This window comes from Pseudomonas sp. 3HC3 (genome assembly GCF_044904505.1).
Classification (GTDB): domain Bacteria; phylum Pseudomonadota; class Gammaproteobacteria; order Pseudomonadales; family Pseudomonadaceae; genus Aquipseudomonas; species Aquipseudomonas putida_Y.
Window position 1 is genome coordinate 56,192 of record NZ_JADDRH010000006.1, and the last position, 115,343, is coordinate 171,534.

The 115,343-nt window shown below is 61.1% G+C and carries 94 protein-coding genes, 1 tRNA gene and 3 pseudogenes (2 of these 98 running past the window's edge); 45 read left to right on the top strand and 53 right to left on the bottom strand.

What is annotated here, in order from left to right:
* Positions 1–1,075 carry the 5' portion of an iron-sulfur cluster carrier protein ApbC gene (gene apbC / locus INQ47_RS11955; RefSeq protein WP_404701751.1) on the bottom strand. Its footprint begins 20 nt before the window's first position, so 1,075 of the gene's 1,095 nt are visible here — the first part of the coding sequence; its start codon is at positions 1,073–1,075; its stop codon lies beyond the left edge, outside the window.
* Positions 1,076–1,233: 158 nt separating this feature from the next.
* On the opposite strand from apbC, the gene metG reads away from it, so the two are divergent.
* The 7 genes from metG (at position 1,234) to INQ47_RS11990 (ending at position 6,935) form a co-directional block, all read left to right on the top strand.
* The gene (gene metG / locus INQ47_RS11960; RefSeq protein ID WP_252458464.1) at positions 1,234–3,273 is read left to right on the top strand and encodes a methionine--tRNA ligase; all 2,040 of its coding nucleotides are present in this window, start codon (positions 1,234–1,236) and stop codon (positions 3,271–3,273) included.
* Positions 3,274–3,378: 105 nt separating this feature from the next.
* Positions 3,379–3,927, top strand: coding sequence for an Rnf-Nqr domain containing protein (locus INQ47_RS11965; RefSeq protein WP_404701752.1), 549 nt, complete (start codon positions 3,379–3,381; stop codon positions 3,925–3,927).
* Positions 3,924–4,895, top strand: coding sequence for an RnfABCDGE type electron transport complex subunit D (locus INQ47_RS11970; protein ID WP_252458462.1), 972 nt, complete (start codon positions 3,924–3,926; stop codon positions 4,893–4,895). Before INQ47_RS11965 ends, INQ47_RS11970 begins: the two co-directional genes overlap by 4 nt.
* Complete coding sequence (locus INQ47_RS11975) at positions 4,892–5,494, top strand: RnfABCDGE type electron transport complex subunit G (RefSeq protein ID WP_404701753.1); 603 nt, start codon at positions 4,892–4,894, stop codon at positions 5,492–5,494. Before INQ47_RS11970 ends, INQ47_RS11975 begins: the two co-directional genes overlap by 4 nt.
* Positions 5,487–6,011 (top strand): Rnf-Nqr domain containing protein, encoded by a 525-nt coding sequence (locus tag INQ47_RS11980; protein WP_404701754.1) that lies wholly within the window; start codon positions 5,487–5,489, stop codon positions 6,009–6,011. Before INQ47_RS11975 ends, INQ47_RS11980 begins: the two co-directional genes overlap by 8 nt.
* A 4-nt stretch (positions 6,012–6,015) precedes the next feature.
* Complete coding sequence (gene nth / locus INQ47_RS11985; protein WP_252458459.1) at positions 6,016–6,654, top strand: endonuclease III; 639 nt, start codon at positions 6,016–6,018, stop codon at positions 6,652–6,654.
* A 104-nt stretch (positions 6,655–6,758) separates the two neighbouring features.
* Complete coding sequence (locus tag INQ47_RS11990; protein ID WP_003254937.1) at positions 6,759–6,935, top strand: PA3496 family putative envelope integrity protein; 177 nt, start codon at positions 6,759–6,761, stop codon at positions 6,933–6,935.
* 70 nt (positions 6,936–7,005) lie between these two features.
* On the opposite strand, the gene INQ47_RS11995 is transcribed toward INQ47_RS11990, so the two are convergent.
* Complete coding sequence (locus INQ47_RS11995; protein WP_003254939.1) at positions 7,006–7,629, bottom strand: response regulator transcription factor; 624 nt, start codon at positions 7,627–7,629, stop codon at positions 7,006–7,008.
* Between the two features lie 368 nt (positions 7,630–7,997).
* Between INQ47_RS11995 and INQ47_RS12000 the strand changes: the two genes are divergently transcribed.
* The gene (locus INQ47_RS12000; protein ID WP_404701755.1) at positions 7,998–8,480 is read left to right on the top strand and encodes a hypothetical protein; all 483 of its coding nucleotides are present in this window, start codon (positions 7,998–8,000) and stop codon (positions 8,478–8,480) included.
* Positions 8,481–8,547: 67 nt separating this feature from the next.
* Here the strand turns inward: INQ47_RS12000 and INQ47_RS12005 are convergent, their stop codons facing one another.
* Positions 8,548–9,765 (bottom strand): argininosuccinate synthase, encoded by a 1,218-nt coding sequence (locus tag INQ47_RS12005; protein WP_404701756.1) that lies wholly within the window; start codon positions 9,763–9,765, stop codon positions 8,548–8,550.
* 686 nt (positions 9,766–10,451) lie between these two features.
* On the bottom strand, positions 10,452–11,432 hold the full coding sequence (locus INQ47_RS12010) for an OmpA family protein (protein ID WP_404701757.1): 981 nt from the start codon (positions 11,430–11,432) through the stop codon (positions 10,452–10,454).
* 130 nt (positions 11,433–11,562) lie between these two features.
* On the opposite strand from INQ47_RS12010, the gene pyrC reads away from it, so the two are divergent.
* Both pyrC and rnt read left to right on the top strand, forming a co-directional pair.
* Entirely contained in the window at positions 11,563–12,609 is a 1,047-nt protein-coding gene (pyrC, locus tag INQ47_RS12015) for a dihydroorotase (protein ID WP_274149019.1), read from the top strand.
* Between the two features lie 59 nt (positions 12,610–12,668).
* Positions 12,669–13,280, top strand: coding sequence for a ribonuclease T (rnt, locus tag INQ47_RS12020; RefSeq protein ID WP_010952252.1), 612 nt, complete (start codon positions 12,669–12,671; stop codon positions 13,278–13,280).
* A 159-nt stretch (positions 13,281–13,439) separates the two neighbouring features.
* Here the strand turns inward: rnt and INQ47_RS12025 are convergent, their stop codons facing one another.
* The gene (locus tag INQ47_RS12025) at positions 13,440–14,042 is read right to left on the bottom strand and encodes a peroxiredoxin (protein ID WP_003254945.1); all 603 of its coding nucleotides are present in this window, start codon (positions 14,040–14,042) and stop codon (positions 13,440–13,442) included.
* Positions 14,043–14,266: 224 nt separating this feature from the next.
* Here INQ47_RS12025 and INQ47_RS12030 point away from each other — a divergent pair, with 224 nt between their 5' ends.
* Both INQ47_RS12030 and bfr read left to right on the top strand, forming a co-directional pair.
* A complete protein-coding gene (locus tag INQ47_RS12030) occupies positions 14,267–14,485 on the top strand; it encodes a bacterioferritin-associated ferredoxin (RefSeq protein WP_003254947.1) in 219 nt (72 codons plus the stop codon).
* Positions 14,486–14,685: 200 nt separating this feature from the next.
* The gene (gene bfr, locus INQ47_RS12035; RefSeq protein WP_003258014.1) at positions 14,686–15,159 is read left to right on the top strand and encodes a bacterioferritin; all 474 of its coding nucleotides are present in this window, start codon (positions 14,686–14,688) and stop codon (positions 15,157–15,159) included.
* A gap of 57 nt (positions 15,160–15,216) precedes the next feature.
* Here the strand turns inward: bfr and grxD are convergent, their stop codons facing one another.
* Together grxD and INQ47_RS12045 are read right to left on the bottom strand one after the other, a co-directional pair.
* A complete protein-coding gene (gene grxD, locus INQ47_RS12040; protein WP_021781969.1) occupies positions 15,217–15,552 on the bottom strand; it encodes a Grx4 family monothiol glutaredoxin in 336 nt (111 codons plus the stop codon).
* A gap of 91 nt (positions 15,553–15,643) precedes the next feature.
* Entirely contained in the window at positions 15,644–17,752 is a 2,109-nt protein-coding gene (locus tag INQ47_RS12045; protein WP_404701758.1) for a molybdopterin-dependent oxidoreductase, read from the bottom strand.
* Between the two features lie 372 nt (positions 17,753–18,124).
* Here INQ47_RS12045 and argF point away from each other — a divergent pair, with 372 nt between their 5' ends.
* Both argF and INQ47_RS12055 read left to right on the top strand, forming a co-directional pair.
* Positions 18,125–19,045 carry an ornithine carbamoyltransferase gene (gene argF, locus INQ47_RS12050; RefSeq protein WP_404701759.1) on the top strand — a complete coding sequence of 307 codons (921 nt, stop codon included), beginning with the start codon at positions 18,125–18,127 and terminating at the stop codon, positions 19,043–19,045.
* Positions 19,042–20,151 (top strand): ABC transporter ATP-binding protein, encoded by a 1,110-nt coding sequence (locus INQ47_RS12055; RefSeq protein WP_021781966.1) that lies wholly within the window; start codon positions 19,042–19,044, stop codon positions 20,149–20,151. The genes argF and INQ47_RS12055 overlap by 4 nt, the downstream gene beginning before the upstream one ends.
* 37 nt (positions 20,152–20,188) lie before the next feature.
* Here INQ47_RS12055 and ybaK read toward each other — a convergent pair whose 3' ends face one another.
* Positions 20,189–20,659 (bottom strand): Cys-tRNA(Pro) deacylase, encoded by a 471-nt coding sequence (gene ybaK, locus INQ47_RS12060; RefSeq protein ID WP_003254957.1) that lies wholly within the window; start codon positions 20,657–20,659, stop codon positions 20,189–20,191.
* A 301-nt stretch (positions 20,660–20,960) separates the two neighbouring features.
* On the opposite strand from ybaK, the gene INQ47_RS12065 reads away from it, so the two are divergent.
* The 4 genes from INQ47_RS12065 (at position 20,961) to glpD (ending at position 26,062) form a co-directional block, all read left to right on the top strand.
* Positions 20,961–21,812, top strand: a complete 852-nt coding sequence (locus INQ47_RS12065; protein ID WP_404701760.1) for an MIP/aquaporin family protein — start codon at positions 20,961–20,963, stop codon at positions 21,810–21,812.
* A gap of 51 nt (positions 21,813–21,863) precedes the next feature.
* Positions 21,864–23,363 carry a glycerol kinase GlpK gene (gene glpK, locus INQ47_RS12070; RefSeq protein ID WP_019750598.1) on the top strand — a complete coding sequence of 500 codons (1,500 nt, stop codon included), beginning with the start codon at positions 21,864–21,866 and terminating at the stop codon, positions 23,361–23,363.
* A gap of 101 nt (positions 23,364–23,464) precedes the next feature.
* Positions 23,465–24,220, top strand: a complete 756-nt coding sequence (glpR, locus tag INQ47_RS12075; protein WP_176683657.1) for a DNA-binding transcriptional repressor GlpR — start codon at positions 23,465–23,467, stop codon at positions 24,218–24,220.
* 303 nt (positions 24,221–24,523) lie between these two features.
* Complete coding sequence (glpD, locus tag INQ47_RS12080) at positions 24,524–26,062, top strand: glycerol-3-phosphate dehydrogenase (protein WP_404701761.1); 1,539 nt, start codon at positions 24,524–24,526, stop codon at positions 26,060–26,062.
* A 27-nt stretch (positions 26,063–26,089) separates the two neighbouring features.
* Here glpD and INQ47_RS12085 read toward each other — a convergent pair whose 3' ends face one another.
* Complete coding sequence (locus tag INQ47_RS12085) at positions 26,090–30,412, bottom strand: NEL-type E3 ubiquitin ligase domain-containing protein (RefSeq protein WP_404701762.1); 4,323 nt, start codon at positions 30,410–30,412, stop codon at positions 26,090–26,092.
* Between the two features lie 332 nt (positions 30,413–30,744).
* Between INQ47_RS12085 and INQ47_RS12090 the strand changes: the two genes are divergently transcribed.
* The 6 genes from INQ47_RS12090 to INQ47_RS12115 all read left to right on the top strand — a co-directional run bounded on the left by INQ47_RS12090 (position 30,745) and on the right by INQ47_RS12115 (position 37,255).
* Positions 30,745–31,662: a glutamate/aspartate ABC transporter substrate-binding protein gene (locus INQ47_RS12090; protein ID WP_252459565.1), complete on the top strand. Its 918-nt coding sequence runs from the start codon at positions 30,745–30,747 to the stop codon at positions 31,660–31,662.
* 145 nt (positions 31,663–31,807) lie between these two features.
* Complete coding sequence (locus INQ47_RS12095; protein ID WP_021781958.1) at positions 31,808–32,554, top strand: amino acid ABC transporter permease; 747 nt, start codon at positions 31,808–31,810, stop codon at positions 32,552–32,554.
* Complete coding sequence (locus INQ47_RS12100; protein WP_021781957.1) at positions 32,555–33,226, top strand: amino acid ABC transporter permease; 672 nt, start codon at positions 32,555–32,557, stop codon at positions 33,224–33,226.
* Positions 33,223–33,957 carry an amino acid ABC transporter ATP-binding protein gene (locus INQ47_RS12105; protein WP_012273899.1) on the top strand — a complete coding sequence of 245 codons (735 nt, stop codon included), beginning with the start codon at positions 33,223–33,225 and terminating at the stop codon, positions 33,955–33,957. The genes INQ47_RS12100 and INQ47_RS12105 overlap by 4 nt, the downstream gene beginning before the upstream one ends.
* A 68-nt stretch (positions 33,958–34,025) precedes the next feature.
* Positions 34,026–35,930 carry an ATP-binding protein gene (locus INQ47_RS12110; protein ID WP_404701763.1) on the top strand — a complete coding sequence of 635 codons (1,905 nt, stop codon included), beginning with the start codon at positions 34,026–34,028 and terminating at the stop codon, positions 35,928–35,930.
* Positions 35,927–37,255 (top strand): sigma-54 dependent transcriptional regulator, encoded by a 1,329-nt coding sequence (locus INQ47_RS12115; RefSeq protein ID WP_003254975.1) that lies wholly within the window; start codon positions 35,927–35,929, stop codon positions 37,253–37,255. Before INQ47_RS12110 ends, INQ47_RS12115 begins: the two co-directional genes overlap by 4 nt.
* A 79-nt stretch (positions 37,256–37,334) precedes the next feature.
* Here the strand turns inward: INQ47_RS12115 and INQ47_RS12120 are convergent, their stop codons facing one another.
* Positions 37,335–38,330 (bottom strand): alpha/beta fold hydrolase, encoded by a 996-nt coding sequence (locus tag INQ47_RS12120; protein WP_404701764.1) that lies wholly within the window; start codon positions 38,328–38,330, stop codon positions 37,335–37,337.
* A gap of 195 nt (positions 38,331–38,525) precedes the next feature.
* Here INQ47_RS12120 and metR point away from each other — a divergent pair, with 195 nt between their 5' ends.
* The gene (gene metR, locus INQ47_RS12125; protein WP_021781953.1) at positions 38,526–39,443 is read left to right on the top strand and encodes a transcriptional regulator MetR; all 918 of its coding nucleotides are present in this window, start codon (positions 38,526–38,528) and stop codon (positions 39,441–39,443) included.
* Here the strand turns inward: metR and INQ47_RS12130 are convergent.
* Entirely contained in the window at positions 39,427–39,840 is a 414-nt protein-coding gene (locus tag INQ47_RS12130) for an NUDIX domain-containing protein (protein WP_252459563.1), read from the bottom strand. The genes metR and INQ47_RS12130 overlap by 17 nt on opposite strands.
* Positions 39,841–40,228: 388 nt before the next feature.
* Between INQ47_RS12130 and INQ47_RS12135 the strand changes: the two genes are divergently transcribed.
* Complete coding sequence (locus INQ47_RS12135) at positions 40,229–41,848, top strand: FMN-binding glutamate synthase family protein (protein WP_028697979.1); 1,620 nt, start codon at positions 40,229–40,231, stop codon at positions 41,846–41,848.
* Positions 41,849–41,884: 36 nt separating this feature from the next.
* Here INQ47_RS12135 and INQ47_RS12140 read toward each other — a convergent pair whose 3' ends face one another.
* Positions 41,885–43,303, bottom strand: a complete 1,419-nt coding sequence (locus INQ47_RS12140) for an amino acid permease (protein WP_021781949.1) — start codon at positions 43,301–43,303, stop codon at positions 41,885–41,887.
* Between the two features lie 390 nt (positions 43,304–43,693).
* On the opposite strand from INQ47_RS12140, the gene INQ47_RS12145 reads away from it, so the two are divergent.
* The 3 genes from INQ47_RS12145 (at position 43,694) to INQ47_RS12155 (ending at position 48,232) form a co-directional block, all read left to right on the top strand.
* The gene (locus tag INQ47_RS12145) at positions 43,694–46,843 is read left to right on the top strand and encodes a transglycosylase domain-containing protein (protein ID WP_404701765.1); all 3,150 of its coding nucleotides are present in this window, start codon (positions 43,694–43,696) and stop codon (positions 46,841–46,843) included.
* An 89-nt stretch (positions 46,844–46,932) separates the two neighbouring features.
* Positions 46,933–47,478 carry a PadR family transcriptional regulator gene (locus INQ47_RS12150; RefSeq protein ID WP_135192305.1) on the top strand — a complete coding sequence of 182 codons (546 nt, stop codon included), beginning with the start codon at positions 46,933–46,935 and terminating at the stop codon, positions 47,476–47,478.
* Entirely contained in the window at positions 47,471–48,232 is a 762-nt protein-coding gene (locus INQ47_RS12155; protein ID WP_404701766.1) for a siderophore-interacting protein, read from the top strand. Before INQ47_RS12150 ends, INQ47_RS12155 begins: the two co-directional genes overlap by 8 nt.
* Positions 48,233–48,489: 257 nt before the next feature.
* On the opposite strand, the gene INQ47_RS12160 is transcribed toward INQ47_RS12155, so the two are convergent.
* From INQ47_RS12160 to INQ47_RS12215, 12 genes are read right to left on the bottom strand one after another with little or no spacing between them, the layout of a single operon-like run.
* A complete protein-coding gene (locus INQ47_RS12160; protein WP_252459560.1) occupies positions 48,490–49,152 on the bottom strand; it encodes a type II secretion system protein N in 663 nt (220 codons plus the stop codon).
* The gene (gspM, locus tag INQ47_RS12165) at positions 49,149–49,535 is read right to left on the bottom strand and encodes a type II secretion system protein GspM (protein ID WP_404701767.1); all 387 of its coding nucleotides are present in this window, start codon (positions 49,533–49,535) and stop codon (positions 49,149–49,151) included. The genes INQ47_RS12160 and gspM overlap by 4 nt, the downstream gene beginning before the upstream one ends.
* A complete protein-coding gene (locus INQ47_RS12170; RefSeq protein WP_252459558.1) occupies positions 49,532–50,608 on the bottom strand; it encodes a type II secretion system protein GspL in 1,077 nt (358 codons plus the stop codon). The genes gspM and INQ47_RS12170 overlap by 4 nt, the downstream gene beginning before the upstream one ends.
* Positions 50,605–51,195: a type II secretion system protein J gene (locus INQ47_RS12175; protein WP_404701768.1), complete on the bottom strand. Its 591-nt coding sequence runs from the start codon at positions 51,193–51,195 to the stop codon at positions 50,605–50,607. The genes INQ47_RS12170 and INQ47_RS12175 overlap by 4 nt, the downstream gene beginning before the upstream one ends.
* Positions 51,192–51,560, bottom strand: coding sequence for a type II secretion system protein GspI (locus INQ47_RS12180; RefSeq protein ID WP_252459556.1), 369 nt, complete (start codon positions 51,558–51,560; stop codon positions 51,192–51,194). Before INQ47_RS12180 ends, INQ47_RS12175 begins: the two co-directional genes overlap by 4 nt.
* On the bottom strand, positions 51,557–51,988 hold the full coding sequence (gene gspH, locus INQ47_RS12185) for a type II secretion system minor pseudopilin GspH (protein ID WP_404701769.1): 432 nt from the start codon (positions 51,986–51,988) through the stop codon (positions 51,557–51,559). The genes INQ47_RS12180 and gspH overlap by 4 nt, the downstream gene beginning before the upstream one ends.
* A 2-nt stretch (positions 51,989–51,990) precedes the next feature.
* Positions 51,991–52,425, bottom strand: a complete 435-nt coding sequence (gspG, locus tag INQ47_RS12190; RefSeq protein WP_274149043.1) for a type II secretion system major pseudopilin GspG — start codon at positions 52,423–52,425, stop codon at positions 51,991–51,993.
* Between the two features lie 17 nt (positions 52,426–52,442).
* Positions 52,443–53,645 (bottom strand): type II secretion system inner membrane protein GspF, encoded by a 1,203-nt coding sequence (gene gspF, locus INQ47_RS12195; protein ID WP_404701770.1) that lies wholly within the window; start codon positions 53,643–53,645, stop codon positions 52,443–52,445.
* A gap of 3 nt (positions 53,646–53,648) precedes the next feature.
* Positions 53,649–55,097: a GspE/PulE family protein gene (locus INQ47_RS12200; RefSeq protein WP_404701801.1), complete on the bottom strand. Its 1,449-nt coding sequence runs from the start codon at positions 55,095–55,097 to the stop codon at positions 53,649–53,651.
* Positions 55,097–56,833 (bottom strand): type II secretion system secretin GspD, encoded by a 1,737-nt coding sequence (gspD, locus tag INQ47_RS12205; RefSeq protein ID WP_404701802.1) that lies wholly within the window; start codon positions 56,831–56,833, stop codon positions 55,097–55,099. The genes INQ47_RS12200 and gspD overlap by 1 nt, the downstream gene beginning before the upstream one ends.
* Positions 56,834–56,854: 21 nt before the next feature.
* Positions 56,855–57,277, bottom strand: coding sequence for a pilus assembly protein PilZ (locus INQ47_RS12210; protein ID WP_404701771.1), 423 nt, complete (start codon positions 57,275–57,277; stop codon positions 56,855–56,857).
* Complete coding sequence (locus tag INQ47_RS12215; protein WP_404701803.1) at positions 57,277–58,917, bottom strand: lipoprotein UxpA; 1,641 nt, start codon at positions 58,915–58,917, stop codon at positions 57,277–57,279. The genes INQ47_RS12210 and INQ47_RS12215 overlap by 1 nt, the downstream gene beginning before the upstream one ends.
* Before the next feature lie 223 nt (positions 58,918–59,140).
* Here INQ47_RS12215 and INQ47_RS12220 point away from each other — a divergent pair, with 223 nt between their 5' ends.
* Positions 59,141–61,216, top strand: a complete 2,076-nt coding sequence (locus tag INQ47_RS12220; RefSeq protein WP_252459553.1) for a PhoX family phosphatase — start codon at positions 59,141–59,143, stop codon at positions 61,214–61,216.
* 130 nt (positions 61,217–61,346) lie between these two features.
* On the opposite strand, the gene gspK is transcribed toward INQ47_RS12220, so the two are convergent.
* A complete protein-coding gene (gspK, locus tag INQ47_RS12225; RefSeq protein ID WP_404701772.1) occupies positions 61,347–62,312 on the bottom strand; it encodes a type II secretion system minor pseudopilin GspK in 966 nt (321 codons plus the stop codon).
* Between the two features lie 145 nt (positions 62,313–62,457).
* Here gspK and tatA point away from each other — a divergent pair, with 145 nt between their 5' ends.
* Genes tatA through tatC form a run of 3 tightly spaced genes read left to right on the top strand, consistent with a single transcriptional unit; the run spans position 62,458 to position 63,739 of the window.
* Positions 62,458–62,691 carry a twin-arginine translocase TatA/TatE family subunit gene (gene tatA, locus INQ47_RS12230; RefSeq protein ID WP_404701773.1) on the top strand — a complete coding sequence of 78 codons (234 nt, stop codon included), beginning with the start codon at positions 62,458–62,460 and terminating at the stop codon, positions 62,689–62,691.
* Positions 62,691–62,981 carry a Sec-independent protein translocase protein TatB gene (tatB, locus tag INQ47_RS12235; protein ID WP_252459551.1) on the top strand — a complete coding sequence of 97 codons (291 nt, stop codon included), beginning with the start codon at positions 62,691–62,693 and terminating at the stop codon, positions 62,979–62,981. Before tatA ends, tatB begins: the two co-directional genes overlap by 1 nt.
* Positions 62,978–63,739, top strand: a complete 762-nt coding sequence (gene tatC, locus INQ47_RS12240; RefSeq protein ID WP_084850132.1) for a twin-arginine translocase subunit TatC — start codon at positions 62,978–62,980, stop codon at positions 63,737–63,739. The genes tatB and tatC overlap by 4 nt, the downstream gene beginning before the upstream one ends.
* Before the next feature lie 102 nt (positions 63,740–63,841).
* Here the strand turns inward: tatC and INQ47_RS12245 are convergent, their stop codons facing one another.
* On the bottom strand, positions 63,842–64,153 hold the full coding sequence (locus INQ47_RS12245) for an NGG1p interacting factor NIF3 (protein ID WP_404701774.1): 312 nt from the start codon (positions 64,151–64,153) through the stop codon (positions 63,842–63,844).
* Positions 64,154–64,156: 3 nt separating this feature from the next.
* Positions 64,157–68,056: a phosphoribosylformylglycinamidine synthase gene (gene purL, locus INQ47_RS12250; RefSeq protein ID WP_252459548.1), complete on the bottom strand. Its 3,900-nt coding sequence runs from the start codon at positions 68,054–68,056 to the stop codon at positions 64,157–64,159.
* Positions 68,057–68,754: 698 nt separating this feature from the next.
* On the opposite strand from purL, the gene mltF reads away from it, so the two are divergent.
* Entirely contained in the window at positions 68,755–70,212 is a 1,458-nt protein-coding gene (gene mltF / locus INQ47_RS12255) for a membrane-bound lytic murein transglycosylase MltF (RefSeq protein ID WP_252458937.1), read from the top strand.
* Between the two features lie 93 nt (positions 70,213–70,305).
* On the opposite strand, the gene tadA is transcribed toward mltF, so the two are convergent.
* Positions 70,306–70,785, bottom strand: a complete 480-nt coding sequence (gene tadA / locus INQ47_RS12260) for a tRNA adenosine(34) deaminase TadA (RefSeq protein ID WP_012051365.1) — start codon at positions 70,783–70,785, stop codon at positions 70,306–70,308.
* On the bottom strand, positions 70,785–72,164 hold the full coding sequence (locus INQ47_RS12265) for a multicopper oxidase family protein (RefSeq protein ID WP_274149055.1): 1,380 nt from the start codon (positions 72,162–72,164) through the stop codon (positions 70,785–70,787). Before INQ47_RS12265 ends, tadA begins: the two co-directional genes overlap by 1 nt.
* 196 nt (positions 72,165–72,360) lie before the next feature.
* On the opposite strand from INQ47_RS12265, the gene INQ47_RS12270 reads away from it, so the two are divergent.
* Both INQ47_RS12270 and INQ47_RS12275 read left to right on the top strand, forming a co-directional pair.
* A complete protein-coding gene (locus INQ47_RS12270; RefSeq protein ID WP_404701775.1) occupies positions 72,361–75,318 on the top strand; it encodes a dermonecrotic toxin domain-containing protein in 2,958 nt (985 codons plus the stop codon).
* Between the two features lie 547 nt (positions 75,319–75,865).
* The gene (locus INQ47_RS12275) at positions 75,866–78,646 is read left to right on the top strand and encodes a DNA methyltransferase (protein WP_404701776.1); all 2,781 of its coding nucleotides are present in this window, start codon (positions 75,866–75,868) and stop codon (positions 78,644–78,646) included.
* Positions 78,647–78,716: 70 nt separating this feature from the next.
* Here the strand turns inward: INQ47_RS12275 and INQ47_RS12280 are convergent, their stop codons facing one another.
* From INQ47_RS12280 to INQ47_RS12290, 3 genes are all read right to left on the bottom strand, one after another.
* Positions 78,717–80,021 carry a phospholipase D-like domain-containing protein gene (locus INQ47_RS12280; RefSeq protein ID WP_404701777.1) on the bottom strand — a complete coding sequence of 435 codons (1,305 nt, stop codon included), beginning with the start codon at positions 80,019–80,021 and terminating at the stop codon, positions 78,717–78,719.
* A 205-nt stretch (positions 80,022–80,226) separates the two neighbouring features.
* A complete protein-coding gene (locus INQ47_RS12285; protein WP_404701778.1) occupies positions 80,227–80,529 on the bottom strand; it encodes a hypothetical protein in 303 nt (100 codons plus the stop codon).
* A 173-nt stretch (positions 80,530–80,702) separates the two neighbouring features.
* Positions 80,703–80,778 (bottom strand) — tRNA-Phe (locus tag INQ47_RS12290).
* A 272-nt stretch (positions 80,779–81,050) separates the two neighbouring features.
* Here INQ47_RS12290 and INQ47_RS12295 point away from each other — a divergent pair.
* A complete protein-coding gene (locus INQ47_RS12295) occupies positions 81,051–82,277 on the top strand; it encodes a hypothetical protein (protein ID WP_404701779.1) in 1,227 nt (408 codons plus the stop codon).
* A 277-nt stretch (positions 82,278–82,554) separates the two neighbouring features.
* Here the strand turns inward: INQ47_RS12295 and INQ47_RS12300 are convergent.
* Positions 82,555–82,858, bottom strand: a pseudogene (locus tag INQ47_RS12300) (plasmid mobilization protein).
* On the bottom strand, positions 82,843–83,142 hold the full coding sequence (locus INQ47_RS12305; protein ID WP_404701780.1) for a hypothetical protein: 300 nt from the start codon (positions 83,140–83,142) through the stop codon (positions 82,843–82,845). The pseudogene INQ47_RS12300 and the gene INQ47_RS12305 overlap by 16 nt, the downstream one beginning before the upstream one ends.
* On the opposite strand from INQ47_RS12305, the pseudogene INQ47_RS12310 reads away from it, so the two are divergent.
* Positions 83,038–84,115: pseudogene (locus INQ47_RS12310) on the top strand (transposase). The gene INQ47_RS12305 and the pseudogene INQ47_RS12310 sit on opposite strands and share 105 nt — an antisense overlap.
* Positions 84,116–84,277: 162 nt before the next feature.
* Positions 84,278–85,006 (top strand): hypothetical protein, encoded by a 729-nt coding sequence (locus INQ47_RS12315; RefSeq protein ID WP_404701781.1) that lies wholly within the window; start codon positions 84,278–84,280, stop codon positions 85,004–85,006.
* A gap of 15 nt (positions 85,007–85,021) precedes the next feature.
* Here the strand turns inward: INQ47_RS12315 and INQ47_RS12320 are convergent.
* From INQ47_RS12320 to INQ47_RS12340, 5 genes and pseudogenes are all read right to left on the bottom strand, one after another.
* Positions 85,022–86,266, bottom strand: a pseudogene (locus tag INQ47_RS12320) (tyrosine-type recombinase/integrase).
* Between the two features lie 307 nt (positions 86,267–86,573).
* The gene (gene guaA, locus INQ47_RS12325; protein WP_252458934.1) at positions 86,574–88,151 is read right to left on the bottom strand and encodes a glutamine-hydrolyzing GMP synthase; all 1,578 of its coding nucleotides are present in this window, start codon (positions 88,149–88,151) and stop codon (positions 86,574–86,576) included.
* Positions 88,152–88,229: 78 nt separating this feature from the next.
* Entirely contained in the window at positions 88,230–89,699 is a 1,470-nt protein-coding gene (gene guaB / locus INQ47_RS12330; protein ID WP_180688767.1) for an IMP dehydrogenase, read from the bottom strand.
* A gap of 86 nt (positions 89,700–89,785) precedes the next feature.
* Positions 89,786–90,343, bottom strand: a complete 558-nt coding sequence (locus INQ47_RS12335) for a sugar ABC transporter ATPase (protein ID WP_103463198.1) — start codon at positions 90,341–90,343, stop codon at positions 89,786–89,788.
* A 47-nt stretch (positions 90,344–90,390) separates the two neighbouring features.
* Positions 90,391–91,146, bottom strand: coding sequence for a sulfite exporter TauE/SafE family protein (locus tag INQ47_RS12340; RefSeq protein ID WP_209967769.1), 756 nt, complete (start codon positions 91,144–91,146; stop codon positions 90,391–90,393).
* 97 nt (positions 91,147–91,243) lie between these two features.
* Here INQ47_RS12340 and INQ47_RS12345 point away from each other — a divergent pair, with 97 nt between their 5' ends.
* From INQ47_RS12345 to leuA, 4 genes are all read left to right on the top strand, one after another.
* On the top strand, positions 91,244–92,122 hold the full coding sequence (locus INQ47_RS12345; RefSeq protein ID WP_404701782.1) for a LysR family transcriptional regulator: 879 nt from the start codon (positions 91,244–91,246) through the stop codon (positions 92,120–92,122).
* Positions 92,123–92,202: 80 nt separating this feature from the next.
* Complete coding sequence (gene xseA / locus INQ47_RS12350; protein WP_404701783.1) at positions 92,203–93,582, top strand: exodeoxyribonuclease VII large subunit; 1,380 nt, start codon at positions 92,203–92,205, stop codon at positions 93,580–93,582.
* Positions 93,583–93,585: 3 nt separating this feature from the next.
* A complete protein-coding gene (locus INQ47_RS12355; protein WP_252458932.1) occupies positions 93,586–94,413 on the top strand; it encodes a M23 family metallopeptidase in 828 nt (275 codons plus the stop codon).
* A gap of 422 nt (positions 94,414–94,835) precedes the next feature.
* The gene (leuA, locus tag INQ47_RS12360) at positions 94,836–96,509 is read left to right on the top strand and encodes a 2-isopropylmalate synthase (protein WP_021781914.1); all 1,674 of its coding nucleotides are present in this window, start codon (positions 94,836–94,838) and stop codon (positions 96,507–96,509) included.
* 401 nt (positions 96,510–96,910) lie between these two features.
* Here the strand turns inward: leuA and INQ47_RS12365 are convergent, their stop codons facing one another.
* From INQ47_RS12365 to zwf, 3 genes are read right to left on the bottom strand one after another with little or no spacing between them, the layout of a single operon-like run.
* Entirely contained in the window at positions 96,911–97,591 is a 681-nt protein-coding gene (locus INQ47_RS12365) for a bifunctional 4-hydroxy-2-oxoglutarate aldolase/2-dehydro-3-deoxy-phosphogluconate aldolase (protein WP_404701784.1), read from the bottom strand.
* Positions 97,592–97,608: 17 nt separating this feature from the next.
* A complete protein-coding gene (pgl, locus tag INQ47_RS12370; RefSeq protein ID WP_209967778.1) occupies positions 97,609–98,322 on the bottom strand; it encodes a 6-phosphogluconolactonase in 714 nt (237 codons plus the stop codon).
* Positions 98,309–99,778 carry a glucose-6-phosphate dehydrogenase gene (gene zwf / locus INQ47_RS12375; RefSeq protein WP_252458931.1) on the bottom strand — a complete coding sequence of 490 codons (1,470 nt, stop codon included), beginning with the start codon at positions 99,776–99,778 and terminating at the stop codon, positions 98,309–98,311. The genes pgl and zwf overlap by 14 nt, the downstream gene beginning before the upstream one ends.
* A gap of 211 nt (positions 99,779–99,989) precedes the next feature.
* Between zwf and hexR the strand changes: the two genes are divergently transcribed.
* Positions 99,990–100,853: a MurR/RpiR family transcriptional regulator gene (gene hexR, locus INQ47_RS12380; protein WP_209969915.1), complete on the top strand. Its 864-nt coding sequence runs from the start codon at positions 99,990–99,992 to the stop codon at positions 100,851–100,853.
* On the opposite strand, the gene INQ47_RS12385 is transcribed toward hexR, so the two are convergent.
* The 11 genes from INQ47_RS12385 to edd form a co-directional block, all read right to left on the bottom strand.
* Positions 100,846–101,700: a D-hexose-6-phosphate mutarotase gene (locus INQ47_RS12385; RefSeq protein ID WP_103463202.1), complete on the bottom strand. Its 855-nt coding sequence runs from the start codon at positions 101,698–101,700 to the stop codon at positions 100,846–100,848. The genes hexR and INQ47_RS12385 overlap by 8 nt on opposite strands.
* A gap of 117 nt (positions 101,701–101,817) precedes the next feature.
* On the bottom strand, positions 101,818–103,161 hold the full coding sequence (locus INQ47_RS12390) for a carbohydrate porin (RefSeq protein WP_404701785.1): 1,344 nt from the start codon (positions 103,159–103,161) through the stop codon (positions 101,818–101,820).
* A 41-nt stretch (positions 103,162–103,202) separates the two neighbouring features.
* Entirely contained in the window at positions 103,203–104,357 is a 1,155-nt protein-coding gene (locus tag INQ47_RS12395; RefSeq protein ID WP_209967782.1) for an ABC transporter ATP-binding protein, read from the bottom strand.
* 3 nt (positions 104,358–104,360) lie between these two features.
* Entirely contained in the window at positions 104,361–105,206 is an 846-nt protein-coding gene (locus INQ47_RS12400; RefSeq protein WP_103470107.1) for a carbohydrate ABC transporter permease, read from the bottom strand.
* Positions 105,199–106,107, bottom strand: a complete 909-nt coding sequence (locus INQ47_RS12405) for a carbohydrate ABC transporter permease (RefSeq protein ID WP_021781907.1) — start codon at positions 106,105–106,107, stop codon at positions 105,199–105,201. Before INQ47_RS12405 ends, INQ47_RS12400 begins: the two co-directional genes overlap by 8 nt.
* Positions 106,108–106,240: 133 nt before the next feature.
* Positions 106,241–107,527, bottom strand: coding sequence for an ABC transporter substrate-binding protein (locus INQ47_RS12410; RefSeq protein ID WP_404701786.1), 1,287 nt, complete (start codon positions 107,525–107,527; stop codon positions 106,241–106,243).
* A gap of 104 nt (positions 107,528–107,631) precedes the next feature.
* Positions 107,632–108,882: an AGE family epimerase/isomerase gene (locus tag INQ47_RS12415; RefSeq protein WP_404701787.1), complete on the bottom strand. Its 1,251-nt coding sequence runs from the start codon at positions 108,880–108,882 to the stop codon at positions 107,632–107,634.
* Between the two features lie 228 nt (positions 108,883–109,110).
* The gene (locus INQ47_RS12420) at positions 109,111–110,565 is read right to left on the bottom strand and encodes an ATP-binding protein (protein ID WP_209967787.1); all 1,455 of its coding nucleotides are present in this window, start codon (positions 110,563–110,565) and stop codon (positions 109,111–109,113) included.
* The gene (gltR, locus tag INQ47_RS12425) at positions 110,546–111,271 is read right to left on the bottom strand and encodes a two-component system response regulator GltR (RefSeq protein WP_176683703.1); all 726 of its coding nucleotides are present in this window, start codon (positions 111,269–111,271) and stop codon (positions 110,546–110,548) included. Before gltR ends, INQ47_RS12420 begins: the two co-directional genes overlap by 20 nt.
* 78 nt (positions 111,272–111,349) lie before the next feature.
* Positions 111,350–112,309 (bottom strand): glucokinase, encoded by a 960-nt coding sequence (locus INQ47_RS12430; RefSeq protein ID WP_004575645.1) that lies wholly within the window; start codon positions 112,307–112,309, stop codon positions 111,350–111,352.
* The gene (gene edd, locus INQ47_RS12435; protein ID WP_176683705.1) at positions 112,306–114,132 is read right to left on the bottom strand and encodes a phosphogluconate dehydratase; all 1,827 of its coding nucleotides are present in this window, start codon (positions 114,130–114,132) and stop codon (positions 112,306–112,308) included. The genes INQ47_RS12430 and edd overlap by 4 nt, the downstream gene beginning before the upstream one ends.
* Positions 114,133–114,396: 264 nt before the next feature.
* On the opposite strand from edd, the gene gap reads away from it, so the two are divergent.
* On the top strand, positions 114,397–115,343 hold the 5' portion of the coding sequence (gene gap, locus INQ47_RS12440; RefSeq protein ID WP_404701788.1) for a type I glyceraldehyde-3-phosphate dehydrogenase. It continues 55 nt past the right edge of the window; only the first 947 of its 1,002 coding nucleotides appear in the window; the start codon lies at positions 114,397–114,399; the stop codon falls past the right edge of the window.

Below are 115,343 nucleotides of genomic sequence, written 5' to 3' on the forward strand. Positions count from 1 at the left end.
TGCTCGGCATTGCCGGTGCCGCTGCTTCCTGCAGCACGATCCGCGCGCCCACCTGGCGGGCCAGCTCCTGGTAAACCATGGCAATCTGGCTTTCCGGCTCGGAGATCGCCGTCGGCTTGCCGCTGTCGGCCTGCTCACGGATCAGCATCGACAACGGCAGCGACGCCAGCAGGTCGACGCCATACTGACTGGCCAGTTTCTCGCCGCCACCTTCACCGAACAGGTGTTCGGCATGGCCGCAATTCGAGCAGATATGCACGGCCATGTTCTCGACCACGCCCAGCACCGGAATGTTGACCTTGCGGAACATTTCCACGCCCTTCTTGGCATCCAGCAGAGCAAGGTCCTGCGGCGTGGTGACGATCACCGAACCGACCACCGGCACCTTTTGTGCCAGGGTCAGCTGGATGTCACCGGTACCCGGTGGCATATCGATCACCAGGTAATCCAGGTCATCCCAGGCGGTCTGGGTGACCAGTTGCAGCAGCGCGCCCGACACCATCGGGCCACGCCATACCATCGGCGTGTTGTCGTCGGTGAGGAAGGCCATCGACATCACTTCCACGCCGTGGGCCTTGATCGGCACGAACCACTTCTGCTCGCGAATCTGTGGACGGGTACCCTCGGCGATGCCGAACATCACACCCTGGCTGGGGCCGTAGATATCGGCATCGAGAATACCTACCCGCGCACCTTCACGGGCGAGGGCCAAGACCAGGTTGGCAGCGGTGGTCGACTTGCCCACACCGCCCTTGCCCGAGGCCACGGCAATGATGTTCTTGACGTTGGCCATGGCTGGCACCTGGGCCTGGGCCTTGTGCGCGGCCACCACGCAATCGATCGAAACCTGGGCGCCAGTTACACCGTCGAGACTGCCAATGGCGGTCTGCAGCACCTGGGCCCAGCCGTTCTTGAACAGACCAGCGGCATAACCCAACTGCAACTGCACGCTGACCTGCCCGCCCTGGATGTCGATGGCGCGCACGCAGCCGGCGCTGACCGGGTCTTGGTTCAGGTAGGGGTCGGTGTACTGGCGAAGCACGCCTTCAACGGCGGCACGGGTGACGGCACTCATGGAGACTCCCATTGGCAAACTGAATGTAAAACAGCCGCCTATCCTAACCCGTCAATCGTCAGCAGATACGCTTGCGGGGTGAAATATCTTCGCCAGCCCTTTATAGTGGCCGATCATCCTCATTTTTACCCCGTAGCCAGATAAGTAGCCGAGCCACCATGTCCGAGCCACGCCAGATTCTCGTCACCAGCGCCCTGCCCTATGCCAATGGATCGATCCATCTCGGCCATATGCTGGAGTACATCCAGACGGACATGTGGGTGCGCTTCCAGAAGCTGCGCGGCAACCAGTGCATCTATGTCTGCGCCGATGACGCCCACGGTTCGGCCATCATGCTGCGCGCCGAAAAGGAAGGCATCACCCCAGAACAACTGATCGCCAACGTCCAGGCCGAGCACAGCAGCGATTTCGCCGACTTCCTGGTGGACTTCGACAACTTCCACTCCACCCACAGTGAAGAAAACCGCGAGCTGTCGAGCCTGATCTACTCGCGCCTGCGTGAAGCCGGGCACATCGCCACCCGTTCGGTGACCCAGTACTTCGACCCGGAAAAAGGCATGTTCCTCGCCGACCGCTTCATCAAGGGCACCTGCCCGAAGTGCGCGGCCGAAGACCAGTACGGCGACAACTGCGAAAAATGCGGCGCCACTTACGCACCTACTGAGCTGAAGAACCCCAAGTCAGCGATCTCCGGTGCCACCCCGGTACTGCGTGACTCCCAGCACTTCTTCTTCAAGCTGCCAGACTTCCAGGCCATGCTGCAGCAATGGACCCGAAGCGGCACCCTGCAGGACGCGGTAGCCAACAAGCTGGCGGAATGGCTGGATTCCGGCCTGCAGGAGTGGGATATCTCCCGCGACGCGCCGTACTTCGGCTTCGAGATACCGGGTGAGCCTGGCAAGTACTTCTACGTATGGCTGGATGCGCCGATCGGCTACATGGCCAGCTTCAAGAACCTCTGCGCACGCCGCCCGGAACTGGACTTCGACGCCTTCTGGAACGAGGGCTCCAAGGCCGAGCTGTACCACTTCATCGGCAAGGATATCGTCAACTTCCACGCCCTGTTCTGGCCAGCCATGCTCGAAGGCGCCGGCTTCCGCAAGCCGACCGCGGTCAACGTGCACGGCTACCTGACGGTCAACGGCGCCAAGATGTCCAAGTCGCGCGGCACCTTCATCAAGGCCCGCACCTATCTGGACCACCTGCAGCCGGAATACCTGCGTTACTACTATGCGGCCAAGCTGGGCCGTGGCGTCGACGACCTGGACCTGAACCTGGAAGACTTCGTGCAGAAGGTCAACTCCGACCTGGTCGGCAAGGTCGTCAACATTGCCAGCCGATGCGCCGGTTTCATCCACAAGGGCAACGAAGGCGTGATGGTAGGCGGTGATGCCGCGCCTGAGCTGACCGAAGCCTTCCTGGCTGCCGCGCCCTCCATCGCCGAAGCCTATGAGGCCCGTGATTTTGGCCGCGCCATGCGCGAAATCATGGCACTGGCCGACCGCGCCAACGCCTGGATCGCCGACAAGGCACCGTGGTCACTGGCCAAGCAGGAAGGCAAGCAGGATGAAGTCCAGGCCATCTGCGCCCAAGGCATCAACCTGTTCCGCCAGCTGGTGATCTTCCTCAAACCGGTACTTCCGGTGCTGGCTGCTGACGCCGAGGCATTCCTCAACGTGGCCCCGCTAACCTGGAACGACCACCTGACACGCCTGGAAAACCACCCGCTTAACCCGTTCAAGGCCCTGATGAGCCGTATCGAGCCAGCCAAGGTCGAAGCCATGATCGCTGCCAGCAAGGAAGATCTGCTGGCTGCCGAAGCCAAGGCCCCGGCGGGCAATGGCGAACTGACCAAGGACCCGCTGTCGGCAGAGATCGAGTTCGATACCTTCGCGGCCGTCGACCTGCGCGTGGCGCTGATCGTCAAAGCTGAAGCCGTAGCGGGTGCCGACAAGTTGCTGCAACTGACCCTGGACATTGGTGACGAGCGCCGCAATGTGTTCTCCGGCATCAAGTCGGCCTACCCAGACCCATCCAAGCTGGAAGGCCGTCTGACCATGATGGTGGCCAACCTCAAGCCACGGAAGATGCGCTTTGGCGTGTCCGAGGGCATGGTCATGGCTGCCGGCCCTGGCGGTGAAGAAATCTACCTGCTGAGCCCGGACAGCGGCGCCAAGCCAGGCCAGCGCATCAAGTAATACCCCTGCGAGCCATTGTGGGAGCGGCCTGCCCGCCCCCACAATACGCAGGCCCCTTCATGTCAAACCCGGACAATCACCCTGATTCCCGGCTATCGTCATCTCATGAATGACTACATCCTGGTCCTGATCAGCGCCGCACTGATCAATCACCTGTGCCTGCTCCGACAGCCACTCTCCGGGTTGCAACTGCAGGTGCACGGCCTGGCCTGCGCCCTGTGCATTGCACTGGGCATAATCGGCGCGCAACTGTTGGCGCACGCCGTACTTGCCCCGCTGCACATCCACGATCTTGCCCTGTTCCTGCTATTGCCTTGGCTGGCTTTGCTCGCCTGGGGCCTGCCCTGGCTACTGGCCAAGTGGCGCCCAGCCTGGCCCCTAGTGGGGTTGCCAGCGCTGCTGTTGAGCAATGCTGCCGCGCTTGGGGTGGCTCTGCAACAGGCAAGCGACGACGTCAGCTGGCCAACCACGCTACTCCAAGGCTTGCTGACGGGTGGCGGCTTCTGGCTGGCGCTGATGGTGTTCGCCGACCTGCACCAGCGCAGCGCCCACGTCGATATCCCCGACGCGCTGCGCGGCCTGCCCATCCAATTGATCGGTGCCGGGGTAATGGCCATGGCGCTTTCCGGCTTCAACGGGATGTTTGGCCAATGAGCAGTCCCGATCCGCGCCTACGCACCAGCATGGGTCTGGTCTTGCTCGCCTGCACGCCTGGACTGCTGGCGCTATTGTGGCTGCATGGCTGGGGCATGGTGCTGAACCTGTTGCTGTGTGCCAGTGCCGCGCTGCTGTGCGAAGCATTGCTGCTAGCACTACGCAATCAATCACTGAGCCAGGCGCTAAACGACGGCAGCGCACTGGTAACCGCCGTGCTACTGGCGGCCGCCCTGCCTACCCTGGGGCCATGGTGGCTGCCGGTCATCGCGGCATGTGCTGCGATCGGCATCGGCAAGCAGGCCTATGGTGGGGTCGGGCGAAATCTGTTCAATCCGGCCATGGTGGGTTACGCCTTCGTGCTGCTCAGCTTCCCGCTGCAGATGAACCATTGGCCAGGACAGGTCCCGGGCCTGCTCGACAGCTTGCAGCAGGTGTTCGCTGGGGGCGAACAGATCGATGCCTGGGCCCGTCCGACATTGCTCGACGGCCTACGCCACAACCGCAGCCTGACCATTGACGAGCTGTTTGCCAGCCATCCGGGCTTTGGCAGCATTGGTGGGGCAGGCAGCGAGTGGGTCAACCTGGCATTCCTGCTTGGCGGCCTGTTTTTGTTGCAGCGCAAGGTGATCAGTTGGCATGCACCGGCAGGTTTGCTGGCAGGGCTATTGATATTCAGCCTGTTGGGCTGGAATGGTTCCGGGTCGGACTCCAATGGCTCGCCTTTGCTGCACCTGTTTTCCGGCTCAACCATGCTGGCAGCATTCTTCATTGCGACCGAGCCAGTGTCCGGCCCCAGAAACGACTGGGCCAAGTTGTGCTTCGGCCTGGGAACAGGGCTACTCATCTACCTGATTCGTACTTGGGGCAGCTACCCGGATGGCACCGCGTTCGCTGTCCTGCTGATGAATATTTTGGCTCCGGCACTCGAGCGCATGGCTGTGCAACGTCAGCAGGCAGCCCGATGAAGCGGGGGGTGCGGGATGTGAGCCTGCTGCTGCTGACTGGAGTATTGGCGGTGTCTGCCACCCTGGCCTGGCGGCAGTGGACCAGCCCGGCCATCGCCGGCGCCGAAAAGCAGCTGCAGAGCCGCCAGCGGCTGGCCGTGCTGCCCGAAGGCAGCTACGACAACCAGCCCCTGGAAAGCCCGCTGCCAAGGCCCGCCGCACAGAGGCCCAACAGCCGTATCCTGGCAGCTTACCGCGCCACTATGGCAGGCAAGCCAAGCGCCATTGTTCTGGTCACACAGGCCCAGGGGTATGCCGGGCCGATCGTGCTGAGCGTCGCCATCGCCACAGACGGCCGGCTGATCGGCAGCCAGGTTGTCGAACAACAGGAAAGTCCCGGGCTGGGCGCTCACCTGGCTGACCCACAGCTGCAGTGGCTGAAACAGTTCGACAACCGCCATCGGGGCGATCACTGGGCGCTAAAGCGGGACCAAGGTGACTTTGACCAGTTGGCCGGCGCAACCGTGACCTCGCGAGCAGTGATCGCCGCGTTGCAGGACGCGCTAAATTATTTCGATGAGCAGCGTAGTTTATGGCTGGAGGGCGCCGCACATGACTAGGTTAGGCCTGCTGGCCATGAGCATCGCGCCCCTGTTGGGCGCCACCCGAACGCTGGGTGAAGGCGCGACCATCGGCCTGTGCGCAGTGGTGATGGGATGCCTGCACCAACTGTTGCTGTCCCCCCTGCGTAAACGCGTCGCCAGCTGGACATATGTACTGGCCAGCCTGCTGCTGCTGGCAGCCCTGGCCAGCTGCCTGCAGTTGGCCTTGCGGGCCTGGCTGCTACCATTGGCCATTGCCCTGGGTCACTATCCCGCATTGTTGTGCCTGCAATGCCTGGCCAGTGACCACCTGCTGCCTGACCAACGCCGCTGGCACGTGCTCGCAAAGCACCTCGGCGCTGTCTTTGCCAGTTGCCTGCTGCTGGGCGCCAGCCGCCAATGGCTGGCTGACCATACCGAGCTGCACCTGGCCAGCCTCGCCCCTGGTGCGCTACTGCTGCTGGGACTGCTGTTGGCCTTGTACAATCGCTTGCGTCCGGGCCCTGCCCACCCAAATCGTCAAGGAAAACCCTGATTTCATGAATGCCGCCAAACGCCTGGAGATTTTTCGCAGGCTGCACGAAGACAACCCCGACCCAAAGACCGAACTGGCCTACACGACCCCGTTTGAACTGCTGGTCGCCGTGACACTGTCCGCGCAATCCACCGACGTCGGCGTCAACAAGGCCACTGCCCGCCTGTTCCCCGTCGCCAACACCCCCGAGGCCATCTATGCCCTGGGCGTTGAAGGCCTTAGCGAATACATCAAGACCATCGGGCTTTACAACAGCAAGGCAAAGAATGTCATAGAAGCGTGCCGGCTGCTGATCGAGCACCACGACAGCCAGGTACCGCAAACCCGCGAAGCGTTGGAGGCGCTGCCCGGCGTCGGCCGTAAAACCGCCAACGTGGTGCTAAACACGGCGTTTCGCCAGCCGGCGATGGCAGTGGATACCCATATCTTCCGGGTGAGCAACCGCACGGGTATCGCGCCAGGTAAAACGGTGCTGGAAGTTGAAAAGAAACTGCTCAAGTTCGTACCAAAGGATTACCTGCTCGACGCCCACCACTGGCTGATTCTGCACGGGCGCTATGTGTGCCAGGCGCGCAAGCCACGGTGCGGCAGCTGCAGGATCGAAGATTTGTGCGAGTACAAGCACAAAACCTCCGACGATTGAGCCGACAGACAAAAACCAATCACATCGATTGAAAAAATCTTTTTTACCAGCGTCTGCTTTCTGGTTATAAGGTCGGCCAATGGCCCTTTGGCTTGGAGCGACTCATGAGTACCGATAAAGACGACCTGTCGATCGATGATGATTTTGTTGCCGCAGACGATGACGCGGAACCACAGGTTGAAACCGCAAAGACCAACCTGAGCAAACGCCGCACCATCGACAACATGCTGGAAGAACGGCGCCTGCAAAAGCAACTGGCCGACTTCGATTACGACCTGTAGTTCTGGTCCTGTAGTGATGAATCGTTAGCCTTGGCAAAGCCTCCTGGGTGGAGGCTTCAAGGCCTGGCGATCAGTTCAGACCTTGCCGTTGCGCCAGCTCGATCAGGTCAACCAGTGAGCGTGCATTTAGCTTGAGCAAGAGCCGCGACTTGTAGGTACTGACCGTCTTGTTACTGAGGTACATGCTGTCGGCAATCTCCTTGTTCGAACGCCCTCGCGCCAGTTGTTGCAGCACCGTCATCTCTCGCGCAGAAAGGCGATTCACCATATCCGTCTCGCTGCCTGCGCCCCTGCCACGTGACGCATGCAAGGCCTGGTTGGGGAAGTAGCTGTAACCCGACAACACAGCCTTGATAGCGCTAAGCAGCTCGGTAAGCTCCTGCTGCTTGCACACGTAACCCGCCGCCCCCGCCTGCATGCAGCGCATCGAAAAGTTGCCGGGGGCCTGCGATGTCAGCACCAGCACCTTGCTACCCGGGCTGAATGTCGCCATGCGGGCGATTACCTCCAGGCCATCCAGTTTCGGGATGCCGATATCCAGCACCACAATATCCGGCAGGTGTTGCCGTGTCAGCTGCAGCGCAGCCACCCCATTGTCAGTCTCCGCCACAACGTCATACCCATGCCGCTCCATCAGCATGCGTACGGCCAGGCGTATGACCGGATGATCATCCACGATAAGCACTTTATTCATGCGATATCCATACATTGTTGTTGCTTTGGCACGCCACGATAACCGACAGGACGCTGGCTGGCGCGGCGATTTACCAGTGAAAGCCATCGACAGACAAAACCTACAGGACTTACAGAAACTTCCTACACACTACAACTAAGGTTGTAACAAACAAATTACTTATTACCGGGAGAAACGGTAGCACCCAGTGACATAAACGCACCAGTTGAATACTGATCTTCAACAGAGGAGAACTTCCGACTCGAACACGCTGAAAAAGCCACGCAACCAGGCCCTTTGACGATCATTCCTCCCCCGGGAAACAATCCAGCCTTTAGTTGAGTACAGCAGTAAGGTAAAGATGGGCAAAACCGCTGGAGACGGCCCATATGACCCAAGCACAACCTGTCGCCCCGCTGACGATCATTGCCATCTTCGCGGGGATTATCGAAGCCTCCGCCCTTGCCACACTGCCATTTCTCGGCGAGTCCAGCCAAAAGCTCTACACCTGGTTCCTGGTAGGCTTTCCATTCTTTCTGACGGCACTGTTTTTTCTGACGCTCAACTTCAATTACAAGTCGTTCTACAACCCGCTACCCAACAGCACAGCACACGCCAACACGCCAGCACTGAGCAGTGTGGCCACACCTGCTATTACCAACGATGCCCGCGAGGCGGTAAAGGGCGAGCCTGTCACATTCATGTTCTCCGGCCCCGACGCCTGCCGCATGATGGAACAACAACTCTTGCACGCACTTGCCCACCCACCCGAGCCAGCGCGCGTCTGGCGCTTTTGTAACCTGGATAGACGTCAATGTGCGCAGCTTTCGATCAGCCCACTTGAGAGCGGTGATGTGAACCATCAAAGTTGATCGACCCGCCTTTGCGCAGGCATAAAAAAACCCCGGACTGAGCCGGGGTTTTCGCACACACCAGTAATCAGAGCAGCGAACGGCCCTTGTTGGCGGCAATGCGCATACGCAGTGCGTTGAGCTTGATGAAGCCAGCAGCATCTTCCTGGTTGTAAGCACCACCATCTTCTTCAAAAGTGGCGATGTTGGCATCGAACAGCGAATCGTCCGACTTGCGGCCAACCACGGTCACATTGCCTTTGTACAGCTTCAGGCGCACCACACCATTCACGTTCACCTGCGAAGCATCGATCATCTGCTGCAGCATAAGACGCTCCGGGCTCCACCAGTAGCCGGTGTAGATCAGGCTGGCATACTTGGGCATCAGCTCATCTTTCAGGTGAGCGACTTCGCGGTCCAGGGTGATCGACTCGATGGCACGGTGGGCCTTGAGCATGATGGTACCGCCAGGCGTTTCGTAGCAACCGCGCGACTTCATGCCGACGTAACGGTTTTCGACGATGTCCAGGCGGCCGATGCCGTTGGCACCACCGATACGGTTCAGGTCGGCCAGAACGGTGGCCGGGGATTTCTCGACGCCGTCGATGGCAACGATGTCACCACTGCGGTAGGTCAGCTCGATGTAGGTAGCCTGGTCCGGGGCGCTCTCAGGCGAGACACTCCAGCGCCACATGTCTTCTTCGTGCTCGGTCCAGGTATCTTCCAGGACACCGCCTTCATAGGAGATGTGCAGCAAGTTGGCGTCCATCGAGTACGGCGACTTCTTCTTGCCGTGGCGCTCGATCGGGATGCCGTGCTTCTCGGCGTAGTCCATCAGCTTTTCGCGCGACAGCAGGTCCCACTCGCGCCATGGGGCGATGACCTTGACGCCTGGCTTCAGGGCATAGGCACCCAGCTCGAAGCGCACCTGGTCGTTACCTTTGCCGGTGGCACCATGGGAAATGGCGTCGGCGCCGGTTTCGTTGGCGATTTCGATCAGACGCTTGGCAATCAGCGGACGGGCGATGGAAGTACCCAGCAGGTACTCGCCTTCGTAGACGGTGTTGGCGCGGAACATCGGGAACACGAAATCACGCACGAACTCTTCGCGCAGGTCGTCGATGTAGATCTCTTTAACGCCCATTGCCTGGGCCTTGGCACGAGCCGGTTCGACCTCTTCGCCCTGACCCAGGTCAGCGGTGAAGGTCACCACTTCGCAGTTGTAGGTATCCTGCAGCCACTTGAGAATCACCGAAGTATCAAGGCCGCCGGAATACGCCAGTACGACCTTTTTTACGTCCGCCATGCCATCACTCCACGGGGTTGTACGGAAAGGCACCGATTCTACCGGCGTTGCGGATAAATTTACAGTGGGGCGACAGCTTCTGACGACAAAGCGACAGGAACTTTCGTAAGGGCGACGGGCGGTCGGTTGCGGGATGTGGCATGAGGACCATGGAGGGGCGTCGAGCCTCAGCGTGCATGCCTTGAGGAGTTCAGCGCCTGTGAGATCGAGCGCCGCCAGGTGTCCGCCTCGACACATTCTGCGCCTGTGAGATCGAGCGCCGCCAGGTGTCCGCCTCGACGCATTCTGCGCCTGTGAGATCGAGCGCCGCCAGGTGTCCGCCTCGACACATTCTGCACCTGTGAGATCGAGCGCCGCCAGGTGTCCGCCTCGACGCATTCTGCGCCTGTGAGATCGAGCGCCGCCCGCGCGGCGCTTCGCGGGTAAACCCGCTCCTACGTTTGTTTCGGGCCATTTATGCCTGTGGGATTCGCGCGCGAACGCCTTGGTGCCTATCTCGATATCGCGTCGTACCAACAAGGCGGTCGCGCGCGCCAGGCACAGGATGGACTGGCCCGAAACAAACGTAGGAGCGGGTTTACCCGCGAAGCGCCGCGCGGGCGGCGCTCGATCTCACAGGCGCTGAAAATGTTGTGACAACCCCCTGGTGGCCTTGATGCGAACCCACGACATGCACCGACCAGATCTCAGGGCGCCTTCGCCCCCGGGACGCCCGAGGCAGGTGCAGCAGCCGGACCCGCTGGAACAGGCCCTGATACCGGTGCAACAGCCGGCGCCGCTTGCTCAACCGGCCTTTCCACCGCTTTTTCAACCACCGCCACCCGATCCAGCTCGATATTCACCCGCCGATTACGCGCCCGGTTCGACGCACTGTTGTTCTTCGCCAGCGGATAACGCTCGCCATGGAAGCGCACAGTAATCTGCTCTTGCGGCACACCGTGAGCCTTGAAGTAATCGGCCACGGCCAATGCGCGACGGCGCGACAGGTCGCGGTTGGTCAGGCGGTTGCCACTGTTGTCGGAGTGGCCGTTGAGCTCGATATGGTTAACCGTGGGGTCGGCCTTCAGGTAGTCGACAATCACCGCCAGCCGCGCCTTGGCTGCTGCATCCAGCTCGAAACCGCCCCCAGGGAAGCCCACTTGAGTCTGGCGCACCTGGTCATAGTTCATCGGCAACAGCTTGCCCGCACAGACCTGATAGTCATTGTAGGCTTTGGCGAAGCTGACCGGCAGCACACGCACCTCCATCGGCCTGCCCGCCTCACCGGTGTAGTTGCGCACGACTGTGCTACGCCCGTCGAGCAAACCGTTGATCAGCCGGCTGGCCTGCCCTTGGGAGGAGCTGAACAGCACTCCGCTGCGGGCCATACGCACATGGCCCAGGTTGATATCGCCACGCCCAGGTTGCCAAGGCGCTGCCGCAGCCAACAGGCTGGCGGTGCCGGCACCCAGTACGTTGCTGTCCGAACGCAGCTGGAACACCGGCTGCTCGCCTGCCCGGCGCACGAACGTACCGCTGCCGAAACCTTCGATCGGTTGGCTCAGACGGCATTCGAACTGGTCACCCTCGACCTTCCAGGCAATGTTCTCCATGCGCGTCTGGAAAGTCAGTGCGCCGGCCGGCAAGCTGGCGAACAGGGTCAACAGGGCTAGGTAACGCTGGCGCACGGGCGGCTCCACTATTTCTGACGGCTTACCAGCAGGCTATCGGACGCCGCGCGGAAAACTTGATAGCCGTGCTCGCCCCAGGGTTTTCCGGTAGGATTGGGGCTTGAGTTCGACCCGCCTGGAATCCCCAATGTCCGATCGCCTGACCCTCCTGCGCCCCGACGACTGGCACATCCATCTGCGCGATGGTGCCGTCCTGCCCCACACCGTTGGCGACGTGGCGCGTACCTTCGCCCGTGCCATCATCATGCCCAACCTCGTGCCGCCGGTGCGCAATGCCACCGAGGCCGGCGCCTACCGGGAGCGCATTCTGGCTGCCCGCCCGGCCGGCAGCCGCTTCGAGCCGCTGATGGTGCTGTACCTCACCGACAACATCAGCCCCGAGGACGTCCGCGCGGCCAAGGCCAGCGGTTTCGTATACGCCGCCAAGCTGTACCCGGCCGGCGCCACCACCAACTCCGATTCCGGCGTGACCAGCATCGACAACATCTTCCCGGCCATAGAGGCACTGGCGGAAGTGGGCATGCCGCTGCTGGTGCATGGCGAAGTGACCCGCAGCGAGATCGACGTGTTCGACCGCGAGAAGCGCTTCATCGACGAGCACTTGCGCCGTGTGGTCGAGCGCTTCCCGACGCTGAAAGTGGTGTTCGAACACATCACCACCAGCGACGCCGCGCAGTTCGTCACCGAGGCTCCGGCCAACGTGGGTGCGACCATCACCGCCCAGCACCTGCTGTACAACCGCAACCACATGCTGGTTGGCGGCATTCGTCCGCACTTCTACTGCCTGCCGATCCTCAAGCGCAATACCCACCAGGTGGCCTTGCTGGACGCCGCCACCAGCGGCAACCCGAAGTTCTTCCTCGGCACCGACTCGGCACCTCATGCCCGTCACGCCAAGGAAGCAGCCTGCGGTTGCGCAGGTTGCTACACCGCCTATGCGGCCATCGAGATGTACGCCGAAGCGTTCGAACAGCGTAACGCGCTGGACAAGCTGGAAGGCTTCGCCAGCCTGCACGGCCCGGCCTTCTATGGCCTGCCGGCGAACACCGACACCATTACCCTGGTCCGCGAAGAATGGACCGCTCCGGAAAGCCTGCCATTTGGCGAGCAAACCGTAGTCCCGCTGCGCGCTGGCGAAAAACTGCGCTGGCGCCTGCTGGAGGCAAACGCGTGAGCGAAGACCTTTACGAAGACGATCTGGAAACCCAAGGCAGCAGCGGTCCTCGCCACCCGATGGCCGAGCGCTTCCGCGGCTATCTGCCGGTCGTGGTGGATGTTGAAACCGGTGGTTTCAACAGCGCTACCGATGCGTTGCTGGAAATTGCCGCTGTCACCATCGGCATGGACGAGAAAGGCTTCCTGTTCCCCGAACATACCTACTTCCACCGAGTAGAGCCGTTCGAGGGCGCCAACATCGAGCCAGCCGCGCTTGAGTTCACCGGGATCAAGCTGGACCACCCGCTACGCATGGCAGTCAGCGAGGAAAGCGCGATGACCGACATATTCCGCGGCGTGCGCAAGGCCCTCAAGGCCAACGGCTGCAAGCGGGCGATTCTGGTCGGCCACAACAGCAGCTTCGACCTGGGCTTCCTCAACGCGGCAGTGGCGCGCAATGACCTGAAGCGCAACCCGTTCCACCCGTTCTCCAGCTTCGACACCGCCACCCTGGCGGGCTTGGCGTATGGCCAGACCGTGCTGGCGCGGGCCTGTCAGAGCGCCGACATCGACTTCGACGGGCGTGAGGCGCACTCGGCACGTTACGACACCGAGAAAACCGCTGAGCTGTTCTGCGGCATCGTCAACCGCTGGAAAGAAATGGGCGGCTGGCGCGATTTCAACGACTGATCTGCCAAAAGCATTCGCGGGCACGCCCGCTCCCACAGGTTAACCTTTGCCTTCAGGCATGCAGAGAATCTGTGGGGGCGGGAGCGCCCGCGAAGATGCCGGCACAGGAAGGCATAAAAAAACCGGCCACGAAGGCCGGTTTTTTTATGCACGCAGCAATTACAGCTTGCCAGCGTTCTCGCTCAGGTAGGCAGCAACGCCTTCAGGCGAAGCGTTCATGCCCTTGTCGCCTTTTTTCCAGTTGGCAGGGCAGACTTCGCCGTGCTCTTCGTGGAACTGCAGAGCGTCGACCAGACGCAGCAGCTCGTCCATGTTACGGCCCAGTGGCAGGTCGTTGACGATCTGCGAACGGACAACACCATTGGTATCGATCAGGAAGGCGCCACGGAAGGCCACGCCGCCTTCGGACTCGACGTCGTAGGCTTTGCAGATTTCGTGGGTCATGTCGGCAGCCAGGGTGTACTTCACCTGACCGATACCGCCGTTGTTGACCGGGGTGTTACGCCAGGCGTTGTGGGTGAAGTGCGAGTCGATCGACACGCCGATCACTTCAACGTTGCGCGCCTGGAAGTCAGGGATGCGGTTGTCCAGGGCGATCAGCTCGGACGGGCAGACGAAGGTGAAGTCCAGCGGGTAGAAGAACACCAGGCCGTACTTGCCCTTGATGGCCGAGGCCAGGTTGAAGCTATCGACGATCTCGCCATTGCCCAGCACGGCCGGAACGGTGAAATCGGGGGCTTTCTTACCAACGAGTACGCTCATTGTAATCTCCTGATGAGGGTGAAAAACCGTTTGCCGGGCCAGACGGGCTTGCCCGACATCCAACAAAGGCCGACCATCATACACGGCTTCTCATGACAGGCCGACTCCGTCGACAAAGCGACCGCCGGTCGCTCAAGCACACCCCTCTCAGAAAGATCTTTGACAAGCATTCTCATTAACATTAAGCTCCAACCCATCGACCCAACCAGCGATGGTCAGCCCTTATGTATGTGTGTCTTTGTGTCGGCGTTACCGACGGACAGATCCGCGATGCGATCTATGAAGGATGCTGCAGTTACAAAGAAGTGCGAGCCGCGACCAATGTCGCCAGCCAGTGCGGCAAATGCGCCTGCGTGGCCAAGCAGGTGGTCCGCGAGACCCTGACCGAACTTCAGGTCAGCCAGGCAGCCCTGCCCTACCCCGTCGAATTTACCGCTGCCTGAACCCAGAATTTCAAGAACCGGACCTGGCGTCCGGTTTTTTTATGCCTGAAATTCAACAAGTTAGCGTTACAACGCGGTTCACAAACATTCTTATTCCTATTAATTTTCACTTATTATTCAAGAACTTAGGTTTGACACACCTAAGTATCGGGCTCAAACTTCACTGGATTGACACACTTCTACAGGGCAGGAACCCCGACATGAAAGGCGACGTAAGCGTCATCCAGCATCTCAACAAGATCCTCGGAAACGAGCTGGTCGCGATCAACCAGTACTTCCTGCACGCACGCATGTACGAAGATTGGGGGCTGAACAAACTCGGCAAGCACGAGTACAAAGAATCCATCGATGAAATGAAGCACGCTGACAAACTGATCAAGCGTATTTTGTTCCTCGAAGGTATTCCTAACGTTCAGGACCTGGGCAAACTGCTGATCGGCGAGCACACCAAGGAAATGCTCGAGTGCGATCTGAAGATCGAGCAGAAAGGCCTGGTCGACCTGAAGGCAGCCATCGCCCATTGTGAAACTGCTGGCGACTTCGGCTCGCGTGACATGCTCGAAGATATCCTCGAGTCCGAGGAAGAACACATCGACTGGCTGGAAACCCAACTGGGGCTGATCGACAAGATCGGTATCGAGAACTACCTGCAGTCGCAGATGGGCGAAGAGTAATTATTCGCCCCATAAAAAAACCCGCGATCAGCGGGTTTTTTTATGCTTGCCGGTAGATCAGGCTTCAGAAGCCTTGGCCTTGGCAGCCGCTTCCTTGATCAGGGTTTGCAGCTCACCGTTCTCGAACATTTCCAGCATGATGTCGCTGCCGCCAACCAGCTCACCGGCTACCCACAACTGCGGGAAAGTCGGCCAGTTGGCGTATTTTGGCAGGTTGGCGCGAATTTCCGGGTTCTGCAGGATGTCGACGTAGGCGAACTTTTCGCCACAACCCATCACGGCCTGCGATGCACGCGCAGAGAAGCCGCACTGCGGGGCATTCGGCGAGCCTTTCATGTAAAGCAGAATGGTGTTGTTGGCAATCTGCTCTTTGATCGTTTCGATGATATCCATGTAGCACCTCGGCTGAACTATCCGACACAGTCGTCGGCACGGTGTCGCATTGTATCGGAAAGCCGAGCGCCGTGCTCGGCCTTGCCGTTCCTCAAGCGGCCTCGACCTGCACGGGTACGCCATTGAGCGCAGCGTTTCCGGAAACTTGGTCCCGAAAGCGTTCATCGGTCAGGTCATTGGCACTCACGCCGGGTTGCGCCTGTGCGATCTGCATGTGCACGCCCTGACGACCATGACCAAAGCCATGGGGCAAGCTGACCACACCGGGCATCATGTCTTCGCAGGCCTGTACCTCGACCTCCAGTGAGCCAGTACGTGAACGGATGCGCACGCGCTGGCCATCCTGCAGTTGCCGCTGCTGCAAGTCTTGCGGGTGCATCAACAGCTGATGCCGTGGCTTGCCTTTTACCAGGCGATGGAAGTTGTGCATCCACGAGTTGTTGCTGCGCACATGGCGGCGCCCGATCAGCAGCAGATCGCCCGGCACTGGTGGAGTCATTTGCGCCAGGCGGTGCAGGTCGTCGAGCAAAACCTGAGGGGCTGCTTCGACGGCCTTACTGGCAGTCGCCAGCCGCACCGCGAGGTTGCTGCGTAAAGGCCCCAGGTCAAGCCCATGCGGGTGATCGTCCAGTGTTGCCAGGGAGAGCTGCCAAGGCGTTGCTTCACCATAGCGCCCTTTGCGCAGGGCTTGATCAATCATCTGAGCAGGCGACCAGGTCGGCTTCAACTCCAACCCGGCACGCTTGGCAAACGCCTGGGCCAGGCCGACGAAGATCTCCCAGTCATGCAGTTCCCCCTCCGGCTTGGCCAGGATCGCCCGGTTGAAGCGCGTGACGTTGCGCACTGCCAGCAGGTTGAAGGTGCTGTCGTAATGGTCGTTTTCCAGCGCTGAGGTGGAGGGCAGGATCAGGTCGGCATGGCGGGTGGTTTCGTTGATGTAGAGATCGATACTGAGCATGAACTCCAAACCCTCCAGCGCCGCATCCAACTGGCGACCGTTAGGCGTGGACAACACAGGGTTGCCGGCAACTGTCACCAGGGCGCGCACCTGCCCTTCGCCCGGTGTTTGCATTTCCTCGGCCAGGGCCGCCACCGGCAGCTCGCCGCCGTACTCGGGCAAGCCCGACACACGGCTCTGCCAGGCATTGAAATGGCCGCCCGAGGTGGTCGCCACCAGGTCGACGGCAGGTTCCGTGCACAACGCGCCGCCTGTGCGGTCGAGGTTGCCGGTCACCAGGTTCACAAGTTGCACCAGCCAGTGGCAAAGGGTACCAAATGCTTGGGTCGAGACGCCCATGCGGCCGTAACACACGGCCTGCCCGGCAGCGGCGAAGTCGCGTGCCAGCTGGCGAATGTCCGCTGCAGCGATTCCACACTGGGCACTCACGGCCTCGGCACTGAACGGCGCAATGGCCTCACGCACCTGCTGCAGGCCGTTGACCGGCAAGTGCGAGCCCCGCGCCAGGCCTTCTTCGAACAATGTGTTGAGCAAGCCGCACAACAGGGCTGCATCAGCACCGGGGCGTATGAACAAATGGCTGTCAGCCATTGCCGCCGTTTCGCTACGTCGCGGGTCAACCACCACCAGGCGCCCACCACGCGCCCGAAGGGCCTTCAGGCGCTTCTCCACGTCCGGAACGGTCATGATGCTGCCATTGGAGGCCAGTGGGTTGCCGCCAAGAATCAGCATGAATCCCGTGTGGTCGATGTCCGGAATCGGCAGCAGCAGCCCATGCCCGTACATCAGATGGCTGACCAGGTGTTGGGGCAACTGATCCACTGAAGTGGCAGAGAAACGGTTACGGGTCTTGAGCAGGCCCAGAAAGTAGTTGCTATGGGTCATCAAGCCGTAATTGTGCACACTCGGGTTGCCTTGGTAGACCGCTACGGCATTGCGCCCATGGGCCTGCTGGACCGCCCACAATTTTTCGGCCGCCAGTGCAAAGGCCTCATCCCAGCCAATGGCTTGCCAATGGTCGCCTACTCGCCTGTGTGGCTGGCGCAGGCGATCCGGGTCGTTCTGAATGTCCTGCAACGCCACGGCCTTGGGGCAGATATGGCCACGGCTGAACGGGTCCAGTGGGTCGCCCTTGATCGAGCTGATCAGGGCCCGCCCGTCCTCCTCATGGCTGACTTCGATGTTGAGCCCGCAGATCGCTTCGCACAGGTGACAGGCACGGTGATGCAGGGTCTTGGTCATGGCCGCCTCTGCCTTGTTGTTGTCGAACAGTGACTATGCGCCCGGCCCCTCCCCGCGGCCAGTGCGCTTCGCCGCGTGAATCCACCGACATCAGGCGCACGATTTACGACAGCCATTTGCCAAATTGCCAGCAAGCCGTGTACAACCTTGTGTAGCAAATAAAGAACAGCACGGCCAACGGGCAAAGACACCGTTTGCAACACCCTTTGCGATCAGGCCGCTTTTCCCCCCTTGGCTTCAGGCGACATTTACTTATAGTATTGCGCCTTTCCCTATTTCGTCCGCCCCGTGCGGCTTACGCCGCAGGTCATTCCCGTTGTCAAAAAAACCATACGGTCGACCTGCATACCGTTGCAGATAAGGTAGTCAATCATGAGCGCTAGGCACTTTCTCTCCCTGCTGGACTTCACCACCGACGAATTGCTCGGGGTGATCCGCCGCGGCATCGAGCTGAAGGACCTGCGTAAGCGAGGCGTGCTGTTCGAACCCCTGAAGAACCGTGTACTGGGCATGATCTTCGAGAAGTCCTCGACCCGTACCCGTGTGTCCTTCGAGGCCGGCATGATCCAGCTCGGCGGCCAGGCCATCTTCCTCTCGCCCCGCGACACCCAGCTGGGCCGCGGCGAGCCGATTGGTGACAGCGCCATCGTGCTGTCGAGCATGGTTGATGCGGTGATGATCCGTACCCACGCCCACAGCACCCTAACCGAGTTCGCCGCCAAGTCGCGCATGCCAGTGATCAACGGCCTGTCCGACGAATCGCACCCGTGCCAACTGCTGGCCGACATGCAGACCTTTGTTGAACACCGCGGCTCGATTCAGGGCAAGACCGTGACCTGGATCGGCGATGGCTTCAACATGTGCAACTCCTATATCGAAGCCGCCACGCAGTTCGATTTCCAGCTGCGCATCGCCTGCCCCGAAGGCTATGAGCCGGATCAACGTTTCATGGAACTGGGCGGCGACCGCGTGCAGATCATCCGGGATGCCAGGGAAGCTGTGCGTGATGCTCACCTGGTGGTCACCGATGTCTGGACTTCCATGGGTCAGGAGGAGGAAACTGCACGGCGCCTGGCGCATTTCGCACCTTACCAAGTCACCCGCGAACTGCTCGACCTGGCTGCACCCGATGTCCTCTTCATGCACTGCCTGCCCGCCCACCGTGGCGAGGAAATCAGCCAGGACCTGCTCGACGACCCACGTTCGGTCGCCTGGGACGAGGCTGAAAACCGCCTGCATGCACAGAAGGCGCTTCTCGAATTCCTTGTAGAACCGGCTTACCACCACGCATGAGTCAACCCCTACTGCTCAACCTGCGCAACCTCGCCTGTGGCTATGGCGACCAGCGCATCGTCCAGAACCTCAACCTGCACCTGAACGCAGGCGACATCGGTTGCCTGCTGGGTTCATCCGGTTGCGGCAAGACCACCACCCTGCGCGCCATCGCCGGTTTCGAGCCGGTGCACGAAGGTGAAATCCACCTGGGCGGTGAGGTCATTTCCCGGGCTGGCTTCACCCTGGCTCCGGAAAAGCGTCGCATCGGCATGGTGTTTCAGGACTACGCGCTGTTCCCGCATCTTACCGTGGCGCAGAACATTGCCTTTGGAATCGCCAAACACCCACGCCAGGCCGCCGTCATCGAAGAGATGCTGGAACTGGTCAAACTCGGCGGGCTGGGCGGTCGTTACCCGCATGAGTTGTCTGGTGGCCAGCAGCAACGTGTCGCCCTGGCCCGGGCGCTGGCGCCCGAGCCGCAACTGTTGCTGCTTGACGAGCCGTTCTCGAACCTCGACGTAGAGCTGCGCCGTCGCCTGAGCCATGAGGTTCGCGACATTCTCAAAAGCCGCGGTACCAGCGCCATTCTGGTCACCCATGACCAGGAAGAAGCCTTTGCGGTCAGTGACCAGGTCGGTGTCTTCAAGGAAGGCCGCCTGGAACAGTGGGACACGCCCTACAACCTTTACCACGAACCGCAGACGCCATTCGTGGCGAGTTTCATCGGCCAGGGATACTTCATCCGTGGGCAAATGAGCAGCCACGAGGCGGTCAATACCGAAGTGGGTGAGCTGCGCGGTAACCGCGCCTACATCATGGCGCCGGGCAGCTCGGTGGATGTACTGCTGCGCCCGGATGATATCGTGCATGCACCTGGCAGCGCGCTCCTGGCGAACATCGTGGGCAAGAGCTTCCTCGGGGCATCGACGCTCTATCGCTTGCAGTTGCCCACCGGTAGCCAGCTGGAAGCGATCTTCCCTAGCCATAACGACCACGAGGTCGGTGAGAATGTGGAGATTGCAGTGAAGGCCGATCACCTCGTGCTATTCCCTGTACCGGGTAGCGTTGCGGCACAGTTGCCACGCCAGGAGAATGGCGTGCGTCGTTACAGTTCGGCGACTTGACTTCAGCGCCATGGGGCCGCTTGGCGGCCCCATGCTCTCAGCCTCGACCAATCCCGGCAAACGTGCCCTGCGTATACTCCGCCAGCACCGCCGCTGCCAACTCCACTTCCAGGCCACGCCTACCGGCGCTGACATGGATAGTTGCAAAATTCTGCGCCGAGTCATCGATAAAGGTCCGCAGGCGCTTCTTCTGCCCTAGTGGGCTGATCCCGCCCACCAAGTAACCGGTCGCCCGCTGCGCCGCCGCCGGGTCGGCCATCTCGCACTTCTTCACCCCGGCAGCATGGGCCAGCGCCTTCAGGTCCAAGGTACCCACCACAGGCACAACCGCTACCAGCAATTCCCCTTTCTCGCTGCTTGCCAGCAACGTCTTGAACACCTGTTGCGGGTCGAGCCCGAGCTTTTCCGCCGCCTCCAGGCCATACGACGCCGACTTCGGGTCATGTTCATAGCTGTGCACACGATGCTCGGCACGGTGCTTCTTCAACAGGTCTAGGGCGGGGGTCATGCAGGGGCTCCAGTCAGGGACGACTCGGCGGCTACTTTAGGACAATTCCTACATCCCAGCCAGCGCACCGCGATCGCGCGCCTCTAGTACGGGATCCGCATCTTATTCTAGCGGCCATATCGTGACTGACCGTTCACTTTCGACCTTTGACATAAGCGTTTCTTGTCTATATTTTTTCGTTTCTGAATAAGCGGTGCACTTTTAAGGTGCATTTCCTACATCATCCGGGGTCAATGAGGATAGACACCGGGTTTTGCTGTCGAGCGCCACGCGCCTCACAACAAAAAAAACGAGGTCATACATGACGACTGCTCTGCACCAACCCACGCTGTCCAGCCAATGCCTGGCCGAGTTTCTCGGCACCGCCCTGCTCATCTTCTTCGGTACCGGCTGCGTCGCCGCGCTCAAGGTTGCCGGCGCCAGCTTCGGGCTTTGGGAGATCAGTATCATCTGGGGTGTGGGCGTCAGCATGGCCATCTACCTCACCGCCGGTATTTCCGGTGCACACCTGAACCCAGCCGTAAGTATCGCCCTTGCACTGTTCGCCGGGTTCGACAAGCGCAAGCTGCCCTTCTACATGCTGGCCCAGGTATGCGGCGCATTCTGTGGCGCGGCACTGGTCTACACGCTGTACAGCAACCTGTTCTTCGATTTCGAACAAGCCCACGCCATGCTGCGCGGTAGCGAAAGCAGCCTGGAGCTGGCCTCGGTGTTCTCCACCTACCCGCACCCGTCACTGTCCACCAGCCAGGCATTTCTGGTCGAAGTGGTGATCACTGCCATTCTGATGAGCGTGATCATGGCCCTGACCGACGACAACAACGGCCTGCCGCGCGGTGCCATGGCCCCGCTGCTTATCGGCCTGCTGATTGCGGTGATTGGTAGCGCCATGGGCCCTTTGACTGGCTTTGCGATGAACCCGGCCCGCGATTTCGGGCCAAAACTCATGACATTCCTGGCCGGTTGGGGCGAAATCGCCTTCACTGGCGGGCGGGATATTCCTTATTTCCTGGTTCCGGTATTTGCACCGATCGTTGGCGCCTGCCTGGGTGCAGCAAGCTATCGCGGCCTTATTGCACGCAATCTGCCAGTAGCGGCCGCCGCGATCCCTGAGACAAATGACATTCGCCAGGGCGATACTCAAGCCAATTGATGCCGCCACCACGCACAGCCCTGACCCTCTATTCTTGCAAGGCCTACAACCATGACAGACACCCAGGATAAGAACTACATCATCGCCCTGGACCAGGGCACCACCAGTTCGCGGGCGATCATTTTCGACCGTGACGCCAATGTTGTGGGTACCTCCCAGCGCGAGTTCGCACAGCATTACCCGCAGGCGGGTTGGGTCGAACATGACCCGATGGAGATTTTCGCCACACAAAGCGCGACCATGGTCGAGGCCCTGGCCCAGGCAGGCATCAGCCACGCTCAGGTTGCCGCACTGGGTATTACCAACCAGCGCGAAACCACTGTGGTGTGGGACAAGGAAACCGGGCGCCCGGTGTACAACGCCATTGTCTGGCAGTGCCGCCGCAGCACCGAGATCTGTGCCCAGCTCAAGCGTGACGGCCATGAAGGCTACATTCGTGAAACAACCGGCCTGGTCACCGACCCGTATTTCTCCGGCACCAAGCTGAAGTGGATCCTCGACAATGTCGACGGCGCCCGTGAACGCGCCGAGCGTGGCGAACTGCTGTTCGGCACCATCGACACCTGGCTGATCTGGAAATTTACCGGCGGCAAGGTTCACGTCACCGACTACACCAACGCCTCGCGCACGCTGATGTTCAACATCCACAGCCTGCAGTGGGACGACAAGCTGCTGGAAATCCTGGGCATCCCGCGGCAAATGCTGCCTGAGGTGCGCCCCTCTTCGGAAGTGTACGGCCACACCAAGAGCGGCATTGCCATTGCCGGTATCGCCGGCGACCAGCAATCGGCACTGTTCGGCCAGATGTGCGTGGAGCCGGGCCAGGCCAAGAATACCTACGGCACTGGCTGCTTCCTGTTGATGAACACGGGTGACCAGGCGGTGAAGTCGTCCCACGGCCTGCTCACTACCATTGCCTGCGGCCCGCGTGGTGAGGTGGCCTATGCACTGGAAGGCGCGGTATTCAATGGTGGCTCTACCGTGCAATGGCTGCGTGACGAACTGAAGATCGTCAACGACGCCCTGGATACCGAGTACTTCGCCAGCAAGGTCAAGGACAGCAACGGCGTGTACCTGGTGCCAGCCTTTACCGGCCTGGGCGCCCCATATTGGGACCCGTATGCCCGTGGTGCGCTGTTCGGCCTGACACGTGGCGTGAAGGTAGACCACATCATCCGCGCCGCACTGGAGTCTATCGCCTACCAGACCCGCGATGTCCTCGACGCCATGCAGCAGGACTGTGGTCAGCGCTTGTCCGAACTGCGTGTGGACGGTGGTGCGGTGGCCAACAACTTCCTCATGCAGTTCCAGGCCGACATCCTCGGCACCTGCGTGGAGCGGCCACAAATGCGCGAAACCACGGCACTGGGTGCCGCCTATCTGGCTGGCCTGGCCTGTGGCTTCTGGAGTGGCCTGGACGAGCTGCGCGACAAGGCGATCATCGAGCGCGAGTTCAGCCCGCAGCTGGATGAAACGCAGAAAGAAAAGCTGTATGCCGGCTGGAAGAAGGCAGTCGAGCGTACCCGTGACTGGGAAGATCACGAGGCATAAAACCTGTTGGGGCCGCCATGCGGCCCCAAACGTCCACTGGCCGTCATCCCTTTCCTACGGCATCATTGCAGAATTTGTCCGGCAGCCCAAAAGGACCGCCCATGAATCTGCCCCCCCGCCAACAACAAATCCTCGAACTGGTGCGCGAACGCGGCTATGTCAGTATCGAGGAAATGGCGCAGCTATTCGTTGTCACTCCCCAGACCATCCGGCGCGACATCAACCAGCTTGCCGAGCTCAACCTGCTACGCCGCTACCACGGCGGTGCGGCTTACGATTCGAGCATCGAAAATACCGCCTACGCCATGCGTGCCGACCAGATGCGCGACGAAAAACAGCGCATTGCCGACGCCGTGGCCCGACAGATTCCCGACCATGCCTCGCTGTTCATCAACATCGGCACCACCACCGAATCGATTGCCCGGGCACTGCTCAACCACAGCCACCTGAAAGTAATCACCAACAACTTGCATGTGGCTGCGATCCTGGCCGCCAAGGACGATTTCGAAGTGCTGGTGGCGGGCGGCACGGTGCGCCGAGATGGTGGTGTAGTCGGCCAGGCCAGTGTCGATTTCATCAACCAGTTCAAGGTCGACTTCGCCCTGGTGGGCATCAGCGGTATCGACGAGGATGGCAGCCTGCTCGATTTCGACTATCAGGAAGTGCGGGTGTCGCAAGCCATCATTGCCAATGCCCGACAAGTGATCCTCGCGGCCGACTCCAGCAAGTTCGGGCGCAATGCGATGGTGCGTCTGGGCTCGATCGACCTGGTCGACTGCCTGGTGACCGACCAGGCTCCTACCCCACCCCTTACCCAATTGTTGAACCAGAACAAGATCAGGCTTGAGGTGGTTTAGGGCTTGTGGGTGCATGCCGCCAGGTTCGTGGCGGCTTTGAAACCAGGCGCCGTCCGCGCGGCGCATCGCCAGCGAAGCTAACGCCTGCATCTGTTTCGGGCCAGTTATTCCTGAGGCAGAGGCGCGCCCCAACCAGAACCCAAGCCGTATCCTCCTGAATTTTCAAAAATGTTCACTTTATTGTCATTTGATCAGTCTTTTCTATAGAAACTGGCTAGCGACCGGCTTTCTATTGCGCTAGTATTTTCGAAAGCGAACATTAATGTTCATATTCGATATGAACAGCACCAGGAGGCCTTGCCCGTGTCCCAGCCAGTTTCGTCCCAGCCCCCAACAGCCGACTGCTATGATATTGCCGTAATCGGCGGTGGCATCAATGGCGTGGGCATAGCTGCCGACGCCGCTGGTCGCGGCTTGAAGGTCTTCCTTTGCGAAAAGGACGACCTGGCCCAACACACGTCGTCAGCCAGCAGCAAACTGATTCACGGTGGCTTGCGCTACCTGGAGCACTACGAATTTCGCCTCGTACGCGAGGCCCTGGCTGAACGCGAAGTGCTGCTGGCCAAGGCGCCGCACATCGTCAAACCTATGCGCTTCGTGCTTCCGCACCGCCCGCACCTGCGCCCTGCCTGGATGATCCGCGCCGGCCTGTTCCTCTACGACCACCTGGGCAAGCGCAAGCGCCTGGGCGCCTCGCGTAGCCTGCGCTTCGGCCCGGGCTACCCGCTGAAGCCAGCAATCACCCGCGGCTTCGAATACGCCGACTGCGCTGTCGATGACGCTCGCCTGGTGGTACTCAACGCCATGGCGGCCCGTGAGCTAGGCGCACATATCCACACCCGCACCCGCTGCTTGCGCGCCGAACGTGTAGAGGGCTTGTGGCAGGTAGAACTGCAGCACGCCGATGGCACCCTCCAGACGATCCATGCCCGCGCACTGGTCAACGCCGCCGGCCCGTGGGTGGCCAGCTTCATCAAGGACGACCTCAAGCTCGAGGCGCCTTACGGCATCCGCCTGATCCAGGGCAGCCACCTTATCGTGCCGCGCCTGTATGAAGGTGAACATGCCTACATTCTGCAGAACGAAGACCAGCGTATCGTCTTCTGCATCCCGTACCTGGACCGCTTTACCCTGATCGGCACCACTGATCGGGAATACAGCGGCGACCCGGCCGCGGTCGCCATTACCGAGCAGGAAACACACTACTTGTTGAAGGTGGTCAACGAGCACTTCAACCATCAACTGAGCCCAGCCGACATCCTGCATACCTACTCCGGCGTTCGACCGCTGTGCAACGATGAATCGGACAATCCTTCGGCAGTGACCCGGGACTACACACTCGCCCTTTCGGCGGAGGAAGGCCAGGCACCGCTACTGTCTGTGTTCGGCGGCAAGCTCACCACCTACCGCAAGCTGGCCGAATCGGCCATGGCCGAGCTCAAGCCCTTCTTCACCCAGATGCGCGGCGCCTGGACTGCCAGTGCGCCACTGCCGGGCGCAGAGGGCATGACAACGGTACAGGCGCTGATCGATGCCGTACTGGCACGTTGCGGCTGGTTGCCTGTTGACCTGGCCAAACGCTGGGTGCTCACCTACGGCAGCCGCGTGTGGCGGCTGCTCGATGGCGTTCACGGCCCCGAAGACCTCGGGCAGGCTATCGGGGCCGGGCTGTTCACCCGTGAGGTGGACTACCTGTTGGAGGAGGAATGGGCAGAGCAAACCGCTGACATTATCTGGCGTCGCACCAAGCTGGGCCTGTCGCTGACCGCACAGGAGCAGAGGGCTCTGGAGGCGTATCTGCAGCAAGCCCGCAAGGTGCGCGCGAATAGTCGCGCAGCCTGATATTGACGGTGAAGCCCTCTTGATTCGTCAAGGGGGCGTATTCGCCCAGCGCTCATAGGCTTCACGGGCCAAACGCGCCAGCAATGCCCGCTCGCTGCGATCGTAATCAGCCTTCAGTGCTTCACAGCGTTGCAGAAACTCGTTTTCGCTAATCACTTGCTCATCTACCTGAGCCTGTAGGGCTTCCATGCGCTGGTGCAGTGGCTGTACCAGTTCTTCAAATCGCTGCGCATGAAACTCTCGCGCGTATTGCTCCCAGAAAGGCCGCTGTGCCAACGAGGCTATCAGGGCATCCGTCGACTCATTTTGCAAAACCGCGTCCTGGACCCGCAGCACGTCGCTGGTGGTTACGCTTGCAAAACCCGGGTAATGCATTTCGTCGGGCTCGATCGGCAAGCCCAACGGACGCGCAAGCCGCTGTCGGTAAAAAAGCCTTGTCTCGATTTCATCGATATGTGGGGCGTGCTCGGCATGCATGCGTTGCACGTGCAACGTCGCGTGACGGTCGACCTCGTCGAGGCGAAACAAACCACGCGCCAGGCTTAGCAAACGGGCTTCCATCCGACTGCCATGCGCGTCTTCGACGGCACGCAGCACCAGGACCCCAAGTTCCATCTGCTCCAGCAACAGCAGCAGGCGGTCTTCACAACTGCGCCGGCCAGATGCCTCTAGAAACAACTGATGACGCAACTGCTCGTGCTGCTCACACGTTTCCAGAATTCGCCAGATTCGGCTGCGGTAATGCCCAGGGTGCTGTTCAAAGTCCTCGCCATGGACGAAGTCTGCCAGAAAGCGGAACATTCCATCTGATTGCGGTTCCTCAAGCAGGGCTGTCCATATGGCCTGCTGGCGATCACGTTCAGCGTCGGCTGTACTGTTGGCCCAGGTATTGAAAAGGTCACTGTCAATGGCGCGATGGCGTGCAAACGCTGACCCCCACTGCCCCGGGGTCACACTTCGAGCCTCATCGAGCAGCAATGCGTCAGCTTCGCCAAGTGGATTATCGTGCAAGGACAACTGGTGCACCTGCAGGCGCAGCTGCTGCAACTCTCGGCGCAGTGTGCGAATGTTGTTGTTACGCAAGTCTATGTGGGCACGAAATGAAATCCGCTCAGGCAACGCCTCAAGACCAGCAGAGCGCAAGTTGACTTCACGCAAATTGCCCAGGCGCGTCAGTACCGGCGCCCTTCCCAGCGGGTTGTGGCTGAGGTCGAGGTACCGCAGCGCGCTCATTCCGGCAAGACGCAACTCACCGGCCTCATCCATGATCACGCTGTTGCGGCGCAGGTTTAGCTGCCGCAGGCGGGGCATATGTTCAATGCCGTGAGGGATCGCAGTCAGGCGATTGCCAGACAGGTCGAGCTCAATCAGGTTGGGAAAACGTCGAAGAAAGTCCCCATTGATTTCACCAAGGCGCAGATCACTGAGGATCAGCCGTCGCACATGATCAAAGCTCACCCCCTCCGGTAATTCGGGCAGACTACCGATACGCTCTCCGCTGATGATCAGCGCGTAGTCCCCAGCCTCGTCGGTTATCTTGCGCCGCCAGCTTCGCCGAACGGCAGTAGCGACCCGACGGCGGCGCAGCGCGTCCAGTGGGTTACTGGCATCCCTGCGCCACTGGCGCAGGCTCTGACGCAGGCGTGCCAACTGTCCCGTGAGCTGGCTGTAGTGCTCCCACAACCCTACTCGCCGCTCCATGAGATCAAGCAGATAGGCTTGTAGCTCCCCGTCTGTCATTGTCGGAAACACTTGGTGAATACCACGCCCTATGGCACGCCGACTGCTCTCCCCTCGCCCACTCAAGGCATACCCGATACGCCCATCCCCCAAACGGGTCGGGGGTCGCAGGCCAACGCCCAGACGGGGCATGCCACAGAGCTCAGCCGCTTGGGTACGATCACCAGCAGCGGCCTCGATCAACAACGAGCCCAGGGCACCTGGACTGACAGCGGCATCGCCGAGATCGGCTGTCTGCGTCTCGTCCAGCGCAGACAGCAGCGCCGCCAGGTAGGGGCCGGATGTGCCTTGACCGGCATAGCGGTAGCCGTCGCCGCGGCGCACGATACACCGTACATCCTGCGCTGATTCAGCGCCGATACCGGCCAGATACCGCCCACTCGGGCTACCTTCGCGCAGTTCGATGCGCAGGGCGTCCGGCCACTTCAGCTGACGCTCAAGCAAGCCCAAAGCCAGGCGTTCGGTGTCGGGATTGACGCAACGCGGCAGGCGCAAGCCGGCACAGGCCCTGTCCAGACGGCTTTCGCGCAGTGACCATCGTGCGCGCTCGGCCACTGCCAAAGGGATCCGCTGCGCGGTGCTGAGCGTATCGAGCTGCGCACCGCTGCATTGCTGAAGCAGCTCACGGGTACAACGAGCCGACAGGCCCGGGAAAGTGCGCCGCAATATCCGCTCGATGCCATTGGGCTGCACTTGCCGATCAGCAACGTACTGCGCCAGTCGCGGCGCGCTGAAGTCCGGGTGTAATGCATGTGCCTGATAAAGTTCCAGGGCATCGAGCATCCGTGCAGGTGCGCCCATGTGCTCGACGTGCAAACGGCGAACTTGCGCTTCACTCAGCCCTGTCACCTGGAGCAGGTAGTCGCATGTCGCTTCCGGTAGTTCTGCCAGGGGCGTACTCAGGCGGCGCACCAGATTGGCCCGCCCTTCCCAGTATTGGGGAGCTTCCAGTTCATGGCGCCAGCCGCCGGCGCCATTCTGCTCGATCACCGGCCGATAGGCACTGGGACGACCAGGGTGCAGGATCCTGGAGCGACCATCCTGCGGATCCTCCAACACCCGATAGCGGCCACTATCGAGGTGCCATAACCATTCCTGTGCGCCAGCACCACGCAAAGGTTGGGCATCGTAACCGGGTAGATCCGTGGCCATGAGCTTGACCTTGCCTGCGGAGTCGCACACCGGTACCAAGTCATCCACGAAGGCCAGCCGCTCAAGGGCACGCACGGCCACTTGGCTGCTGGCTGCGATCATCCCGCCAAGCACGACGTTCTCGGCAACATTGAACAGGTGGTTCAACGCCCCTTCGCGATCACCCATGCGCCAATCTTCATACCCTTCATACACTTCGTCAGCAATCTGAACCGCGTTTGCCACCAGCAGCACTTCGCCAAGCACAGGCACGAAGGCGCCTGCCACGTTCAGCAAATTCATACCCAGCTCTTTGTAGCCCTGCATGCGCGCTTCGCGGTCTTCGTCATCTTCGACATCAGTGGGTACGGCGAGCACCTTGGCGTCATCCCTGATCTTGGCAAGGTGTTGCCGGCGCAGGTGTACGAACGGTGCGTCAGTGACCGGTGCAGAACGGGCGTCGAGTTCCACCCCGGCTGCCGATGCCTGCGCGACCCGTTCGTTCAATACCCGATAGAAATTGATGCGCTCACGCTCGGTAATGAAGCGCGCGAAAAAAAGCCGATAGTCCGGTGCACGGAAGCGCTTACCGAGGTACTTGTCGAGTGCATCCCAGCTGGCATGACGGGAGACGGGCTGATGAGGGTCATCGGGTATCCAGAGCACCACCGACTCCACTGCGCCATCAGCTGACGGACGCACTTCCAGCGTCAGCACGCCTTGAACCGGGCGGCCCAGCAGGTACAACTGCCGGGGAACCACAGTGCCAACCAGCGCAGGCACCACCGGCTTTTCGGCAACAAACGGCAACAGAAAAAAATACGTGCGCTCGTCAATGTCCTGTTTCAACGCAGCGACCCGCATCGCCACCTCGAAATGGGCCTTGAAACTCGCTTCGAACAGCCCGTGCAAGCGGGAAACGGCCTGGCCCGGCTCATCCTCCGGGCCATCTTCAGGCTGTAGGTGGTGCGTGAGCAACGCCTGGTACTTGCCACCTGCGTCGACCTCGCGACATGCGGAGGCAAACGCGTGGAAGCTCATCGGCAGCCGGTTACCGTTGCCATCGACCAATTCACCTTTGCGCATCAGCCCGGGGCGCGTCTCCCTGCGATGATAGTTATGCAGCGCCGCCTCCAGCAATGACCGCCTGGAGCGGCGAACATAGGTGGGCCGCAGCAGCGCAGGCGAAGCGCTGGGCAGCACCAGCCGCTGCGAGACCCGTACCTTCCAGCCCGTCACGTCCGGGTTGCTGATGCCGCTCTTGCGCAGTTTCGTTTTGAGCAACTCTGCTGCGTAGGCCTGCAAGGAAGGGATGGCCTGGAGGATCGGGCCAAGCCGAGCATTGCAGTGCGCCTGCCGACGCAGGGCATTACGTAACGCATCGAGCCTTTCCGGTTGCGCGTGGTCGACTAGCCATCCAGGCAAGTTTTGGGCAATCAGGCTATCGATGGAATCGTTCGGGGGCCGGTGCGGTGACATCTGTGGAACTCTCCAGGCAAAGAGCAGAGCACACTACGTCTGCGCCCTTGCCGCGCACTGCATAGTTACCACACGCGATACCTGGATGTGCGGCAGCCCACGCGTTCGGATAACCGAACGAGAAAACGCTATTTATTCGGCCTGGCGAACCCCGGAGAGCTGTCGAGACTGTCAAGCGCGAGCAATACAAGCGGTTTAAGGTCGACAGCAGGGCTTGGCACGAGTCATGCTCTACACTTGGTAGCCGAATGCACCCGCTTCTTGCTGTATTCGTTGAACGAAGAGTCCGCCAACGGCTCCATAAAAAAAACAAACACGTCGAGGAAAATTTGATGCGTATCGTTCGTCAATTGCTGGGCGCAGCCATCGCGGCTGCAGTCATCGCTTCGCCGGCCATGGCCGAGGAGCTCACCGGCACCCTGAAGAAGATCAAGGAATCGGGCACCATCACCCTGGGGCACCGCGACTCCTCCATTCCATTTTCCTACCTGGCTGGCAAACCCGAGCCCGTCGGTTACTCGCATGACATCCAGCTGGCCGTCGTCGACGCGCTGAAAAAGCAACTGGGCACGGACATCAAAGTCCGTTATAACCTGGTCACCTCGCAAACCCGTATTCCGCTGGTGCAGAACGGCACCGTCGACCTGGAGTGCGGCTCCACCACCAACAACGTCGAGCGCCAGCAGCAAGTCGGCTTCTCGGTCGGCATCTTCGAAGTCGGTACCCGCCTGTTGACCAAGGTCAAGGACGGTCAGCCTGCATACAAAGACTTCCCGGACCTGGCCGGCAAGAACGTGGTGACCACCGCCGGTACCACCTCCGAGCGCATCCTCAAGGCGATGAACGCCGACAAGCAGATGAAGATGAACGTGATTTCCGCCAAGGACCACGGTGAAGCCTTCAACATGCTCGAAAGCGGCCGCGCCGTGGCCTTCATGATGGATGACGCCCTGCTCGCCGGTGAAATGGCCAAGGCGCGCAAGCCAAAAGACTGGGTCATCACCGGTACGCCACAGTCGTATGAAATCTACGGCTGCATGGTGCGCAAGGAAGACGCTGCGTTCAAGAAAGCGGTCGACGACGCCATCGTTGCTTACTTCAAGTCGGGCGAAGTCAACAAGAGCTATGACAAGTGGTTCATGCAGCCGATCCCGCCTAAAGGTCTGAACCTCAACTTCCAGATGAGCGACGAGCTGAAAAAACTGATCGCCGAGCCAACCGACAAGGCTGCGGACGAGAAGAAGTCCTGATCCTCAGCAAATAGTGGCCTGGTGCTCACAAGCACGAATCAATTCTGCAGGCCACTCATTAGTGTCTAACCTTTCATCCGAGGGCGCCTTGCGCCCCCGGATGCTCGAAGGTGCCCGTGAAACAACCGTCTGAGGGGAAATCCCGATGAATTACAACTGGGACTGGGGCGTGTTCTTCAAGTCCACCGGCGTGGGCAGCGAAACCTATCTGGACTGGTATATCACCGGCCTGGGCTGGACCATCGCCATCGCCATCACCGCCTGGATCATCGCGCTGCTGCTGGGGTCGCTCCTCGGTGTCATGCGTACCGTGCCGAACCGCCTGGTATCGGGTATCGCCACCGCCTACGTGGAACTGTTCCGCAACGTACCGCTGTTGGTGCAATTGTTCATCTGGTACTTCCTGGTACCCGACTTGCTGCCAGAAGGCTTGCAGGAATGGTTCAAGCAGGACCTCAACCCGACCACTTCGGCACTGATCAGCGTGGTCATCTGCCTGGGCCTGTTCACCGCCGCACGCGTCTGTGAGCAAGTGCGTACCGGTATCCAGGCGCTGCCCAAAGGCCAGGAAGCTGCCGCCCGTGCCATGGGCTTCAGCCTCCCGCAAATCTACAACAATGTGCTGCTGCCACAGGCCTACCGGATCATCATTCCGCCGCTCACCTCCGAGTTCCTCAACGTGTTCAAGAACTCCTCGGTGGCGTCGCTGATCGGCCTGATGGAGCTGCTGGCGCAGACCAAACAGACCGCTGAGTTTTCCGCCAACCTGTTCGAGGCGTTCACCCTGGCCACGCTGATCTACTTCACCCTGAACATGGGCCTGATGCTGCTCATGCGCATGATCGAGAAGAAAGTCGCCGTGCCTGGCCTGATCTCCGTGGGGGGCAAGTAAATGGAAATGGATTTCAGCGAAATCATCCCCGCCCTGCCTGCCCTCTGGGACGGCATGGTCATGACCCTCAAACTGATGGTCATGGGAGTCATCGGCGGTATCGTGCTGGGCACCATCCTGGCTCTGATGCGCCTGTCGTCGAGCAAACTGCTGTCGAACCTGGCCGGTGCCTACGTCAACTACTTCCGCTCGATCCCGCTGCTGCTGGTGATCACCTGGTTCTACCTGGCGGTGCCGTTCGTGCTGCGCTGGATCACCGGCGAAGATACCCCGGTGGGTGCCTTCACCTCCTGCGTGGTCGCCTTCATGATGTTCGAGGCCGCGTACTTCTGCGAAATCGTCCGCGCCGGCGTGCAGTCGATCTCCAAGGGCCAGATGGGCGCCGCACAAGCACTGGGCATGAACTACGCGCAGACCATGCGCCTGATCATCCTGCCCCAGGCCTTCCGCAAGATGACCCCGCTGCTGCTGCAGCAGAGCATCATCCTGTTCCAGGACACCTCGCTGGTGTACACCGTGGGCCTGGTCGACTTCCTCAACTCGGCTCGCTCCAACGGCGACATCATCGGGCGCTCCCATGAGTTCCTGATCTTCGCCGGCGTCGTCTATTTCATCATCAGCTTCTCCGCTTCGTGGCTGGTCAAGCGCCTGCAAAAAAGGATCACCGTATGATTTCCATCAAGAACGTCAACAAGTGGTACGGCGACTTCCAGGTACTGACCGACTGCAGCACCGAGGTCAAGAAAGGTGAGGTAGTGGTGGTCTGTGGCCCGTCGGGCTCGGGCAAATCCACCCTGATCAAGTGCGTCAATGCACTGGAGCCGTTCCAGAAGGGCGACATCGTGGTCGATGGCACCTCGATTGCCGACCCGAAGACCAACCTGCCCAAGCTGCGCTCGCGAGTGGGCATGGTGTTCCAGCACTTCGAGCTGTTTCCGCACCTGACCATCACCGAGAACCTGACCATTGCCCAGCGCAAGGTCCTGGGCCGCAGCGAGGCAGAAGCCACCAAGAAAGGCCTGGCCCTGCTTGACCGTGTAGGCCTCAGTGCCCATGCCAAGAAACACCCCGGCCAGCTCTCTGGTGGCCAGCAGCAGCGCGTGGCAATCGCCCGCGCCCTGGCGATGGACCCGATCGTCATGCTGTTCGACGAGCCCACCTCGGCACTGGACCCTGAAATGGTCAGCGAGGTACTGGACGTGATGGTGCAACTGGCCCACGAAGGCATGACCATGATGTGCGTAACCCACGAGATGGGCTTTGCCCGCAAAGTCGCCAACCGGGTTATCTTCATGGACAAGGGCAGCATCATCGAAGACTGCACCAAGGAAGAGTTCTTCGGTGACCAGAGCGCCCGCGACCAGCGCACCCAGCACTTCCTCAGCAAGATCCTGCAGCACTGACCCGGCCACAGCTTCCGCTGCCAGGGCCCCACCAGGCAGCGGAAGCTGGTCGTTACAAGGCCACTGTGATGAAATGCGACCCCTCGCTACTTCGCCCTGCCAAGCCTGCCGTGAATTCCCGCCTGATCCGTCAATTGCTGTTACCGCCACTGATCATCCTGCTGATGGTCGGCCTGGGAATGGCTGGCTACCTGATCAGCGAGAGCAACGGCATCCGCACCCTCAGCGAAAACGGTGAACGCCAGCTGGAGCTGCACGCACGCACGGTCGAAAGCGAAATCAGCAAGTACACCTACCTGCCGAGCCTGCTGGAGCTGGAAGACAGCGTCTCGCACCTTCTCACCGACCCGGATGGCGGCTCACGCCAGACGGTCAACGAATACCTTGAAGGCCTGAACCGTCGCAGTCGCAGTCGGGCCATCTTCGTCCTCGACACCAACGGCCGAGTACAGGCCACCAGCAACTGGCGCGATGCCGACTCGTTCCTGGGTGAGGACCTGTCGTTTCGCGCCTACTTCCAGACTGCCGTGCGCGGCGAACCCGGGCGTTTCTACGGCATCGGCAGTACCACGGGCGAGGCCGGCTATTACCTGGCCCACGGGCTTGAGGAGCACGGCAAGATCATAGGCGTTGCAGTGATCAAAGTGCGCCTGGACACCCTCGAGGAGCGCTGGCAGCGTGCCCGCCTGGAGGCGTTCGTCAGCGACGAGAATGGCATCATCATCCTCTCCAGCGACCCGGCCCGGCGCCTTAAGTCGGTGCGCCCGCTGACCCCGCAAATCAAGGAGCGCCTGGCGCGAAGCCTGCAGTACTACTGGTGGCCGCTGAACGAACTGCAGCCTCTGGCCCGGGAGACCCTGGCCGATGGTGTGGAAAAACTGACCTTCCCGGCCAACACCGAAACCGCTCATGGCAAGCCGCACGAAGTGGCCTACCTGGCGCAAACCAGGCGCCTGGTGGACACGCCCTGGCATTTCACCCTGCTGACCCCACTGCAAGACCTGCGTCGCGAATCCATGGTGCAGGGCATCCTGGTGGGCGTGGCCTTTGCCTTGCTGGCGATCCTCGGCATTGCCTGGAACGAGCGGCGCAAGGTGATCGCCACCCGCCTGGCGGCCCGCGAAGCCCTTGAAGAAGCCAACAGCCAGCTGGAGCGGCGGATTGCCGAACGCACCGCCGACCTGCGCGCCAGCAACGAACGCCTGAAGGGCCAGATTCGCGAGCGCCGGCACGCCGAGCAGACCTTGCGCCACGCCCAGGATGAGCTGGTGCAGGCGGGCAAGCTGGCCGCCATCGGGCAAATGTCCACCAGCATTGCCCACGAGCTGAACCAGCCACTGGCTGCGCTGCGCACCTTGTCTGGCAATACTGTGCGTTTCCTCGAGCGCGGGGCGCTGGAAACCGCCAGTACCAACCTGCGCACCATGAATGACCTGATCGACCGTATGGGCCGCATCACCGCCAGCCTGCGCTCGTTCGCCCGGCGCAGCGATGACAGCGGCCAGGCTTCACTGGCCAAGGCGGTGGACGCCACCCTGCAAGTGTTGGCCAACCGCATCAGTGCCTGTCACCTGCAATTGCACCACCAGTTCGAGGACCAGCAACTGGCCATCGACCAGACCCGCCTGGAGCAGATTCTGGTCAACCTGATCGGGAATGCCCTTGACGCCATGGCCGCGCAACCGCAGCCTGAGCTGTGGCTGGAAGGCGAGTTGCAGGGCGACAAGTACCGTTTGCAGGTGCGCGACAACGGCCATGGCATCGACGCCGAGGCGCGCAAGCACCTGTTTGAACCCTTCTTTACCACCAAACCGGGCGAGCATGGCCTGGGCCTGGGCCTGACCCTGTCGGCGAGCCTTGCCGCCGCCGCCAAGGGAAGCCTCAACGTCGAGCATCCCGCCACCGGCGGCACGGCCTTCGTCCTGGCCCTGCCTCTGGTTTTCCCCCCTAGCGAATCGGCAGAGCATCCATGAACCAAGCGCCTCTTACCGTCCTGATCGTCGAAGACGACCCGCATGTGCTGCTCGGCTGCCAGCAGGCGCTGGCCCTGGAGGATATCGCCTGCGAGGGCGTAGGCAGCGCCGAACAGGCGCTGGAACGCATCGGCGACGATTTCGCCGGCATTGTCGTCAGCGATATCCGTCTGCCGGGTATTGATGGCCTGGAGCTGCTGAATCGACTCAAAGCCCGTGACCGCAGCCTGCCAGTGGTGCTGATCACTGGCCATGGCGATATCGACATGGCCGTAGGCGCCATGCGTAACGGCGCCTACGACTTCATGGAAAAACCGTTCTCCCCCGAGCGCCTGGTCGACGTGGTACGCCGCGCGCTGGAACAGCGCGGGCTGTCACGCGAAGTGGTGGCCCTGCGCCGCCAGCTGGCCGAACAGAGCAGCCTGGAGGGGCGCATCATTGGTCGCTCACCGGCCATGGAGCACTTGCGCGAACTGATCGCCAACGTCGCCGACACCTCAGCCAACGTGCTGATCGAAGGTGAGACCGGCACCGGCAAAGAGCTGGTCGCGCGCTGCCTGCATGACTTCAGCCGCCGCCAGAGCCACCCGTTCGTGGCGCTGAACTGCGGAGGCCTGCCGGAAAACCTGTTTGAAAGCGAGATATTCGGCCACGAGGCCAACGCCTTCACCGGTGCCGGCAAACGCCGTATCGGCAAGATCGAACACGCCAATGGCGGCACGCTGTTCCTCGATGAAGTGGAGAGCATGCCGATCAACCTGCAGATCAAGCTGCTGCGCGTACTGCAGGAGCGCACTCTGGAGCGACTGGGCTCGAACCAGAGCATCCCGGTGGATTGCCGGGTGATCGCCGCGACCAAGGCCGACCTCGATGCCTTGGGCCAGAGCGGCCAATTCCGCAGTGACCTGTATTACCGGCTGAATGTGGTAACCCTGGAGCTGCCACCGCTGCGTGAGCGCCGTGAAGACATTCTGCAGTTGTTCGAACACTTCCTGCAGCAATCGGCCCTGCGCTTCGACCGGGAAACACCGACACTGGACAGCCAGACCCTGTCGCGCCTGATGGCCCATGACTGGCCGGGCAACGTGCGCGAGTTGCGCAACGTGGCCGAACGCTATGCCCTCGGCCTGCCAGCGTTCAAGAAAGGCCCCAGCGGTGGTGCCAACCAAGGCCTGCTTTTTGCCGAGGCGGTGGAAGCATTCGAACGCAACCTGCTCACTGATGCCCTGCAACGCACTGGCGGCAACCTGAGCCAGGCCAGCCAGGAACTGGGCATGGCCAAGACCACGCTGTTCGACAAAGTGAAAAAATACGGCCTCGGCTGACCTGAACCCAAACTGGAAAGCCTGAGATCGGTGCAGCACCTGTGAGAGCGGGCAAGCCCGCGAAGAAGCCGGCGCGGATTCAAAGCCCTGCGATGTGCGTGACCTCTTGCCTATGCGCCTGCAAATAAGGCAACACCGCCCCCAGCAGCGGCGCCTTGAACGGCTCTTGAAAACGGTGCGCCAGCCCCGGGATCAAGCGCAATTGGCTACCTTGAATATGCGCCGCCAGGTGCACGCCATGCATCACCGGCAATAACGGGTCAGCCGTACCGTGTACCACCAGGGTCGGCACGCGCAGTTGGTTGAGCAACTCGACACGGCTCGGCTCGGCCAGTATCGCCATGATCTGGCGCTTGGCGCCGTCCGGGTTGAACGCCCGGTCGTAGGCCATTGCCGCCTGATGCAGCAACACGTCACGGTCGTCGTGCACTTCCGGGCTGCCCAAGGCCGCCAGCAGGTCGGCCTGCTGCTCGATAGCCACTTCGCGGTTCGGTGCGCTGCGCCGGGCCAGCAACTGCACCAACGCCGGATCCGGTGCCGGCAAACCCGCCGCCCCTGAACTGGACATGATCAGCGTCAGGCTGCGCACACGCTCGGGCGCCATCGCCGCCAGATGCTGGGCAATCATGCCGCCCATGCTCACCCCCAAGACATGAAACTGGCGCACGCCCAACACGTCCATCAGGCGCAAGCCGTCATCTGCCATATCAGTCAGCGTATAGGGCGCCGACACAGGCAGGCCCAGCTTGTAACGCAACAGCTCGAGCGTCAGGTTGGCGTGCGGTGGCACCTGGTTCCAGCGTGACAGGCCGACATCGCGGTTGTCGTAGCGGATCACCCGAAAACCTTGTCGGCACAATGCCTCGACCACGTCGTCCGGCCAATGAATCAGCTGCCCGCCCAAGCCCATGACCAGCAGCAAGGCCGGGTCGCGTGGCGTACCGACGCTCTGGTACACCAGGCTGACGGCACCCAGTTCGGCACGCTGCACCGGCACATGGGCGTCACAGCGCTGTTCGGCGAAACTCGCCGGTACGCTGAACAGGAAGAAAAGAAAAAGCCAAAAAGCCCGCATGAAAGAAACACCAGAATGCAGATCCCCAGTAGAGCGCGAGTCTGATGAATTCTGTTCGGGCGCGCTGCCACAGTTCGGTGACAGTTTCATGACTCCCGCCAGGCGGTGCGACGATCGCCCAGTCGACAGATGTAGCATCATGAGAGAAACTCAACTCATTACCTGGTTCCTCTATTCCATACCCCGGAGTCATCTGTGCTGGAGATCCGTCACCTGAAAACCCTTCATGCCCTGCGCGAAGCCGACAGCCTGGTGGAGGCCGCCGAACGCCTGCACCTGACCCAGTCGGCGTTGTCGCACCAGTTCAAGGAGCTTGAAGAGCGCCTGGGCCTCCCGATTTTCGTGCGCAAGACCAAGCCGATACGCTTCACCAGCGCCGGGCTGCGTCTGCTGCAACTGGCCGATGCCACCCTGCCGCTGCTGCGCGGTGCCGAGCGTGACATTGCACGCCTGGCCGGAGGCACTGCCGGGCGCCTGCACATGGCTATCGAATGCCACAGCTGCTTCCAGTGGCTGATGCCGACCATCGACCAGTTCCGTGATGCCTGGCCGGAAGTGGAACTGGACCTGGCCTCCGGCTTTGCCTTCGCCCCGCTGCCGGCCTTGGCCCGCGGCGACCTTGACCTGGTGGTGACCTCCGACCCGGTGGACCTGGCAGGCATCACTTATGTGCCGCTGTTCACCTACGAGGCGATGCTGGCAGTGGCCAACCAGCACCCGCTGGCCAGCAAGCCTTATATCGTGCCGCAAGACTTGCTCGACCAGACGCTGATCACCTACCCGGTGGAGCGCGATCGCCTGGACATCTTCACCCGCTTCCTGGAGCCGGCCGATATCGAGCCAGCCGCCGTGCGCACCTCGGAGCTGACGGTGATGATGATGCAGCTGGTGGCCAGCGGCCGTGGCGTATGCGGCATGCCGCATTGGGCGCTGCACGAGTACAGCTCGCGCGGCTATGTGAAGGGCAAACGCCTGGGCGAGAAAGGCCTGTTTGCCACGCTTTATGCCGCCGTGCGCACCGACATGCTCGATGCCCCGTACATGCGCGACTTTTTGCTGACGGCCAAGGACACCTCGTTCGCCACCCTCGACGGTGTCAGCGCGGTGCGTTGAGCGCCTGGCGATACAGCGGCAGGATCAAGTCGCGGGTCAGCGGAGCCAGTTGCATGAGGGGCGCCTGATCTGCAGCCAGCCAAACCACCTCCTCGATCTCTGCGGCCGGCACCACGGCAGCGGCGCTGTCGACACGGAACAGTTCGGCTTGCACTTCGAAGCCTGGCTCGTTGGCGGCGGGGGCACTGAACTGGCCCAGGTGCATGGCCTGAGCCGGGTCGATGCGCAGGCCCAGTTCCTCGTGCAACTCGCGCACCAGCGCCTGTACCGGCGTTTCACCGGCATCGATCTTGCCGCCTGGCTGCATGAAAGCCTCGGTGCCACGCTTGCGCACCAGCAGGGTGCGGCCCTGAGGGTCGATCAGCAGGGCGGCGGCGATGCGGATGATGTTGGGCATGGGTGGGCTCGCTGAAAAAATTGACTCGCGAGGATCCCATGGGGTCATTGGCCTGACAAGGCCGGTTATTCCTGTGCCGGCCTGACAGGCCAACTGGGCGTTACGCGTATATGGTCGAGGCGGCACGCGTTGAGCAGGATCGAAAATCTCGATCACAGCACGGCCCCCCTGTAGGAGCGGGTTTACCCGCGAATGCGATGGTGAGGCTCCCGACGCATTCGCGGGTAAACCCGCTCCTACAGCGGTATGAGCTACGCCCAGGCAATTCGGCCCGGTTCGAGAATGATTTGCGCTACCCCGATTTTATTTTGCAGTGCCCGGCAACTTGGCTATGGTCGGGGTTTGCCCCCAGGCCCTGAGCCTGACCGCGCCATCGCAAGGACCCTGTATGAGCCTGTCACTTCTCAGTCGTTATGCCTTCTTCGCCGCCTGTGTGCTGTTCACCCTGGCGAGCATCCCCTTCAGCCACCACGAATGGTTGTGGCCGTTCACCCTGACCACCGGCATCCTCAGCCTGGTCGGCCTGTTCGACCTGCTGCAGCAGCGCCACGCCGTCCGCCGCAACTACCCGGTTCTTGGCAACATCCGCTATCTGGTCGAGGCCATTCGCCCGGAAATCCGCCAGTACCTGCTGGAGTCCGACAGCGATGCCCTGCCCTTCTCACGCGCCCAGCGCTCGCTGGTGTATGCCCGGGCGAAGAACGAAGCCTCGGACAAACCTTTCGGCACCCTGATCGACGTATATGAATCCGGTTTCGAGTTTATCGGCCACTCCATGCGCCCGGCACCGCTGGCCGACCCGGCCAGCTTCCGCGTTATCGTTGGTGGGCCGCAGTGCAGCCAGCCGTATTCGGCCTCGATCTTCAACATTTCGGCCATGAGTTTCGGCTCGCTCAGTGCCAATGCCATCCGTGCGCTCAACCAAGGCGCCAAGCTGGGCAACTTCCACCACGACACCGGCGAGGGCAGCATCAGCCCTTACCATCGCGAGCACGGTGGTGACCTGGTGTGGGAACTGGGCAGCGGCTACTTCGGGTGCCGCACGCCGGATGGGCGCTTCGATCCCGAACGCTTCGCCGCCCAGGCGCGCAGCCCTCAGGTGCGCATGATCGAGATCAAGATGAGCCAGGGCGCCAAGCCCGGCCACGGCGGCATATTGCCCAAACACAAGGTTACCCAGGAAATTGCCGAAACCCGTGGCGTGCTGATGGGCGAGGATTGCATCTCCCCGTCTCGCCACAGCGCCTTCTCGACACCGATCGAAATGATGCAGTTCATCGCCCAGTTGCGTGAACTGTCCGGCGGCAAGCCGGTGGGTTTCAAGTTCTGCCTGGGCCACCCGTGGGAATTCATGGGCATCGCCAAGGCCATGCTGGAAACCGGCATCCTGCCCGACTTCATCGTCGTCGATGGCAAGGAAGGTGGCACCGGCGCAGCGCCCGTGGAGTTCACCGACCATATCGGCGTCCCCCTGCGTGAAGGCCTGCTGTTCGTGCACAACACCCTGGTCGGCCTGAACCTGCGCGACAAGATCAAGCTGGGCGCCAGCGGCAAGATCGTCAGCGCCTTCGACATCGCCAGCGTACTGGCCATTGGCGCCGACTGGGCCAACTCGGCACGCGGCTTCATGTTCGCCATCGGCTGCATCCAGTCGCAAAGCTGCCACACCAACAAGTGCCCGACTGGCGTGGCCACACAAGATCCGCTGCGCCAGCGTGCGCTGGTGGTGCCCGACAAAGCCCAGCGGGTGCTGAACTTCCATCACAACACGTTGCGTGCCTTGGCAGAAATGCTGGCGGCGGCAGGCCTGGAGCACCCGGCTCAACTGGAGGCCAAGCACCTGGTGCGGCGCATTTCGGCCACCGAGATCAAGCTGTTCTCGCAGATGCATGTGTTCTTGAAGCCAGGTGAGCTGCTGACCGGCGAGGTGAACGGGCAGTTCTATTCGCGGATGTGGCAACTGGCCCGGGCGGACAGTTTCGAGCCGCACAGCGAAGTGGCGGCCTGACAGAACGCTGGGGCCGCAACGCGGCCCCACGTCAGATCAGGAGGCGGTACTCGTCGCACCTTGTGCGTCTTTCGGCGCCAGGCGGAGCGTGTAATACAGCACCGTCAGCAGCACCAGGAACGCCGGGCCGATGTACAGGGCCACACGCGTATCCTCGAAGTACGCCATCAGCCCGACCACCAGCACCAGGAAGGCCAGTGCCAGATACGAACTCAGCGGCCACAGCCACATGCGGTACTTCAGTGCCTTGCGCTCGGCAGTGGTAAGGCCGGCACGGAACTTCAGCTGTGCCAGCAAGATCATCACCCAGGTCCAGATCGCACCAAAGGTGGCGATTGAGGTTACCCAGACGAAGACCTTTTCAGGCACCAGGTAGTTGGCCAGCACGCCCAACAGCAACGCGCCGATCGACAGCAGCAGCGCATTGCGTGGCACGCCGTTCTTCGAGGTGCGGGCGAAGGCCGCCGGGGCCTGGCCGTTCTGTGCCAGGCTATAGAGCATGCGCCCGGTGCTGAAGATGCCGCCGTTGCACGACGACAGCGCCGCCGTAATGACCACGAAGTTGATGATGCCGGCGGCGGTCTTGATGCCAAGGCGCTCGAAGGTCATGACGAACGGGCTGCCCTGGCTGCCGATTTCGTTCCACGGGTAAATCGACAGGATCACGAACAACGCGCCGACGTAGAACAGCAGAATGCGCCAGAACACCGAGCCGATGGCCTGCGGAATGGTCTTTTGCGGGTTGCGTGCTTCACCGGCGGTGAGGCCGATCATTTCCACGCCCAGGTAGGCGAACATCACCATCTGCAGCGACATCAGCACGCCAGTCACACCATTGGGCATGAACCCGCCGTTGCTCCACAGGTTGGAGATACCGACTGCGACACCGTCATTGCCAAAGCCGAAGGCAATGATGCCGATGCCGCCAAGAACCATGGCGATGATGGTGACGATCTTGATCAGCGCGAACCAGAACTCGAACTCACCAAAAGCCTTCACCGCCACCAGGTTGACCGCGCCCATGCTGCCCAGCGCCGCCAGGGCCCAGATCCAGCGCGGTACGTCGGGGAACCAGATGCCCATGTAGATGGCCACTGCAGTAATTTCGGCAACACAGGTCACCAGCCACAGGAACCAGTAGTTCCAGCCGGTCAAAAAGCCCGCCAATGGGCCGAGGTAATCCTGGGCATAACGGCTGAAAGAGCCGGCGACAGGGTTGTGCACGGCCATTTCACCAAGCGCGCGCATGATCACCAGGATGGCCAGGCCACCGATGATGTAGGACAACATGATGGCCGGGCCGGCCATTTCGATCGCCTTGGCCGAACCGAGGAAAAGACCGACACCGATACAGGCGCCCAGCGCCATCAGGCGGATGTGCCGTTCGCCCAGTTCACGCTTGAGCGGGCCGCCTTCAGTGGCCTGGCCGTGGGCAGAGTGGTTGCCGACTGGCATAGCAATACAACCTCATTTTGTTATTGGATTTGACCTTCGTGCAGCCGCGACCATGCCGATAGGCGTGGCGTTGGCTTGCCAGGCTGGCCTTGTGAGCCAGCCCATGTACCGGACTAGAGCGCCCGGCAGGGCGAAGGGGGCCAGCAGTATAGGAAGACCGTTGTAGGCGTTTTCACTGTATATATGCAGAAATTTGGCTAGAACTCTGGAGCCGCTATGCGCCCCAAAAATCGCCAAGCACCATAGCAACATCGCCCGTTGAAGAAACCCACACCAAAGCCGCATAGCCCTACGCCGCTTTTCCCTTCTTCTTACAAATTTTTCACCCGATCCGCTCAACGTCTAAGCTTCAGACAAGCAAGACGAAAACACTTGGCCGGATAGAAGACTATGGGCGCACTGTGGCAATCGGAACCCAGCAGAACGGAAGCTCCCGAGATACCTCAGGCCGAGACGCCACAACCTGAATCCCCCCGTCAGCGTCGGCTATGGTGGTGGCTGATCCTCCTCATCCTGCTGGTGGCACTGGTAGCTATCGCCGTTGCCGCGTACGACGAGTTCCGCACCTCCGAACTACAATCGCGCGAGTTCAGCAAACTGGCCGGTACACTGACCTACTCGCTGCAACCTGGTCCCAGCGATGCCATCATCTACCCCGGCGATGGGCCGTTCGACAAACGCCTGGGCTATAGCGCCCTGGGTGAATTCCTGCCACGCCTGCTCAAGCGCGATTACCTCATCAGCGAACAGGTGAAGTTCTCACCCGCACTGATGAACTACGTCGAACATGGGCTGTTCGCTCCCTATATCGAGAAGATCCAGGCCGGCCTGTCGATCACCGACTGCCGCGGCGACACGCTGTACCAGTACAACTACCCCCAGCACCTGTATCCGGACTTTGCGGCGATTCCTCCCGTGATGGTCAACAGCTTGCTGTTCATCGAGAACCGCGACCTGTTGGATACCAACGACCCACGTAACAACCCGGCCGTGGACTGGCCACGCTTTGCCAAGGCCGCCTACAGCCAGGTCGCCAAGTACCTGGCCCTGCCCGGCCAGTCTGCCGGCGGCAGCACCCTGGCCACCCAGCTGGAGAAATATCGCCACTCACCCGATGGCCTGACGGTGTCGGGCGCGGAGAAGATCCGGCAGATGATTTCTGCCAGCGTACGTGCCTACCAAGGCGGCCCCGACACCACCGAGGCACGCCAGCGCATCGTGCGCGACTACCTCAACAGCGTACCGCTGTCGGCCGTGCCTGGGCATGGTGAGGTACATGGCATGGCCGAGGGCCTGCGGGTGTGGTACGGCGCCGACTTCGATCAGGTCAACCAGGCCCTGAACGCCACCGCCACCGACCCCGAGAGCATGGCCGCGCGCGGCCTGGCCCTGCGCCAGGTACTGTCGCTGATGATTGCCCAGCGCCGCCCCTCGTATTACTTGTCCAAGGGCCGGGTCGAGTTGGCCGAACTCACCGACTCGCACATTCGCGTGCTTGCCGCCAACAAGGTCATCGATCAGCCGCTGGCCGATGCCGCACTGGCCAGCAAGGCGGTGTACCGCGACTGGGTAGCGCAGCCGACCATCGTACCGATCATCACCAACAAGGGCATCAGCCTGGCGCGCAACCGCCTGTCGGCCATGCTCAACCGCCCGCTCTACGACCTCGACCGCCTTGACCTGTCAGCCACCAGTACCTTGCAGGCCGACCTGCAACTGCAGGTCAGCCAGTACCTGAAAAACCTTGCCGACCCGGAGTTTGCCGCACAGATCGGCCTGATCGGCGAGCGGCTGCTCACTGCCAAGACCACCGACCAGGTGAGCTACAGCTTCACCTTGTTCGAGCGCACCGCCGATGGCTCGCGGGTACGGGTGCAGACCGACAGCACCAACCAGCCCTTCGACATCAATGAAGGCAGCAAGCTGGAACTGGGCTCAACCGCCAAGCTGCGGGTACTGACCACCTACCTGGAAATTATCGCCGAGCTGCACGACAAGTACGCCGGCAAACCTGCCGCCGAGCTGAAGAAGGTCGAAGTGGCCGAACTCGACCGCATCACGCAATGGTCGCTGGAATGGCTGGCACAGAACAGCAAGAACCAGAGCCTGGACGCCATGCTCGACGCCGCGCTGGAACGCAAGTACTCGGCCAACACCGGCGAAGCGTTCTTTACTGGCGGCGGGATGCATGTGTTCAACAACTTCCGCAAGGAAGACAACAACCGCAACCCGACACTCAAAGACGCACTGCGCGAGTCGATCAACCTGCCGTTCATCCGCCTGATGCGCGACCTGGTGCGCTACGTGACTTACCAGCAACCATACAACCGCGTGGCGCTGCTCAAGGACGACTCCGACCCGCGCCGTCAGGAGTACCTTGCGCGCTTCGCCGACAAGGAGGGCACCAAGTACCTGATGCGCTTCTGGAAGAAGTACCAGCGTAAAACCTCGCAACAACGCCTGGACACGTTCCTCGACAGCATGCGCGTGACCCCACAGCGGTTAGCGGCAGTACACCGCTACCTGTTCCCCGAAGCAGGCCAGGAAACGTTCAACGCATTCGTGCGTGCCCACCTCAACGGTAACAAGAAAGTGTTGGGCAAACTGACCGATGGCCGTCTGTCAGAGATGTACGCAGCTTACGGCCCAGGCAAGTACGACCTGCCCGACCAAGGTTACATCGCCAAGGTTCACCCGCTGGACCTTTGGCTGCTTGGCTACTTGCTGAAGCACCCAAGCTCGACACTGACCGAAATGGTCAATGCCAGCCGTTTCGAACGCCAGGAGGTATATGGCTGGCTGTTCAAGAGCCGCCACCAGAGCGCCCGCGACAGCCGTATCCGCACCATGGTCGAAATCGAAGCCTTCCTCGATATCCACCAGCGCTGGAAACGCGTGGGCTATCCATTCGACCACCTGGTGCCCTCATTGGCCACCGCCATCGGCAGCTCCGGCGATCGCCCCGCTGCCCTCTCGGAACTGGTCGGGATCATCCAGAACGACGGCATTCGCCTGCCAACCCTGCGCATCGATACCCTGCACTTTGCAGCCAATACACCCTACGAGACCAAGTTGATCACAGACCCGGACCGGGGCGTGCGAATTCTGCCGGTTGAAGTGGCGCGTGCGCTCAAAGGCGCCATGTCGCAGGTGGTCGACGCAGGTACCGCGCGGCGTATTTCCGGCAGCTTCAAGCTGCAGGACGGCACGCCACTGGTGATGGGCGGCAAGACCGGTACCGGTGACAACCGAATCGAAAGCTTCGGCGCCGGCGGCCGGCTGATCGGTTCGCGCTCGCTGAACCGCACCGCCACCTTCGTGTTCTTCCTCGGCGACAACCACTTCGGCACGCTGACCGCCTTCGTGCCGGGTCGTACGGCAGAAGCGTTCAAATTTACCTCGGCGCTGCCGGTGCAGGTGCTCAAGGGCATGGCACCGATCCTCATGCCATACCTGCAGCCGGGCAACCCGAATGAGTGCAAAGCGCCACAGGTTGCCCTGCACACACCGCCGCCGACAAGTAATACATCGACTGACTAGATGATAATCATCAGCATTTAACGGCTTGTCTTTAGATATATCTTGAGTAATATCTTACGATATATCGAAAACGACAGAGCCCTATCTTTATGCGCGAACATCACCCTCATGACCCCTTCGAGCGGCGCCCCGGCCGTGGCGAACGCGGCCCGCGGGTCTTCGCCCCTGGTGACCTCAAGCTGCTGATGCTGGACTTGCTGGCCGAGCAACCCGGCCACGGTTACGACCTGATCCGCCAGATCGAAAACCTGTTCGAAGGCAGCTACAGCCCAAGCCCCGGGGTGATCTACCCCACGCTGAATTTTCTTGAAGAAGCCGAACTGATCAGCGGCCAGGTACAGGGCAGCAAACGCCTGTATGCCATCACCGATGCCGGCCGCAGCGCCTTGGCGGATCAGGCGGTAGCCCTGGATGGCGTGCGCATGCGCATCGAGGTCAGCAAACGCGCCCTACGCGGCCACGACCGCCCGCCAGAGATTCATGAAGCGGTCGGCAACCTGCGCCATGCACTGCACATGCACAGCGGCCGCTGGACCGCGGAAGAAATCGAACGGGTCCGTGACCTGCTCAACCATGCCGCCAAGGCCATTGCCTCCGGGCCAACCGAACCTTTCAGGGAGACGCCCAATGAGTGACACCGTTCACCGCGTAAACCACGAGATCCGCCAGCGCCGTCTGCAGGTACTGCGGGTCACCGAGCTGACCCCGCGCATGCGCCGCATCACCTTGGGGGGTGCCGAGCTGCAAGGCTTTACCAGCATGGGCAGCGACGACCATATCAAGCTGCTGTTTGCCGAAACGCCGGAGCAACAACAGGCCATCGAGGCCCGTAATCTGGGTAAGGACGGTGGCGCGCGGCCCACCATGCGTGAGTACACGCCACGGCGCATCGACCTGGTGGCAAATGAGCTGGACATCGACTTCGTGCTGCACGGCGACGGCCCTGCCTCCACCTGGGCCGCACAAGCCACACCCGGGCAAACCCTGGACATCGCCGGGCCAAGGGCCTCGCTGGTGGTACCGGATATTTTCGACAGCTACCTGCTGATCGGTGATGAGACTGCCATCCCGGCAATTGGCCGTCGGCTGGAGGAGTTGCCAGCCGGCCGTCAGGTGCTGGCAGTGATCCAGATCGAAGACGAGCACGAGCGCCAGCCGCTGCCAAGCAAGGCCCAGGTGGAAGTGATCTGGGTACGTCGCCAAGAGGAAGACTTGTTGGCACTGGTGCGGAACCTGAGCTTGCCGCAAGGCCGGCTGTATGCCTGGGTGGCGCTGGAAAAAGCCCTGACTCGCCAGGCCAAGGCGCTATTGCTGGAGAAAGGGGTGCCGGAAGATACGCTAAAGGCCGCAGCCTACTGGCGGGCCAACGGGACTGCGGACGACGAGTGATCGTGATTGCCTGATCTGCCGTCTTCGCGGGCAAGCCCGCTCCTACACTGATCGGGGATGGACACAAATCGGTGGTTGGGCACAGGCCGTTGTAGGAGCGGGTTCACCCGCGAACACCGGCGCAGCCGGTGCCACGCAAAGCGCCGCCTGCGTCGCGGTTTGAACCATTTGATAAGACCAAGCGGTTCAGCCCCGACCACCTCAGAAAAGCTCGACCGCCCACAGCGTATCTACAGGGCGCCACGCCACGTTGTTGCTTACCAGCGAAGGTCTCGCTGCCCCGCCAGGGCCTGCGGCCCGAGCCATTGGGCCCCACGCAACAATGGCATTAACTGCGCTTCAGGCTGCAGTTGGAACACCACCTGCGCCCGGCGCCCTGGCAGGTCGGCATCCACGGCCAGTTGATGTTGCCCTTGCTGCGCTAACTGCCCGCGCAAGTGCCAGCCACTGCGGCAGTCCATTTCCAGCCAGCCGTGCCCAAGGCCTAGTGACCAAGGGTCGCTCAGCGCAAGGTCGGTTACGATCACGCGGCCTTCACTGGCTTGGCATTGGCGCCCTGCCCCTTGCATCTTCAACACACCCTGCCACTGGCCGGCCAGGCGGTAATCCGTCGATACCGTCGCCAAAGTCCCCTTGGCTGATACCTCCAGCCGCCAACGCCAAGGCCAGCCTTCTGCAAGCAACTGCCAGGCCTGGCCCTGGAACCCCACCTGCGCATTCGCCTGCAAGCGCCAGGGCTGCAGCGTCCAGCGCAAAGGCCCGACCGGCCCCCATTGTTGTGCCTGCCCTTGCCAAAGGCTTCCACCGACATCACGTACCGGTAGGCCGAACGCACGCACCACCCAATTGGCCGGAAGCTCGATAAACAGCGTGAGCACGAAGACCAGTAGCACCCAGGCCATTGCTGCTCTGCGGCTCATGGCTGCACCACCAGGTCGAATCGCAAAGCCTTGCCCTGCTGCTCCAGCCCCCATTGCAGCGGCAATGCACCTTCTGCACGCAGGCTCTGCACCCAGCCTTGCAGCATGCGCTCATCGGCCACCTGCCCGCGCAGTTGCCAGGCCTTGCCTTGCGTATCGACTTCGGTCAGTTCGACCCCACGGGCCTGGGCCGACTGACGTAGCCGCTCCAGGTTCAAACCGGGCCCGCCTTGCAGGCTGGCCGCCTGTTCGGCCAGCGCGCGCCACTGGCCAAGCGCGCGCCATTGCGCAACGCCTTCACGCAGGGCCAGGAAGGCCAGCAGCAGAGCGATCAGTCCCCAGGCGAACTTGAAGCGATGACGCTGTAGCCAGTCCCGGTTCATGAGGCGGCTCCCAGGTCGAAGATCACCTGGCCCTCTTGAACCTGCACTGTGGCGCCAGCGGCAGCCGCCATATCACGCCATGGCGGCGCACTGCCCTCGCCCTCCAGGCGCAGGTGCCAACGCTGACCATCGAAGCGCACCGCTTGCAGGCGCCAATCAGGGTTGGCACGCAGCCAGGCCTGCAAGCGAGCCTGCAGGTCGTCTAGCTGACGTGTACGCAGTTGCTGCTGCAGTACGCTCTCGCGCAGGCGCTTGAGGGCCTGCGCCGCGTGCCGAGGGCTGGCCTGCTCGCCGGTCACGGCAATGACCTGGCTGCGCCAGAGTTGCGCCTGGCGCCATTGCTGGCTCAACCACAGGCTCCCCCAAACGGTGGCCAGCACCAGGCAAGCCGCCAGCAGCCGCTGCTGCTGGCGGGACGCCACTGGCAACGAGCGCACCTTGCGGGGGCGTTCGAACAGACCGGGTAATGTGTCGAGCGGCGCAAATACGGTGGGCCAGTTGCCGCTCAGCGACGTCTTGTGCAGCCCTGCCCACGGTAGCTGCGGCACCCCACCCAAGGCATCAGGCCAAGCCAGCCAGTGTTCCTGTCCGTCTTCGGCCAGCCCTTTGTAATAGGACATGCCGGGGGTACGCTGCCATTGCCAGGCGCATCCTGGCTCGGGCAGCGGCAGCAACTGTAGCTCCGCCCAGCAGCGCACCACCTGCAAGCCCCAGGCGGCACATTGGCCATGCCAGTCATCCAGCTGCTGACGCGCCACTACCAGCAGGCGAAGGTGCCCGGGGTCACGGGCCAGACAGGCACAGGCCACCTCATGCGGGGCCTGCAGCAAGCGATCCTCAAGCAACAAAGGCCATTCTTCGCGCTTGAGCCCCGGCGGGGCCGGCACGCGAAAATGGCTGCAGGCCTCGGCAGGCAGAACCAGCGCAACATGGGCCTGCGGGTTGGCCGGTGGCTCACCCTGCCCCTGGTTTTGCAAAATACCCTCCTGGACCAGCGCCCAGCGCCAGACAGCACCCGGGCGCAGCAATAACCACGCCTGGGCCGGCGTACGCCGCCGCCATTCAAATTTCATGAGCGCCCCCATGGAAGGGCGAAGGTGCAGACATAGGGGGCTCCATCACGCAGCAGTTCCAGACGTACGCCACGGCCTGGGTGTACCGGTTGGTCAGAAGGCCAGGCCAGCCAGCGGCCGCCCTGGTAGTACAGAACGTTCACGGCGCTGACCTGGTCGAGTCGTTCGCGCTGTACCCAGCGCGGGGCGACGGCGGCGTACAAATCGGCCGAGCTTTCCAGCAGTAGGCGCTGCTCACGGGCCTCGAAGCGCAGGCGCTGGCGTTGCAGGCGCGAGCCACCTTCGGCTGCCGGCAGGCCGGTGCTGGCGACCCACAGCAACTGGTTGCTGGCGGGCTGCCAGTCCAGCCAACGGCCGGCCAGAGGCAGACGCTGGTCATAGACACGGCGCAGCACCGGGCTGTCGAAGCGCCGCTCCAGGGCCAGGCAAAAGTCCAGCACCGAAGTTTGCTGATTGGTGTGCTGCAGGCGTTCGCGCACCTTCAGCCAGCCATTGACCAAGGCAGCCAGCATGATGCCAAGCACGGCAGTCAGGGCCAGAGCGACCATCAGTTCGATCAGGGTCAGGCCTGCCTGGTGGCGTTTCATGGGCGCTCCAGAAACACGGTGTACTGGCCCAGTGGCAGGCGCTGGTCGCGGTCGGCGAACAGCTGTAGCTCGCCACGGCGCAGGTCGCGCACGCCGGTGCGGCGCAGTTGCAGTTGCCAGTGACACAGTTGGCCACCTTGGTCGAGCTCGCCGGCTACCTGGTTTTCGGCAGGCCAGTACTGCTCGACGGCAAAGCGGGCTTGCAGCTCACGCGCGCACAACAGGCCAAGGCGGTGCTGTTGCAGGTTGTCCTGCACTGCCAGCCGCTGGCGCAGTACCTGGCTGGTGATCACCGCCAGCACGGCAGCGATTGCCAGGGCTACGGTCACCTCCAGCAGAGTGAAACCACGCTGTGCTTGCTTCATGGCACTACCCACATGCCATCGGTGCGGCTCCAGGCCCATTGCTGACTGCCATCGGCCCAGCGCCAGCGCACGCTACCCGCCTGCGCCCAGCCATGCGGCGTGAACAGCACGCGCGGTTGCGGGCTGGCCGGCCAGTCCGGGTGCAGGCCCTTGGGCCAGTCGCCGAGCGCGACCGTTTCAACGATCCAGTCATTGCCTTGGCGGCGTACGAACTCCGGGCGCTGGCCATTCCAGCGCAGCCCACGCAGTTGCCCAGCATGCCGTGCCAGCGCGGCCTGGCCGCGGACCTCGGCCGCCAGCCGTTGCAGGGCCTGCTCGACACGGGCCTGGCCGTTGCCGAGGCCAGCCACCGCCAGCCCGGTCATCAGCCCGGCAATGGCCAGTACCACCAACAGTTCGATCAGGCTGAAGCCGCGCTGACGACGCACCGTTACAGCGCCCAGTTACCCAGGTCGGCATCCTGGCCTTCGCCACCCGGCATGCCATCGGCGCCCAACGAGTACACATCGACCCGGCCATGTTCGCCGGGCATGCGGTACTGGTACGGGGTGCCCCATGGGTCTTCCGGCAGGCGACGCACGTAGCCATCACTGCGCCAGGCTCGAGGCAGCGGCTCCTGAGCCGGCTTTTTCACCAGCGCGGCCAGGCCCTGTTCGTTGCTGGGGAAGCGCAGGTTGTCCAGACGGTACATGTCCAGTGCCTGCTCCAGGGTGGCCAGGTCGGCCATCACCTTCTGCTTCATGGCCTTGTCCTGGTTGCCCAGCACGCTGGGCGCAACCACGGCGATCAGCAGGCCGATGATGAAGATCACCACCATGATTTCCATGAGGGTGAAGCCGCGTTGGCGGTTACGTCGATGCTGCATGGCAATACTCCTTGTCGTCACAATTGCAGGCCCTGGTTGAGTTGCATGATCGGCAGCAGCACCGCCAGCACGATGAACAGCACCACGGCGCCCATCACCAGGATCATCAGGGGTTCGAACAGCGCCATGGCGGTATCGACCTGGCGGGCAAAGCCGCGCTCCTGGTCGTCGGCCACGCGCTCGAGCATGTCCGCCAGGGTGCCGCTGGCCTCGCCGCTGCCGACCATGTTCACCAGCAGCGGCGGGAATTGCTGGCTGGCATCCAGCGCACGGTGCAGGCTTGTGCCGCCCTGCACCTGTTGGCGCACCTGCTCCATGGCCAGGCGGATACGCCGGTTACCGATGGTTTCAGTGGCCACTTGCAAGGCTTCGAGCAGGGCTACGCCACTGCCACTGAGAATCGCCAGGCTGCGCGCCAGGCGCGCGCTTTCCAGCACCTGCAGCAGGTTGCCAATACGCGGCAGGCGCAGCAGCAGCTGATCGCGACGCAGGCACCAGTGCGGTTTGCGCAGCAACCATCCAGCCAGCACGGCAAGCATCAACGCCAGCCCCAGCAACCACGGCCCGGCCTGCACCACCGCCTGGCTCAAGCCGATCAGCAACGAGGTAATCAGCGGCAGACTCTGCCCGGCGTGGGCAAACTGTTCGGTGAGCTTGGGCACGACGAAGGTCATCAGGCCGATGACCACGGCCAGCGACACCCCCATCAGTACCGTGGGGTAGATCAACGCAGTACGGGCCTTGTGTTGCTGGCGTTGCACCTGCTCCAGATGGTCGGCCAAGCGGGTCAGCACCTGGGCCAGGTGCCCGGAACGTTCGCCGGCCTCGACCAGCGCGCAGTACAGGCCAGTGAACGGTGCGCCCTGCCGGGCCAGGCTGCGGGCCAGGCCCAGGCCTTCGGCCAGCGAGCCGCGCAAGGCCACCAGCACACTGTGCAGGGCGGGCTGACGCAGTTGCCGTTCAAGGGTGGCAAGGGCATCGACCAAGGGAATGCCGGCCCCGGTCAAGGTGGCCAACTGACGGGTCAGCTCACACAACTGGGCGCGGCTCAGGCGCTGGCGACGGGGTTGTCGGCTGCCGGCTTCATGACGCTGCAACTGGCGGGCGAACAGGCCCTGCTCGCGCAACAGCTGGCGAGCGTGGCGTTCACTGTCAGCCTGCAGGCTGGCCTTGTGCGATTTGCCGGCGAGGTCAACGGCCTGGTAGCGATAGGTAGGCATGCCTTAGCCCTGTACCACGCGCAGCACTTCGGCCAGGCTGGTCTCACCGCGGGCCAAACAATCGCTGGCCATCGCCACCAGGCTTTGGCGCCGATCAGCCAGGTAATCCTGCATGGCCAGCTCACTGGCGCCGTCGTATAACAGGCCGATGAGCCCAGCGTCCAACTCGATGAATTCGTACAGCCCCAGTCGCCCGATATAACCGCTGCCCTGGCACTGCTCGCAACCCACAGCGTGATAAGTGCTGCCCAGCGCCGCCAGCTCGGGCCACAGTTCGCGCTCGGCAGCCTGTAGTGGATGCGCCACGGCACAGCTGCACAAACGCCGCACCAGGCGCTGGGCCAGGACGCCGCGCAGGCACGAGGCGATCAGGAAGGGCTCGATGCCCATGTCGCGCAGGCGGGTCACTGCGCCTACCGCGCTGTTGGTGTGCAAGGTCGACAGCACCAGGTGGCCGGTGAGACTGGCCTGCACGGCGATCTGTGCAGTCTCCTGATCGCGGATTTCGCCGAACATGATCACGTCTGGGTCCTGACGCAGAATGGCGCGCAGGCCACTGGCAAACGTCAGCCCGGCACGCGGGTTGATCGCGGTTTGGCCAATGCCGGCGATGGCGTACTCCACCGGGTCCTCGACGGTAAGGATGTTGCGGCTGCCATCGTTGAGGCTGTTCAGGCTGGCGTACAGGGTCGTGGTCTTGCCCGAACCGGTCGGCCCCGTGGACAGCACAATGCCATTGGGACGCGCCAGGCAACCGCGCAGGCCCTGCAATACCGCTGCCGGCATGCCCAGGTTATCCAGCGCCAGCAGGCTGGCCTGCTTGTCGAGCACGCGCATCACCACCCGCTCGCCATGGATGCCGGGCAAGGTCGAGACCCGTACGTCCACTTCGCGCCCCGCCGCGCGCAAGGTGATGCGGCCGTCCTGGGGCTGTCGCTTTTCAGCGATGTCCAGGCGGGCCATGACCTTGATCCGTGATACCAGCATGGCCGACAACGCACGCGGTGGACGCAGCACCTCGCGCAGATGGCCATCGACCCGCAAGCGCACTACCAGGCTCTGCTCGAAGGTCTCGATATGGATGTCCGAGGCGCGCAGCCGCAACGCCTGGCCGAACAGGCCGTTGATCAGGCGGATCACCGGGGCTTCGTCGTCGCTTTCAAGCAGGTCTTCGATGCGCGGCATCTCGCTCATCAGACTATCCAGGTCGACCTGGTCGCCGATGCCTTCGATCAGCGCTTCGGTGGCGGCATCGCCGGCCTGGTACAACTGGCCAAGGCGCTCGTCGAACAGCGCAGGTTCCAGGTATTCGAGCAGGCTTGGCTGGCCATGCACACGCAACAACTCCTGCAACTGGGCATTGTCGGCGTCGGGCCGCAGCCATAGCTGCCAGCCCTGCTCTGCCGGGGCCATGGCCACTCCGCTCTGCCGTGCCTGGCGATAGGGCAGCATCACCAGTCACCGCCTTCCAGGCGTGCGCGGCTGGCGGGGAATACCTGCAACAGCCGCGTGCCCTCTGCAAGGTCCGGCAACTGCAGCGGTGTGGTCTGCTGCAGGGTGCGGTACTTGTCTTCACTGAGGCCCGCCAGGCTCGGCCCGTCGCGCAGGATGCGCGGGCGGATGAACACCATCAGGTTCTGCTTGGTATTGCGGGTGGCATCGGAGCGGAACAACCGGCCAAGGTAAGGAATGTCGCCGAGCAGCGGCACACGCTGGTTGCTGGTACTCAACTCGTCGCTGATCAGGCCGCCAAGTATCACCAGGCCGTTGTCTTCGACCATGACCTTGGTCTTGATCTCGCGCTTGTTGGTGATCACGTCGCTGGCCGAGCGGGTGTCGGCAATCGACGACACCTCCTGGACGATGTCCAGGCGCACGCTGTTGTCGATATTGATCTGCGGCTTGATGCGCAGCTTCACCCCGACTTCCTTGCGCTCGATGGTCTGGTACGGGTTGGCGTTGTTCTGCGTCACGGAGCCGGTGACGAAGGGCACTTCCTGGCCAACCAGGATCGATGCTTCGGCGTTGTCCAGGGTCAGCAAGGTGGGCGTGGACAGCAGGTTGAAGCCGCTCTTGCCCTTCAGCGCGTTGACCAGCATGGCGAAGTTGAAGCCACCGCCGAAATGGCCGATGCCTGCCGTGGCACCGGTGGTGGTGGACAACAAATCGCCCAGGGCCTCGTTGTCGCCACTGGCGGCGGCACCGGCAATGCTGGCGATATTCACCCCGTTACTGCCGAAGTTGACGATACCGGCACCAAACTTTTCGTCGGCGAACAGCCACTGCACGCCCAGCTCTTGGGCGCTGCTGTCGGACACCTCGGCGATGATCGCTTCGACCACCACCTGGGCACGGCGAATGTCCAGTTGCTCGACAATGGCCCGGTACGCCGCCAGTTCGCTGTCGGGGCCGACCATGACCACGGCATTGGTACCTTCTTCATATTCCAGGCGGATACCCGGGCCACCGGAGGCTGGCATCACCGGCCGGTCCTTGCCCTCTGCCTCACCCGCGCCCTCAGCCGGCACCGCACCCTCCTGGCTGAGCCCTCGCAGCACCTTGACCACTTCACCGGCATTGGCATGGCGCAAGTAGATCACCTGGGTGCTGCCGCTGCCCGGTGCCTCTTGAGGGCGGTCGAGCTGGCGCAGCAGGCTGGCGATGCGTTCGAGGTTGCTGCGCCAGTCAGTCACCACCAACTGGTGTGCCGCCGGGTACGGTGTAATAACCCCAACCCGCGGGTCGATCAGCGGTTTGAGGATACCCAGTACCTGTTCGCTGGCGGCGTTGCGCACGTTGAATACGCGGGTGGCCACGCTGTCGCTACCCTCGCCCTGCTGCCCGCCCGCCTCCACTGGCACCGGCTCCAGGCGCGCGGCCTGGTCGGGCACGATCTTCACGCTGCCATTGGGCAGGTCGACGGTGGCATAGCCCTGGGCGCGCAGTTGGGCCAGGAAGATGTCGTAGATGGCGTCGGCGTCGTGCAGGTCGACAGTGCGCACGGTGACCTTGCCCTTGACCCGGGGGTCGACGATGAAGGTGGTGCCGGTGATGCGCGACACGCTGTCGATGAACTCGCCGAGTTCGGTATCGACGAAATTTACCTCGTACATCGGCGTACCGTTGTCATCGAACACCGGCTCTTGGGCATAGGCGATGGACAAAGCCAGGCTCAGCGCAGCCGCCATGCAGTATCTAACAGGCATCGTTCATCCTTGCCGCTTGAAGCCGGTCACGGCGGAGCGTGGCGGCCAGGGCAGGCGCTCACGCCGCCCCTGGTTGTTGAAAATCAGGCCATCGCTGTCGATGTCCTGCAGCACGATCCCTGGCGCCAGGCGCTGACCGCGGGCCAGGGTGCGCACTTGCTCGCCGTAGCGCAGCACCACCACACTGGCGGCCAATGGCTGGGCCTTGAGGCCGCCGAGGTATTGCAGCGGCAGACGGGTGATGGCGATGGCACCATCGTCGGGTGGTACCTGCCAGTGACCGACCATCAGCCCGGGCAGCGGGCTGTCGGCCACCGCAGGCGCCGTGGCCGGTTGTGGCTGCCGGCTCAGCTGCAGCACACACTGCGCAGACAGCCAGCCGGCCAAGGTCAGGCCAGCGCCGGTGAGCAGACGCGAGGTGAGCATCACGAGGCCAATTGCCGTGGGTGCCAGCCTGGGTGCCCCTGCACGTAACGCACTTCGGGCAGTTGCAGCGGCGCCAGTTGCCAATCGTCAGGCTGGCGGGCGAGCCAGGCCTCGACCCGCTGCCACAGTGGCTCGCCAGCCTGGCTTTCGAATTGCAAGCCAAAGGTGCGGCACAGGCCCTGCACTGGCTCCAACCCCGTGATGCGCTTGCCTTGCGGGCTGTAGCTGACGCTCCAGGCCTGGCCCTGCCAGCGCGGCAGGTCCTGGCTGTTGTCCAGCAGCAGCGGGTCACCGAACAATTGTTCAGCGGCGTTTTCCAGCACTTGTTCGACCTGCCTGGCCGGTGCCTCGACCACTGGCGCCGGGTAGCCACCGGTAAGGCTGATCAGGTGTTCGCGGGTAATGGGCGCCCCCGCTGACAGCGGGTAGTCGTAACGCAGGCCCGGCAGTAATACGGGCATGCTGCTATCGTCGGCCAAGGCTTGATGCAGCAGGCAGTCCCAGCTGCCGCCACGGGTATCGCGGCGCCACAAGGCCTGGGGCGCGCGGGCCAGCGGCTGGTCGAGCCAGGCCGCGTGGCCGGCCCGTTGCTGGCGCAGTTGTGCCTGCAATTGCGCGACACGCAGCTGCGCGGCAGGCGCCAGTTGCTGTTCAAAGGCCGGGAAAAAACGCCCGTCGAACTGCCACTGGCCGGCCACACGCTGGCAACGCAGGCGGAAGGCACCGCTGCCCCGGCAGCCGGCAAACAGCACCGGCACGCGCCGACCGCTGGCCTGGGTGACCTCGACCGGCGCGGGCCACAGGTCCTGACCTCGGGCACCCAACAGCACGTCGATTTGCGGCACCCGTTCAGCCAGCCACAAGCCGGGGCCCGTGCCTGCATCGGCCATGGCCACCACCAGGTCAGCCTCGCGCCGGGCTTGCTCGAATACCGGCAGCAGTGACTGGTACCACTGTTTAAGAGAGGCTTTCTGGTCCTGTGCGTAGGGGTCGGTCACGCCAACCACTGCAATACGGGCACCGCCGCGCTCGAAAATGTGCAGGGCTTGCACGCCCAGTGTCTGGCGTTGTGCGTCAGCCAGCCCGGCGCCGAGGGTAATGGCGCTGGCCTGGCGATACAGGCCCGTGCTGCGTTGTGGCCACAGTACACGCTCGTCGCTGCTGACCCGCGCTTCGATGCCCAACAGCTGGCTGCCTTGCACACCACTTTCGCCCTGGGTCAGGTAGGCCAGGCCACTGCCATTCCAGCCCTGGCCGTTTTCCAGGGTCAGGCTGTTGCCCGCACCGGCCTCGCCACGCAGTTGCTCCAGCAACGCCGCGAGCACCGCATAACCGCCCAGGTGGGCTGTCGTTGCCTGACGGGCATCGAGCAGCGGCGCCAGTTGCGGGTAGGCGATACTGGCGCTGCTGCCGGTCATCCAGGGCGCACGGCCCAAGTGGCTGACCGGCCCCAACCGGGTAGCCGGTACCACCGCCTGGCCAGGCTGGCGGGCATCGAGGGTATCGGCGACGTACAGCAAGTCGAGCCGGGCGTTGCCGCCCTGCTGCCCTGGGAAGGCTGTGCAGGCGCCGAGCAGCGGTGCCAAGGCACCGATACCCATCCAGCCGATCACTTCGCGCCTGTGCACACTGCTCGCCATCGCATCGCCATCCTTATCCACGTCCATTCAGGGTCCCGGATGTTGCGGCGTTGGCATTACAGTTTGATGGCAGAAATCCGACAGAAATTCCAATTCGATCTTTAGAACATCCATTCAAGAACCGGAAGTTTTAAAAGCTCGTTAACATTTCTGCCAAGGAATCATCACACTTGCGCCTTACAGTCGCGGTTTCTTCCAACTCAGCCAACATAAGGACAACCTGATGAGTCGAGATACCGGCGACAACCTGGACCGGAACCAAAGCGGCAACCTGCCGATGGCCAACGTCATGGACGCCTACCTGAGCCGCCGCAGCGTGATGCGCGGCAGCTTGGGCGCCGCCATCGCCATGATCGCCGGTACCGGCCTGACAGGCTGCTTCGACGGTGGTGGTTCCGATCACGATGATCCGGTCACCGAGCCGCCGGTGACCGAACCGCCAGTCACCGAGCCGGAAGTGCCGAAACTGGCGCTAGGCTTCCAGTCCATCCCAGGCTCGCGCACCGACGCCTGTGTGGTCGCCGCCGGCTATAGCGCCTATGTGCTGGCGCCTTGGGGCACGCCACTGAACAGCAACGGCAACCCGTGGAAGTCCGACGGCAGCAACACCTCGACCGACCAGGCCAACGCCATGGGCATGCACCACGACGGCATGCACTTCTTCCCCATCAACGGCAGCTCGGAAGACGGCCTGCTGGCAATCAATTTCGAGTACATCGACACCGCCGCCCTGCACCCGGCCGGCCCCACTACCGATGTCAACGGCAAGCGCCCGGTTGAGGAAGTGCGCAAGGAAATCAACGCACACGGTGCTGGCGTGGTACGCCTGCAGAAAATCAACGGCCGCTGGCAGGTGGTCGACAACGACCCGCTGAACCGTCGCTTCACCACTGCTTCACGCATGGAAATCACCGGCCCGCTGCGTGGCACCGACCACGTCAAGACCAAGTATTCCACTGCTGGCACCCACTGCCGTGGCACCAACAACAACTGCGGCAATGGCTATACCCCGTGGGGCACCTACCTGACCTGCGAAGAGAACTGGCCGGGCATCTTCGTCAACAAGGGCACCCGCCCCGAGGACCAGCGCCGCATTGGCGTGGGCACCTCCAGCGGCCAGTACAAGTGGGAAAGCGCTGCCGGTGACGCCAGCGAAGTGGACGACGAATTCGCCCGTTTCGACGTTACCGTCAAAGGCGCCAGCGCCACCGACGACTACCGCAATGAAGCCAGCACCTACGGCTACATTGTCGAGATCGACCCGTACAACAGCAGCACCCTGGCCACCAAACGCACCGCGCTGGGCCGCTTCCGCCACGAGGGCTGCGCCCCCGGCCTGCCCGTCGCCGGCAAGCCGCTGGTGTGGTACATGGGTGACGACTCGAACAACGAGTACCTGTACAAGTGGGTGTCCACCGCCGTGTGGGACCCCGCCGACGCCACCCCGGCCGACCGCTTGGCCACCGGCGCCAAGTACCTCGACCAAGGCAAGCTCTACGTGGCCCGCTTCAATGCCGACGGCACCGGCGTATGGCTGCTGCTGGACGTGGCCACCGCCACCACGGGCGGCAGCACCCTGGGCGCGCTGTACGGCGACTTGCCGGGCATCATCCTCAACACCCGTGGTGCTGGCGATGCCGTGGGCGCAACGCCGATGGACCGCCCGGAATGGACAACGGTCAACCCGCTGAACGGCGATGTGTACCTCACCCTGACCAACAACAGTGCACGCACCCCGGACAAGGTCGATGCAGCGAACCCGCGCGGCCCGAACCGCCACGGCCACATCATTCGCTGGCACGACAGCGACGACCAGCTGAGCTTTAACTGGGACATCTTCGTGTTCGGCGCCAACGCTGCCGGTACTGCCGACATCAACCGCTCCGGCCTGACCGAACTGAACCAGTTCGCCAGCCCCGACGGCATGAGCTTCGATAGCCGCGGCGTGCTGTGGTTCGAGACCGACAACGGCGAAAGCACCTTGACCGACTACACCAACGACCAGTTGCTGGCAGTGATCCCTACCGACCTGGTGGATGCCAGCGGCAAGCAGGTGCCGGTGAATGCACAGAACCAGGTGGACTTGCGGCGCTTCTTTGTCGGGCCAAATGGTTGCGAAGTGACGGGGATTACCTTTACCCCGGACAACAAGACGCTGTTCGTCAACATTCAACACCCGGGGAACTGGCCGTATACCGACAAGGCGACCGATGCGACGCCGGCTGGGGCTACCGTACGGCCGCGGGCTTCGACGGTGGTGATCCAGCGTATTGATGGCGGGGAGATCGGCACCGTTTGATCCAGTGCCGGTCAGCCAACCTTTTGCTGGCTGTACCGGCCTCTTCGCAGGCAAGCCCGCTCCTACAGGGATCCCACGGGTTTCAAAACCGGCGTAGGGGCGGGCTTGGCCGCGAAGGCGCCCGTAAACGTTACCAGGCTATCGGCTCCCGGCTACGCACCCGCACTTGCTGCGCTGGCACCCGGGCATGCCATTGCACCACCCCCAGCGCCTCCACCTGGAATTCGCTGCGCATCACCCGCCCCTCTTCCTCGAACGACAGCTGCAACAGAAAATGCCCGCTGTTGAGCAGCAACCCTTCGCTCAACCGCTCGAACGTTTCGTCATCCACCGCCCCCAGCGCCTGGCGCAGCGCCGCGGCATCCACGTACCCCGAAGCCGGCCGACCGCTGATGATGCGGCTGAGCAGCGAGCGCGAATAGCGTCCTTCGTAGAGCGCTTCCAGCAACGGAAGGTGCTCCAACCCCAGTGCATTGGCGTTCAGGCGCCAACCGGTGACCTGAGGCAAGGCGCACAGCATCGGGTAAAGCGCTTGGCGGTTGGCATCCGACTCCAGCAACAGGTTCAGCTCGCTGGTGTCGAGCATCGGCTGGTTGGCCGCCAGCCGTGGCGGTTGCTGGCGCAGGTACTGGGCGCTCTCGGCGCCCTGCAGGCGGGCATCACTGTCGGCATCGAGCCAGTCGGCCAGGGCATCGACCAGGCGCTCGGCCGCCATATCATTGCCCAGCAAGTAACGCAGCTGGCGCTCGGCGCGTTCGCCGTCGGCGCCGAGCAATGCGTTTACATTGAAGCAGGTGTGCTGGTCGCGTACCTGCAACTGAGCCTGACCAGCGCCAAAATCGTATTTCAGCGGCTGCCCACGCAAGGCTTGCCAGAACAGCGGGCTGAGCCGCCAGGCGGGGTCACGCAGGGCTTGCCCGGCATAGGCCAGGCCGGCCTGCTCCATGGCCCGCACCTGCACCCGCTGGTGTAGCAGGCGCACTTCGTCGACCTGACGTCGGCCATCCTCCACCAGCCAGGCCATGCCCGCCGCCAGCATTGCCAGCACCACCATCACCATCAGCAGGGCCGCACCCCGCTGTTGCCTTCCACCCATCCGTGCGTGCCTCGCTCGCGGAATAAAAACGCCAGTCAACACGCAGGGTGTTTCAGCTAGATGGCAATGCCCGTTCGTCATGTGTACGTCATCTAGGCAAGGCAGGATTGCCCTTCCTTTTCATGACCTTACAGGAGTGGTCGCTATGGGTGGCATTGGAATCTGGCAACTGGTGATCGTACTGCTGATCGTGTTCTTGCTGTTTGGTACCAAACGCCTGAAGGGTCTGGGTAGCGATGTGGGCGAGGCGATCCAAGGTTTTCGCAAGTCCATGGGCGGTCACAATGACGCCAACGCCGCTGGCCAGGCGCAAGTGCAGCAACAGTGCCCGCTGAACGGCCAGGCTGCTCAGCAACCTCAAGCGGACCGCCAGGCCTGATGTTCGAGGTAGGCTTCAGCGAGTTGCTGCTGATCGGCGTCGTCGCGCTGTTGGTGCTGGGCCCCGAGCGCCTGCCGGTGGCAGCCCGTACCCTCGGGCGCGGCCTGGGCCAGGCGCGCCGGGCCATGCACGCCTTGCGCACGCAGGTGGAGCGCGAAATCGAGATGCCCAACCTCGACAAGGCACCTTTACAGCGCCTGGAACAGGAGATCCGCCAGGGCATCAGCCTGAACGCGGTGCAGGCCAATGATGCGGCCACGGCCGCGCTGCCCAAGGAAAATGCTTCATGAGTATTGCCATGGACCCTGCGGCGAGCATGCCGCTGACCGAACACCTGCGCGACCTGCGCAAACGCCTGGTGCGTTGCCTGGCGCTGGTGGCATTGGTGTTCGCCGGCCTGTTCCCCTTTGCCCAGACGCTGTACACGCTCATATCCGAGCCGCTACGGCGCTTTTTGCCGGAAGGCGCGAGCATGATCGCCACCAGCGTCACCTCGCCCTTTCTAGCACCGTTCAAGCTGACCGCGATGTGCGCCCTGTTCCTGGCCATGCCGCTGCTGCTGCATCAGGCATGGGGCTTTCTGGCACCGGGGTTGTACCGCCGTGAACGGCGCATTGCCCTGCCGCTGCTGGTATCGAGCATCGTGCTGTTCTATGCCGGCATGGCATTCGCGTTCTTTCTGGTGTTCCCGATGATGTTCGGCTTCTTTGCCAGCGTGACGCCGGACGGCGTGGCGATGATGACCGATATCAGCCAGTACCTGGACTTTATCCTGGCGCTGTTTCTGGCGTTCGGGCTGGCGTTCGAGATCCCGGTGGCGACGTTCATCGTGGTCTGGGCGGGGTTGGCCGATGTGGCCGCATTGCGGCGCAGCAGGCCCTACGTGGTCGTCGGGTGCTTTGCGGTGGGGATGATTCTGACACCGCCGGATGTATTTTCGCAGACGATGCTGGCAGTGCCGATGTGGGTGCTGTTCGAGGTGGGGTTGCTGGCTTGTGGAATGTTGAAGCGGCCGGAGCCAGGCAAGGAGATTGTGGCTGGATTGTAGGGCCCTTTCGCGGGCACGCCCGCTCCCACAGGGATATCACGGTTCTGAAGATTGTGATATCCCTGTGGGAGCGGGCGTGCCCGCGAATAGCCGTGATGCGTTCTAGAACTCGGCGAGGCGCCAGACTTCATAGGCTGGCGTCTCGTACGGGTGGCTCTGCTTGAGCGCAGCGACGACCTGCACAACCAGCTCGTCAGCCACCACCAGCTCCACCTTCCACTCTTCCACCGCCTCGACCTGGCCCGCTTGCCCGAGGAACGGCTGGCTGCCGTCCAACGGGCGGAACTGGCCCTGGCCAAGGGTTTGCCAGGCGCAGTGGTCATAGTCACCGATGCGCCCGCCGCCAGCAGCGAACACAGCGGCCTTGACCACTTCGACATGGCTGGCGGGGACGAAGAAGGCGAGCTTGTACACGCCTTAGTTCACCCACACCCGTGCGTTGCGGAACATACGCATCAGCGCGGCATCTTCCTGCCACTCGTCCGGGCGCCAGGAGTTCTGCACAGCGCGGAACACACGCTCCGGGTGCGGCATCATGATGGTCACGCGGCCGTCGCGGCTGGTCAGGCCGGTGATACCACGCGGCGAGCCGTTCGGGTTGGCCGGGTAGGCTTCGGTGACCTTGCCGTGGTTGTCGACGTAGCGCAGGGCCACGCAACCGGACACATCGGCTTCCAGCAATGCTTCTTCGCTGGCGAACTCGGCATGGCCTTCACCGTGGGCGATGGCGATCGGCATGCGCGAACCGGCCATGCCCTGCAGGAAGATCGAGTTGGACTTCTGCACCTCGACCATGGCCACGCGGGCTTCGAACTGCTCCGAGCGGTTGCGCACGAAGTGCGGCCAGTACTCGGTGCCCGGGATCAGCTCGTGCAGGTTGGACATCATCTGGCAACCGTTGCACACGCCCAGGGCGAAGCTGTCGGTACGCTCGAAGAAGGCCTGGAAGGCGTCACGGGCACGGGCGTTGAACAGCGCCGACTTGGCCCAGCCTTCACCTGCGCCCAGTACGTCACCGTACGAGAAGCCGCCACAGGCGACCAGGCCCTTGAAGGCTTCGAAGTCAACACGGCCAGCGAGGATATCGCTCATGTGCACGTCGATGGCGGCGAAGCCGGCGCGGTCGAAGGCAGCAGCCATCTCGACCTGGCCGTTGACGCCCTGCTCGCGCAGGATGGCCACTTGCGGGCGCACGCCCTTCTTGATGTACGGTGCGGCGATGTCGTCGTTGACGTCGAAGCCCAGCTTGACCGTCAGGCCCGGGTTGTCTTCCTCGAGCAGCAGGTCGAACTCCTGGTCAGCGCAGTCGGCGTTGTCGCGCAGGCGCTGGATCTGGTAGCTGGTTTCAGCCCACTGGCGCTGCAGCATGCGACGGTCGTCGTCGAACAGCACTTCGCCATTCAGGCTGATGGTCACTTCAGCGTTGTTGACCGGCTTGCCGATCACCGCGACGCATTCTTCACCCAGGCCGGCAGCGCTGAACTGAGCCAGCACATCCGGGGTAGCATCCTGGCGAACCTGGATCACCGCGCCCAGCTCTTCGTTGAAGAGGATAGCCGGCACTTCGCCCTTGCTGTCGGTCAGCGGGTCGAGTTGCAGGTCGAGGCCGCAGTGGCCGGCGAAGGCCATTTCCAGCACGGTGGTGACCAGGCCGCCGTCGGAACGGTCGTGGTAGGCCAGCAGGTGGCCGTCGTCGTTCAGGCCCTGGATCACGGCGAAGAAGGCTTTGAGGTCTTCGGCGTCGTCGACGTCCGGTGCCTGGGCAGCGATCTTGCCGTAGGTCTGGGCCAGGATCGAGGCACCCATGCGGTTCTTGCCGCGGCCCAGGTCGATCAGGATCAGGTCGGTCTCGCCCTTGTCCATGCGCAGTTGCGGGGTCAGGGTCTTGCGGATGTCGGTGACCGGGGCGAAGCCGGTGATGATCAGCGACATCGGCGAGGTTACGCTCTTCTCGACGCCCTCGTCGCTCCACTTGGTCTTCATCGACATCGAGTCTTTGCCGACCGGAATGGTGATGCCCAGCTCCGGGCACAGCTCCATGCCGACAGCCTTCACGGTGTCGTACAGGCGTGCGTCTTCACCCGGGTGACCAGCTGCGGACATCCAGTTGGCCGACAGTTTGATGTCGGACAGCTTTTCGATGCGCGAAGCCGCCAGGTTGGTCAGGGTTTCGCCGATGGCCATGCGCCCGGACGCCGGGGCATCCAGCAGCGCCAGCGGCGTACGCTCGCCCATGGCCATGGCTTCACCGGTGTAGACGTCGAAGCTGGTGGCGGTAACGGCGCAGTCCGCCACCGGAACCTGCCACGGGCCGACCATCTGGTCGCGGGCAACCAGGCCGGTGATGGTGCGGTCGCCAATGGTGATCAGGAAGCTCTTGCTGGCCACGGCCGGGTGGTTCAGCACGCGCTGGACGGCGCTGTCCAGGTCCAGCTCGCTCGGGTCGAAGTCATCGCCCAGCTCGGCTTCGCGGGTAACCGAACGGTGCATGCGCGGTGGCTTGCCCAGCAGCACGTCCAGCGGCATGTCCACCGGGGTGTTGCCGAAGTGGCTGTCGCTTACGGTCAGGTGCGGTTCTTCAGTCGCTTCACCAACCACGGCAAACGGGCAACGCTCGCGCTCGCAGATGGCCTTGAAGCGCTCGAAATCGACTGCGCTGACGGCCAGCACGTAACGCTCTTGCGATTCGTTGCTCCAGATTTCGTGCGGGGCCATGCCCGGCTCGTCGTTGGGCACGTTGCGCAGTTCGAAGCGACCACCGCGGCCACCGTCGTTGACCAGCTCAGGGAAGGCGTTGGAAATACCGCCGGCGCCCACGTCGTGGATGAAGGCGATCGGGTTGTCGTCGCCCAACTGCCAGCAACGGTCGATGACCTCCTGGCAACGGCGCTCCATTTCCGGGTTTTCGCGCTGTACCGAAGCGAAGTCCAGGTCAGCCGAGCTGGCACCGGTAGCTACCGACGAAGCAGCGCCGCCGCCCAGGCCGATCAGCATGGCCGGGCCGCCAAGCACGATCAGCTTGGCGCCGACGGTGATTTCGCCCTTCTGCACGTGGTCTTCACGGATGTTGCCCATACCGCCGGCGAGCATGATCGGCTTGTGGTAGCCGCGCACTTCTTCACCGTGGGGGGTGTCGATGGCTTGCTCGAAGGTACGGAAGTAGCCAGTCAGGGCCGGGCGACCGAATTCGTTGTTGAACGCAGCGCCACCCAGAGGGCCTTCGATCATGATGTCGAGGGCGTCGACAATACGCTCGGGCTTGCCATAGGCCTTCTCCCAAGGCTGTTCGAAGCCCGGGATGCGCAGGTTGGACACGGTGAAGCCCGTCAGGCCGGCCTTGGGCTTGGCGCCACGGCCGGTAGCACCTTCGTCGCGGATTTCGCCACCGGAGCCGGTGGAGGCGCCGGAGAACGGGGCGATGGCGGTCGGGTGGTTGTGCGTTTCGACCTTCATCAGGATGTGCACCGGCTCCTGCACCGCGCCGTACTGGCGGGTTTCAGGGTTCGGGAAGAAGCGGCCGGCAACGTTGCCGACGATTACCGAGGCGTTATCCTTGTAGGCCGACAGAACACCTTCGTTGTGCATCTGGTAGGTGTTCTTGATCATGCCGAACAGGCTCTTTTCCTGAGCCTGGCCGTCGATATCCCAACTGGCGTTGAAGATCTTGTGGCGGCAGTGCTCGGAGTTGGCCTGGGCGAACATCATCAGTTCGATGTCGTTCGGGTTGCGCTTGAGGCCCTGGAAGGCATTGACCAGGTAGTCGATCTCGTCTTCGGCCAGGGCCAGGCCCAGGTCGATGTTGGCCTTGGCCAGGGCGTCGCGACCGCCGGAAAGGATGTCCACCGAAGTCATCGGCTTGGGCTGGGCGTGGCTGAACAGGTCTGCGGCCTGCTCCAGCTGGCCGAGCACGCGCTGGGTCATACGGTCGTGCAGTTCGGCGGCGATCAGTTCGGCGTCAGCGTCGCTCAGGGTGCCGGCCACGTAGTAGGCGATGCCGCGCTCCAGGCGCTGGATCGACTGCAGGCCGCAGTTGTGGGCGATGTCACTGGCCTTGCTGGCCCATGGCGAAATGGTGCCCAGGCGCGGCACCACCAGGAACAGACGACCCGTCGGCTCCTGTACCGGCACGCTCGGGCCGTACTTGAGCAGACGGCCCAGCACCTGCTGCTGGTCGGCGGTCAACTCGCCGTCGACATCGGCGAAGTGGGCAAATTCGGCATACAAACCAGTAACAGCGGGGACTTTCTGGCTCAGTTGCTCGAGTAATTTACCGTGGCGAAAGGCAGAAAGGGCAGGAGCGCCGCGCAGGATCAACATCGTCGGGACAGCCTCAGGAAGGGGTGTGCTTAGAGGCCGTGCATTCTAGCCTAATTCGATGGCTTTCGGCACCTGCTCTAAGCCACGCCTGCCGGGCGGCGGAACCGGACTTCGGGGTCAGTTTTCAGAGGTGTCCGGCTTGAGACGAGATCTAGCGCCGCCGGGTGTCCGCCTCAAGACATTCAGTGCCTGGGAGATCGAGCGCCGCAGGTGTCCGGCTCGACACATTCTGCGCCTGGGAGATCGAGCGCCGCCCGCGCGGCGCTTCGCGGGTAAACCCGCTCCTACGTTTGTTTCGGGCCAATTATGCCTGTGGGATTCGCGCGCGAACGCCTTGGTGCCTATCTCGATATCGCGTCGTACCAACAAGGCGGTCGCGCGCGCCAGGTACAGGATGGACTGGCCCGAAACAAACGTAGGAGCGGGTTTACCCGCGAAGCGCCGCGCGGGCGGCGCTCGATCTCATAGGCGCTGAATATTTTAAGGCGGACACCTGCGGCGCTCGATCTCACAGGCGCTGAATATTTTAAGGCGGACACCCGGCCGCGCTCGATCTCACAGCCGCTGAACATCTCAAACCGGGCACCTGGTAGCCTTGATGCAATCCCCTCCCCCTCCCCAACCACACAACCCGCTACCAGACAAGCTAACAGTTGTCGAGATATGGTTGGGCCAGTCCTTTGCGTATACTGCAACCTATGTTCGCCCACACTGCTTTGCGCCAGCGTTGCGCCAAATGGCTTCTCGCAACCGGACTCTTTCTGCTGTTAGGTGCCTGCGTTGAAAAACCCAGCACCCTCGAGCGCGTGAAGGAGGATGGCGTGCTGCGCGTGATCACACGCAACAGCCCGGCAACCTACTTCCAGGACCGTAACGGCGAAACCGGCTTCGAGTACGAACTGGTCCAGCATTTCGCCGACGATCTCGGCGTAAAGCTGCAGATCGAGACCGCCGACAACCTGGACGAGCTGTACGACTCCCTCGGCAAGCCCTCCGGCCCGGTACTGGCTGCTGCCGGCCTGGTCAGCAGTGAGCGGCGCAAAGCGCAGGTGAAATACTCCCATCCCTATCTGGAGGTGACCCCGCAGGTCATCTACCGCAACGGCCGCCCACGCCCCACCAGCGCCAAGGGTTTGGTCGGCAAGAAGATCATGGTGCTCAAGGGCAGCAGCCATGCTGACCAGTTGGCCGAGCTGAAAAAGCAGTACCCGGCCTTGCAATATGAGGAATCCGACGCCGTCGAAGTGGTCGACCTGCTGCGCATGGTGGACGAAGGTCAGATCGACTTGACCCTGGTGGACTCCAACGAACTGGCGATGAACCAGGTGTATTTCCCCAACGTGCGGGTCGCCTTCGATTTGGGCGACACCCGCGACCAGCGCTGGGCAGTGGCAGCAGGCGAAGACAACAGCCTGCTCAACGAAATCAACGAATTTCTCGACAAGGCACAGAAGAACGGCACCCTTCAGCGCTTGAAGGACCGCTACTACGGCCATGTCGACGTACTCGGCTACGTTGGCGCCTACACCTTCGCCCAGCACCTGCAACAGCGCCTGCCCAAGTACGAGAAGCACTTCAAGAACTACGCCAAGGTCGAGCAGGTCGACTGGCGCCTGCTGGCAGCCATCGGCTACCAGGAATCGATGTGGCAGCCGGAAGTCACCTCCAAGACCGGCGTGCGCGGCCTGATGATGCTGACCCAACGCACCGCCCGGGCCATGGGCGTGTCCAACCGGCTGGACCCGAGGCAGAGCATCCAGGGCGGCGCCAAGTACTTCATGAAAATCAAGGAAGAGCTTGACGACAGCATCAAGGAGCCGGACCGCACCTGGTTTGCCCTTGCCGCCTACAACGTTGGCGGCGGCCACCTGGAAGACGCCCGCACCCTGGCCAGGCGCGAAAAGCTAAACCCGAACAAGTGGCTGGACGTGAAGAAGATGCTGCCGCGGCTGGCTCAGAAGCAGTGGTACCGGCAGACCAAGTACGGCTATGCCCGGGGTGGCGAACCGGTGCATTTCGTGGCCAACATCCGCCGTTACTACGACATCCTCACTTGGGTGACCCAACCGCAGCTCGAAGGCCAGGTAGCCGAGGGCAACCTGCATGTGCCCGGGGTCAACAAGAACAAGCCGGCGGATCAGTCGCCGCCGATGTAAGCCTTTCAGGGCCTCTTCGCGGGTAAAACCGCCCCTGCAAGATTTGCACAGAACCTGCAGGAGCGGGCTTGCCTGCGAAGAGCCCGGTGCAATTCAGGCCTTGGCCCGGCGGGCCTTGAAGAAGTCGCTGAGGATCTGCCCGCACTCTTGCGCCAGCACCCCGCCCTCCACCATCACCCGGTGATTGAGAAAGCCTTGGCCAAAGAACTGCCCTTGGCTCTGCACGATCCCCGCCTTGGGTTCCAGCGCGCCAAACACCACGCGCATCACGCGCGAATGCACGATCAGCCCCGCACACATGCTGCACGGCTCCAGGGTCACATACAGAGTGCTGCCGGGTAGCCGGTAGTTGCTGGCCGACCTGGCTGCCGCCCTGATTGCCACCATCTCGGCATGCGCGCTGGGGTCACTGTCGATGATCGGTCGGTTGAAACCCTGGCCGATCACCTGCCCGTGCTGCACCAGTACCGCGCCCACCGGCACCTCGCCCAGCGCCGCGCCTTCGGCGGCCAAGGCCAGTGCCAGACGCATGAATTCCTGATCACGGCTGCGATCGATGATCTGCGGGCGCATCAGACCACCGCGATCGCGGCCATCAGGCCGGTTTCCATGTGGTCGATGACGTGGCAGTGAAACATCCAGGTCCCAGGGTTATCCGCCACCAGCGCTACCTGGGCGCGCTCGTTCTTGCCCAGCAGATAGGTGTCGGTGAACCACGGCTCCTTGATGTCGTGACGGTTGGAGCCGATCACCTTGAAACTCATGCCATGCAAGTGGATCGGGTGCTGGTACTGGGTCATGTTCTTAAGCTCGAAGATGTAGCTCTTGCCCTTTTGCAACGTGGCGATGGGGCGGTCGGCGCAGGTCTTGTCGGTAATATCCCAAGCCTGACCGTTGATCTGCCACAAGCTCGGCGGTTTGCCCGCGTCAGTGGTGACAGAGACGCTGGCCGCCCACTCGAAATTGAAGTTCAGCTTTTCGGCATTCTCCAGGTCCGGCTCGGCGATCGGATTGGGCGGCAACGCTGGCGGCCAGTCACTCGGCGCGTCGTTGCTGGCCACCGAACGCAGGGTGCCCAGGCGCACGAAACCGTCGCGCAGGGAGATTTCCTCACCCGCCTCGGGAATGCGGATGGCCAGACAGATACGCATGCCCGGGCCTAACCAGTACTCATCCAGCGCACGCGGGGTGACCGGGTTGCCGTCGAGGGCATAGATTTTCGCCTCGCAGTTGCCTTTGAGGTTGAGGCGGTAGGTCCAGGTGTTGTCCAGGTTCAGCAGGCGCACCCGCACCACTTGGCCGGCTGGCAGCTCGGTGATCGAGTCGGCCTGGCCGTTGATGGTGATCAACCGCCCGGCAGTGCCGTTGCGCGCGGCCTCGCGCGGGATGCTGAAAGGCAGCCATGCGCCCTGCTCGTCCACATGCCAGTTCTTCAGGCTCAGCGTACGCTCATGCTGGAACCCGGTGGGTTCACGCTCCTCGACGATCAGCGGCCCGACCAGACCGCGGCCTAGCTCCTCGGAGCTGCTGACATGGGGGTGATACCAATAGCTGCCGGCGTCCGGCACGCGGAACTTGTAATCGAAGTATTCACCTGGCTTGACCGGCAATTGCGACACATAAGGTACGCCGTCCATTTCCAGCGGTAGGCGAATGCCGTGCCAGTGGATAGTGGTCTCGACCGGCAGATGGTTGATAAACCTTACCCGCAGCCAAGTGCCCTGGCGCACGCGCAGCTCGGTGCCCGGGGCCGATGGGCCGAAGGCCCAGGCCTCGGTCTTGAAGCCCGGCACCAGCTCCACTTCCAGCGGGGCGGCAATCAGCTCGTAGTCATGCCCGGCGTTTTCGTCCTCGACCTTGCCCAACCAGTATCGCGCCGCGCCCCCGGCGCCCAGGCCTACTACAACCAAGCCAGTGAGACCTTTGAGCATTTGTCGACGGGTGAAGGACATCGGTGCGGGTACCTCGTTTCGGCGCAATCAAAGTGCCAGCAGGGCTGACGATAAAGGCGAATACGATACACCTGCAAACGGGAAATATTAAGTGAAAACCCGGCGTCACGAAGCAGCCGGACAAGCAATAAGCACCACCGCCCTGGCTCACGACCGTTCAAAACTGGCAGCCTTTCACCTCTATTGGACAACCGTGATGCTTGCCGACACCCTCCCCAGCGACCAGCAAATGCTGATGACCCTCGCCGGACAACTCACTGAAGACTGCCCTGACATGCGCGAAATGGCGCGCGAAGTGGCACAACAGCTCCTTGCGCGTCATGACCTGAAAGCACTCGAGCCCGACAATGTCTACCTGCACCGTTTCCACACTGCCGTCAGCAGCCCTCGAACCTTCAACGGCTGGCAGCACCTGGATCAGCCCTATGAATCCTTGACCCTGCCACAACTGGTGATGCACCGCTTCGATGCCCAAGCCCGGGATAACGCTGACGTGCTCAGTTACCTCGCTGGCTTTTACAACGATGGGCCAGGCAAAGACGTGTATGACGAGCGCAATGAAGTTCGGCTCGATCCCAAGGACGTTCTGGAATTTTTCTGGCGCATTGATTTTGCCTCCGGTTTCAAGGCGCGAATGACGTCTTTCTGGGCAAAACATTCAGAGCACTTCCGCACGTTGGCCAAAGCCAACTTCATGAGCAAATTACTGGAAGCCTGCGCGCAAGCCCCCTCCTCCGCGCTAGCCCGTCACAGCCTGGATATCGCTCATGTCCTGGTGGGCGAGACAACCTGGCCGCCATCGCTGGAGGCACTGCAACGAAGGGTCTTGCCGGGTGGTGCAACGCGCGTATGCGCGTTGGACATTGGCGGGTATGTGGCGACGGACATCCTTCGCCTGCAATTGGCCAATGGCAGCCAGCTGATTTACATGCCGGGCGATGTCGACGGCCTACATTACTTCCAGAACGACCAGGCACTGTTCTGGTGGGTGCTCACAAACTGCAGCTATGTCGAAAACCGAACCCGCTTTCTGGCACATTTTTCCCTCGACGATCGCGAAGAGGCTGACGGCAAAGTCGGGTTGAATCATCTGATTGATCTGCTCTTTCACGGCTGGGGCAACCATGATTACAGCGGCCTCAACACCCTCGACCTGACCATTGAAGAGGATGCTTTCGACTGGCTGCGCAACAAGGCTCGCCAGCGGATGATCGATGATGCGCATTTCTCTTTGCGCTCCAACGCCGACCTGCGCAGGCAACTGTGGATCGGTTACCTGAAGGCGGGCCTGCAGGTGTTCGGCCCCATGGCGGCAGTGAGTTGGCCGGTAGCGTTGGCGCTGGTGGGGGCAGGCATTGCTGAAATGGGTTTGAACATCTACCAGGCGGTACACGGGCACACAACGCGTGAACGCAAGGCAGGTACTACCGGCGCGATTTTCGCCGCCATCGAGACACTGTTCAACGCGACCTTTCTGCTCAGCGCACCCGGCAAACCCCTTGACGAGTTCGCCGAAGTGGCTGAGGCAGGCGCTGCGACTGAGGAAGGTGAAGCCCCGATACCGGCGCAAGAGTCAGCGCATGAACACGGCGGGGAACCCACTGATGAAAGTGTTTCAGAGGTGGCGGACGCAATTGAAACCTGGGTACCTGAGCCCTTCCAGCCAGCCGACAGGTGGGCCGCACTACGCCCTTTCGAGACGAATGTCGTGCTTGGCGGCAAACCTGGCACAGGGTTTCTTGAAGGCATCCATCTGCAGGATGGGCAGTTTTACGCACTGATCGATGAGATGCCTTACCAAGTGCGCTTTGTACCCGAACTGAAATCCTGGACCATCGTCGACCCTGAAAACCCTTTCTCATTCTACAAAAGCTTGCCGATCCGCCTGGATAGCGCAGGCCAGTGGCACCCAGTGGAACGCCTTGGCCTCAACGGGGGCATGCTGTCGAGCCTGAAAATCTGGGGCCGGCCTTCAGCAAGAGCAAGCGTGCCGCCCTTGCCCGGCACCCCTTATGAAATACCAGCCGACTTGCGCGCCTCGCTGAAGGATGTTTCTGATGATGAGATTACCGGTGCGCGAGCGTTCCTCAACGCCCCTGATCGACAGGCCGCCATCGCGCGATTCAGCCAACTGCGTGATCAACTGGCGGCCGATGCCGAAGCGTTCATGACTACGGTGCAAACACCACCACGTCCGCAGATACCCGAAATACCCGCCAACGCTTCATCCAAAAACGTTTTCAAAAGTCTTTACCAGAACAGTAACGGCTTGGTAGTTGGCGAAGCGCACAGTGGCCTTGGCAGCAAGCGATTACTGATCGACAACATGCGTCTGCTACGCAAGCTGAAGGTAAAGACGCTGTACATGGAGCACTTCACCACCGACTTCCAGCAAGCAGACCTGGATACGTTCAACCGCACAGGTGTGATGCCGCAGGACCTGGATCGCTATGTGGAAAGCCAGGATGTCGGGCACCGCACCGACCCCGAAGGCCGCTACACCTTCCGTCGGGTATTGGTCAGCGCCCAGGAAAACGGCGTACGCATACAGTCCATCGACTGCATGGCCAGTTACCGCCAGGCGTGGGCTACACCCGTTTCCGATGTGGCACGCCAGCGCATGATGAACTTCCATGCACACTTGATCATCGAGGCAGACCAGGCCGCGCGCGGCTCGGGAAAATGGATTGCGCTGGTCGGCAGTACCCACGCCAACACCTTCCATGGCGTAACCGGGCTGGCTGAAACCGAAGGCGCGATAGGACTGCGTGTCGAAGACCGCCCGATTGACGAACCTGACGCCTACAGCGCAGACCCAGGTGTGGATGCCACGGACGAAGGTGGCACACAGAGGCATGTGCAAAGCGACCTGCTGTTACGCGCCGCAGTGTTGACCACCCGCCCGCCATCACCGGACTTTGAAAGCCTGCTGGTGAGGCCTGGCGATTACGCGATAGAACGCACCCACGGCGAGGACTACCTGATCAACCGCAGCCGGGACTCGACCTTACGACGCACACTGATCCAGCGCGATGGCCGGTTTTACTACGTGGAGCGCCTCGACTGGCCAACCATTCATGAACGTCGCTTTCAAAACCTTGCCGAGCTTCATGCCCAACTGAGATTACGCGGCATGCACTGCATTGCCCCTTGAGCCGGGCAAGGCGCAGATACGACAAGGGCGCCTTGCGGCGCCCTTGGGTTCAGCTTATTCCCACTCTATTATCAACAACAAATAAAACCCAACAAACATTGCACTTTGAAGTCAATACAGGTCTCTGCGCCATGAAAAATACCATGACCTTTCAATCGCCAGACCTACGGTAGGCGCTCCCCTGATTCAACTCTGTTCACATCGATCGCTGCCGTAATTAGATCCATAAGGATGGACAGCTCTGCCTGGTCACCATCCCGGTAAACCTCAGCCAGAAGCGCAATAGCGTAAGCAGGATCCGTCCGAAGGACGTGCGCCATCATCTCCGCGTGACCAATGTCTTTCATCGTCTACCCCATACTCACGTACGCCCATGATGTCCCCAGGCGGTCCTGCTGCCTAGAGGTACCTTCTCGGCCGAGACGTTGAGCCGTAGGCCACTCCCCAGCAGTCTGTCAACAGCCCTTCAAATGGCCCACGAGGGTTGAGCAACCGGCACAATACTGTAAAATCTGGGTTTGTTTTAAAATCCCAGATTGAGGATGGCATGCAGGACCAAAAACCCGCTACACAAGCACAGCTTTCTGCTTTTTCGTCTAGTGGCGCTAAAGAAAATGACGTGCCTGACTATCAAGAAATCCCACTGCATATTGGGACGTTCGACCATGCCATGAATCATCTGCGAAGCCTGGATTGGGCATTCACCGACGATGACACTCGGTTTCTAGGCCATGATCTCCACCCCTATCCAGCCAAGTTCATACCACAGTTACCTGGTACGCTGGTCTCACTGCTCAGCTCGCGAGGAGAAGTAGTCTTCGACCCCTTTGGCGGCAGCGGCACCACGGCATTGGAGTCCATTAGATTAGGGCGCAGAGCCGTCAGCTCAGATGCAAACCCTGTGGCAGCATTGATCGGCCGCGTCAAAACAGCGCGGGTTGGCATAGAGGCTACTCGAGAATTACACCTGCTGCATGGTGCACTCCGTGCGCTGATCAGCTCAATGCCAATGGACCCTTCAGAGTTTGTAGTCAAGTATAGTAAATACGCACCTACGATCGTAAACAGGGAGAAGTGGTTTCCTGACTCATCTTATGGTGAGCTTTCCCATATACGTTACAGAATATCCCAACTAACAGATCCAATTGCGCAAGACATAGCATGGCTATCACTTTCTAGGACTGTGCTTCCATCATCCTTTCAAGATTCGGAAACACGCTATAAAAGTGTTCCTCGGGAAATTCCCGTGGGTGACGCAACGAAAAGGTTTGTACGCGAATTCGAATTGGTAATGAAGTCAGTTGCGCGAAATGCTTCTGCCACTCGCTATGGGATATCACGATTTCTGACTGGGGATGTAAGAAACATCCCTGAAATCGAACTACCTAATGAATCTGTTGATCTGATTGTGACGTCACCGCCTTACGGAAATGCGATGGACTATCATCTCTACCACAGATTCAGACTTCTCTGGCTTGGCCATGATCCTGTTGCCTTTGGAAAGCTAGAAATTGGCTCTCACCTCAAGCATCAGCGTGAATCAAGCGGATTTGAAAGTTATTTCAACGATATGACTTCCGCTTTGAAAGGATTTTCCCGAGTACTCAAACCAGGGCGCTATGCAGCGCTCGTAATTGGTGACTCCGTATACGGCGGAGAAAAATTTGACACTGCTAAGCTACTCGGTGAAATATCACCTGAGTTAGGCTTCGACTCAGCGGAAGTAATTGAGCGCGAGGTACATAAAGTAAAGCGTTCATTCACTCACGCCGGGAGACGTGCCTCTAGCGAAAGTATCCTTATCTTGCGGAAAGCCGAAAAAAATACGTCTGTATTCCTACAGCCTCCACCCTACAAGCTTTGGCCATATGAAGCAGCTTTGAGGGAGAGGGAGATAGGGGGAGCAGATTCTGCTCTCAGTTTGACTGTAGAAGCTTTGGTGAAAAGTCGCTCTATGGTGTTCACCCACCAAATAGTTACCAAAGATGGAAGATCTGAGCCAACCTGGCAGGCGATATTAGAAAATGGGATGGCCTCTAATCCTGCCGCTCGAAAAGACCCAAAATATGTGACGCACGGATTGCATCCTTATAAAGGAAAGTTCTACCCACAACTTGCAAAGGGGTTAATAAACTTAAAGTCTCTCCCTCATGGAGCAAAAATATTAGATCCTTTTTGCGGGAGCGGCACCACCCTTCTGGAAGGCTACTTGAACGGATACACAGCCTATGGCTGCGACATAAACCCAATAGCAGCAAAAGTTGCCAAAGCCAAGACAAAAGTACTAGATGAAGAACCCGATGTCCTATCAGAGATCGTATATAGCATCTTAGATACCGTCGAACAAGCTCCGGAAGATCTTCCTTATGCTTACGACCAATTCGATTACGGCTGCATTGAAGAAATACGCAAATGGTTTGCACCCGCAGTCGCAGCGAAGTTGAATTGGCTCTTGAGCGTTATCCGTAAGGGTAGTGAAGGAGCAACTCGTGATTTTTTGGAAGCAGTGGCAAGCAGCATTGTTAGAGAAATATCTCAGCAGGAGCCAACCGATCTGCGTATTCGCTATAGAAAAGAACTACTCGTAGACTATGATGTCTTTAGCGCATTCAGCCAACAACTAGTGACCCAATTTTCGCGCATTGAGAAATTCTGGCGAATCAGAGGGTATGCTCCAAACCCATTCTACTCCTCAAACATTGTCTCCGGCGATAATCGATGCCGTGAAACCTATGACAAGCTAGGATTAAAAGATGGCTCGGTGGATTTTGTACTCACAAGCCCGCCATATGCTATGGCTCTTCCATATATTGATACTGACAGACTGTCTCTACTTACTATTTTCGGACTGTCCAGTAGCAGTAGGCGCCCTATCGAGAACTCTCTAATTGGTAGTCGGGAAATCGCACAACGCGCAAGAAAAGAACTTGAAAAAGTATTCCTTGGCAATACTGAACTCCCTATTCAGTGTCAAAACTTCATCCGCGATCTTCACGAAAATTTACTTGAGGATAAAGATGCAGGATTTAGAAAAAGAAATATGCCGGCATTGATCCATAGATTCCTGGTAGACATGAACCAAGTATTCATCCAGCTCTACAGGCTATGTAAGCAAGGCGCTGAAGCCATGATCGTAATTGGCGACAGTAAAATGACCGTTGGTGATAAGGAAATCAGAATTCCTTCCACGGACTTCTTAGAGGCAATCGGAGTTTCACAAGGTTTCAACTTAGTCGAACGCATAGATATTTCAGTAACTACTGAAAATTTTGTACACATAAAAAATGCGATTACAGAAAATGTTGTTTTAAGATTTAGAAAAAAATAGCCCGCCGGCAACCTAGTATCAGTCTGTGCGCTCGAACATACTGAGCACACAGACTGAAGCTTTTAGAAAATTATGTAAACCCGAAGCCTCTGCGCGTGTGAGCGCCCGGTATTCCAGTACAAATTTTCTTCCACTCATCGTGCTCTGGCGTCCCTTTTTTTGCCAACTGGCAGCGATAATGAACTTCACCATCCTCAATTTTTTCAAGCCTTATAATATCGCCAGGCTCTCCCCAATTTTTAATCTCGCCACAAGTGAATCGGAAGTCAGAACTATTTTCGTATAGATACATTCTGACCTGCCTGATAACTCTGCGCTCTGGATTTCCCAACTCAGAAATATCCCACACAGGGCGCCAGTTGTAATAAACTCTGTCTTCAGCCCGAGCACCTACAGCTGGCTGCTGCTCACCTTTTCTAGGGTTAACATCCCTAGTGTAATTCTCTTTCCACCCCCAAAAACTTTGTGCTGACCAGATAGCTGGCAGAGGAATACGCTGCTCACCTGGAATATTACCTTCGCCCTTTGTGGCATTTAACTCCATGTAAAAAGCAGTTGCTGGAACAGTAGCGATCGGCTCGACTTCAGGCAGTGGAGCTCTCACAGAGTTTTCCGTCCCTCTACCATCTCTTTTATCCTTTAACGCAGCCGCTCTCTTGTTTCTCTGTATCTCCTGCAACTGACTATCCACTGCAGCCAAAACAATATGTTGATAATCCAACGGCAAAGCTTTGGGCGATGGGGTGGCCTCATAGCCGAATATATCGTCAGCTTGAGAAGACCCAACTTTAGCAACTTTTTCTCGAGTTCGTTTTTCTGCCTCACTCGGAATATCATCCCTAAAGATCAGCCTCATCAAAAATTCTTGATTAAGAACTCTGGCGATTGGATATTGAGGATCAATGAACTGCTGTAACTCGCTCAACGCTTTGTTATAGAGTACAAAATCGTTAGGCAAATCATAAGAAACAAGTGCACCCCCCTCATAATTCCTGAAGAGACCACCTTCAGTCAAATTATTCGAACCAACATATATTTCAGCAGCACCTTTTCTCTTTATAACGTACATTTTCGGATGAAACGTTACACCATTTTTTCTATTCTTGAAGATCCTGACATCGACAGGCCAAGATGCTAGCTCATTTAGAACTTCTTTACTGGTGCCCCCCATATCCACGCCGATCACCAATCGAACATGAGCTGAGGCATCATGAAGTGCAATTAATCTTTTCTTGAGCCTAATCACTGACGACCGCGAAGTGAATGCAGAGACTATCGTTACCGACTCAATATCGTGACCATCTTCTAGCTTGGCATCTAGAAGAGAGCCTAATTGAACATTATTGTAAGGCTGGGCTATGAAGCTTACTTCCATGAGAACTTCCACATTTTCAATGATGGCTAAATGCCAGAAAACACCTGAAAATGCCAGATCATAACGATTGCGGCCGAGATTGCAACGCCCCGTTGCAGAAACCAGCCTGAAAACCACCCCCTCCCCCTAGAAGGCAGAGATTTGCGTACCAAGAGAAAGAGACGACCTCGGCCTTAAGCTGCCGTAACCCTCGCATTCATTGGCGCTATAGCCAGTGATCGGGAAGCGACAGCTCAAAATTTTTGGCGACTACTGTAAGCGCTACAATTATCTCCGCATGCCGCTGTTGATCTTGAATCGTCCACCCTACGCGGCGACCAAGAAGTACATTCAACTCGTTAAGGTTATAAAGCCCCAACCTATGAAAATTCCCCCACGTAGGAACTCCAAACAAATTATAGATAACTTGAGTGGAGTCACGTTCGCTAGCAAGGCGCCTAGGCCCAGTAAGGGTCGCCGCTGCTTCTTCAGCATCATCCCGATCTTCATAAGTGCTCAGCAACTTCATTCTAGGCTCCAACTGATAACTTGTGGATAAATCGAAACTCAATTCTTTCCACTTTGAACTCTTTACTAGATGACATACCTGCCACGCCAGAGGCCACCTATCACCACCAACAGAATTCAATCCAAAACCAAAAAAAAACCCCTGAACCGAGGAGGTACAGGGGTTTGGCATCTTGGTGCCCAGAGACGGAGTCGAACCGCCGACACGGGGATTTTCAATCCCCTGCTCTACCGACTGAGCTATCTGGGCAGCGCCCGAATTAGACATCAAACCTAGCTAGACGTCAAGCAAAAAATCAGAAGAATTCAAGAAATACAGAGGGTTAGGGTCGAAACACGGTTAAAAATATGGCGTTGACGAGCAGTCAACCTGGACCGATTTACACCCACACTCACGCTGAAATTAAAGTAATCTACGAGAGATGAGATCATTTTGCCACTGCACTGCTAGCGTACTTCGCCATTCCCTGAGGCACCATGCCTATCAGCGGGCTGGCTACTTCAACAAGGACATGAAGACAAATGCCGCAATTTTCCATCCTTTCTCCTCTTGATCAACCACTTGGAAATAGACGCTTGCTAGAGGATTTGAAACGGTTCCTTAGCGATCCAGAACTTAGTGAATTTGGCTTTGCCGTCGCTTTCGCTAAGGTCGGTCCGTTCTACCGCCTACAAGAGCTTCTTCAAGATTGGATTGCGCAGGGTAAGACCGCTACCGGCATCTTTGGGATCGACCATAAAGGAACTAGTTTACAAGCCTTGACTTTTGCGGTCGAAAATCTGAGCGCCTCATATTTTACTCAACAACTAGGAAATAGCTTCCACCCAAAAATTTATTGGTTCAAAGGTCCCACAAAGGCCGTAGCATACATTGGATCGAATAATCTGACAGTAGGCGGCACTGAAATAAATTTCGAGGCCGGAGTTCAGCTCTCCTTTAAACTTCCAGCTGAGCTGGATGACTTTTCAGCCATTACAAAGGCTTTTGAAGATCTTTTGCCGGATCAATGTGTGGTAACTCATCCACTAACAGAGGAAAGGCTCGCGCTGCTTATTTCAGATGGTCTTCTTCTTGATGAATCTGTAGTTAACCGCTCGGGAACGGGGAGCAGAGCTTCAGGTTACAGCGCGAAAGCTGGAGCGAGACTTCCAGTTTTACCAGCAAGCAGCTTGCCGAAAGGTGTCTTTGGTAAAAAAACTTCGAAGCAAGTACTTGCGAGCAAAGCTGGAGTCATCCAAACGCAAGCACTGAAGATCGATGTTACTAAACCACTTACTCCGGTCACTGGCCTTGCGATTCAGATTAACCCCCATGGCAATGGGGAAATATTTTTGAGTAGTACCGCAGCTAAACAAAACCCAGCTTTTTTTGGGATGCCGTTCACTGGGATAACAACTCCCAAGCGGGGAATAAAAAACGGCGGCTATCCTCAGCGCTCTCCAGACCCGGTATGTAACATCAGAGTAATAGGTAGAAAAAATAAAGTCTTGCTAGAATTACCAGCTTATGAATTGAATACGGTATTCTATACCAAAAAAAGCGAGATTCGCGTGACGGCCTCTCCGCTTGTTTCAGTTGTACCCCCTTATTCAGTCATGATCATGTATTTCTCAGAGACCCCAGGAATAGATTACGAACTTGATATCTATACTCCCCAGGCGCCTGAATACAGAAAATGGATTGGGATTTGTAATCAGAAAATGCCCGGCGGGGGCAAAGACGAACCTCGCCGATTTGGGTGGTTCTGATTATCTTACAAGCTTAGCCATGCTATTTCCGATTACTACATTTTAAATATGGCGCAGACTCATTTTGATGACTGACATTTCAAAATAGCGGCATGTATAGCTCCAGGCCCATTGGCAAGACAGAACTCACAATGGGCCACTGAGCAAATCTCTTGACCCTTTAGGGATATTGGCATAATAAAAGCTGCGAGCTCACGCAATAAAAATATGGTAGCTAACATGCCGTCGGCCTCTTTGGATTGCACAATCCAATTACTTCTTAAAGCTGATGATTCACTTATGAGCTCAGACAAACGATCCCATTCTTAACCCAATAGCTACGAAAATCAAATATTGCGCTTTGCACATCGATAATACACACGCCTTCTCCGCGCTTCTCTGCAAGCCAGTGCTTTCACAAACCAGCAATCCGCCCAAGGTCGCCATTCACTCTGGCAAGATCAGCCACGGCCGCCAGGGCCACAACCGACCTTAACGGCGTGTTTAAACCAAGCGCGCAGCTAGCCAGAACGAGACAAACCCGCCTCCTTGGCTTGTTTTTTGATTTTCTTTTTCTCGTCGTCCGTCACCCAAACCTCGATTGACTTCCCGCGCCTGCGGGCCGGGGGCTTTTCTTTGGTTCTTCACGGAATCCCGGGAAAGACAGAAACAAGAACGCCGGTTTGATGGATGATGTTCGTGCGAGCAAACACATCAACAAACCGGCGTTCTTGTGCACGATATTAATACGTTTCTGCCCTTTTGGGAGGGCTTTTCTGTCATTGCCATCAGGCCTGATGGCGACGATCTGCTGATCGACCTGATTCCGCAGCCCACTAGGTTCCCCACCTGCAGCGGCTGCCATCAGCCCAGCACCGCCATCCACGAATACTGCCAGCGCTCGATCCGTGATCTCCCCATTCTTGGCCATGCGGTACGGTTGAATGTGGAACTGCGGCGCGTTGGGTGTCGCGCATGCGGCAAGCGGATGGAGTCAGTCAGCTGGCTTGATCGCTATTCGCGTATGACCCAGCGCTTGGCCGAGGCCGTGATCCAGGCTTGCCAGCGGCTGCCTACCCTGCACGTCGCCGAGCTGTTTGATTTGCATTGGGACAGTGTGCGCTTGCTGGAACGACGAGCTCTACAAGCCGCTCTAGAGCAGCTACCAAAGGCCCAGCCCAGGCGCCTGGTGATGGACGAGTTCGCCCTGTTCAAAGGCCATCGCTACGCCAGCGTGGTGCTGGACGCCGATACCCGCCGGGTGCTGTGGATTGGCGATGGACATGAACACCGCATTTGACCTGGAGGTACGCCAACACTGCCCTCAGGCACGCGTGGTCTACGACCTGTTTCATGTAGTCGCCAAGTATGGGCGCGAGGTGATTGACCGGGTACGGGTCGACGAAGCCAACCGTCTGCGCCATGACAAACCCGCGCGCAGGGTGATCAAGCAAGCACGCTGGCTACTGCTGCGTAATCCGGAAAATCTCAAGCGAGAAGATCAACAGGTGCACCTGAGGGATCTGCTGTCGGCTAACCAATCGCTGATGACGGTTTATCTGATGAAAGCAGAGTTAAAAGCGCTGCGGTCGCCCACCACCGCCTGGGGTTGGCGATCAGCCTGGAAGCAGTGGCTGCGTCTGGCTGATGAAAGCGCGATACCGGCACTGAAGCAGTTTGCTAAACGCCTAAAGGGATACTGGCGCGGCATCTTGAGCAGGGTGCGATGGCCGATGCATACGGGCCAGCTGGAAGGCATCAACAACCGGATCAAGGTGATCAAGCGGATGGCTTACGGCTACCGGGACAGCGAATTCTTTTTCATGAAGATCAAGAATGACTTTCCCGGCAATCCGTGAAGAACCTTTTTTTCGGCCCCAGCTTCTGAAGAAAAACGGCCGCCTGGTTGTTTTCGCGCCCACACTTAACGCGTCATGGCGGCCTCTTAGAAATCCGAAGCTTTACAGACCATCTTAGGCATTACAATACAAACCACCTAAATTACACAGAGCGGTTATTACATGGAAAGTGCTACGGAACTCAACGTAAACTCAGGCCACACAGCAGCAATAGATGACTTGAAAAGGAGAGCCAAGCGATCTAGGGCAGCAAGACTCTATATAGCTTTGGGCTTGTTGATTTTAATGAGCCTTGCAGTGGCGGCTGTGTTTAGTTCGAGCCAGACCAAGACATATTCACTCCGAGAACTTGGAGAGAAAATCTCCTTTAACAAAATGCGTGACCCTGGATTATTTTTACGCAAATCCAACGATCTTCTCGAGAAAATTTATCCTGACAGCATCATTAACATGGGAAGGCGGATGGATGGCGAAGACGTCAAGGAAGAAAGTTTCACAATGGATGAGCGCACCGCCTACATGCACGAGCTTGAGCAACTAGTGAATTTCTATGAGCGCACCCAGACAGCGTATTCGAAACAGCCATTCGTACAAGAAACACCGGAATGGACAAGCTCCGTATCGTCTATGGCTTTTACATTTGGAGCTATAGCTGTTTCAATTCTACTATTCCAAACAGCAGTTTCCTTTATAAGGTATTACTCACAGCTAGCGGAGCTTTATGACTCGCAAGCTAGCGCACTATTGGCCGCAAATAACGACCCAGAAAAGTTTGTGAAATACTCAGAGATGCTCTCCCCATCAGTCGTTAGTTTCGGAAAGCCTCCTGTGAGTGTTTATGAACGAGCATTTGAAGCAATAGCATCAATTAGAGGGAAAGAGACGAAGTAAAGACCTAGACAGAACTCAGAAGAACCCGCCTCTGGCGGGTTCCTTTTTGCTACCCATTTGTTTACGAGGTCTCTGAAGCGTCCATTCATCAATCATATCGGCCCAATCCTGCAACATAGCGCGACGCTGATCCCGGTACTTGGCCTTGTTGTAGACAGCTCGCACACCCTTCTGCTCGTGCGCAAGACACTTCTCGATCCAGTCGGAGTTTTAGCCCGCCTCATGCAGCAGCGTGCTGGCCGTGCGTCGCAGATCGTGGGGACCGAATTTGCCTAATGGCACCCCTTCCTTTTGCGCAAGGCGATAAGTGAGCGTCAGTACTTGGTTGATCGTGGCCGCACTCATTGGCAAATCAGAGTCGTAGCGTGACGGCAGAACGTAATCTGAACCTCCTGCCAAGGTTTTCAACGCGATGAAGAAATCCAATGCCTGCTGGGACAGAAACACCAAATGAGGGTTACGACGCTTCATCCGCTCTTTGGGGATCGTCCACAGCGCCTCGCTGAAATTGATCTCACTCCACGTCGCATTGGTCAGCTCGCTCTTGCGCACCATCGTCAGCAGGAGGAGTTTGGCCGCTGCGCGAACCGAGGTCGCTGTACCGATTCTATCCATGTACTGGTACATCAGCGCAATTTCATCGGGCGTCAACGCACGGTCGCGCGGCTCAAATTTCGCGATGCTGGCAGGCCGTACCAGATCGGCAGGGTTTTCAACCTTCTGGCCACGCTCAATGGCCCAACGGAAGACTTGCAGCACGATCTCCCGTGAGTGGACGGCGGTTGCAGGGGCACCCCGCTCCACTATGGCATCCGTCAGCGCACGCAGATCCTCATGGGTGATTTCGACCAGCTTCTGATTGCCAAATTTCGGCTTCAACTCACGCTCGTAGACTGATCGACGCATGTCTCGCGTCGAGTCCGCCATCTGGTAACCGCGCAGCCATTTTTCAGCCCAAGCGTCAAAAGTCTCAGCACCCTTCGTGCGCGCCTTCGCACGCGCTTTTTCCTTAGCTGGAGACTTGCCAGCGGCGACCATCTTCTTCGCCTCCCCTAGCCGCTCGCGAGCCTCTGCCAGAGTGATCCCCCCTAAGCCATAACGACCGAAGGTGATGGTCTCCTGCCGGCCGTTGATGGAGTAGTTGTAGCGAAAGGAGATTGAGCCGGCTGGGGTGACGGCCACGTATAAGCCGTCACGGTCAATCACCTTGTAGAGCTTGTCCTGGGGCTTGAGATTTCGAAGCTTGGTATCGGTGAGCATGGCTTCCACTATTTCCATGAAAAAATACCATGCCCTGAAAAGCGCGGAAAAATGGGGTCGATCCCCAGTAAAACCGGCCCTTTAGGCCAACTCGATACCATGCCAACACTGAAGCAAAGGACATGGTATTGAGCGTCATGCATGGCACTAGATGCAGTCAATACCCCGTACCATGCCACACAAACACCGTGCTTGGCGATGCAGAACGCTACCCGAATTTGCCAGACCCAAAAAGCCAAAAGCCCGCAATTACGCGGGCTTCAGGGCATTTCTTGCTAGGTGGTGCCGGACAATGCCGGACGCCCAATCATTCCCACTCGATAGTGGCCGGCGGCTTGCTCGACACGTCGTAGGTAACGCGCGAGATACCGTCGATTTCGTTGATGATACGACCGCTGACAGTTTCCAGCAGCTCGTACGGCAAGTGTGCCCAACGCGCGGTCATGAAGTCCACGGTCTCGACGGCACGCAGGGCCACGACCCAGGCGTAGCGACGGCCGTCGCCGACGACGCCGACCGACTTGACCGGCTGGAACACCACGAACGCCTGGCTGGTCTTGTGGTACCAGTCGGCCTTGCGCAGCTCTTCGATGAAGATGTGGTCGGCGCGACGCAGGATGTCGGCGTATTCCTTCTTCACTTCACCGAGGATACGCACGCCCAGGCCCGGGCCCGGGAACGGGTGGCGGTAGACCATGTCGTACGGCAGGCCCAGCTCCAGGCCAATCTTGCGCACTTCGTCCTTGAACAGTTCACGCAGCGGCTCGACCAGCTTGAGGTTCATCTCCTCCGGCAGGCCGCCGACGTTGTGGTGCGACTTGATCACGTGGGCCTTGCCGCTCTTGGCGCCAGCCGACTCGATCACGTCCGGGTAGATGGTGCCCTGGGCGAGGAACTGGATGTTCTCCAGCTTGCTGGCTTCGGCATCGAAAACGTCGATGAAGGTGCGGCCGATGATCTTGCGCTTCTTCTCCGGGTCGGCTTCGCCGGCCAGGTTGTCGAGGAACTGCTTTTCAGCGTCGGCGCGGATCACCTTGACGCCCATGTTCTCTTTGAACATGGCCATCACCTGGTCGCCTTCGTGCAGGCGCAGCAGGCCGTTGTCGACGAATACGCAGGTCAGCTGGTCGCCGATGGCACGGTGCAGCAGCGCAGCAACCACCGAGCTGTCGACGCCGCCGGACAGACCCAGCAGGACGTTGGCCGAACCGACTTGCGCACGTACTTGGGCAATGGCGTCTTCGACGATGTTGGACGCCGTCCACAGGGCTTCACAGCCGCAGATGTCCTGCACGAAGCGGGACAGGATGCGACCACCCTGCTTGGTGTGGGTCACTTCGGGGTGGAACTGCACGCCGTAGTAGCCGCGGGCGTCGTCGTACATGCCGGCGATCGGGCAGCTTGGGGTGCTGGCCAGAATGCTGAAGTTGGCAGGCATCTGGGTGACCTTGTCACCGTGGCTCATCCACACGTCCAGGCCCAGCACGCCATCGTCGTCAACGTGGTCTTCGATGCCGTCGAGCAGGCGGCTCTTGCCGACAACGTCCACGCGGGCATAACCGAACTCACGCAGGTCGGAACCTTCTACCTTGCCGCCCATCTGCTCGGCCATGGTCTGCATGCCGTAGCAGATACCCAGCACAGGCACATTCAGGTCAAACACAGCCTGCGGAGCGCGCGGGCTGTTGGCTTCGTGGACCGACTCGGGGCCGCCGGCAAGGATGATGCCGCGCGGGTTGAATTCGCGGATCGCTTCATCGTCCATGTCGAACGGGTGCAGTTCGCAGTACACGCCGATTTCGCGCACGCGGCGGGCGATCAGCTGGGTGTACTGGGAACCGAAATCGAGGATCAGGATGCGGTGAGCGTGAATGTCGAGGGCCATGACTCAATCTCGTCAGTGGAAATCGGAAACGACGCGGGGCTGTCATGACAGCCCCGCTTTATGTTGTAGCTGGAAGCCTCAGCCTACGCGGTAGTTAGGGGCTTCTTTGGTGATTTGCACGTCATGCACGTGGGACTCGGCCATGCCGGCACCGGTGATACGCACGAATTCCGGCTTGGTGCGCATTTCTTCGATGGTTGCGCTGCCGGTGTAGCCCATGGACGAACGCAGGCCGCCCATCAGCTGGTGGATGATCGCGGCCAGGGCACCTTTGTAAGGAACGCGGCCTTCGATGCCTTCCGGTACCAGCTTCTCGGCGCCGGCCGAGGAATCCTGGAAGTAACGGTCGGACGAGCCCTGCGCCTGCGCCATGGCACCCAGCGAGCCCATGCCGCGGTAGGCCTTGTAGGAACGGCCCTGGAACAGCTCGACTTCACCCGGGGCCTCTTCGGTACCGGCGAACATCGACCCCATCATCACGCAGGACGCACCGGCAACGATGGCCTTGGACAGGTCACCGGAGAAGCGGATACCGCCGTCAGCGATCAGTGGCACGCCAGTGCCTTCCAGTGCTGCGGCGACGTTGGCGATGGCGCTGATTTGCGGCACGCCGACACCGGCAACGATACGGGTGGTGCAGATAGAGCCAGGGCCGATACCGACCTTGACCGCATCGGCACCCGCTTCGGCCAGGGCCTTGGCGGCAGCGCCGGTGGCGATGTTGCCGCCGATGACCTGCACTTGCGGGTAGGTTTCTTTCACCCAGCGTACGCGGTCGATCACACCTTTGGAGTGGCCGTGGGCAGTGTCGACGACGACGACATCAACGCCAGCCGCCACCAGCGCAGCAACGCGCTCGCCGGTGTCCTTGCCGGTGCCGACGGCGGCGCCGACGCGCAGGCGACCCTGGTCGTCCTTGCTGGCCAGCGGGTAAGCCTTGGCCTTTTCGATGTCCTTGACGGTCATCATGCCCTTGAGGTTGAACTTGTCGTCAACGATCAGGACTTTTTCCAGACGATGCTTGTGCAGCAGCTCGCGAACTTCGTTTTTGTCGGCGCCTTCGCGGACGGTGACCAGACGCTCTTTCGGCGTCATCACGTCGCGGACCTTGGCGTCCAGGCGATTTTCGAAGCGTACGTCACGGGAGGTGACGATGCCGACCAGGTCGCCGTTCGCCAGTACCGGCACACCGGAGATATTGTTCAGGCGGGTCAGCTCGAACAGGTCGCGCACAGTGGCATCGGCGTCGATGGTGATCGGGTCCTTGACCACGCCAGCCTCGAACTTCTTGACCTTGCGCACTTCGCTGGCCTGTTGTTCGATGGTCATGTTCTTGTGGATGATGCCGATACCGCCTTCCTGAGCCATGGCAATGGCCAGACGCGCTTCGGTCACGGTATCCATGGCAGCGGAAACCAGCGGAATGTTCAGCTCGATGCCACGGGTCAAACGGGTCTTGAGACTGACTTCATTGGGCAGTACCTCGGAATAGCCAGGTACAAGGAGGATATCGTCGAAGGTCAGGGCTTCTTGGCTGATACGCAGCATCGCGGGGGCTCCCGGGCGGGAAAAATGGAAGCGCGCCATTATACTCATGCATGGCGCGCCGCTCAATGCAAAATAAGGGCCTTCGGTCAGGCTTGTGGCAGTTTTACCTGCACCACGGCCACCGGCTGGTCGAGCCAGTCGGCGAAGCTGTCGAGAAAGGCCTGGGTGAACCCGGCCTCGCCCCAGTTGTTGAAGATGAACCCCAGGTTGGAAAAGGCACATGGCTGCAGGTAAATGAAGCCATTGATGTCATCTTCGAAGCCGCACAGCGGGCAGGTAAAGTTGTCGCTCACCGCCGGCATCCACTCTTCCAGGCTTTCGAACAACGGCTCACCCACCTCGCGCCGGCACTCCGGGCAACCGGCTTCTTCGAGGAAGCCTTCGGTGGGGGTGTAGATGCAGCGCTTGAGCATCACTTCCAGGCCGTTGACCGGCTCGCCGAAGGGCAGTTTTTCCGGGTGCAGGGCCACTTTGCGCGCCCCTGCCGCCAGGGCATGGCCCATGCGGTTGCCGGTGCGACCGCAGGTGGTCAGTTGCTCCTCGACGACTTTTTCGCGCACCAGCCAGCGCAGGATGGCGCGGGAGCGGGCTTCATGCACCGGGACGGTAGACAGCTTTGGAACGATGATGCTCTGGGTGTTCATGAACGGGACAAGCCTGAAAAACGCCGGTGATGACGCAATTCTACCGCTCAGGCGCTCAGGTAGCGACCAATCAACGCCAGGCCACTGGCCAGCACCAGCCAGGTGACCAGCCGTACGAACGCTTCGCGGGACAACCGGTGGGTCAACCGACGCCCTACCCAAAGGCCAATGAACATGACAGGCAGTAGGCAGGCGGCGAGCAGCAGCAGACTTTGGTCGGCATAGACACCGGCGATAAGGAACAGCGACAGACGCACTATCGTACTGCAGCTGATCAGCGCGCTCTGGGTGGCGCGTACCTGTTCCTTCACCTCCAGCCGTGCACTCAGGTAAAGGGCATAAAGAAACCCGCCGCTGCCGAACAAAGCCCCGAACAACCCGCCTGCCGTGCCCATCGGCACCGCCCAGAAGCCGGACAGGCTGGCTGGCCTCACTTTCACTGCCAGCCCGTAAAGTGCATAGGCGGTCACGAATAGCCCCATCAACAGCAGCAACAGGTCGGACTTCAGCTGGAGCAGGAACACCACGCCCAGCGTACAACCCAAGGCCATGAAGGGCAGCAGCCGCAGCAATTCACTGCGTACCACATCCCGGCGTGACGGCAGCAGGTTGCCGAAGGCGGCCGCGAAATCCAGCAGTACCAGCAGCGGGATGATTCGTGTCAACGGCATGAAGTGAATCAGCACCGGCCCGGCCACGAGTGCAGTACCGAAGCCGGCGATACCGAAAACGATGTAGGCCGCAGCGATGGCGAACAGGATCGGCAGCCAGTCAAGGCCGGAAAACGACAGTTGGGCAAGCATGGCAGCAGTTCCTGGGAAGACAGGCAAAGGTTAGCCAGCCATGAGCCATGCCGACTAATATGCCTTTATCCCAAGAGCCATCTCAAAAAGGCATGACATGACGTCGATCCGACAGTTGCGTTACTTCGTGGAAATCGCCGAGTGTGGCAGTTTCAGCAGTGCAGCCGAGCGACTGTACGTTGCCCAGTCGGCCCTTAGCCGGCAGATCAAGGAGCTGGAGCAGCAACTGGGCACGCCGCTGTTCGAACGCACGGCGCGCCTGCCTCGCCTGACGCTGGCCGGTCAGGCCTTTCTTGAACGGGCGCGACGCTTGCTGGCTGACCTGGCACAGGCTGAGCGGGTTACCCGTGACATTGGCCAAGGGTTGCAAGGCAACTTGCGCCTGAATCATTCCAGCACCGTGCCGCTGACCGGGGGGCTTCTGGCTCGCCTGGGGAACTACCTGAAGCACAACCCAGGGGTTTCGCTGGAGATTGCGCAGCAGTCATCGGAGGCACAGCTGGAAGACATTGCTGCCGGACGGCTGGATATCGGCCTGTTGCGCTTGCCGGTGCTGCGCCAGCATGAAGGCGTGGTGCTGCATGAATTGTTCGACGAACCCTTGTTGCTGGCGGTCGCCGCTGGACACCCCTTGGCGGGTACTCAGCACGTGCAACTGGAGCAACTGAAGGAAGAACGCTTCATTTCCATCCCGCACCGGGATCGCGGTGGTTTGAGCTACCTGTCTGCCTCGTTGTGCATGGGGGCAGGATTCTTCCCGAAGGCGGCGCAGGTACTGTCGCGCAAGACCACGCAATTGCAGCTGATACAGGCGGGGTTTGGGGTGGCGTTGTTGCCAGCGTGCATGCGGCAGATCGCACCCGCTTCGATCAGTTTCGTGGCGTTGCAAGGGGATTGCCAGAGCACAGTGGCGCTGGCCTGTCGCCGCGATGCGGGGCAGATAGCCAGGCAGTTCGTAACGGCCCTGCAGGGCTGAACCTTGTTCTTCGCCGGTGCACCCGCTCCAACAGGGCCCGGGACAGACAACCGGGGCCGATGTCATTTATGATGCCTGCCATGATCAAAGACCCTTTCGAACGACTCGGGCTGGACCGCGAGGTCCTTACCGTCAGCCAACTCAACGGCCGCGCCCGCGTGCTGCTGGAAGACGTTTTCCGCAGCGTGTGGGTGGAAGGCGAAATCTCCAACCTCGCCCGCCCGGCGTCCGGCCACATGTACTTCACCCTCAAGGACAGCGGCGCCCAGGTGCGTTGCGCGTTGTTCCGGCAGAACGCCACGCGGGTACGCCAGGCGCTGCGCGACGGCCTGGCGGTGCGGGTGCGTGGCAAGGTTTCACTGTTCGAGGGGCGTGGCGACTACCAACTGATTCTCGACACCGTCGAGCCAGCCGGTGATGGCGCGCTGCGCCTGGCTTTCGAGGCCCTGAAGGAAAAGCTCGGTGCCGAGGGGCTGTTCAGCACCGAACGGAAGAAGCCGCTGCCGGCTCACCCGCAGCGCATCGGCATCATCACCTCGCCCACTGGCGCGGTGATCCGCGACATCATCAGCGTGTTCGGCCGCCGCGCGCCGCAGGTGGAGCTGAACCTGATCCCTACAGCGGTACAGGGCCGCGAAGCCATCGCGCAGATCGTACGCGCCATCCGCCTGGCCGACAGCCTCGGCTTCGATGCGCTGATCCTGGCGCGTGGTGGTGGTTCGCTGGAAGACCTGTGGTGTTTCAACGAGGAAGTCGTGGCGCGTGCCGTGGCCGCCTGCGTCACACCAATTGTCAGCGCCGTGGGCCATGAAACCGACGTGTCGATCAGCGACTTCGTGGCTGACGTGCGCGCGCCCACACCGTCTGCTGCCGCCGAGCTGCTGGCCCCTGACAACAGCGGCCTTCGGCAACGCCTGGATGGCCTGCAACGGCGCCTGCTGCTGCGCATGCAGAACCGCCTGACCCACGACCGCCTGCGCCTGGAGTCACTCACCCGCCGCCTGCGCCACCCAGGCGAGCGTTTGCGCCAGCAGGCCCAACGCCTGGACGACCTGGACATGCGCCTGCGCCGCGCGTTCATGCTCAACCTCAACCAGCGCCGCGAACGCCTGGCACGCCTGGACGCCCGCCTGGCCGCGCAGCATCCGGGGCGTAACCTGAAGCTGCTGAACCAGCGCCTGGACAGCCTGGCCGAGCGCCTGCCACGGGCCATGCGCGAGGTGCTCAAGGACCGTCGCCAGCGGTTCCAGGCCCAGCTACAGACACTGCAAGTGGTCAGTCCGCTGGCCACCCTGGCCCGCGGATACAGCATTTTGCTGGATGAACAAGGCCAGGCCATTCGCAGCGCCGAACAGACCCGCAACGGCCAACGCCTGACCGCCCGCTTGAACGAAGGCGAGCTGCTGGTGCGCGTCGAAGACAACCACCTGACCCCGGTCACCCTCTCACTACTGGACTGACACATGCCCCGCATGCTCGCGCCCCTGCTTGCCCTTTCCCTGCTGCTGCTGGCCGGCGGCGCCCAGGCCAGCTACATCACCCGCACGCTGAACAAACCGGTACCCGGCGGTGTGGCAGTCGTCGACCTGGGCCCCGCCGCCAACGCACCCAGCGCCCGTTTCGACGGCAAGCCGGTGCTGGTGGTGAAGGAGCAGGACAACTGGCTGGCCATCGTCGGCATCCCGCTGACCCAGAAGCCCGGCACCGCAGTGCTGAACCAGGGCGGGCGCACCTTGCCTTTCAGCGTAGGCAGCAAGAAGTACCCTGAGCAGCGCATCACCCTGAAGAACACTCGCCAGGTCAACCCGAACCCGGCCGACCTCAAGCGCATCGATCGCGAGCTGGCCGAGCAGATCAAGGCCTACCGCAGCTTCAGCCCGAACCTGCCGAGCAACCTGATTCTCGACAAGCCGGTCAACGGCCCGCTGTCGAGCAAGTTCGGCGTGCGCCGCTTCTTCAATGGCGAAGAACGCAACCCGCATGCCGGGCTGGACTTTGCGGTACCGGCGGGCACGCCGATCAAGACACCCGCCAATGGCAAAGTGATTCTGGTGGGGGATTATTTCTTCAACGGCCGCACGGTGTTCGTCGACCATGGGCAGGGCTTCATCAGCATGTTCTGCCACATGTCGAAGATCGATGTGCAGGTCGGCCAGCAACTGCGTCGTGGCGAGGTGGTCGGGCGCGTGGGCTCGACCGGGCGGGCGACCGGGCCGCATATGCACTGGAACGTCAGCCTGAACGATGCGCGGGTGGACCCGGCGATTTTCATTGGCGCGTTCCAGCCCTGAACGTTGCGCTGCCTGGGCCGGCCCATTCGCGGGTAAACCCGCTCCTACAAGGGGCCGCGTACCTGTAGGAGCGGGTTTACCCGCGAATGGGCCAGCACTGCTGGCATTAATTCGATTGTGTTGCGCCATCGAAAAATACCGCGCAAAAGCAACGAAGCACTCAGCCAAATAAAGCCATAAAATCTCGCTTAATGGCTTTTTTTAAGCATTCCTCTCAATTTTTCCCGAACGCTTGCCATCCCCCACCCCACTGGTTAAGTTTGAAGGCATGAAAACCTTCAGCACCCTCATCCTGCTCCGACAACATCGCAGCCTCTGCCTGGTCAGCGCCCGACTACCAGGCTGAATCGCGTCGCCTCGCCTCTTCATATCGTTATCGCTCGGCAGGCCCGATCTCGGCCGCACACAAAAGGATTGCTTCCATGACCATGCTCAAAGACCCTTCGAAGAAGTACCGCGCTTTCCCGACCATCGACCTGCCTGACCGTACCTGGCCGTCGAAGACCATCACCCAGGCACCTATCTGGTGCAGCTCCGACCTGCGTGATGGCAACCAGTCGCTGATCGAGCCGATGGACTCGGAGAAGAAACTGCGCTTCTGGAAGACCTTGGTGCAGGTTGGCGTGAAGGAGATCGAAGCCTCGTTCCCGTCTGCCTCGCAAACCGATTTCGACTTCGTGCGCACCCTGATCGAGGACGGCCACATCCCGGATGACACCACCATCCAGGTGCTCACCCAGGCACGTGAAGACCTGATTGCCCGCACCTTCGAGTCGCTGCGTGGTGCGAAGAAGGCCATCGTCCACCTGTACAACGCCACCAGCCCGTCGTTCCGCCGCATCGTCTTCAATCAGGACAAGCAAGGCGTGAAGGACATCGCGGTGAACGCGGCCAAGCTGTTCGTCAAGTACGCCGCCCAGCAGCCGGAAACCCAGTGGACCTTCCAGTACTCGCCAGAAACCTTCAGCGCCACTGAAATGGAGTTCGCCAAGGAAGTCTGTGACGCGGTCATCGAGGTGTGGAACCCTACCCCTGAACACAAGATCATCCTCAACCTGCCGGCCACCGTGGAAGTGTCCACGCCAAATATCTACGCCGACCAGATCGAGTGGTTCTGCCGCAACATCAGCCGCCGCGACAGCGTGATCATCAGCCTGCACTGCCACAACGACCGTGGCACCGGTATCGCTGCCACCGAACTGGGCCTCATGGCCGGCGCCGACCGTGCCGAAGGCTGCCTGTTCGGCAACGGCGAGCGTACCGGTAACGTCGACCTGGTGACTTTGGCTCTGAACCTCTACACCCAGGGCATCGACCCGTTGCTGGACTTCTCCGACATCGACGGCGTGCGCAAGGTGGTCGAAGAGTGCAACCAGTTGCCGGTACACCCACGTCACCCGTATGTGGGCGACCTGGTCCATACCGCGTTCTCCGGCTCGCACCAGGACGCCATCCGCAAGGGCTTCGCCAAGCAGCAGGATGGGGAACTGTGGGAGGTGCCTTACCTGCCAATCGACCCGGCCGACATCGGCCGCAGCTACGAAGCGGTAATCCGCGTCAACAGCCAGTCGGGCAAAGGCGGTATCACCTACCTGCTCGAGCAGGAATATGGCATCAGCCTGCCGCGTCGCATGCAGATCGAATTCAGCCAGGTGGTGCAGGGTGAGACCGACCGCCTGGGCCTGGAAATGACCGCCCAGCAGATCTACAGCCTGCTGCACAAGGAGTACCTCCAGGCCAACGCGCCATACGCACTGGTCAGCCATCGCCTGCAGGAAGAAAACGGCCACAGCGCCGTGGAAGTGGAAGTTGCCGGTGAAGGCGAAACCACCCTGCACTGGCGCGGCAAGGGCAACGGCGCCCTGGAAGCACTGGTGGCCGGCCTGCCGGTTGCCGTAGAGATCATGGACTACAACGAGCACGCCATTGGCGCTGGCACCAATGCCAAGGCCGCGGCCTACATTGAACTGCGTGTAGCCGGTGGCCGTCCGGTGCATGGCGTGGGTATTGATGAGAACATCACCACGGCCAGCTTCAAGGCCCTGTTCAGCGCGCTGAACCGCTCGCTGAGCCAGCAGGAAGCCAAGGCGGCCTGAAGCCTGGAATGAGGGATGAGAAAGCCCGCATCGTTTGATGCGGGCTTTTTTGTTGGCCTGGGCTGGCCCTTTCGCGGGTAAACCCGCTCCTACAACGGCCTGCGCCCAATCACCAATGTGTGTGTGTCCACCACCGATCAGGTGTAGGAGCGGGTTTACCCGCGAATACGGAGGCCACGGCAACGGTGAACGGCCAGGGATATTGGCCAGCAGGCCCGGCCCATTCGCGGGTAAGCCCGCTCCTACAACGGCCTGTGTCCACCCCACCGGTGCGTCTACCGCAGATCAGTGTGTAGGAGCGGGTTTACCCGCGAAACGGCCAGCACAACCAATGCAAATATCCCAGGCAAAAAAAAGGGCGCCGACCAAGCGCCCCATAAGCCGTAAAGCACACAACTGATTCAGTTGGCGTCCAGCAGTGACATCGCCTCAGCACTGCACGCTTCGATCCGCGCCCAGTCACCGTTCTTGATCCAGCTGCTGTCGAGCATCCAGGTCCCCCCCACGCACATCACGTTTGGCAGTGCCATGTAGTTGCGCACGTTGGCCGGGTTTACACCACCGGTAGGACAAAAACGAATATCGCCGAACGGGCCACCAAAGGCCTTGATCGCCGCTACGCCGCCGCTGATCTCCGCCGGGAACAACTTGAACCGGCGGTAGCCCAGGGCATAGCCCATCATGATTTCGGACGGCGTACTGATGCCCGGCAACAGCGGGATTTCACTGTCCACCCCCGCCTCGAGAATGTCCTGGGTAATGCCTGGGGTAACGACGAACTGCGCGCCCGCAGCCTCAACCGCTGCGAACATGCTGCGGTCGAGCACGGTACCAGCGCCGACACATAGCTCCGGGCGCTGCTCGCGCAGCACCTGAATGGCCTTGAGGCCATGCTGTGAGCGCAGGGTCACTTCCAGGGTACGGATGCCGCCGGCGGCCAGGGCGTCAGCCAGCGGCAGGATGTCTTCCTCACGAGCAATGGTGATTACCGGCAGGATGCGCGCATTTTTGCAAATGGCGTCGATCCGCGCGGCTTTATCAGCCATCGAGAGCTTGGGCTGTGGGCGTTCAAGGGTGGTCATGACTGTGGATCCTTGGCTCATGGGCACCAGTAGATGTCCAGGGGGTCGTGAAGAAAAGCGCGAATCGGCATTTCAGTAAGGTCGTTGCCCGCCAGCGCGGCGCGCAGGGTAGCGAGTTTGCTCTGGCCTTGCACAGACAGCGCGATGAAGGCAGCACTGGCCAGCAGCGAACGGGTCATCGACAGGCGCTGGTGCGGCACGCTCGGCGCCAGCAACGGCAGGCAGCGGCGTGGGCCGGCCGGGTCCAGGCCTGCTTCCAGGTTGGGACTGGCGGGGAACAGCGAGGCGGTATGGCCATCGTCGCCCATGCCCAGCACCAGCACGTCGATCGGCGGTAGCTCGGCCAAGGCCTGGTCAGCTTTGAGCGCAGCTGCATCGAGGTTCTCCGCCTGCTGATACAGGCCAACGAAACGGGCCTTGGCCGCTGCGCCCTTCAACAGGTGGCGGACCAGCAGGCCGGCATTGCTGTCGGCGTGCTCTACCGGCACCCAGCGCTCATCAGCCAGGCTGACGATGACCTTGGACCAGTCCAGGTGCTCGCTGGCCAGCTTCTCCAGGAAAGGCACCGGGCTGCGACCGCCAGACAACACCACACAGGCCTGCCCCTTGGCGGCAATCGCGCCACGCAGGCGCTCAGCCACATCATGAGCCAAGGACACGGACAGTGCCTTGGCATCCGCCAGTTCATGAGCCTTCACGGCCGCTGGCAGTTTCAATTCAGATATCCCCATACCACGCCCTCCCATCGCGTGTGATCAGTGCAATCGAGCTCATCGGCCCCCAGGAGCCCGCCGCGTATGGCTTGGGCGCGTCGCCCGCATTACGCCAGCCGGCGATCAACTGGTCGCACCACTTCCAGGCATACTCGATTTCGTCCTTGCGCACGAACAGGTTCTGGTTGCCGCGCATCACTTCGAGCAACAGCCGCTCGTAGGCATCCGGAATTCTTGCACTGCGCCAGGCATCGGAAAAATTCAGCTGCAATGGGCCACTGCGCAGTTGCATGCCCTTGTCCAGGCCCTGCTCCTTGGTCATCACCCGTAAAGAAATGCCTTCGTCCGGTTGCAGGCGGATGATCAGCTTGTTACCGATCTGCAAACGCTGTTCCGGGGCGAAGATGTAGTGCGGCGTTTCCTTGAAGTGAATGACGATCTGCGACAGTTTTTGCGGCATGCGCTTGCCGGTTCGCAGGTAGAACGGCACGCCCGACCAGCGCCAGTTACGGATGTCGGCGCGCAGGGCGACGAAGGTTTCAGTGTCGCTCTGGGCGTTGGCGTTGTCTTCTTCCAGGTAACCAGGCACCGGCTTGCCTTCGCTGTAGCCGGCAATGTACTGGCCGCGCACCACACTGGTGCTCAGGCCGTCGCCGGTGATCGGTGCGAGGGCCTTTAGCACTTTCACCTTCTCGTCACGAATAGCATCGGCGGACAGTTCGCTGGGCGGGTCCATGGCGATCAGGCACAGCAACTGCAGCAGGTGGTTCTGGATCATGTCGCGCAGCTGGCCGGCCTTGTCGAAATAGCCCCAACGGCCCTCGATACCGACCTTTTCCGCCACGGTAATCTCCACATGGGAGATGGAATTCTGGTTCCACTGGGTTTCGAACAGGCTGTTGGCGAAGCGCAGGGCAATCAGGTTCTGCACCGTCTCTTTGCCCAGGTAGTGGTCGATGCGATAGACCCGGCTTTCAGGGAAGAACCGCGCCACGGCATCGTTGACCCGGCGCGACGACTCCAGGTCGTGGCCAATAGGTTTCTCGAGCACTACCCGGGTGCGCGCAGCCAGCCCGACCTTGTCGAGGTTTTCGCAGATGGCCCCATACACCGCCGCCGCCGTGGCGAAGTAGGCGATCAGCGGCAGCTCACCCGGCAGTTGCTCGGCAAGGGCCTGATAGCCCTCGGGCTGAAGGAAGTCCAGATGCTGGTAACTCAGGCGGGCGAGGAAGCGACCCAGCGCGGCAGGCTCGATATCTGCCTCGGGCACGTGCCGGCGCAGGTGGGCTTCGATGCTGTCCAGGTGCTCCTGCGCACTGCCGGCCTCGCGGGCCAGGGCTAGCAGGCGGGTGTCCGGGTGCAACAGGTTGGCCCGGTCGAGCTGGTAGAGCGCAGGAAACAGCTTGCGCAATGCCAGGTCGCCGAGGGCGCCAAACAGGGCAAAGGTGCAAGGTTCGACACTGATTGCAGCCATGATGTTGGTTCTTTCCTAAAGTTGGTCTAGGAATACCGCTTTCACACACGGTTTTCAAGGGATAATGTAGTAAAAACCACAACATTACACACTAGTGTTACAGACAAGTGGTACGCCAACCGCACCGACAGTACGATAGACGACCGTGCAAAAAGCCTGCTGATCTCACAGCCGGCTGTCTTCCCGACCCAAGGACACACCCATGGACCGCGTGCGAAACCTCCTGGAACAGATCCAGGGCCGCCTCGACGAGCTGAACAAGGCCGAACGCAAAGTCGCCGAAGTCATCCTGCTCAACCCGCAACAAGCCACCCGTTTCAGCATCGCTGCGTTGGCCCAGGCGGCCAAGGTCAGCGAACCGACCGTCAACCGCTTCTGCCGCTCGTTCGGCGTCAGCGGCTACCCCGAACTCAAGCTGCAACTGGCGCAGAGCCTGGCCAGTGGTGCCGCCTATGTCAGCCGCGCGGTGGAGGCCGACGATGACCCGGCCGCCTACACCCAGAAAATCTTCGCCAGCGCCATCGCCTCGCTTGACAGCGCCTGCCAGCAACTGGACCCGCAGCAGGTCAGCCGCGCCGTGGACATGATGATCCAGGCCCGGCAGATTCACTTCTTCGGCCTCGGAGCCTCGGCCCCGGTGGCCCTGGATGCGCAGCACAAGTTCTTCCGCTTCAACCTGGCCGTGTCGGCCCACGCCGATGTACTGATGCAGCGCATGCTGGCCTCGGTCGCCCACACCGGCGATCTGTTCGTGATCATTTCCTACACCGGGCGCACCCGCGAACTGGTCGAAGTGGCGCGCGTGGCGCGTGAAAACGGCGCTTCGGTGCTGGGCCTGACCGCCGCAGGCTCGCCACTGGCCAATGCCTGCAGCCTGAGCCTGCACATCCCGCTGCCGGAAGATACCGACATCTACATGCCGATGACCTCGCGGATCATCCAGCTGACCGTGCTCGATGTGCTGGCCACCGGCATGACCCTGCGCCGCGGCGTGGACTTCCAGCCCCACCTGCGCAAGATCAAGGAAAGCCTCAACGCCAGCCGCTACCCGATCGAGGACGACGAACTCAATTGAGCCGGTGCGCCTGCAAACGCAGGTGCGCACGCTGCCCAGGCGCCAGGCTCAGGCCTTCGCCACTGCCGCTGGTCGCCTCGACGCAGACAAAACGCTGCGACTCGCGGCCAGTCACCCCCATCAGCGGGCGATTGCCAGGGTGCCAGACCACGGTGTCGTCGCTGTCACCGGTGTCGATGCACAGTTCGCGCTGCCAGGCCGGGTCCTGCAATTGCACCCGTGGCGTACCGGGGTAGACCTTCTGACAGCCGCCCTTGAGCTTCAGCGCGCCATCTTCACGGCAAGCCTGGCGGTTGAGGCGGTCGTAGCCTTCAATGTCTTCCAGCCCGGACAGCGCTATCTCGGACACATCACTGATGCGCCAGTACGCCAGCAGCGCATGGCTCAGCTGGCAGGGTTCGCTGTCCTGATGTTCGGTGCTCAGGCTCAGCTCCATACGGCTACCTAGCCGGGCGTGCAAGTCGACCTGCCAGTCGCACAGGTCCAGCCGCCATTTCAGGGTCACGCCCTCCTCGTCCTCACGGCTGTCCACCAGTTTCCAGTCCAGCAGCCGCGCCCAGCCATGGTCCGGCCACAGGTCTTCGCTGGGATGGCAGCCATACCAGGGCCAGCACACCGGTACACCACCACGGATCGCCCCCACCTGCGGCCACTGTTCGGCGCACCACAGCCACGGCCGTTCACCCGCCGGTTGAAAGTGCAGCAACTGCGCGCCCTGGCGGCTGAACACCGCCTGGCAACGGGGGTGATCGATGATCAGCACATCGCGCTGCTGGTAACGCTCCCATTCGAATGTCGGCCGTGGCCGCTGCGAGGAAAAGAAGCGATGGAGCGGATGTTCGGGCATGGTTCAGAGCTCTTGTTGTTCGAGATAGCGCTGTCTCGGCCTATCCCCGACACCCACTGCAGACCAGTGGGTGCCGAGAACCGAAAATGGATTGGCGTAAATTTACAACAAGTGCCCTCAGAATGACGACTGAATCTTCAAGCCAGCGACCAGCGCGTTATCCACCTCGTCCACCCCGCCAGGGCTCTTGATGTACTGCAGGTTAGGCCGCACGGTCAGCCAGTTGGTAACGTGGAAGCCGTAGTAGAGCTCTGCGTTGTACTCGGTGCGCTGCAGCAACACGAAACCAGGGTTGTCGTAATCGTTGATGCCGCTCTGGCCGTTGAGCAACTCGGCGCGCTTCTTCACGTCGTCATTCACATGAATACGCGCAACACCGAAGCCGATGTCATCTTTGGGCCGAGCGTCGAAAGCGCCTTTGTAGACCAACCCCACCTGCTGGTAGTTGTCGACCACGTTGGTGGCCTTGTCATGCACGGTAAAGTTGGCGAACAGGCTGAGGCCACGGTTGACGTCGCCGCCGTGGGCGGTGACCTGCTGCTGCGCCACCACCCACCATCCGTGCTTGCTGGAGTGCGACTTGAAGGCTTCACCTGTCAGCGCCTGCGGGTTGCCGTTGACGTCGTCGAACACATCGTCAGCCTTGGCCGTGCTGTAGTAGTAACCCAGGCGGTACTCGCCCGGCAGGCCATTGACCTTGGGCGACCACACCGCTTCCACCGGCAAGATCGCACCCTTGGTACCACTGCCGCTGAGCTTGAAGCCGTTTCCGGTTTCCAGGTTGGAAGGGTTCTGCTCGAAGGCCCCGACCTGTACGAAGAACTCCGGGGTGATGTTGTACTTCACCCGCAGCGCCCACTGGCTGACCGGCCAGTTGTACCAGATGCCGCCCACCCAGTTGCCCACCTGCGAGCCGCAGAAGGCCAGGTTCTGGAAGTCGCAAGGGAAGCTGTTGAAGTCCTCGCCCTCGCCAAAGCGGCCAAATTTCACGTCCAGTGCGCCGTCGAAGTACTTCTGCTTGATCCACATCTGGGTCAGGCGCCAGGTCTGGCCACGGCCCCACACCTCCTGCACCGAGCTGAACGGCCCGGCGCGCGGGTCGCTGATGCGGTCGTTGGACAGGTTGCGACCGCTTCGCTCGGTGATTGCCAGCTTGAACTCGGCATCATGCCAGCCCAGTATCTTCTGCAAGTCCAGATGCGCGCCGAGGGCGAACTGGTCGCTGTAGCGTGCGGTCTTGTCGTCGTTGTAGCCGCCATGCAGGTTGCCAGCCACCTCGCCCACATAATCGAGGGTGAAGTCATAGCCCTTGTCCAGCAGCTCGGTCCGGGTGCCGCCCCAGTCGCCGGTCATCCATTTTGATTCGCTGGAAAAAGCCTCGGCAGCCTGTGTACCGCTGCTGCCTACAAGTGCAAGCAAGGCCAACGATCCCAGTGTCTTGATGCGTTTGCGCTGTTCCATCCCTTTGCGTCCTCTTTTTTCTTATTGATGGTGTAGACGAGTCAACGGCCTTTGAAGTGAGCCACGTTGTCCTTTGCAGTTGCGCCAGTGCTGGCCAGGTGCAGGCGCTCGCCATTGTCGGCGTCGAACAGCAGCACCCGGGCCGGGTCGAATTGCAGGTTGAGGGTGTCACCCACCCGGCACACCACATCCGGTGCAAGGCGGCAGCACACTTTTGTCTGGTTGAGCGTGACGAACACCAGCAGGTCCGGCCCAGTGGGCTCTGTGACCTGCACCTCGGCGCGGATACCCGGCAAACCATTGCCGTCAGCAGCGCCCAGGGCGATCTGCTCAGGGCGGATGCCGAGGATGATCTCGCGCCCCTCCAGCTCGTCAGCAGCCAACCCCAAAGGCAGCTCGCAGCGTGCCTGGCCGCTGTCGAGCATCGCCAGCAAGCGGCCATCGTGCCTGGCCAGACGCACCGGAATGAAGTTCATCGGCGGCGAACCGATGAAGCTGGCCACGAACTGGTTGGCCGGGTCGTTGTAGATCTGCTGCGGGGTGCCGAACTGCTGGATGATGCCGTCCTTCATCACCGCCACCTTGTCGCCCAGGGTCATGGCCTCGATCTGGTCATGGGTGACGTACACCGTGGTGGTCTTCAGGCGCTGGTGCATCAACTTCATTTCGGTGCGCATTTCGACCCGCAGCTTGGCATCGAGGTTGGACAGGGGTTCATCGAACAGGTAGATCTTGGGTCGCCGCGCCAGTGCCCGGCCCATGGCCACGCGCTGCTGCTGGCCGCCGGACAGCTGCGCCGGCTTGCGCGCCAGCAAGTGTTCGATCTGCAGCAACTTGGCCACCCGCGCCACTTCCTCGTCGATGGCGGCCTGGGGCAGCTTGCGGATCTTCAGGCCGAACTCGATGTTCTCGCGCACACTCATGGTGGGGTACAGCGCATAGGACTGGAACACCATGGCGATATCGCGGTCCTTGGGGCTCATGCCGCTGACGTCCTGCTCGTCGATGAGGATGGCGCCGCCGGTGATCTGCTCCAGGCCGGCGATACAGTTCATCAGGGTCGACTTGCCGCAGCCCGACGGCCCCACCAGGATCAGGAACTCGCCATCCTTGATCGACAGCTGGATGTCCTTGAGGGTGTCCGGCAGGCCGCTGCCGTAGGTTTTGTTCACATTGCGAAGTTCGAGCGTTGCCATGGCTTACCCCTTGACCGCGCCGGCCGTCAGCCCGCGCACGAAATATTTGCCTGCCACCACATAGACCAGCAGGGTTGGCAGGCCAGCGATCATCGCTGCCGCCATGTCGACGTTGTATTCCTTGGCCCCGGTGCTGGTATTGACCAGATTGTTCAGGGCTACGGTGATCGGTTGCGAATCGCCGCTGGAGAACACCACGCCGAACAGGAAGTCGTTCCAGATCTGGGTGAACTGCCAGATCAGGCAGACCATGATGATCGGCGTGGACATCGGCAGGATGATGCGGCGGAAGATGGTGAAGAACCCGGCACCGTCCAACCGTGCGGCCTTGACCAGCGCGTCGGGGATGCTCACGTAGAAGTTGCGGAAGAACAGCGTGGTGAAGGCCAGGCCGTAGACCACATGCACCAGCACCAGGCCGCTGGTGGTGCTGGCCAGGCCAAGCTTGCCGAGGGTGAACGAGGCCGGCAGCAGCACGGTCTGGAACGGCAGGAAGCAGCCGAACAGCAGCAGGCCGAAGAACAGTTGCGAACCCCGAAAGCGCCACATCGACAGCACATAGCCGTTCAGTGCACCGATAGCGGTGGAGATCAACACCGCTGGCACGGTGATCATGATCGAGTTCCAGAAGTAACCGCTGACCGCTGCCCAGGCCTTGGCCCAGCCTATGCCGGTAATCACCGCAGGCCAGCTCAGCAGGTTGCCGGTGCTGATGTCTTCGGGGGTCTTGAAGCTGGTCAGCAGCATCACCACCAGCGGCACCAGATACAGCAGCACGGCGATCAGCAACACGGCATGGATGGCCATACGGCTGAGGCTGAGCACCGGCTTGTCGACAGGACTATGCATGGCGTTTGCTCCGCAGCTCCGAGTACAGGTAAGGCACGAGGATCGCCAGGATCGCCCCGAGCATGAGGATGGCGCTGGCCGAGCCTATGCCCATCTGGCCGCGGCTGAAGGTGAACGAATACATGAACATTGCTGGCAGGTCGGACGAGTAACCCGGGCCGCCGGCCGTCATTGCCGCCACCAGGTCGAAGCTCTTGATGGCAATGTGCGAGAGGATCATCAGCGCGCTGAAGAACACTGGGCGCAGGCTGGGCAGCACTACAGTCCAGTAGATGCGCGGCAAGCTGGCACCGTCGATCTGTGCGGCGCGGATGATCGATTGGTCAACGCCGCGCAGGCCGGCGAGGAACATCGCCATGATAAAGCCCGAGGCCTGCCACACGGCGGCGATCACCAGGCAGTACACGACCCGGTCAGGGTCGATCAGCCAGTCCAGGCGAAAGCCCTCCCAGCCCCAGTCACGCAACAGCTTGTCCAGGCCCATGCCGGGGTTGAGCAGCCATTTCCACGCAGTGCCGGTGACGATCATCGACAACGCCATGGGGTACAGGTAAATGGTGCGAATGAAGCCCTCACGGCGGATGCGCTGGTCCAGCAGCACCGCCAGCAACACACCGATGGCCAGGCTGATGGCAATGAACAGGCCGCCGAACAGAAGCAGGTTCTTGCTCGCCACCCACCAGCGGTCGTTGTCGAACAGACGGGCGTATTGCGCAAGGCCCGCCCACTTGTAGGTGGGCAGAAAGGTCGAGGTGGTGAAGGACAGCACGAAGGTCCAGAGGATGTAGCCGTAGAAGCCCACCAGGACGATGAACATGCTGGGTGCCAGCACCAGCTTGGGCAGCCAGCGCTGAAGCGCGTCCAGGGGTGAGGCCCGCAGTTGGGCTGTGGTTGTGCTCATGTATTGAATCCCGAGGTAGTGGCGGTGCTACGCACCGCTTCGCGGGCAAGCCCGCTCCCACAGGTCCGGCGTCATGACCAGGAACTGTGGTGAGCAGGGCCCATGTGGGAGCGGGCGTGCCCGCGAACAGCCGTTACTGGGCAGCCTTGATCGCCGCCGCCAGCTTCTTCGCCGCATCGGCCGGGTCGGCCTTGGGGTCGTTGATGTAGTTGGTCACCACATCGAAGAACGCGCCCTGCACGGCCAGCGTGGTGGCCATGTTGTGCGCCATGCTCGGTTGCAGGCCGCCAGTTTTGGCGTCGGCCAGGAAGTCCTTGGCAGAGGTTTGAGCACAGGCATCGAAACCATACTTGCCCATGTCGGCAAGCATGTCGTTGCGTACCGAGATCGAGCCCTTGTTGGTGCTGAAGACCTTCTGGAAGTCCTCACCCAGCACCTTGCGGGCGATGTCCTGCTGGCCAGCAGAGGTGCCAGCGTTGTTCTGCTTGAACACCACCAGCGAGTCGATGTTGTACAGGAAAGCCTTGTCGGTGCCGGGGAACGGCACGCACTGGTAATCCTTGCCGGCGGTTTTCTTCGCCAGGGTCCATTCGCTCTTGGCCCAGTCGCCCATGATCTGCATGCCGGCCTTGCCGTTGATGACCTTGGCGGCTTCCAGGTTCCAGTCCTGGCCCTTGCCGTCCGGGTCCATGTAGGTGGCGACCTTCTTCAGCTCGGTCAGCGCCTTGACCATGTCCGGGCCGGTCAGGGCCGTGTTGTCGAGGTCGACCAAGGCCTTCTTGTAGCCATCGACGCCCATCACCGACAGCACCACGCTTTCGAACACGGTGCTGTCCTGCCAGGGTTGGCCACCATGGGCGAGCGGGATGAAACCGGCAGCCTTGAGCTTGTCGGCGGCGGCGTAGAATTCGTCGAGGGTGGCGGGCGCCTTGTCGATGCCGGCCTTCTTGAACACTTCGGGGTTGATCCACAGCCAGTTGATGCGGTGGATGTTCACCGGTACGGCAACGTAGTCACCGTCGTACTTCACGGTGTCGGCCACTTTCTTGTCGAGCAGCGAGTCCCACTTTTCGTCCTTGGCCACATCCTTGAGCACATCGGTGTCGAGCAAGCCGGTGGCCGCCCAGTCCTGGATGTCGGGGCCTTTGATCTGCGCGACACCGGGCGGGTTGCCTGCGACGGCGCGGCTCTTCAGCACGGTCATGGCCGTGGCACCACCGCCACCGGCGACGGCGCCGTCCTTCCAGATGAAGCCGTCTTTTTCGACCTGGGCCTTGAGCACATCGACCGCCGCTTTTTCACCACCGGAGGTCCACCAGTGCACCACTTCGACGCTGCCTTTGGCGTCAGCAGCCTGGGCACCCAGGGGGATCAAGGAGGCAAAGGAAATTGCGGCAGCGAAACGGAGCGTGGAATTCATCGAGGCACCTTTCTTGTTGTTATGCCGTGCAAGTCGATCGCTTGCGTTGCATGAAGTCTAAACAGCGCGCTCGCCTCGTCAGGTAACGAAGCGATGCGTGAATGTCATCGTTTGGTTACATTGCCGCCCAGGTTACTGGCCAGACTGGGTGCCAGGGGCAAACCTGGCAACAGCAGCGCCTGGTAGGCGTGATAGAGGTCGGGCTTGCCCGGCCAGAGGGTACCGGCCGGCTGGTTGTGCGCATCGAGTTCGTGGTGCCAGCTGCCGCGAATGGGGTCAATGAAATGATTGGCGATAAAGCCCCAGCAGCAGCGGTACCACTGTTCGTAATGCGCCTCGCCGGTGCGTTGCAACAGGGCTGCCGCAGCGGCGCAGGCCTCGGCGTGCACCCAGTGCAGTCGTGCATGCACCACCGGGCGATCAGCCCAGTCCAGGGTGTAGACGAAACCCGGTTCGCCATCGACGTTCCAAGCCTGTTGGCAGGCTGTGTCGAACAATGCGCGGGCACTGTCCGGCAACCATTGCGGGGCGCACAAGCCGGCCCGTTCAAGGCTGGCTTCCAGGTGCAGCAGCAACCGCGCCCACTCCAGGGCATGCCCGGGTGTAGTGCCATAAGGCCGGAAGGGGTCGGTGGGGTGTTCGAGGTTGTAATCCGGCAGCGGTTGCCAATGGGCATCGAAATGTTCGATCACCCGATAACCGTTGGCGGCAGCATGGCCATGGATGATGCGTTCGGCAACTCGCAGGGCGCGTTGCAGCCACAGGCCGTTGCCGGTGGCATCTGCCAAGGCCAGAAAGGCCTCGGTCGCGTGCATGTTGCTGTTGGCGCCCCGGTACGGCTCGGGGAGCTGCCAGGCGTGGGAGAAGGCTTCCCGCAGGGCACCTTCTTCTTCGCTCCAGAAATGCGCTTCGATCACCTGGATTGCGTCTGCCAATAGCGTATTGGCGTCGACAACGCCGGCCACCACCGCCGAGCTGGCGGCCAGCGCGACGAAGGCATGCAGGTACGCCGCCTTGCCGCTATCGTCGTGGCCGCCAGGGTGGGCGAACCAACCGCCGTGGGTGGCATCCTGCATGGCACCGCGCAGTGCTGCCACACCGTGCTCGGCATAGGCCAGGCTGCCAGGGATGCCCTGCAGATGGGCCAAGGCGAAGCAATGGGTCATGCGGGCGGTGTTCATGGTTTCGGCACGGGCACCAGGGGCGAGTTGCCCGTTGGCATCCAGATTGCCGAAACCGTCGGGTAGTTTCGCGGCCTTGGCAAAGGCCAGCAGGCGCTGTGCTTCGGCCAAGCGCCAGGCGTTGTGGGCCGGGGCATTGAGCCAGCTGTCAGCGGACAGGTTGAGGGAGGTCATGGGCCAGCTTGATCCTTGCCAGTCATTTGCGAATTCTAGCCAGAGGGGTCATGGCGGATGTCACGAAGGACGGCGGGATTGTCACCGGGCAGTGACATTTCGCCTGCCTGTATTGGCCTCTTCGCGGGCGCGCCCGCTCCCACAAAGACCGCACAGCCTTCCAAGTTTACGCTGTACCTGTGGGAGCGGGCTTGCCCGCGAAGAGGCCCACACAGGCACCCCAAAAACTCAATCCATACCCCGCGGCAGATAGAGGGTCACCCGCAGCCCACCCTCGCGCAGATTCAGCAAGCTCACCTCGCCCCCATGGCTATGGGCGATGTTGCGCGCAATGCCCAACCCCAGGCCATAACCCTGCTGCTGCCCGGCCAGACGGAAATGCGGCTCGAACACCTGTTCCAGCTGCTGCTGCGGCACCCCGGGCCCCTGGTCATCCACCTGCAGCACAAAGCCCTCCGCCCCGTCGATGATGCGCAGCCGCGCCCGTTCGCCGTACTTGATGGCGTTGTCGATCAGGTTGCCGATGCAGCGACGCAATGCCAGCGGCTTGCCCGGGTAAGGCGCCAGCGCCTGACCCTCGACGGTGATGCGACCATCGCCCAGATAAGGCTCGGCCAGAATCTCCAGCACCTGGTTGAGGTCGACCGGCTCGATGTTTTCGTGGATGTCGGTGTCCTTTACGCACTGCAAGGCGCCTTTGACCAGCAACTCCAGCTCATCCAGATCCTGACTGAACTTGGCCTGAAGGCGCTCGTCCTCCAGCAGTTCGACACGCAGGCGCAAGCGGGTGATTGGCGTGCGCAGGTCGTGGGAAATGGCGCTGAACAACTGGCTGCGTTCGGTCAGGTAGCGGCTGATTCGCTCACGCATGCTGTTAAACGCCCGGCTAACCTCGACCACTTCACTGCCACCCGCTTCAGCCAACGGCGCCACATCGGCGCCCAGCGACATTTCCCGCGCGGCCCGCGCCAGCCGTTTGAGCGGCCAGCTTTGCCAGTGCACCAGCAGGCCGATGAACAGCAGCAGCAAGGTTGTGGTGAGCACGATGAAACCAATCTGCTGCCGAGGCAGGCGTTCGGCCTCCAGGCTGGTATAGGGTTCGGGCAGCAACGAGGCGATGTACAACCACTCCCCCTCACCCAGACGGATCTGCGTCACCAGCACCGGCGGGTTGAGTGGTTCCAGAGTCAGCGAGTAATGCGCCCAGGAGCGCGGCAACTCATCGAGCTTCAGACCACTGTTGAAGATACGCAGGTCGTCGGGGGCGACGAACGCCACGGAAACTTCCATCTGCGAACCCAGGCGCTCGTGCAGCACCTGCTGGAACACATCGATCACTGCCTGCTTGCGTGGGGTGTCAGGCAGTAACGGCATGTCCAGCGGCCTGGCATTGAGTGACACGAAAAAACGCGTGCCCCCCATGCTGCGCAGTTGGTCGAGCACCATTGGCCGATAGGCGACCGGCAGCGAGCGGAAGTAACTGACACTCGCGCTCATCGAATGGGCCAGGCTGCTGGCGCTGGCGCGCAGACCCTGCAACTGGCTGGCACGCAACTGGGCAACCCAGATGATGCTCGACAAGCCCTGGGCCAGCAGCACCACCAGCAGGGTCAGCAGCAACATGCGCCCCAGTAGCGAGCGCGGCAGCAGGCGCCAGCGCCGCTCAGGGTGCACTGCAGACATGCGCCGCCAACAAGTAGCCACTGCCACGCACGGTGCGGATCAGCCGGGGAGGTTTGTCGGTATCGCGCAGGCGCTGGCGCAGACGGCTGACCGCCATGTCGACGATACGATCCAGCGGCATCGGTTCGCGGCCACGGGTGGCGTTGCCGATGGTGTCGCGGTCGAGAATTTGCTGCGGATGGTCGAGGAACAACTTGAGCAGGGCGAAGTCGGCACCGGAAAGAATCACCTCTTCACCGTCGTGATGGAACAGGCGGTGGCTGACCGTGTCCAGGCGCCAATCGTCGAAGGCCAGCACCGCACTACCCGGCGCGGCGTGACCGAACTCAGCGCGGCGCAGCAGGGCCTTGATTCGCGCTTGCAGTTCGCGGGGGCTGAACGGCTTGCCCAGATAGTCGTCAGCGCCCAGCTCCAGGCCGATGACCCGGTCGGCCTCGTCGGAGCTGGCGGTGAGCATGATGATAGGTACGCGCGCCTGGCGTGGGTGCTGGCGTACCCAGCGGCACAAGCTGAAGCCGTCTTCGTCGGGCAACATGACGTCAAGAATGACCAGGTCGCAGGGCGTGGTTTCCAGTGCACGGCGAAAGCCCTTGCCGTCAGCCTCGGCATGTACCTGAAAGCCGGAGCGGCTCAGGTAGGTTTGCAGCAGTTCACGGATTTCCTGGTCGTCGTCGACCATCAGGATCGATTTGCCGGCAGTGCTCAAGGTGGTCTTTCCTCTTGTTGATTGCAGGTCTTTTTGCCTGCTGTCGGGTATTGCCATCGGGGCCGCCAAGTGGCCCCATCAGTGATCCAACGCCTGCTGCAACGCTACCCCGGCCCCCTCCAACCCGGAAAACTCCGCCGTCACCAGCCACACCGGCACCCCGGTAAAATAGCCACTCATACACCCCTTGTCGGCAAAACTCGCAGCAAACCCGCTACGCAGGAACAGCTCGGCAAAGCGCGGAATCACACCGCCAACAATATAGACCCCGCCTCGCGCGCCCAGCGTCAGCACATTGTTACCAGCCACTCGCCCAAGGAAACGACAGAACTGCTCGACCACCGCCAGCGCCCTTGGCTCACCGCCCAGTGCCGCATCGGTGATATGCGCCGGGGTCTTGTGCCTGGGCGTGTCACCGTCCAGCGCACAGATCGCCTGGTACAGCCGCACCAGGCCACCACCACTGAGCACGGCCTCGGCGCTGACATGACCGATCTGACTGTGGATCTGTTGGTGGATTGCCGCTTCGCGAGCATTGCCCACCGGCAGGTCAACATGCCCGCCTTCACCCGGCAGGGCCTTCCAGTGCTGTTCGCCCAGACGCAGCAACGAGCCCACCCCCAGGCCAGTACCTGGGCCGATCACCAGTGCCGGCCTCGAGGGGTCGGCCTGGCCGGGGCACACCTCGCGGAACTCCCCTTCGCGCAGACGGGTCATGCCCAGCGCCATCGCGGTGAAATCATTGATCAGCAACAGTCGCTCGACCTGCAAGGTCTTGCAAAATGCCGTGCGGCTCAGGCGCCAGTGGTTGTTGGTGAAGCGGAATTCATCGCCATCGACCGGGCCGGCCACCGCCAGGCACACCGCCGCCAGGCCACCACGGGCGATACCTTGGCTTTCCAGGTAGGCCTCGATGGCCTGCTCGGGGTTGGTGTAGTCCGCGGTGGCGAAAACATTTACTTCATGCAGCTGGTTGTCACGCCACAACGCAAAACGGGCATTGGTGCCGCCAATATCACCAACCAGCAGGTGCTTCATTTTAGGTGCTCCAGGGCCGAGGTAAAGGCACTGGCGCCCTGCTCTGCCGGGCTGAACGCCATGCGCATGAAGCCGAACAGCTCGCGCCCACACCCCAGGTCGTTGCCCTGGGGCGCAGGCGGCAGCTCACGGCTGGCCAGTTCTTCGGCCGACACCATGATCCGCAACGTGCCTTCGACACCGTCGACTCGCACAATATCACCATCGCGCACCCGCGCCAGCGGGCCGCCGTCGTAAGCCTCCGGGCAAACGTGAATGGCCGCGGGGATCTTGCCCGAGGCACCGGACATGCGCCCGTCGGTAACCAGCGCAACCTTGAAGCCACGGTCCTGCAGCACACCGAGGAACGGGGTGAGCTTGTGCAGTTCCGGCATGCCATTGCAACGCGGGCCCTGGAAGCGCACCACCGCGACAAAGTCGCGCTCCAGTTCGCCGGCCTTGAACGCGTCGGCCAGCGACTGCTGGTCCTGGAACACCCGCGCCGGAGCCTCGACCACCTGGTGCTCGGGGGCGACGGCAGACACTTTCATCACGCCACGGCCCAGGTTGCCTTCCATCACCCGCAGGCCGCCTTCGGCCGAGAATGGCCGCGACACCGGGCGCAGGATGCTTTCGTCCAGGCTCTGTTGCGGTCCTTCGCGCCACACCAGCTTGCCATCGTCGAGGAAGGGTTCCTGGGTGTAGCGGCGCAGGCCATGGCCGGCCACGGTGTTGACATCTTCGTGCAGCAGGCCAGCGTCGAGCAGCTCACGAATCAGGAAGGCCATGCCGCCGGCAGCCTGGAAGTGGTTGATGTCGGCCTTGCCGTTGGGGTACACGTGCGACAGGGTCGGCACCACTTCGGAAAGGTCGGCCATGTCCTGCCAGGTCAGCTGGATACCCGCAGCCTGGGCGATCGCCGGGATGTGCAGGGTGTGGTTGGTCGAGCCGCCGGTAGCGTGCAGCGCGACGATGGAGTTGACCAGCGCCTTCTCGTCGACGATTTCGCCCAGCGGCATGAAGCTGCCGCTGGCCTTGGTCATGCGCGTCACCTGCTGCGCAGCCTCGGCGGTGAGTGCGTCACGCAGCGGCGTGTACGGGTTGACGAACGAGGCGCCCGGCAGGTGCAGCCCCATCACTTCCATCACCAACTGGTTGGTGTTGGCGGTGCCGTAGAAGGTGCAGGTGCCGGGGCTGTGGTAAGAATTCATTTCGGACTCCAACAGCTCTTCGCGGCTGGCCTTGCCTTCGGCATAGCGCTGGCGCACATCGGCCTTCTGCTTGTTGGAGATGCCGGAAACCATCGGCCCGCCCGGGACGAAGATGGTCGGCAGATGGCCGAAGCGCAGCGCGCCCATCATCAGGCCGGGGACGATCTTGTCGCAGATGCCCAGCATCAGTGCTGCGTCGAACATGTTGTGCGACAGCGCTACCGCCGTGGACATCGCGATCACTTCACGGCTGGCGATAGCCAGCTCCATGCCCGGCTCGCCCTGGGTCACACCGTCGCACATGGCCGGCACGCCACCGGCAAACTGGCCGACCGAACCGACCTCGCGTAGGGCCTGCTTGATCTGCTCGGGAAAATGCAGGTACGGCTGGTGGGCAGACAACATGTCGTTGTAAGCCGAGACGATGGCCACGTTGGCCGCGTTCATCAGGCGCAGAGTCTGCTTGTCTTCGCTGCCGCAACCGGCCACGCCGTGGGCGAAGTTGGCGCACTGCAGGCTGGCACGCATGGGGCCTTCACTGGCCGCGCCACGAATCAGCTGCAGGTAACGTTCGCGGGTGGCTCGGCTGCGTTCGACCAGCCGCTGGGTGACCTCAAGGATGCGCGGATGCATGTACTGGACTCCAGGCTAATTGTAAGGGCGGTTTACCGGGCATTTCCCCTCCAAACGATTGCGGCCTAGGCTCATGATTAGGAGCCCGCTGCATCGGTGGAGGCACGACGCCCAACCACTCGTTGTATATTTAAACAAAATACTGCCACTAAAAAGGCTTGTTTTCTATCAGCCAGTGAATAATCTTGTAATTCCAACAACAAAACCGTTTCAGTGAAGCTCCTTTGTGCCACAGGTTTCACTCGAACTGCCAGAGGTACTGCCATGACCCTTCGCATCGCCATCAATGGATTCGGCCGAATCGGGCGCAATGTCCTGCGCGCACTGTATACCCAAGGCTACCGCCAGGACCTGCAGGTCGTCGCCATCAACGACCTGGGCGACAGCGCCATGAATGCCCACCTGCTCAAGTACGACAGTGTCCACGGCATCTTTGACGCGACCGTCGAGGCCGACCACGAAAGCCTGACGGTCAACGGTGACCGTATCGCGGTCAGTGCCATCCGCAATCCGACCGAACTGCCCTGGAAGGCCGAGGCGATCGACGTGGTGTTCGAATGCACCGGGCTGTTCACCGACCGCGCCAAAGCTGCTGCGCACCTGGCCGCCGGGGCGGGCAAGGTGATTGTCTCGGCACCGGCCAAGGGTGCCGATGCCACCGTGGTATACGGGGTCAACCACGATATCCTGCGCGCCTCGCACCAGGTCATTTCCAATGCCTCCTGCACCACCAACTGCCTGGCACCGATCGCCCAGGTGCTGCACCGGGAGTTCGGCATCGAGCAAGGCCTGATGACCACCATCCACGCCTACACCAACGACCAGGTGCTGACTGACGTGTACCACAGCGACCCGTACCGCGCGCGTTCAGCCACCCAGTCGATGATCCCGAGCAAGACCGGTGCCGCCGAGGCCGTGGGCCTGGTGCTGCCGGAGCTGGCCGGCAAGCTGACCGGCATGGCGGTGCGGGTGCCCGTCATCAACGTGTCGCTGGTGGACCTCACTGTCAACCTCAAGCGCGAAGCCACGGCCGAGCAGGTCAACCAGCTGTTCCTCGAGGCCAGCAAGCATTCCAAGGTATTGGGCTACAACGCCCTGCCATTGGTTTCCTGCGATTTCAACCACAACCCACTGTCGTCGATCTTCGATGCCAACCATACCCGCGCCAACGGGCGGATGCTCAAGGTGCTGGCCTGGTATGACAACGAATG

Excerpts from the sequence above, each read along its gene's own strand:
- metG (WP_252458464.1), top strand. The coding sequence starts at position 1,234 with ATGTCCGAGCCACGCCAGATTCTCGTCACCAGCGCCCTGCCCTATGCC.
- INQ47_RS11965 (WP_404701752.1), top strand. The coding sequence starts at position 3,379 with ATGAATGACTACATCCTGGTCCTGATCAGCGCCGCACTGATCAATCAC.
- INQ47_RS11970 (WP_252458462.1), top strand. The coding sequence starts at position 3,924 with ATGAGCAGTCCCGATCCGCGCCTACGCACCAGCATGGGTCTGGTCTTG.
- INQ47_RS11975 (WP_404701753.1), top strand. The coding sequence starts at position 4,892 with ATGAAGCGGGGGGTGCGGGATGTGAGCCTGCTGCTGCTGACTGGAGTA.
- INQ47_RS11980 (WP_404701754.1), top strand. The coding sequence starts at position 5,487 with ATGACTAGGTTAGGCCTGCTGGCCATGAGCATCGCGCCCCTGTTGGGC.
- nth (WP_252458459.1), top strand. The coding sequence starts at position 6,016 with ATGAATGCCGCCAAACGCCTGGAGATTTTTCGCAGGCTGCACGAAGAC.
- INQ47_RS11990 (WP_003254937.1), top strand. The coding sequence starts at position 6,759 with ATGAGTACCGATAAAGACGACCTGTCGATCGATGATGATTTTGTTGCC.
- INQ47_RS11995 (WP_003254939.1), bottom strand. The coding sequence starts at position 7,629 with ATGAATAAAGTGCTTATCGTGGATGATCATCCGGTCATACGCCTGGCC.
- INQ47_RS12000 (WP_404701755.1), top strand. The coding sequence starts at position 7,998 with ATGACCCAAGCACAACCTGTCGCCCCGCTGACGATCATTGCCATCTTC.
- INQ47_RS12005 (WP_404701756.1), bottom strand. The coding sequence starts at position 9,765 with ATGGCGGACGTAAAAAAGGTCGTACTGGCGTATTCCGGCGGCCTTGAT.
- pyrC (WP_274149019.1), top strand. The coding sequence starts at position 11,563 with ATGTCCGATCGCCTGACCCTCCTGCGCCCCGACGACTGGCACATCCAT.
- rnt (WP_010952252.1), top strand. The coding sequence starts at position 12,669 with ATGGCCGAGCGCTTCCGCGGCTATCTGCCGGTCGTGGTGGATGTTGAA.
- INQ47_RS12025 (WP_003254945.1), bottom strand. The coding sequence starts at position 14,042 with ATGAGCGTACTCGTTGGTAAGAAAGCCCCCGATTTCACCGTTCCGGCC.
- INQ47_RS12030 (WP_003254947.1), top strand. The coding sequence starts at position 14,267 with ATGTATGTGTGTCTTTGTGTCGGCGTTACCGACGGACAGATCCGCGAT.
- bfr (WP_003258014.1), top strand. The coding sequence starts at position 14,686 with ATGAAAGGCGACGTAAGCGTCATCCAGCATCTCAACAAGATCCTCGGA.
- grxD (WP_021781969.1), bottom strand. The coding sequence starts at position 15,552 with ATGGATATCATCGAAACGATCAAAGAGCAGATTGCCAACAACACCATT.
- INQ47_RS12045 (WP_404701758.1), bottom strand. The coding sequence starts at position 17,752 with ATGACCAAGACCCTGCATCACCGTGCCTGTCACCTGTGCGAAGCGATC.
- argF (WP_404701759.1), top strand. The coding sequence starts at position 18,125 with ATGAGCGCTAGGCACTTTCTCTCCCTGCTGGACTTCACCACCGACGAA.
- INQ47_RS12055 (WP_021781966.1), top strand. The coding sequence starts at position 19,042 with ATGAGTCAACCCCTACTGCTCAACCTGCGCAACCTCGCCTGTGGCTAT.
- ybaK (WP_003254957.1), bottom strand. The coding sequence starts at position 20,659 with ATGACCCCCGCCCTAGACCTGTTGAAGAAGCACCGTGCCGAGCATCGT.
- INQ47_RS12065 (WP_404701760.1), top strand. The coding sequence starts at position 20,961 with ATGACGACTGCTCTGCACCAACCCACGCTGTCCAGCCAATGCCTGGCC.
- glpK (WP_019750598.1), top strand. The coding sequence starts at position 21,864 with ATGACAGACACCCAGGATAAGAACTACATCATCGCCCTGGACCAGGGC.
- glpR (WP_176683657.1), top strand. The coding sequence starts at position 23,465 with ATGAATCTGCCCCCCCGCCAACAACAAATCCTCGAACTGGTGCGCGAA.
- INQ47_RS12085 (WP_404701762.1), bottom strand. The coding sequence starts at position 30,412 with ATGTCACCGCACCGGCCCCCGAACGATTCCATCGATAGCCTGATTGCC.
- INQ47_RS12090 (WP_252459565.1), top strand. The coding sequence starts at position 30,745 with ATGCGTATCGTTCGTCAATTGCTGGGCGCAGCCATCGCGGCTGCAGTC.
- INQ47_RS12095 (WP_021781958.1), top strand. The coding sequence starts at position 31,808 with ATGAATTACAACTGGGACTGGGGCGTGTTCTTCAAGTCCACCGGCGTG.
- INQ47_RS12100 (WP_021781957.1), top strand. The coding sequence starts at position 32,555 with ATGGAAATGGATTTCAGCGAAATCATCCCCGCCCTGCCTGCCCTCTGG.
- INQ47_RS12105 (WP_012273899.1), top strand. The coding sequence starts at position 33,223 with ATGATTTCCATCAAGAACGTCAACAAGTGGTACGGCGACTTCCAGGTA.
- INQ47_RS12110 (WP_404701763.1), top strand. The coding sequence starts at position 34,026 with ATGAAATGCGACCCCTCGCTACTTCGCCCTGCCAAGCCTGCCGTGAAT.
- INQ47_RS12115 (WP_003254975.1), top strand. The coding sequence starts at position 35,927 with ATGAACCAAGCGCCTCTTACCGTCCTGATCGTCGAAGACGACCCGCAT.
- INQ47_RS12120 (WP_404701764.1), bottom strand. The coding sequence starts at position 38,330 with ATGCGGGCTTTTTGGCTTTTTCTTTTCTTCCTGTTCAGCGTACCGGCG.
- INQ47_RS12130 (WP_252459563.1), bottom strand. The coding sequence starts at position 39,840 with ATGCCCAACATCATCCGCATCGCCGCCGCCCTGCTGATCGACCCTCAG.
- INQ47_RS12135 (WP_028697979.1), top strand. The coding sequence starts at position 40,229 with ATGAGCCTGTCACTTCTCAGTCGTTATGCCTTCTTCGCCGCCTGTGTG.
- INQ47_RS12140 (WP_021781949.1), bottom strand. The coding sequence starts at position 43,303 with ATGCCAGTCGGCAACCACTCTGCCCACGGCCAGGCCACTGAAGGCGGC.
- INQ47_RS12145 (WP_404701765.1), top strand. The coding sequence starts at position 43,694 with ATGGGCGCACTGTGGCAATCGGAACCCAGCAGAACGGAAGCTCCCGAG.
- INQ47_RS12150 (WP_135192305.1), top strand. The coding sequence starts at position 46,933 with ATGCGCGAACATCACCCTCATGACCCCTTCGAGCGGCGCCCCGGCCGT.
- INQ47_RS12155 (WP_404701766.1), top strand. The coding sequence starts at position 47,471 with ATGAGTGACACCGTTCACCGCGTAAACCACGAGATCCGCCAGCGCCGT.
- INQ47_RS12160 (WP_252459560.1), bottom strand. The coding sequence starts at position 49,152 with ATGAGCCGCAGAGCAGCAATGGCCTGGGTGCTACTGGTCTTCGTGCTC.
- gspM (WP_404701767.1), bottom strand. The coding sequence starts at position 49,535 with ATGAACCGGGACTGGCTACAGCGTCATCGCTTCAAGTTCGCCTGGGGA.
- INQ47_RS12170 (WP_252459558.1), bottom strand. The coding sequence starts at position 50,608 with ATGAAATTTGAATGGCGGCGGCGTACGCCGGCCCAGGCGTGGTTATTG.
- INQ47_RS12175 (WP_404701768.1), bottom strand. The coding sequence starts at position 51,195 with ATGAAACGCCACCAGGCAGGCCTGACCCTGATCGAACTGATGGTCGCT.
- INQ47_RS12180 (WP_252459556.1), bottom strand. The coding sequence starts at position 51,560 with ATGAAGCAAGCACAGCGTGGTTTCACTCTGCTGGAGGTGACCGTAGCC.
- gspG (WP_274149043.1), bottom strand. The coding sequence starts at position 52,425 with ATGCAGCATCGACGTAACCGCCAACGCGGCTTCACCCTCATGGAAATC.
- gspF (WP_404701770.1), bottom strand. The coding sequence starts at position 53,645 with ATGCCTACCTATCGCTACCAGGCCGTTGACCTCGCCGGCAAATCGCAC.
- INQ47_RS12200 (WP_404701801.1), bottom strand. The coding sequence starts at position 55,097 with ATGCTGCCCTATCGCCAGGCACGGCAGAGCGGAGTGGCCATGGCCCCG.
- gspD (WP_404701802.1), bottom strand. The coding sequence starts at position 56,833 with ATGGCGGCTGCGCTGAGCCTGGCTTTGTCCATCGCCTATGCCCAAGAG.
- INQ47_RS12210 (WP_404701771.1), bottom strand. The coding sequence starts at position 57,277 with ATGCTCACCTCGCGTCTGCTCACCGGCGCTGGCCTGACCTTGGCCGGC.
- INQ47_RS12215 (WP_404701803.1), bottom strand. The coding sequence starts at position 58,917 with ATGGCGAGCAGTGTGCACAGGCGCGAAGTGATCGGCTGGATGGGTATC.
- INQ47_RS12220 (WP_252459553.1), top strand. The coding sequence starts at position 59,141 with ATGAGTCGAGATACCGGCGACAACCTGGACCGGAACCAAAGCGGCAAC.
- gspK (WP_404701772.1), bottom strand. The coding sequence starts at position 62,312 with ATGGGTGGAAGGCAACAGCGGGGTGCGGCCCTGCTGATGGTGATGGTG.
- tatA (WP_404701773.1), top strand. The coding sequence starts at position 62,458 with ATGGGTGGCATTGGAATCTGGCAACTGGTGATCGTACTGCTGATCGTG.
- tatB (WP_252459551.1), top strand. The coding sequence starts at position 62,691 with ATGTTCGAGGTAGGCTTCAGCGAGTTGCTGCTGATCGGCGTCGTCGCG.
- tatC (WP_084850132.1), top strand. The coding sequence starts at position 62,978 with ATGAGTATTGCCATGGACCCTGCGGCGAGCATGCCGCTGACCGAACAC.
- purL (WP_252459548.1), bottom strand. The coding sequence starts at position 68,056 with ATGTTGATCCTGCGCGGCGCTCCTGCCCTTTCTGCCTTTCGCCACGGT.
- mltF (WP_252458937.1), top strand. The coding sequence starts at position 68,755 with ATGTTCGCCCACACTGCTTTGCGCCAGCGTTGCGCCAAATGGCTTCTC.
- tadA (WP_012051365.1), bottom strand. The coding sequence starts at position 70,785 with ATGCGCCCGCAGATCATCGATCGCAGCCGTGATCAGGAATTCATGCGT.
- INQ47_RS12265 (WP_274149055.1), bottom strand. The coding sequence starts at position 72,164 with ATGTCCTTCACCCGTCGACAAATGCTCAAAGGTCTCACTGGCTTGGTT.
- INQ47_RS12270 (WP_404701775.1), top strand. The coding sequence starts at position 72,361 with ATGCTTGCCGACACCCTCCCCAGCGACCAGCAAATGCTGATGACCCTC.
- INQ47_RS12275 (WP_404701776.1), top strand. The coding sequence starts at position 75,866 with ATGCAGGACCAAAAACCCGCTACACAAGCACAGCTTTCTGCTTTTTCG.
- INQ47_RS12280 (WP_404701777.1), bottom strand. The coding sequence starts at position 80,021 with ATGGAAGTAAGCTTCATAGCCCAGCCTTACAATAATGTTCAATTAGGC.
- INQ47_RS12285 (WP_404701778.1), bottom strand. The coding sequence starts at position 80,529 with ATGAAGTTGCTGAGCACTTATGAAGATCGGGATGATGCTGAAGAAGCA.
- INQ47_RS12295 (WP_404701779.1), top strand. The coding sequence starts at position 81,051 with ATGCCGCAATTTTCCATCCTTTCTCCTCTTGATCAACCACTTGGAAAT.
- INQ47_RS12315 (WP_404701781.1), top strand. The coding sequence starts at position 84,278 with ATGGAAAGTGCTACGGAACTCAACGTAAACTCAGGCCACACAGCAGCA.
- guaA (WP_252458934.1), bottom strand. The coding sequence starts at position 88,151 with ATGGCCCTCGACATTCACGCTCACCGCATCCTGATCCTCGATTTCGGT.
- guaB (WP_180688767.1), bottom strand. The coding sequence starts at position 89,699 with ATGCTGCGTATCAGCCAAGAAGCCCTGACCTTCGACGATATCCTCCTT.
- INQ47_RS12335 (WP_103463198.1), bottom strand. The coding sequence starts at position 90,343 with ATGAACACCCAGAGCATCATCGTTCCAAAGCTGTCTACCGTCCCGGTG.
- INQ47_RS12340 (WP_209967769.1), bottom strand. The coding sequence starts at position 91,146 with ATGCTTGCCCAACTGTCGTTTTCCGGCCTTGACTGGCTGCCGATCCTG.
- INQ47_RS12345 (WP_404701782.1), top strand. The coding sequence starts at position 91,244 with ATGACGTCGATCCGACAGTTGCGTTACTTCGTGGAAATCGCCGAGTGT.
- xseA (WP_404701783.1), top strand. The coding sequence starts at position 92,203 with ATGATCAAAGACCCTTTCGAACGACTCGGGCTGGACCGCGAGGTCCTT.
- INQ47_RS12355 (WP_252458932.1), top strand. The coding sequence starts at position 93,586 with ATGCCCCGCATGCTCGCGCCCCTGCTTGCCCTTTCCCTGCTGCTGCTG.
- leuA (WP_021781914.1), top strand. The coding sequence starts at position 94,836 with ATGACCATGCTCAAAGACCCTTCGAAGAAGTACCGCGCTTTCCCGACC.
- INQ47_RS12365 (WP_404701784.1), bottom strand. The coding sequence starts at position 97,591 with ATGACCACCCTTGAACGCCCACAGCCCAAGCTCTCGATGGCTGATAAA.
- pgl (WP_209967778.1), bottom strand. The coding sequence starts at position 98,322 with ATGGGGATATCTGAATTGAAACTGCCAGCGGCCGTGAAGGCTCATGAA.
- zwf (WP_252458931.1), bottom strand. The coding sequence starts at position 99,778 with ATGGCTGCAATCAGTGTCGAACCTTGCACCTTTGCCCTGTTTGGCGCC.
- INQ47_RS12385 (WP_103463202.1), bottom strand. The coding sequence starts at position 101,700 with ATGCCCGAACATCCGCTCCATCGCTTCTTTTCCTCGCAGCGGCCACGG.
- INQ47_RS12390 (WP_404701785.1), bottom strand. The coding sequence starts at position 103,161 with ATGGAACAGCGCAAACGCATCAAGACACTGGGATCGTTGGCCTTGCTT.
- INQ47_RS12395 (WP_209967782.1), bottom strand. The coding sequence starts at position 104,357 with ATGGCAACGCTCGAACTTCGCAATGTGAACAAAACCTACGGCAGCGGC.
- INQ47_RS12400 (WP_103470107.1), bottom strand. The coding sequence starts at position 105,206 with ATGCATAGTCCTGTCGACAAGCCGGTGCTCAGCCTCAGCCGTATGGCC.
- INQ47_RS12405 (WP_021781907.1), bottom strand. The coding sequence starts at position 106,107 with ATGAGCACAACCACAGCCCAACTGCGGGCCTCACCCCTGGACGCGCTT.
- INQ47_RS12410 (WP_404701786.1), bottom strand. The coding sequence starts at position 107,527 with ATGAATTCCACGCTCCGTTTCGCTGCCGCAATTTCCTTTGCCTCCTTG.
- INQ47_RS12415 (WP_404701787.1), bottom strand. The coding sequence starts at position 108,882 with ATGACCTCCCTCAACCTGTCCGCTGACAGCTGGCTCAATGCCCCGGCC.
- INQ47_RS12420 (WP_209967787.1), bottom strand. The coding sequence starts at position 110,565 with ATGTCTGCAGTGCACCCTGAGCGGCGCTGGCGCCTGCTGCCGCGCTCG.
- INQ47_RS12430 (WP_004575645.1), bottom strand. The coding sequence starts at position 112,309 with ATGAAGCACCTGCTGGTTGGTGATATTGGCGGCACCAATGCCCGTTTT.
- edd (WP_176683705.1), bottom strand. The coding sequence starts at position 114,132 with ATGCATCCGCGCATCCTTGAGGTCACCCAGCGGCTGGTCGAACGCAGC.